General features: G+C 65.9%; 100 protein-coding genes and 4 pseudogenes (1 of these 104 only partly in view). 60 read left to right on the top strand and 44 right to left on the bottom strand.

Annotation, left to right across the window (positions count from 1 at the left end; genetic code table 11):
- Positions 1 to 611: 611 nt before the first annotated feature.
- The 5 genes from AC3A6B_RS21530 (at position 612) to AC3A6B_RS21550 (ending at position 5,736) form a co-directional block, all read left to right on the top strand.
- Complete coding sequence (locus tag AC3A6B_RS21530; RefSeq protein WP_487838688.1) at positions 612 to 821, top strand: hypothetical protein; 210 nt, start codon at positions 612 to 614, stop codon at positions 819 to 821.
- Between the two features lie 265 nt (positions 822 to 1,086).
- Positions 1,087 to 1,740, top strand: a complete 654-nt coding sequence (locus tag AC3A6B_RS21535; RefSeq protein WP_487838689.1) for a BON domain-containing protein — start codon at positions 1,087 to 1,089, stop codon at positions 1,738 to 1,740.
- A 511-nt stretch (positions 1,741 to 2,251) separates the two neighbouring features.
- Positions 2,252 to 2,578 carry a hypothetical protein gene (locus AC3A6B_RS21540; RefSeq protein ID WP_487838690.1) on the top strand — a complete coding sequence of 109 codons (327 nt, stop codon included), beginning with the start codon at positions 2,252 to 2,254 and terminating at the stop codon, positions 2,576 to 2,578.
- Between the two features lie 324 nt (positions 2,579 to 2,902).
- Positions 2,903 to 5,347, top strand: coding sequence for a phosphoenolpyruvate synthase (ppsA, locus tag AC3A6B_RS21545; RefSeq protein WP_487838691.1), 2,445 nt, complete (start codon positions 2,903 to 2,905; stop codon positions 5,345 to 5,347).
- Complete coding sequence (locus AC3A6B_RS21550) at positions 5,344 to 5,736, top strand: CBS domain-containing protein (RefSeq protein ID WP_487838692.1); 393 nt, start codon at positions 5,344 to 5,346, stop codon at positions 5,734 to 5,736. Before ppsA ends, AC3A6B_RS21550 begins: the two co-directional genes overlap by 4 nt.
- Before the next feature lie 19 nt (positions 5,737 to 5,755).
- Here the strand turns inward: AC3A6B_RS21550 and AC3A6B_RS21555 are convergent, their stop codons facing one another.
- Entirely contained in the window at positions 5,756 to 7,468 is a 1,713-nt protein-coding gene (locus AC3A6B_RS21555) for a phospholipase D-like domain-containing protein (RefSeq protein WP_487838693.1), read from the bottom strand.
- A 128-nt stretch (positions 7,469 to 7,596) separates the two neighbouring features.
- On the opposite strand from AC3A6B_RS21555, the gene AC3A6B_RS21560 reads away from it, so the two are divergent.
- The 5 genes from AC3A6B_RS21560 to AC3A6B_RS21580 all read left to right on the top strand — a co-directional run bounded on the left by AC3A6B_RS21560 (position 7,597) and on the right by AC3A6B_RS21580 (position 12,791).
- Positions 7,597 to 8,202, top strand: a complete 606-nt coding sequence (locus AC3A6B_RS21560) for a hypothetical protein (protein WP_487838694.1) — start codon at positions 7,597 to 7,599, stop codon at positions 8,200 to 8,202.
- A 277-nt stretch (positions 8,203 to 8,479) separates the two neighbouring features.
- Positions 8,480 to 9,133: a BON domain-containing protein gene (locus AC3A6B_RS21565; RefSeq protein WP_487838695.1), complete on the top strand. Its 654-nt coding sequence runs from the start codon at positions 8,480 to 8,482 to the stop codon at positions 9,131 to 9,133.
- Positions 9,134 to 9,163: 30 nt separating this feature from the next.
- Positions 9,164 to 9,397, top strand: coding sequence for a BON domain-containing protein (locus AC3A6B_RS21570; RefSeq protein WP_487838696.1), 234 nt, complete (start codon positions 9,164 to 9,166; stop codon positions 9,395 to 9,397).
- A complete protein-coding gene (gene groL, locus AC3A6B_RS21575; protein WP_487838819.1) occupies positions 9,394 to 11,022 on the top strand; it encodes a chaperonin GroEL in 1,629 nt (542 codons plus the stop codon). Before AC3A6B_RS21570 ends, groL begins: the two co-directional genes overlap by 4 nt.
- Before the next feature lie 248 nt (positions 11,023 to 11,270).
- A complete protein-coding gene (locus tag AC3A6B_RS21580; RefSeq protein WP_487838697.1) occupies positions 11,271 to 12,791 on the top strand; it encodes a L,D-transpeptidase family protein in 1,521 nt (506 codons plus the stop codon).
- On the opposite strand, the gene mepK is transcribed toward AC3A6B_RS21580, so the two are convergent.
- Positions 12,792 to 13,439 carry a peptidoglycan L,D-endopeptidase MepK gene (mepK, locus tag AC3A6B_RS21585; protein ID WP_487838698.1) on the bottom strand — a complete coding sequence of 216 codons (648 nt, stop codon included), beginning with the start codon at positions 13,437 to 13,439 and terminating at the stop codon, positions 12,792 to 12,794.
- Positions 13,440 to 13,673: 234 nt separating this feature from the next.
- Here mepK and AC3A6B_RS21590 point away from each other — a divergent pair, with 234 nt between their 5' ends.
- From AC3A6B_RS21590 to AC3A6B_RS21630, 9 genes are all read left to right on the top strand, one after another.
- Entirely contained in the window at positions 13,674 to 14,498 is an 825-nt protein-coding gene (locus tag AC3A6B_RS21590; protein WP_487838699.1) for a formate/nitrite transporter family protein, read from the top strand.
- 143 nt (positions 14,499 to 14,641) lie between these two features.
- A complete protein-coding gene (locus AC3A6B_RS21595; RefSeq protein ID WP_487838700.1) occupies positions 14,642 to 14,857 on the top strand; it encodes a hypothetical protein in 216 nt (71 codons plus the stop codon).
- A 142-nt stretch (positions 14,858 to 14,999) separates the two neighbouring features.
- Entirely contained in the window at positions 15,000 to 15,374 is a 375-nt protein-coding gene (locus tag AC3A6B_RS21600; RefSeq protein WP_487838701.1) for a TraR/DksA family transcriptional regulator, read from the top strand.
- A 126-nt stretch (positions 15,375 to 15,500) separates the two neighbouring features.
- A complete protein-coding gene (locus AC3A6B_RS21605; RefSeq protein ID WP_487838702.1) occupies positions 15,501 to 16,334 on the top strand; it encodes a universal stress protein in 834 nt (277 codons plus the stop codon).
- A 226-nt stretch (positions 16,335 to 16,560) separates the two neighbouring features.
- Positions 16,561 to 17,205 carry a thermostable hemolysin gene (locus AC3A6B_RS21610; protein ID WP_487838703.1) on the top strand — a complete coding sequence of 215 codons (645 nt, stop codon included), beginning with the start codon at positions 16,561 to 16,563 and terminating at the stop codon, positions 17,203 to 17,205.
- On the top strand, positions 17,202 to 18,635 hold the full coding sequence (locus AC3A6B_RS21615) for an AMP-binding protein (protein ID WP_487838704.1): 1,434 nt from the start codon (positions 17,202 to 17,204) through the stop codon (positions 18,633 to 18,635). Before AC3A6B_RS21610 ends, AC3A6B_RS21615 begins: the two co-directional genes overlap by 4 nt.
- Before the next feature lie 26 nt (positions 18,636 to 18,661).
- On the top strand, positions 18,662 to 19,360 hold the full coding sequence (locus AC3A6B_RS21620; RefSeq protein ID WP_487838705.1) for an iron-containing redox enzyme family protein: 699 nt from the start codon (positions 18,662 to 18,664) through the stop codon (positions 19,358 to 19,360).
- Positions 19,357 to 20,199 carry an SDR family oxidoreductase gene (locus AC3A6B_RS21625; RefSeq protein ID WP_487838706.1) on the top strand — a complete coding sequence of 281 codons (843 nt, stop codon included), beginning with the start codon at positions 19,357 to 19,359 and terminating at the stop codon, positions 20,197 to 20,199. The genes AC3A6B_RS21620 and AC3A6B_RS21625 overlap by 4 nt, the downstream gene beginning before the upstream one ends.
- A 10-nt stretch (positions 20,200 to 20,209) precedes the next feature.
- Positions 20,210 to 20,893: a tetratricopeptide repeat protein gene (locus tag AC3A6B_RS21630; RefSeq protein ID WP_487838707.1), complete on the top strand. Its 684-nt coding sequence runs from the start codon at positions 20,210 to 20,212 to the stop codon at positions 20,891 to 20,893.
- A gap of 4 nt (positions 20,894 to 20,897) precedes the next feature.
- On the opposite strand, the gene AC3A6B_RS21635 is transcribed toward AC3A6B_RS21630, so the two are convergent.
- Positions 20,898 to 22,238, bottom strand: a complete 1,341-nt coding sequence (locus tag AC3A6B_RS21635) for an ATP-binding protein (protein WP_487838708.1) — start codon at positions 22,236 to 22,238, stop codon at positions 20,898 to 20,900.
- Positions 22,235 to 22,909: a response regulator gene (locus AC3A6B_RS21640; protein ID WP_487838709.1), complete on the bottom strand. Its 675-nt coding sequence runs from the start codon at positions 22,907 to 22,909 to the stop codon at positions 22,235 to 22,237. The genes AC3A6B_RS21635 and AC3A6B_RS21640 overlap by 4 nt, the downstream gene beginning before the upstream one ends.
- A 44-nt stretch (positions 22,910 to 22,953) precedes the next feature.
- Here AC3A6B_RS21640 and AC3A6B_RS21645 point away from each other — a divergent pair, with 44 nt between their 5' ends.
- Together AC3A6B_RS21645 and AC3A6B_RS21650 are read left to right on the top strand one after the other, a co-directional pair.
- Positions 22,954 to 23,751, top strand: coding sequence for a winged helix-turn-helix domain-containing protein (locus AC3A6B_RS21645; protein ID WP_487838710.1), 798 nt, complete (start codon positions 22,954 to 22,956; stop codon positions 23,749 to 23,751).
- Positions 23,751 to 25,796, top strand: a complete 2,046-nt coding sequence (locus tag AC3A6B_RS21650; protein WP_487838711.1) for a PAS domain S-box protein — start codon at positions 23,751 to 23,753, stop codon at positions 25,794 to 25,796. Before AC3A6B_RS21645 ends, AC3A6B_RS21650 begins: the two co-directional genes overlap by 1 nt.
- Positions 25,797 to 25,802: 6 nt before the next feature.
- Here AC3A6B_RS21650 and AC3A6B_RS21655 read toward each other — a convergent pair whose 3' ends face one another.
- A complete protein-coding gene (locus AC3A6B_RS21655) occupies positions 25,803 to 26,531 on the bottom strand; it encodes a Crp/Fnr family transcriptional regulator (protein ID WP_487838712.1) in 729 nt (242 codons plus the stop codon).
- Positions 26,532 to 26,748: 217 nt separating this feature from the next.
- Here AC3A6B_RS21655 and AC3A6B_RS21660 point away from each other — a divergent pair, with 217 nt between their 5' ends.
- Entirely contained in the window at positions 26,749 to 27,456 is a 708-nt protein-coding gene (locus AC3A6B_RS21660) for a Rossmann-fold NAD(P)-binding domain-containing protein (protein ID WP_487838713.1), read from the top strand.
- 34 nt (positions 27,457 to 27,490) lie between these two features.
- Here AC3A6B_RS21660 and AC3A6B_RS21665 read toward each other — a convergent pair whose 3' ends face one another.
- Together AC3A6B_RS21665 and AC3A6B_RS21670 are read right to left on the bottom strand one after the other, a co-directional pair.
- Positions 27,491 to 28,996, bottom strand: coding sequence for a thymidine phosphorylase family protein (locus tag AC3A6B_RS21665; protein WP_487838714.1), 1,506 nt, complete (start codon positions 28,994 to 28,996; stop codon positions 27,491 to 27,493).
- 15 nt (positions 28,997 to 29,011) lie between these two features.
- Positions 29,012 to 30,364, bottom strand: a complete 1,353-nt coding sequence (locus tag AC3A6B_RS21670; protein WP_487838715.1) for an MBL fold metallo-hydrolase RNA specificity domain-containing protein — start codon at positions 30,362 to 30,364, stop codon at positions 29,012 to 29,014.
- 115 nt (positions 30,365 to 30,479) lie between these two features.
- Here AC3A6B_RS21670 and AC3A6B_RS21675 point away from each other — a divergent pair, with 115 nt between their 5' ends.
- Together AC3A6B_RS21675 and AC3A6B_RS21680 are read left to right on the top strand one after the other, a co-directional pair.
- Positions 30,480 to 33,158 carry a bifunctional acetate--CoA ligase family protein/GNAT family N-acetyltransferase gene (locus AC3A6B_RS21675; protein WP_487838716.1) on the top strand — a complete coding sequence of 893 codons (2,679 nt, stop codon included), beginning with the start codon at positions 30,480 to 30,482 and terminating at the stop codon, positions 33,156 to 33,158.
- A 36-nt stretch (positions 33,159 to 33,194) separates the two neighbouring features.
- Positions 33,195 to 33,443, top strand: a complete 249-nt coding sequence (locus tag AC3A6B_RS21680; protein ID WP_487838717.1) for a YgaP family membrane protein — start codon at positions 33,195 to 33,197, stop codon at positions 33,441 to 33,443.
- Between the two features lie 188 nt (positions 33,444 to 33,631).
- On the opposite strand, the gene AC3A6B_RS21685 is transcribed toward AC3A6B_RS21680, so the two are convergent.
- Genes AC3A6B_RS21685 through AC3A6B_RS21695 form a run of 3 tightly spaced genes read right to left on the bottom strand, consistent with a single transcriptional unit; the run spans position 33,632 to position 35,138 of the window.
- Positions 33,632 to 34,264 (bottom strand): hypothetical protein, encoded by a 633-nt coding sequence (locus AC3A6B_RS21685; protein ID WP_487838718.1) that lies wholly within the window; start codon positions 34,262 to 34,264, stop codon positions 33,632 to 33,634.
- Positions 34,265 to 34,278: 14 nt separating this feature from the next.
- Positions 34,279 to 34,989, bottom strand: coding sequence for a sulfite exporter TauE/SafE family protein (locus AC3A6B_RS21690; protein WP_487838719.1), 711 nt, complete (start codon positions 34,987 to 34,989; stop codon positions 34,279 to 34,281).
- 2 nt (positions 34,990 to 34,991) lie between these two features.
- Positions 34,992 to 35,138 (bottom strand): hypothetical protein, encoded by a 147-nt coding sequence (locus AC3A6B_RS21695; protein WP_487838720.1) that lies wholly within the window; start codon positions 35,136 to 35,138, stop codon positions 34,992 to 34,994.
- A gap of 122 nt (positions 35,139 to 35,260) precedes the next feature.
- On the opposite strand from AC3A6B_RS21695, the gene fnr reads away from it, so the two are divergent.
- Positions 35,261 to 35,977 (top strand): fumarate/nitrate reduction transcriptional regulator Fnr, encoded by a 717-nt coding sequence (gene fnr / locus AC3A6B_RS21700; RefSeq protein ID WP_487838820.1) that lies wholly within the window; start codon positions 35,261 to 35,263, stop codon positions 35,975 to 35,977.
- Here the strand turns inward: fnr and AC3A6B_RS21705 are convergent.
- The 9 genes from AC3A6B_RS21705 to AC3A6B_RS21745 form a co-directional block, all read right to left on the bottom strand.
- A complete protein-coding gene (locus AC3A6B_RS21705; protein ID WP_487838721.1) occupies positions 35,958 to 36,203 on the bottom strand; it encodes a hypothetical protein in 246 nt (81 codons plus the stop codon). The genes fnr and AC3A6B_RS21705 overlap by 20 nt on opposite strands.
- A 5-nt stretch (positions 36,204 to 36,208) precedes the next feature.
- Positions 36,209 to 36,484 (bottom strand): FixH family protein, encoded by a 276-nt coding sequence (locus AC3A6B_RS21710; protein ID WP_487838722.1) that lies wholly within the window; start codon positions 36,482 to 36,484, stop codon positions 36,209 to 36,211.
- Between the two features lie 20 nt (positions 36,485 to 36,504).
- On the bottom strand, positions 36,505 to 37,944 hold the full coding sequence (gene ccoG, locus AC3A6B_RS21715; protein ID WP_487838723.1) for a cytochrome c oxidase accessory protein CcoG: 1,440 nt from the start codon (positions 37,942 to 37,944) through the stop codon (positions 36,505 to 36,507).
- A gap of 7 nt (positions 37,945 to 37,951) precedes the next feature.
- Complete coding sequence (gene ccoP, locus AC3A6B_RS21720) at positions 37,952 to 38,866, bottom strand: cytochrome-c oxidase, cbb3-type subunit III (RefSeq protein WP_487838724.1); 915 nt, start codon at positions 38,864 to 38,866, stop codon at positions 37,952 to 37,954.
- A gap of 9 nt (positions 38,867 to 38,875) precedes the next feature.
- Complete coding sequence (locus tag AC3A6B_RS21725) at positions 38,876 to 39,013, bottom strand: cbb3-type cytochrome oxidase subunit 3 (protein ID WP_436307656.1); 138 nt, start codon at positions 39,011 to 39,013, stop codon at positions 38,876 to 38,878.
- A gap of 10 nt (positions 39,014 to 39,023) precedes the next feature.
- Positions 39,024 to 39,650, bottom strand: coding sequence for a cytochrome-c oxidase, cbb3-type subunit II (gene ccoO, locus AC3A6B_RS21730; RefSeq protein WP_487838725.1), 627 nt, complete (start codon positions 39,648 to 39,650; stop codon positions 39,024 to 39,026).
- An 11-nt stretch (positions 39,651 to 39,661) separates the two neighbouring features.
- On the bottom strand, positions 39,662 to 41,101 hold the full coding sequence (gene ccoN / locus AC3A6B_RS21735; protein ID WP_487838726.1) for a cytochrome-c oxidase, cbb3-type subunit I: 1,440 nt from the start codon (positions 41,099 to 41,101) through the stop codon (positions 39,662 to 39,664).
- A gap of 65 nt (positions 41,102 to 41,166) precedes the next feature.
- Positions 41,167 to 41,304, bottom strand: a complete 138-nt coding sequence (gene ccoS, locus AC3A6B_RS21740) for a cbb3-type cytochrome oxidase assembly protein CcoS (protein WP_093110219.1) — start codon at positions 41,302 to 41,304, stop codon at positions 41,167 to 41,169.
- The gene (locus AC3A6B_RS21745) at positions 41,304 to 43,634 is read right to left on the bottom strand and encodes a heavy metal translocating P-type ATPase (protein ID WP_487838727.1); all 2,331 of its coding nucleotides are present in this window, start codon (positions 43,632 to 43,634) and stop codon (positions 41,304 to 41,306) included. Before AC3A6B_RS21745 ends, ccoS begins: the two co-directional genes overlap by 1 nt.
- Before the next feature lie 106 nt (positions 43,635 to 43,740).
- Between AC3A6B_RS21745 and AC3A6B_RS21750 the strand changes: the two genes are divergently transcribed.
- The 3 genes from AC3A6B_RS21750 (at position 43,741) to AC3A6B_RS21760 (ending at position 47,755) form a co-directional block, all read left to right on the top strand.
- Positions 43,741 to 44,184 carry a universal stress protein gene (locus AC3A6B_RS21750; protein ID WP_487838728.1) on the top strand — a complete coding sequence of 148 codons (444 nt, stop codon included), beginning with the start codon at positions 43,741 to 43,743 and terminating at the stop codon, positions 44,182 to 44,184.
- 15 nt (positions 44,185 to 44,199) lie between these two features.
- Positions 44,200 to 44,355 carry a hypothetical protein gene (locus AC3A6B_RS21755; protein ID WP_487838729.1) on the top strand — a complete coding sequence of 52 codons (156 nt, stop codon included), beginning with the start codon at positions 44,200 to 44,202 and terminating at the stop codon, positions 44,353 to 44,355.
- 607 nt (positions 44,356 to 44,962) lie between these two features.
- Positions 44,963 to 47,755, top strand: a complete 2,793-nt coding sequence (locus tag AC3A6B_RS21760) for a cation-translocating P-type ATPase (RefSeq protein WP_487838730.1) — start codon at positions 44,963 to 44,965, stop codon at positions 47,753 to 47,755.
- Positions 47,756 to 47,857: 102 nt separating this feature from the next.
- Here AC3A6B_RS21760 and AC3A6B_RS21765 read toward each other — a convergent pair whose 3' ends face one another.
- Positions 47,858 to 48,268, bottom strand: coding sequence for a phasin family protein (locus AC3A6B_RS21765; protein WP_487838731.1), 411 nt, complete (start codon positions 48,266 to 48,268; stop codon positions 47,858 to 47,860).
- A 676-nt stretch (positions 48,269 to 48,944) separates the two neighbouring features.
- Positions 48,945 to 50,195, bottom strand: a complete 1,251-nt coding sequence (locus AC3A6B_RS21770; protein ID WP_487838732.1) for a mandelate racemase/muconate lactonizing enzyme family protein — start codon at positions 50,193 to 50,195, stop codon at positions 48,945 to 48,947.
- A gap of 95 nt (positions 50,196 to 50,290) precedes the next feature.
- Here AC3A6B_RS21770 and pabB point away from each other — a divergent pair, with 95 nt between their 5' ends.
- The 5 genes from pabB to AC3A6B_RS21795 all read left to right on the top strand — a co-directional run bounded on the left by pabB (position 50,291) and on the right by AC3A6B_RS21795 (position 55,488).
- Complete coding sequence (pabB, locus tag AC3A6B_RS21775; RefSeq protein ID WP_487838733.1) at positions 50,291 to 52,420, top strand: aminodeoxychorismate synthase component I; 2,130 nt, start codon at positions 50,291 to 50,293, stop codon at positions 52,418 to 52,420.
- 3 nt (positions 52,421 to 52,423) lie between these two features.
- Positions 52,424 to 53,305 (top strand): DMT family transporter, encoded by an 882-nt coding sequence (locus AC3A6B_RS21780; RefSeq protein WP_487838734.1) that lies wholly within the window; start codon positions 52,424 to 52,426, stop codon positions 53,303 to 53,305.
- Between the two features lie 962 nt (positions 53,306 to 54,267).
- A complete protein-coding gene (locus AC3A6B_RS21785) occupies positions 54,268 to 54,462 on the top strand; it encodes a hypothetical protein (RefSeq protein ID WP_487838735.1) in 195 nt (64 codons plus the stop codon).
- A gap of 34 nt (positions 54,463 to 54,496) precedes the next feature.
- The gene (locus AC3A6B_RS21790) at positions 54,497 to 54,667 is read left to right on the top strand and encodes a hypothetical protein (RefSeq protein ID WP_487838736.1); all 171 of its coding nucleotides are present in this window, start codon (positions 54,497 to 54,499) and stop codon (positions 54,665 to 54,667) included.
- Between the two features lie 23 nt (positions 54,668 to 54,690).
- Complete coding sequence (locus AC3A6B_RS21795) at positions 54,691 to 55,488, top strand: DUF4124 domain-containing protein (protein WP_487838737.1); 798 nt, start codon at positions 54,691 to 54,693, stop codon at positions 55,486 to 55,488.
- Between the two features lie 188 nt (positions 55,489 to 55,676).
- Here AC3A6B_RS21795 and AC3A6B_RS21800 read toward each other — a convergent pair whose 3' ends face one another.
- Positions 55,677 to 59,267 carry an indolepyruvate ferredoxin oxidoreductase family protein gene (locus AC3A6B_RS21800; protein ID WP_487838738.1) on the bottom strand — a complete coding sequence of 1,197 codons (3,591 nt, stop codon included), beginning with the start codon at positions 59,265 to 59,267 and terminating at the stop codon, positions 55,677 to 55,679.
- A 91-nt stretch (positions 59,268 to 59,358) separates the two neighbouring features.
- Here AC3A6B_RS21800 and AC3A6B_RS21805 point away from each other — a divergent pair, with 91 nt between their 5' ends.
- The 4 genes from AC3A6B_RS21805 (at position 59,359) to AC3A6B_RS21820 (ending at position 62,329) form a co-directional block, all read left to right on the top strand.
- Positions 59,359 to 59,862: an Lrp/AsnC family transcriptional regulator gene (locus tag AC3A6B_RS21805; protein WP_487838739.1), complete on the top strand. Its 504-nt coding sequence runs from the start codon at positions 59,359 to 59,361 to the stop codon at positions 59,860 to 59,862.
- A 30-nt stretch (positions 59,863 to 59,892) separates the two neighbouring features.
- Complete coding sequence (locus AC3A6B_RS21810) at positions 59,893 to 60,027, top strand: hypothetical protein (RefSeq protein WP_487838740.1); 135 nt, start codon at positions 59,893 to 59,895, stop codon at positions 60,025 to 60,027.
- Between the two features lie 1,022 nt (positions 60,028 to 61,049).
- Positions 61,050 to 61,295 (top strand): hypothetical protein, encoded by a 246-nt coding sequence (locus tag AC3A6B_RS21815; protein ID WP_487838741.1) that lies wholly within the window; start codon positions 61,050 to 61,052, stop codon positions 61,293 to 61,295.
- A gap of 146 nt (positions 61,296 to 61,441) precedes the next feature.
- A complete protein-coding gene (locus AC3A6B_RS21820) occupies positions 61,442 to 62,329 on the top strand; it encodes a DMT family transporter (RefSeq protein ID WP_487838742.1) in 888 nt (295 codons plus the stop codon).
- Positions 62,330 to 62,507: 178 nt separating this feature from the next.
- On the opposite strand, the gene AC3A6B_RS21825 is transcribed toward AC3A6B_RS21820, so the two are convergent.
- From AC3A6B_RS21825 to AC3A6B_RS21840, 4 genes are read right to left on the bottom strand one after another with little or no spacing between them, the layout of a single operon-like run.
- The gene (locus tag AC3A6B_RS21825) at positions 62,508 to 63,716 is read right to left on the bottom strand and encodes a CaiB/BaiF CoA transferase family protein (RefSeq protein ID WP_487838743.1); all 1,209 of its coding nucleotides are present in this window, start codon (positions 63,714 to 63,716) and stop codon (positions 62,508 to 62,510) included.
- Positions 63,716 to 64,684, bottom strand: coding sequence for a Bug family tripartite tricarboxylate transporter substrate binding protein (locus AC3A6B_RS21830; RefSeq protein WP_487838744.1), 969 nt, complete (start codon positions 64,682 to 64,684; stop codon positions 63,716 to 63,718). The genes AC3A6B_RS21825 and AC3A6B_RS21830 overlap by 1 nt, the downstream gene beginning before the upstream one ends.
- Positions 64,681 to 65,862, bottom strand: coding sequence for an acyl-CoA dehydrogenase family protein (locus AC3A6B_RS21835; RefSeq protein WP_487838745.1), 1,182 nt, complete (start codon positions 65,860 to 65,862; stop codon positions 64,681 to 64,683). The genes AC3A6B_RS21830 and AC3A6B_RS21835 overlap by 4 nt, the downstream gene beginning before the upstream one ends.
- Positions 65,859 to 67,022 (bottom strand): acyl-CoA dehydrogenase family protein, encoded by a 1,164-nt coding sequence (locus AC3A6B_RS21840; RefSeq protein ID WP_487838746.1) that lies wholly within the window; start codon positions 67,020 to 67,022, stop codon positions 65,859 to 65,861. The genes AC3A6B_RS21835 and AC3A6B_RS21840 overlap by 4 nt, the downstream gene beginning before the upstream one ends.
- A 151-nt stretch (positions 67,023 to 67,173) precedes the next feature.
- Here AC3A6B_RS21840 and AC3A6B_RS21845 point away from each other — a divergent pair, with 151 nt between their 5' ends.
- The 4 genes from AC3A6B_RS21845 (at position 67,174) to AC3A6B_RS21860 (ending at position 71,204) form a co-directional block, all read left to right on the top strand.
- Positions 67,174 to 67,944 (top strand): IclR family transcriptional regulator, encoded by a 771-nt coding sequence (locus AC3A6B_RS21845; RefSeq protein WP_487838747.1) that lies wholly within the window; start codon positions 67,174 to 67,176, stop codon positions 67,942 to 67,944.
- Between the two features lie 628 nt (positions 67,945 to 68,572).
- Positions 68,573 to 68,851 carry a DUF3606 domain-containing protein gene (locus AC3A6B_RS21850; RefSeq protein WP_487838748.1) on the top strand — a complete coding sequence of 93 codons (279 nt, stop codon included), beginning with the start codon at positions 68,573 to 68,575 and terminating at the stop codon, positions 68,849 to 68,851.
- 294 nt (positions 68,852 to 69,145) lie between these two features.
- Positions 69,146 to 69,415, top strand: coding sequence for a helix-turn-helix domain-containing protein (locus AC3A6B_RS21855; RefSeq protein WP_487838749.1), 270 nt, complete (start codon positions 69,146 to 69,148; stop codon positions 69,413 to 69,415).
- Between the two features lie 238 nt (positions 69,416 to 69,653).
- The gene (locus tag AC3A6B_RS21860; RefSeq protein ID WP_487838750.1) at positions 69,654 to 71,204 is read left to right on the top strand and encodes an MFS transporter; all 1,551 of its coding nucleotides are present in this window, start codon (positions 69,654 to 69,656) and stop codon (positions 71,202 to 71,204) included.
- 293 nt (positions 71,205 to 71,497) lie between these two features.
- Here AC3A6B_RS21860 and AC3A6B_RS21865 read toward each other — a convergent pair.
- The 3 genes and pseudogenes from AC3A6B_RS21865 to AC3A6B_RS21875 all read right to left on the bottom strand — a co-directional run.
- Positions 71,498 to 71,806: pseudogene (locus AC3A6B_RS21865) on the bottom strand (helix-turn-helix domain-containing protein); the annotation flags it as partial.
- Positions 71,807 to 71,863: 57 nt separating this feature from the next.
- Entirely contained in the window at positions 71,864 to 72,163 is a 300-nt protein-coding gene (locus tag AC3A6B_RS21870; RefSeq protein ID WP_487838751.1) for a type II toxin-antitoxin system RelE/ParE family toxin, read from the bottom strand.
- Positions 72,164 to 72,172: 9 nt separating this feature from the next.
- On the bottom strand, positions 72,173 to 72,457 hold the full coding sequence (locus AC3A6B_RS21875) for a CopG family ribbon-helix-helix protein (protein WP_487838752.1): 285 nt from the start codon (positions 72,455 to 72,457) through the stop codon (positions 72,173 to 72,175).
- A 170-nt stretch (positions 72,458 to 72,627) separates the two neighbouring features.
- On the opposite strand from AC3A6B_RS21875, the gene AC3A6B_RS21880 reads away from it, so the two are divergent.
- Positions 72,628 to 72,798, top strand: coding sequence for a CopG family ribbon-helix-helix protein (locus AC3A6B_RS21880; RefSeq protein WP_487838753.1), 171 nt, complete (start codon positions 72,628 to 72,630; stop codon positions 72,796 to 72,798).
- A gap of 570 nt (positions 72,799 to 73,368) precedes the next feature.
- On the opposite strand, the gene AC3A6B_RS21885 is transcribed toward AC3A6B_RS21880, so the two are convergent.
- Positions 73,369 to 75,798, bottom strand: a complete 2,430-nt coding sequence (locus AC3A6B_RS21885) for an alkaline phosphatase family protein (RefSeq protein WP_487838754.1) — start codon at positions 75,796 to 75,798, stop codon at positions 73,369 to 73,371.
- A gap of 161 nt (positions 75,799 to 75,959) precedes the next feature.
- Between AC3A6B_RS21885 and AC3A6B_RS21890 the strand changes: the two genes are divergently transcribed.
- From AC3A6B_RS21890 to AC3A6B_RS21900, 3 genes are all read left to right on the top strand, one after another.
- Entirely contained in the window at positions 75,960 to 76,748 is a 789-nt protein-coding gene (locus AC3A6B_RS21890) for a gamma-glutamylcyclotransferase family protein (RefSeq protein ID WP_487838755.1), read from the top strand.
- Between the two features lie 62 nt (positions 76,749 to 76,810).
- A complete protein-coding gene (locus tag AC3A6B_RS21895) occupies positions 76,811 to 77,527 on the top strand; it encodes an MBL fold metallo-hydrolase (protein WP_487838756.1) in 717 nt (238 codons plus the stop codon).
- Positions 77,528 to 77,542: 15 nt separating this feature from the next.
- Positions 77,543 to 82,897: an AAA family ATPase gene (locus tag AC3A6B_RS21900; protein ID WP_487838757.1), complete on the top strand. Its 5,355-nt coding sequence runs from the start codon at positions 77,543 to 77,545 to the stop codon at positions 82,895 to 82,897.
- A gap of 219 nt (positions 82,898 to 83,116) precedes the next feature.
- On the opposite strand, the gene AC3A6B_RS21905 is transcribed toward AC3A6B_RS21900, so the two are convergent.
- Both AC3A6B_RS21905 and AC3A6B_RS21910 read right to left on the bottom strand, forming a co-directional pair.
- Complete coding sequence (locus tag AC3A6B_RS21905) at positions 83,117 to 84,436, bottom strand: hypothetical protein (RefSeq protein ID WP_487838758.1); 1,320 nt, start codon at positions 84,434 to 84,436, stop codon at positions 83,117 to 83,119.
- 1,694 nt (positions 84,437 to 86,130) lie between these two features.
- Positions 86,131 to 86,409, bottom strand: a complete 279-nt coding sequence (locus AC3A6B_RS21910) for a hypothetical protein (protein WP_487838826.1) — start codon at positions 86,407 to 86,409, stop codon at positions 86,131 to 86,133.
- A 23-nt stretch (positions 86,410 to 86,432) separates the two neighbouring features.
- On the opposite strand from AC3A6B_RS21910, the pseudogene AC3A6B_RS21915 reads away from it, so the two are divergent.
- Positions 86,433 to 87,443: pseudogene (locus tag AC3A6B_RS21915) on the top strand (pectate lyase family protein); the annotation flags it as partial.
- Positions 87,444 to 87,552: 109 nt separating this feature from the next.
- On the opposite strand, the gene AC3A6B_RS21920 reads toward AC3A6B_RS21915, so the two are convergent.
- Together AC3A6B_RS21920 and AC3A6B_RS21925 are read right to left on the bottom strand one after the other, a co-directional pair.
- Positions 87,553 to 87,684 (bottom strand): AraC family transcriptional regulator, encoded by a 132-nt coding sequence (locus AC3A6B_RS21920; protein ID WP_487838821.1) that lies wholly within the window; start codon positions 87,682 to 87,684, stop codon positions 87,553 to 87,555.
- 242 nt (positions 87,685 to 87,926) lie between these two features.
- Entirely contained in the window at positions 87,927 to 88,523 is a 597-nt protein-coding gene (locus AC3A6B_RS21925) for an alpha-ketoglutarate-dependent dioxygenase AlkB (RefSeq protein ID WP_487838759.1), read from the bottom strand.
- A gap of 347 nt (positions 88,524 to 88,870) precedes the next feature.
- On the opposite strand from AC3A6B_RS21925, the gene AC3A6B_RS21930 reads away from it, so the two are divergent.
- The 5 genes and pseudogenes from AC3A6B_RS21930 to AC3A6B_RS21950 all read left to right on the top strand — a co-directional run bounded on the left by AC3A6B_RS21930 (position 88,871) and on the right by AC3A6B_RS21950 (position 92,422).
- Positions 88,871 to 89,062, top strand: a complete 192-nt coding sequence (locus tag AC3A6B_RS21930) for a DUF3606 domain-containing protein (RefSeq protein ID WP_487838760.1) — start codon at positions 88,871 to 88,873, stop codon at positions 89,060 to 89,062.
- 146 nt (positions 89,063 to 89,208) lie between these two features.
- The gene (gene xth / locus AC3A6B_RS21935; RefSeq protein ID WP_487838761.1) at positions 89,209 to 89,979 is read left to right on the top strand and encodes an exodeoxyribonuclease III; all 771 of its coding nucleotides are present in this window, start codon (positions 89,209 to 89,211) and stop codon (positions 89,977 to 89,979) included.
- Positions 89,980 to 89,996: 17 nt separating this feature from the next.
- Positions 89,997 to 90,436, top strand: a pseudogene (locus AC3A6B_RS21940) (UxaA family hydrolase); the annotation flags it as partial.
- 4 nt (positions 90,437 to 90,440) lie between these two features.
- Positions 90,441 to 90,717 (top strand): annotated as a pseudogene (locus AC3A6B_RS21945) (urease accessory protein UreD); the annotation flags it as partial.
- Positions 90,718 to 90,832: 115 nt separating this feature from the next.
- On the top strand, positions 90,833 to 92,422 hold the full coding sequence (locus AC3A6B_RS21950; RefSeq protein ID WP_487838762.1) for an OpgD/OpgG family glucan biosynthesis protein: 1,590 nt from the start codon (positions 90,833 to 90,835) through the stop codon (positions 92,420 to 92,422).
- Positions 92,423 to 92,485: 63 nt separating this feature from the next.
- Here AC3A6B_RS21950 and AC3A6B_RS21955 read toward each other — a convergent pair whose 3' ends face one another.
- On the bottom strand, positions 92,486 to 92,908 hold the full coding sequence (locus AC3A6B_RS21955; protein WP_487838763.1) for a DUF6766 family protein: 423 nt from the start codon (positions 92,906 to 92,908) through the stop codon (positions 92,486 to 92,488).
- A gap of 397 nt (positions 92,909 to 93,305) precedes the next feature.
- Between AC3A6B_RS21955 and AC3A6B_RS21960 the strand changes: the two genes are divergently transcribed.
- Positions 93,306 to 93,806 (top strand): glycine zipper domain-containing protein, encoded by a 501-nt coding sequence (locus AC3A6B_RS21960; protein WP_487838764.1) that lies wholly within the window; start codon positions 93,306 to 93,308, stop codon positions 93,804 to 93,806.
- Between the two features lie 281 nt (positions 93,807 to 94,087).
- Entirely contained in the window at positions 94,088 to 94,480 is a 393-nt protein-coding gene (locus tag AC3A6B_RS21965) for a VOC family protein (protein ID WP_487838765.1), read from the top strand.
- A 180-nt stretch (positions 94,481 to 94,660) separates the two neighbouring features.
- Here the strand turns inward: AC3A6B_RS21965 and AC3A6B_RS21970 are convergent, their stop codons facing one another.
- Complete coding sequence (locus AC3A6B_RS21970; RefSeq protein WP_487838766.1) at positions 94,661 to 95,002, bottom strand: hypothetical protein; 342 nt, start codon at positions 95,000 to 95,002, stop codon at positions 94,661 to 94,663.
- 668 nt (positions 95,003 to 95,670) lie between these two features.
- Complete coding sequence (locus AC3A6B_RS21975) at positions 95,671 to 96,552, bottom strand: LysR family transcriptional regulator (RefSeq protein WP_487838767.1); 882 nt, start codon at positions 96,550 to 96,552, stop codon at positions 95,671 to 95,673.
- A 103-nt stretch (positions 96,553 to 96,655) separates the two neighbouring features.
- Here AC3A6B_RS21975 and AC3A6B_RS21980 point away from each other — a divergent pair, with 103 nt between their 5' ends.
- Positions 96,656 to 97,591 carry an NADP-dependent oxidoreductase gene (locus tag AC3A6B_RS21980; RefSeq protein WP_487838768.1) on the top strand — a complete coding sequence of 312 codons (936 nt, stop codon included), beginning with the start codon at positions 96,656 to 96,658 and terminating at the stop codon, positions 97,589 to 97,591.
- Between the two features lie 39 nt (positions 97,592 to 97,630).
- Positions 97,631 to 98,500: an NmrA/HSCARG family protein gene (locus AC3A6B_RS21985; protein WP_487838769.1), complete on the top strand. Its 870-nt coding sequence runs from the start codon at positions 97,631 to 97,633 to the stop codon at positions 98,498 to 98,500.
- A gap of 288 nt (positions 98,501 to 98,788) precedes the next feature.
- Here the strand turns inward: AC3A6B_RS21985 and AC3A6B_RS21990 are convergent, their stop codons facing one another.
- From AC3A6B_RS21990 to AC3A6B_RS22005, 4 genes are all read right to left on the bottom strand, one after another.
- Positions 98,789 to 99,601 carry an oxidoreductase gene (locus AC3A6B_RS21990; RefSeq protein WP_487838770.1) on the bottom strand — a complete coding sequence of 271 codons (813 nt, stop codon included), beginning with the start codon at positions 99,599 to 99,601 and terminating at the stop codon, positions 98,789 to 98,791.
- A 40-nt stretch (positions 99,602 to 99,641) separates the two neighbouring features.
- Positions 99,642 to 102,719: an efflux RND transporter permease subunit gene (locus AC3A6B_RS21995; protein WP_487838771.1), complete on the bottom strand. Its 3,078-nt coding sequence runs from the start codon at positions 102,717 to 102,719 to the stop codon at positions 99,642 to 99,644.
- On the bottom strand, positions 102,716 to 103,831 hold the full coding sequence (locus tag AC3A6B_RS22000) for an efflux RND transporter periplasmic adaptor subunit (RefSeq protein ID WP_487838772.1): 1,116 nt from the start codon (positions 103,829 to 103,831) through the stop codon (positions 102,716 to 102,718). The genes AC3A6B_RS21995 and AC3A6B_RS22000 overlap by 4 nt, the downstream gene beginning before the upstream one ends.
- 84 nt (positions 103,832 to 103,915) lie before the next feature.
- Positions 103,916 to 104,533: a TetR/AcrR family transcriptional regulator gene (locus AC3A6B_RS22005; RefSeq protein WP_487838773.1), complete on the bottom strand. Its 618-nt coding sequence runs from the start codon at positions 104,531 to 104,533 to the stop codon at positions 103,916 to 103,918.
- 106 nt (positions 104,534 to 104,639) lie between these two features.
- Between AC3A6B_RS22005 and AC3A6B_RS22010 the strand changes: the two genes are divergently transcribed.
- From AC3A6B_RS22010 to AC3A6B_RS22020, 3 genes are read left to right on the top strand one after another with little or no spacing between them, the layout of a single operon-like run.
- Positions 104,640 to 106,097: an efflux transporter outer membrane subunit gene (locus tag AC3A6B_RS22010; RefSeq protein ID WP_487838774.1), complete on the top strand. Its 1,458-nt coding sequence runs from the start codon at positions 104,640 to 104,642 to the stop codon at positions 106,095 to 106,097.
- Between the two features lie 37 nt (positions 106,098 to 106,134).
- Complete coding sequence (locus tag AC3A6B_RS22015) at positions 106,135 to 106,434, top strand: YlcI/YnfO family protein (RefSeq protein WP_487838775.1); 300 nt, start codon at positions 106,135 to 106,137, stop codon at positions 106,432 to 106,434.
- The gene (locus tag AC3A6B_RS22020) at positions 106,431 to 106,742 is read left to right on the top strand and encodes a type II toxin-antitoxin system RelE/ParE family toxin (RefSeq protein WP_487838776.1); all 312 of its coding nucleotides are present in this window, start codon (positions 106,431 to 106,433) and stop codon (positions 106,740 to 106,742) included. Before AC3A6B_RS22015 ends, AC3A6B_RS22020 begins: the two co-directional genes overlap by 4 nt.
- 504 nt (positions 106,743 to 107,246) lie before the next feature.
- Here AC3A6B_RS22020 and AC3A6B_RS22025 read toward each other — a convergent pair.
- From AC3A6B_RS22025 to AC3A6B_RS22035, 3 genes are all read right to left on the bottom strand, one after another.
- A complete protein-coding gene (locus tag AC3A6B_RS22025) occupies positions 107,247 to 108,410 on the bottom strand; it encodes a trypsin-like peptidase domain-containing protein (RefSeq protein WP_487838777.1) in 1,164 nt (387 codons plus the stop codon).
- A 677-nt stretch (positions 108,411 to 109,087) separates the two neighbouring features.
- A complete protein-coding gene (locus AC3A6B_RS22030) occupies positions 109,088 to 109,318 on the bottom strand; it encodes a DUF72 domain-containing protein (protein ID WP_487838822.1) in 231 nt (76 codons plus the stop codon).
- Between the two features lie 56 nt (positions 109,319 to 109,374).
- Complete coding sequence (locus AC3A6B_RS22035; RefSeq protein ID WP_487838778.1) at positions 109,375 to 109,656, bottom strand: hypothetical protein; 282 nt, start codon at positions 109,654 to 109,656, stop codon at positions 109,375 to 109,377.
- Positions 109,657 to 110,532: 876 nt separating this feature from the next.
- On the opposite strand from AC3A6B_RS22035, the gene AC3A6B_RS22040 reads away from it, so the two are divergent.
- Complete coding sequence (locus tag AC3A6B_RS22040) at positions 110,533 to 111,603, top strand: glycosyltransferase family 4 protein (RefSeq protein ID WP_487838779.1); 1,071 nt, start codon at positions 110,533 to 110,535, stop codon at positions 111,601 to 111,603.
- Positions 111,581 to 113,757, top strand: partial view of an amylo-alpha-1,6-glucosidase gene (locus AC3A6B_RS22045; RefSeq protein WP_487838823.1) — the 5' portion only. Its footprint extends 16 nt past the window's final position; only the first 2,177 of its 2,193 coding nucleotides appear in the window; its start codon is at positions 111,581 to 111,583; its stop codon lies off the right edge, out of view. Before AC3A6B_RS22040 ends, AC3A6B_RS22045 begins: the two co-directional genes overlap by 23 nt.

The following is a 113,757-nucleotide window of genomic DNA, read 5'->3' on the forward strand; positions in this document are numbered from 1 at the left end:
GAGCGAGCGATTGCGCGTCGGCGAGGGCTTCCTGGAATTTGGTTGTGAGTTTGTCTTGGCGCATGAATGACTCCGTTCCTGGATTGACCCAGGACCCTGGTGAGTCTGGTCGGCGGGGCGCCCGGTGAACTTGATCCAGATCAACCGGCGTAGCAGCCACTTTGGCGGAAAAGCGCCGCATCCGAGCTTCGCAAGCATGAAGCCTGCGCCTTAAGGGGGAGTGGGGCGTTCAGTCGACACCCCCCGCGCACGCTACGTGCCTCCATGCCCCAAGACGTGACACCGGATCGGAGCCGACCATTCGGTTCACGGCTGCGACAACACAGGCTGACACTCTCCGAGAAACCGCTCCCGAGTGGGCCTGCGGTGCGGAAGTCACTCCTTGTGGCGCGCCAACATGATCGCGATGGCCTCGGCCGGGCCTCCCAACGCGCAGGGACAGTACTCGAGCGCGTGATCGCGACGTGTCGATACGAAAGGTTCACACAGTGTTGCCGATCGATGCGCTGCGTTGGTGCTGCGGCCAAGCCGCACATCTACATTGAAATCGCGCAGTCGCCTCTGCTTCCCAGTTCCCCGCAGAGTCCGGATGCGAGATCAAGGAGACAGTGATGAACGCATCCCATGCATTCGCCGGCTATGAACTCCGCTTTCGTCCTCTGATGGCCGGAGGCCGTGACTACAGGTTTCCCTGCGACGCCCTTGGTCACGTCGACATGGATTCGCTAAGCGAACGCGCGCGACTCAACTACCTCTACGCGCGCGCAGTCCGCGATCTGGAGGTCGAGAGACCTCATGTGCAGCCATGCCAATTCAACTAGAGCCAATGCCGTTATGGGTGATCGGTCCCGGCGAACCTAGGCCGCTGTGCGAGCCGCGGCACGGCGCGCGCAACCCGACCTCTGCGCAAGCGCGCCAAGGGGCCAGCGCGAGCCTCAGGACGATCCCTCTCTGAACGATTGCGCCATCGATTCACATACTTGCCGCCGCGCAAGAAGCGCTTCGGGCCATCTGATGCGCCGCATTTGATGCAACGCAAGCCACGTCGCGGCGAAACGGCGCAGAGTGAAGACCGAAAGGAATCACATGAAATCCGATACCCAACTCAAGAACGACGTCTTGGCCGAGCTCAAGTGGGATCCGATCGTCAGCGCCACTGATGTCGGCGTCATCGTCAAGGACGGTGTGGTCACGTTGACCGGCCATCTCGCCAGCTATGCCGAGAAGTATGCAGCTGAACGTGCAGCGCAACGCGTCAGCGGAGTGAAAGCACTGGCTATCGAACTCACCGTGAAGCTGCCCGCCCCATACGAACGCACGGATGCCGATATTGCAATGACGGCGGAAAGCGCGATCGAATGGAACGCTAGCGTGCCCCGCGACACGATTCGTCCGATGGTGGAGAAGGGCTGGATCACGCTGATCGGAGAAGTCGATTGGGACTATCAGCGGCGCGCCGCCGAGGCCGCTGTGCGCAGTCTTCTCGGAGTCAAGGGGGTTACGAACCTGGTGAAGATCAAGCCCAGGCCCAGCGTGTCCGATATCAACCAGAAGATCCATGATGCATTGACTCGCCGAGCTGGCAGCGAAGCCAACCGTATCGAGATTTCGGTCGACGGCTCCAAAGTCACACTGCAGGGCTCTGTCCAATCCTGGGCCGAGCGCGCGGCGGCGGTAGGCGCCGCATGGTCGGCTCCAGGTGTGTCCACCGTGGTCAACAACCTGCACCTGGACCTCTGAGGCATTTGCACGTCAGGCGGCGGCATACAGCCAACGCGACGATCGCGTGAAACAGAGTTCGAGGGTGGGGCGGCACAGACGGGATCGGCGAGATGGCGAGGGCAACGCTCGATGCAGGTGATTCCATTTCAAGAGCGCCTGCGCGGAGCACTTGGCTCGTGGAAAGATTCGAGCTTGCGATCAAGGCGCGCGACACCAGGAGGTGTACGGCGGCGGAATTGCGCCAGACGCTTCGCTGTCCCTTGACCACGCCGCAATCCGTCTGCCGCTTCCGCCCGCCTTCCATTCTTCAACGTGATGGCAATACGCAATGAGCAATGTTCTCGTGGTCGTGTACTCATACACCGGCACTTCTCGCAGGGTAGCCGAGCTCTTGTGCAGCCAGCAAGGCTGGCCCATGGGAGAGATCGCAGAGGTCCGGCCGCGGCACGGTCCGCTTGGCCGCCTAAGCTGCATCCTCGATTCCGTGCTGCTTCGGTGCCCGCCGACCCGCTATGACGGCCCGCCGCCCATGGACTTCGATATCGTGGTCCTGGTGACCCCGATCTGGGGAAGGCGCGTCGCCGGCCCAATGCGCAGTTTCGTGACAAGGCGCCGCGACCATCTGCCCGATGTTGCCGTGGTGCTGGTCATGGAGGACCGAGGTGCGCAGTGTGCTGTTTCCGAGATCGACGACATCATCGATCGCTCGCCGCTTCTGAGCACTTCGATCACCACGCGACAGGTCGACGAGGGCAGCTTCGTGTGGCGCCTGAAGCGCTTCGGCACGGGAGTGAGCAAGGCCAGGGATCCGCATTCGATCGCCTGGTCAGTCAACCTGACATCTCAGGCAGCCTGATGGATTCGCGCTCGACCCTTCGCAGGGACGGTATCCTTCGAGCGTGGCGTGCACACAGGCAGGCCCCGGGCGTTCGATGCTTGCCGCGGGCTCACCGGAAGCTGCCGACCGCGGGCACATGCTGGACAGCTGAAGGTTGCCAGACAGAGTCTCCTGGAGCAATGAAGGCGTGCTGCGCGGCATCGAGGCCTTCCTTGATCGAGCGCAACCCGAAACGGCGGAAGCCTCCTAGACTGAATTGCCGACCTTTTGTTGGGTTCTGTGGCCCGAGGCAATGTCCCGCAAGTGGGGATGCACACAGCCAAGGCCCCGAAGGAGACGCCCATGACAGCTCAAGCGACCTACATCCGCTGGTTCTCGGAACTCGGCGCGAATGACGTGCCGACAGTTGGCGGCAAGACGGCGTCGCTCGGCGAAATGTACCGGGCGCTGGCCCCACAAGGAGTGCGCGTGCCCAACGGGTTCGCGATCACAGCCGATGCCTATCGCCTTACCTTGGAAGTCGCCGGCGCGTTGCCGCGCCTGAGGGCAGCGTTGGCCGGCTTGGACGTCGAGGACATCGATGACCTCGCGCGGCGCGCACGGGACGCACGCGAGATCATCTATGCCGCCGCCCTCCCCGAAGACTTGACGGCTGAGATCCGCGCAGCGTATGCACGCCTGCGAACGGAGTACGGTTCCGATATCACGGTAGCGGTACGCAGCTCTGCCACGGCGGAGGACCTCCCGACTGCGAGTTTCGCCGGGCAGCACGAGACCTTTCTGAACATCTCTGGCGAGGCGCGCCTGCTGGACTGCGTGCGCCTGTGCTTTGCAAGCCTGTTCAAGGACCGCGCCATCGCCTACCGTGTCGCAAACGGATTCGACCACTTCCAGATCCTCCAGTCGGTGTGCGTCATGCAGATGGTGCGCTCCGATCGCGCCGCCAGCGGCGTCATGTTCACGCTCGACACCGACAGCGGATTCCGCGACGTCGTCTTCATCACCGGCGCCTACGGGCTCGGGGAGAACGTCGTGCAAGGCACCGTGGATCCCGACGAGTTCTACGTCTTCAAGCCGACCCTGAAGCTGGGCCACCGCGCCGTACTCAGGCGCAAGCTAGGCGGCAAGGAAGTGCGACTGGTGTACTCGAAGGGTGCTGGTCGGGAGACCACCTGCAACCTGCCGACGCCGCCGGAAGATCGCGCCCGATACTGCATCGACGACACCGACGTTCTGGCGCTGGCCGACGCAGCCGTGGCAATTGAAGACCACTACAGCCGTCATGCGGGCCGACCGACGCCGATGGACATCGAATGGGCCAAGGATGGCGTCGATGGGCGCATCTACATCGTGCAGGCCCGACCCGAGACGGTCGCCTCCTGCAAGCCGCTGCACCGCGTCGACGAGTACCGCCTCGACGCGCCTGTCCCGCCCCTGCTCACCGGCCGGGCCGTAGGCTCGACGATCGCGGTGGGTAAAGCCCGCGTGATCTCCGACGTCATGGCGCTCGGCCAGTTCCGGCCAGGCGAGGTGCTGGTGGCCGACACCACGATGCCCGACTGGGGCACTGTGATGAAGATCGCGGCTGCGGTCGTCACCAACCGAGGGGGCCGCACCTGCCACGCGGCCATCGTGGCCCGCGAGCTGGGCATTCCCGCAGTCGTCGGCTGCGACGATGCCACCGTGAGGATCCGCAGCGGCGACGAAGTCACCGTGTCTTGCGCCGAGGGTGCCGAGGGCCGCGTCTATGCAGGCGCGCTGCCCTTCGAGAAAACCGGCGTCGATCTGTCGACGCTCGCACGACCGCGGACTCACCTGATGGTCAATCTGGGCAATCCCGACAGTGCCTTCCAGACGGCACTGCTGCCCAACGACGGCGCAGGCCTGGTGCGCATGGAGTTCATCGTCGCCGAACACATCAAGGTCCACCCAATGGCGCTGGTCCATCCTGAGAAGGTGGACGACCCCGCGGTGCGCGCCCAGATCGCTCGCTTGACGCAATCGTTCGATCGACCGGCCGACTACTTCGTGCGCGAGTTGTCGGAAGGCGTCGGCATGATCGCGGCGGCCTTCTATCCGAAACCGGTGATCGTTCGCATGTCCGACTTCAAGACCAACGAGTACGCCAGCCTGGCCGGCGGCTCCTCGTTCGAGCCGAAGGAGGAGAACCCGATGATCGGCTTTCGTGGTGCCTCGCGCTACACGCACCCCGCCTATGCGGAAGGCTTTGCGCTCGAATGCGCCGCCATGAAGCGAGTGCGAGAAGAGATGGGGCTCGCGAACGTGAAGCTGATGATCCCGTTTTGCCGCCGCATCCAGGAAGCTGAGCGGGTGCTCGAAGCGATGGCCGCCCATGGCTTGCAACGCGGTCTGGACGGTCTCGAGATCTACGTCATGTGCGAGATCCCGAACAACGTGATCCAGATCGACGCTTTCGCCAGACTGTTCGATGGCTTCTCGATCGGCTCCAACGACCTGACACAACTCGTGCTGGGCGTCGACCGCGACTCACGCATCGTGGCCTTCGACTTCGACGAACGCGACGAAGGCGTCAAGACGATGATCCGGCAGACCATCGAAGGGGGGCGACGCAACGGCCGCCACGTCGGTATCTGCGGCCAGGCACCTTCGGACTACCCGGAAGTGGCCGCGTACCTGGTGGAGCTCGGCATCGACGCCATGAGCGTGACGCCGGACACGCTGCTCAAGATCACGCGCGACGTCCTCACCGTCGAGCAGCAGCTGGGGCGTTCGCCGCGCCGGCAAACAGAAGGAGCAGCATCATGAGCCGACCCATCACTTCCCTGATGCAGCGTCCGGTGTGCAGCGTCAGCATGGAAGACAGCGTGGCACAGGTGGAAGCCCTGCTTGCCAGCAAGCACCTGTCGTGGGTGCCGGTCCTGGAGCCGGCACGAGGTGAAGTCGTCGGTGTCATCAGCGCCTGCGATCTTGTCGGCTTCCATGCGCAAGGACGAGACGCTGCCGCGACGCGCGCCTGGCAAATGTGTTCCTACAAGCCGATCGTCGTCGACTCGGAGGCCCCGGTCGCCACAGTGGCGGCGCTCATGGTGGCACGCGGGATTCATCATGTCATCGTGATCGACGGCAAAGGAATCGCCGGCGTGGTGTCGTCGCTGGATTTCGTCCGGGTCTTTGGCTGCGGCGACAACGCTTGACAGCCATCGACAGCAACGCTCAAAGCATTTCCTCCGGGACGAACCGACCCAACAAGCCGGCGACGAACCGGCGCCAACCGCCGGCCAGCGGCTCGCTGCGGTAGCGCACCGGCTTGTCGTCCAAGATGCCATGCCAGATGAGCTGAGCGGCACCGTTGGCGTCCGGCTCTGCAAGCTCGACCCGGTAGGCGAGACCAGGTGAGGTCGCCTCCGCAAACAGGGCTTCGAGTTGTCGGCCCAACGCGTCGCTCTCGATCAACGCCGCGATCTCGGTGTTGGCAGACCGCGATCGGGGATCAAGGTTCATGGACCCGATCAGCACCCACCGCTGATCGACGACGACCGCCTTGGCATGCAGGCTGGCGCCGGACGACAAGCCGGATCGCGCCTTGCCGGGCGACGCCAGGGCCGGACGAAACTCGTGCACTTCAACCCCGCATTCAAGCAAGCGAGGTCGGTAGCGCGCGTAGCCTGCGTGCACCAGCGGAACATCGGTCGATGCCAGGGAATTGGTGAGCACCCTGACCCGCACGGCCTTGCGCGCCAGCGCGCAAAGGACCTCGACACCTCGATCGCTCGGTATGAAGTATGGCGTGATCAGAAGCACCTCCTGGCGCGCCGCCTCGATGATCGGACGCATGCGAACGGCAATTTCTCCGCCACCCGTGGAGCCAACCTCCGACTTGGCTGGCGCATCGTAGAGGGCGGTCCCAGGTGCCGCGACCAGCGCCAGCTTGCCGTCTCGCAACTCGCGCCAGAAGTCCATGGCGCGCACGCGTCGCGCATAGTCTGTCTCGCGAAAGCGCTCTGCTTGCAGCGCCGTCTCGGCGAAGTGCAGCTGTGCCTGCCAGGCCTCAGGCAGATTGCCCAGGAACGCGGCGATCGGTACGGCCGATGCGCTGTTCCAGTAGTCGTCGAAGCTGCGCGAAACCTGCGCGACGATGGGTCCTGCCGCGAGCACATCGAGATCCGCGAAATCGCTCGTCCCGCGCAGGTTGAAATAAATGTCGCCCAGATTCCGCCCGCCAAGCACCACAGCCGCGTTGTCGGCGATCCATAGCTTGTTATGCATGCGGCGGTTCAGCCGCGCGCCGTCGCCGAGGAAGTCCAGCCACTGCAGCACGCCAGGGGGGCCGCGGCGTGGGAAGGGATTGAACACGCGCACCTGCACGTTGGAGTGCGCCGCGAGCGTGGCAAGGTCGAGATCGCGACCAGCCGCATACAAGTCATCCAGAAGCAGGCGCACGCGCACGCCACGTTGGGCTGCGCGCAGGGCCCCGTAGATCAGCATCGTGGCCGTGGTGTCCTGCTCAATGATGTAGTACTGCAGGTCCAGCGACTGCTGTGCCGCGTCTGCCAGCGCCGCGCGCGCCGCAAAGGCCTCCTCGCCGGACACGAGCAATCGATAACCCGAATCCCCTGGCGTCGCCGAGAGCTGGCTGGCAAAAGCGCGACCCAGAAATGTCTGTTCCGGATGTTCAATCGCATGGGATTCGGGCCGTGGCACGTCGATCGGCACCATTGCGCAGCCGCTCAACAACGCGGCAGCCGCAAGGACGATCATCAGGCCTGCATGAAGGCGCTTCATTGGGGCAACCATGAGCCATTGTTTCCACTGGGCCTGCGTCGCGTCTTGCGCAGACTCAAGGCAAGCTGAAGCGCGCACCAACTTGTTGAGCCTGACGAGTTCAAGCGCTGCCAACTGATCCGCTAGCTCGATCTCGAAGCGCATCAGCCCATAAAGAGGATCACGATCTCACCATTGCGGATGCGGCGTCGAAACTGCTTGCGCTAGCGCAACACATCGGAGCTCTTCAGGCCGCATCCTTGGCACCCCTATCAACTTCGGGGAGAGATCTCATGAGATCCAAGAAGCTGCTGGCCCTGCTGGCGATCACAGTCAGCGCGGCGTCCTTCGCCGCCGACAACACGCCACCAGGCCGGCTGAGCCCACCGCAATCCACCGCTCAGAAGGCGAGAGAGGCCGCAAGCAAAGCGGCCCGCGAGGCCGAGAGCGCTGCAAACAAGGCAGTCGAGCAGGCGAAGGCCGCTGTCGAGAAGAGCGAGGCGACCGCCGGCAGGGTTTCCAAGTCCGCGGCGGAGGCGATTCAGCGCGCAGCCCGAAAGGTGGCGCAGGCGGCCACTCGGTTCGAGGCGAAGGCACGGACTTCGGCGGCCAGGGCGATCGACGAGAGCCGCGAAGCCGCGCGTGTGGCCGCGGAGGAAGGCAAGAAGGCCGTCTCCTTTTCCCAGGATGCTTTGGACCGAGCCGACGAAGCGGCGAAGCGCGCACTGGGGTCGAGCAAGGAGGAAGCCGAGAGGGCTGCACAAGCCACCCGCGACGCGCTGAAGAAGGCGGAGGAAGCCACTCGCGCCGCTGCGCGCGCCGCCAAGGATGCGGCCAGCAAGACGCGCGAAGCCGCCAGTCCCCAGGGTCGCCCGCCGGCGGACAGAGACAAGAAGTGACCCCTGTGGCCCGGTGTCGGTCGCGTCCTGCGCCGCCGCGGGATGGTTACCGCGCGGTTGAAGCCGTCCGATCATCCTGGAACGAGCGGCCGGGCTCGCGCAATCGGCACTCGACCGGCGCACGACGACCAGCCAGCGACAGTGGTACGAGCAGCAGCGCACGTCAAGATCCTTGATCCAGCGCAACGCGGCGTTCACCGCGTGGCCGTCAAATGACTTCGCAGCATCGCCAATGCTGCGAAATGGCTGAGCCAAACTTTCCAATGGAAGGAATCTCATGAAATCCGATGCTCAACTCAGAAAGGACGTCCAGGCCGAACTCGACTGGGACCCCGCGATCAAGACTGCCACCGTGGGCGTGATCGTCCAGGATGGCGTGGTGACCTTGACCGGCCACCTCGCCAGCCATGCCGAGAAGTACGCCGCCGAGCGTGCTGCCCAACGCGTCAAGGGCGTGAAGGCGTTGGCGGTCGAGATCACCGTCAAGCTGCCGGCCGGCGACGAGCGAACCGACGCCGAGATCGCTCTGACGGCAGAACGTGCGCTTGAATGGAACGTTCTCGTGCCCGACGGAAAGGTCAAGCCGATGGTCGAAGGAGGCTGGGTCACCCTCACCGGCGAGCTCGAATGGGAATACCAGAGCCGGGCCGCGGAGAAAGCAGTGCGCAATCTGATGGGCCTCACAGGCGTCTCCAACATGATCAAGATCACGCCGCGGCTTCGTCCCTCCGATGTGGAGAAGAAGCTGCGCGAGGCGTTGGCGCGCCAAGCCGATCGCGAGGCCGATCGGATCCAGATCGAAGTGAACGGCTCGCAGGTCAGCCTGCGCGGCAAGGTTCATTCGTGGGCCGAACTCAATGCCGCCCAGCTTGCCGCGTGGTCCGCGCCGGGCGTCTCCTCCGTCGCGAACGACCTGGTGGTGCAGGACTGAACCGTATCCCGACCGAAGGAACGGACCGCCATGAATTCCGATATGGAACTGAGACACGAAGTCTTCGCGGCATTGAACTGGGATCCGGCAGTCTGCGGCGCCTATGTCGATGTGCGTGTCGAGAACGGCGTGGTCACGCTGACCGGCCAGCTCGTCAGTCCTGCAATGCGTCATGCCGTCGAATGCGCGGTGCGGCGAGTGCAGGGAATCAGGTCCTTGGTGAACGCACTGACCGTGCGGTCCGAACCGGAGCAGTCCCCATGACAGCCAAACAGCTTCTCTTCCGCGAAGATGCACGCGAGAAGATCCGGCGCGGCGTAGACACGCTCGCCGACGCGGTGAAGGTGACCCTCGGTCCCCGGGGTCGCACCGTGATCATCGACAGCGAGTACGGGGCGCCGCAGATCGTCAACTCCGGCGTCGTGGTTGCCAAGGCGATCGAGCTTGAAGACCGCTTCGAGAACATGGGCGCGCAGCTGCTGCGCGAGGTCGCGGCCCGTACCAGCGAGATGGCCGGTGACGGCACCACCACCGCCACCGTGCTGGCGCACGCGATGATCCAGGAAGGCCTGAAGTACCTCGCCGCCGGCATGAATCCAATGGATCTGAAGCGCGGCATCGACCTCGCCGTCGACACCGTCGTGCGCGAGCTGAAGACGATCTCCCAGCCGTGTGCGACCTCGCAGGAGATTGCCCACGTGGCAAGCATCTCGGCCAACAACGACCGCTCGATCGGCGACCTCCTCGCCCACGCGATGGACAAGGTGGGTCGAGAGGGCGCCGTGTCGATCGAGGACGGCTCGGGGCTCGTCAGCGAGCTGGAGATCGTCGAAGGCCTGCAGTTCGACCGCGGCTACCTGTCGCCCTACTTCATCAACGACACCGAGAAACAGGCCGCGGTTCTTGAGAATGCGTTGGTCGTGCTGTGCGACCAGAGGCTCTCGGTCATCAACGATCTGGTGCCGCTTCTGGAAGCCGCGGCGAAGTCGGGCGCCCCGCTGCTGGTGATCGCCGAGGAGGTGGAGGCGGACGCTTTGGCCGCGCTGGTCATCAACAGCGTGCGCGGTGTCGTGAAGACCTGTGCCGTGAAGGCGCCCGGCTTCGGCGACCGCCGCAAGGCCATGCTGCAAGACATCGGCATTCTGACCGGCGGACAGGTCATCTCGAGCGAACTCGGGCTGACCCTCGCCAAGGCGACGCTCGACAGTCTGGGCCGTGCACGCCGCGTGGTGATCGACAGGGACAGCACGACAATCATCGGCGGGGCGGGCGACCCCAAGGTCATACGCGAGCGTGTCGCCGCGATTCGCAAGGAGCGCGAGACGCAGACCAGCGACTATGAGAAAAAGCAGCTGGACGAGCGCCTCGCCAAACTATCGGGCGGCGTGGCACTCGTCAAGGTCGGTGCTGCCACTGAGACCGAGCTGAAGGAGCGCAAGCTGCGCGTGGAGGATGCGCTGCATGCCACCCGCGCCGCGGTCGAGGAAGGCATCGTTCCCGGTGGAGGCGTCGCGCTGCTGCGCGCGCGGCGTTCGCTGCCAGATCTTCCAGCGCCCAATCTGGACCAGGCCTCGGGAATCAAGATCGTGCAGCGCGCACTCGAGGAGCCGCTGCGCCGCATCGTGAGCAACGCGGCCGACGAGCCCTCCATCGTGCTGGCCAAGGTCGACGCATCCGCCCAGAGCAGCTTCGGCTACAACGCCGCGACACGCGAGTACGGTGACATGCTGGAGATGGGCGTCATCGACCCCTCCAAGGTGACGCGCCTCGCGCTACAGAACGCTGCCTCGATCGCTAGTCTCGTGCTGACTACCGACTGTATGGTTGCCAACGCGCCGAAGAAGGCAACGAGCGGACTGCGCGCGGACGCCGAGTCCGGCATGTACTGAAGCCGCGTTACTCCCTCCCCGGCCACTTCCCAACATTGCACCAAGAGACACACATGAAGCGTTGTGGAGTTCACCATCCACACCGCTGCAAAGAGAACCTACGAAGTGCAGGCCGGCACGACACACCACTCCTAAGCGGGGCCCATTCCCAAAGCCGGACAGACCATCGTGATCCCCGCCATTCGCCCGTGAGAGTCATCACGCCGTCGAAAGCCCAAGGATGGCTCCGGGCGGCGCCGGCGCTTAGCTTGTGGCTGTTCCTCCTTTTAACTGCAGCCGGCGCAGCCGAATCGGTCTGGCTGGACGCCGCTGGGCGGCCGAATGCAAGTGCGCGCGATGCCCTGCAGATACTGGCAGATGCCCCCGCCGACGGCTTGGTCGCACAGGACTATCAAGCCCGGGACCTCGCCCTTCAGGCCGCGGACCTCACCCGCGCGTCAAAGGCGGCAGCGGCTTCCGCACTGGCCTTCGAACGCTCACTGGACACTGCGATGCTGCGGTTCTTCCACGATTTGCACCGGGGCCGCGTCGATCCGCGTCCGCTCGGTTTTCGCATCGGACAGCACGAGCGCAAGACGGTGGATGTCGCAGCCTTGCTGCACGCTGCTGCAGATGAGGGGCGCCTGTCGCAGGCGGTGGCCGCCCTGCGCCCGCGTCTGGGCCAGTACGGAAGGCTGCGCGAGGCGCTGGGGCGCTATCGCACGCTGGCAGCGGACCCCTCGCCGGGCTTGCTGCCGCCCATCGCACCAGCCAAGGCGCTGAAGGCAGGAGACATCTATGCCGGCACCGCCGCGCTGCATCGACGGCTTGTCGCCCTGGGCGACCTGCCTGCCGAGGCGCAGCCTCCGGCCGACCGCTACGATGCCTCGCTGGCCGATGGGGTCAGGCGCTTCCAGGAGCGCCATGGCCTGGAGGCCGACGGTGCGCTCGGAAGCGCGACCATGGCTGCCCTGAATGTGCCGCTCAGCCAACGAGTCCTCCAACTCGAACTGGCGCTGGAGCGCCTGCGCTGGCTGCCTGAGTTGGACGGCGAGCCCTTCATCGGCATCAACATCGCGATGTTTCGTCTCTGGGCCTGGGATCCCGTTGCGCCCGCAGCCTCCCTGGTTGACATGAACGTCGTGGTCGGCCGTGCACTGAATACCAGGACGCCGGTGCTTTCGGAGAAGATGCGCTACATCATCTTCCGGCCGTACTGGAACGTGCCGCCTTCCATCGTGCGCAACGAGATCTTGCCGGCCATCGCGCGCGACCCGGGCTATCTTCAGCGCCACGACATGGAGATCGTGCGTGGCGCCGGCGACAACGTCCAGCCGGCGGAGACGAGCAGCCCCCAGAACCTGGCCCTGCTGCGCCAGGGGGTGTTGCGCGTGCGCCAGCGCCCGGGCCCGAAGAACTCTCTGGGCCTGGTGAAATTCATCTTCCCGAACGACGACAACGTGTATCTGCATGACACGCCGGCCACGCAATTATTCGGCCGCGCGCGGCGCGACTTCAGCCACGGCTGCGTGCGCGTCGAGAAGCCGATGGCGCTCGCGCGCTGGGTGCTAAGGGATCAGCCCGAGTGGACCCCGGAGCGCATCGATGCGGCCATGGCGGGGCCTTCATCCCAACGCGTGGATCTCACGCGGCCGCTGCCGGTGATCCTGTTCTACATGACGGCCATGGTGACGCCCTCGGATCACGCGCTGCGCTTCGCGCAAGACATCTACGGCCACGATGCCCGGCTGGTGCGGGCACTCGCAAGCCGATACGACGGCCGCCGTTAGCTACCAGGCGCGCACGCGGCCGCAGTCCACATGTACGAAGTTCGAGGCCGGGTAGTAGCCCACGCCACCGGCGCGCATGCCGAGCGCAGCTTTGCGCAGCGCTGGCAACGCCACGTCGGCAAGGCGGATATCGATGGCCTGACCGCGCATATGCAGGCTGCCGGTGGCCACGCCGCTGCTGCGTTCGACCAGCGTCGCGTTCGTGGCCGGCGAACGGTAGCCCGAAATGACCTGCACGGCGCGTTCGCTCCCGGTGAGCGTGACCAGCGCATGCAGCACATCCAGCAGCTCAGGGGCGATCTCGCCGACATCACCCGTGCGGAAATCGCGCAGCACATGGTTGATCGCGGCGAGCGCGCCGAGGTCGTAGCGCTGGCCATGAAAATACTCGACCGCGAGCTTCTCGCCCGTGTGCAAGTTGTCGAAGCGCAGGGCGCGCGGCGCCGCGCCGCCGGCCTTCGCCTCGAGCGGTCTCACGGCGAACGCAGACGCCCCCAACGCGCAGATGAAACGGCGTCGGGAAAAGCTGTTCACAAGTCCCATCCACAAGCAGAAGTCATGCACAAAGCCGGCGAAATCCGGTGACCAGACAGCCATTATGGGTTTGATCTGCGCTGCGCAACAGCGCAGCGCATCGAAGCGCTCCACCGAGCACGCTCGGCACGCCGCTTGATCCCGATCAACCGCGGATCGCGCCTCGATGCCCTAGCATGGGACAGCGAATGCGGCCAACCGACGTTCGCCAATGACCGGACCGATCCCTCAATGTGAGGATCGCGGAGGGGGACGGGCCAGTGCGCTCAACGAGATTCGCTGCCCGCGCCTCTCGACCGTGCAGGCGGGTGCGCTCACGCAATGGGCCTCGGTCCGGAAAGGTACGCCATGTCTGAAGTCTTCGGTTTCGACGCCTTCTCACCGAAGGAAATCGCGGCGCGGGTCGACACGGTCGGCGCGGCCAAGGCGCACCTGCCGTTGCTTTCCACGCTCATGCTGAGCGTTCTCGCCGGAGCCTTCATCGGCTTGGGCGCACTCTATTTCCTGTTGATCAGATCCGACCCGACTCTGGGGTTTGCCGCCAAGCAGGCGCTCGGCGGCGTGGCCTTTTCCCTGGGGCTGGTTCTCGTGGTCGTCGCGGGCGCCGAGTTGTTCACCGGGAACAACCTGCTGGCAATGGCCTGGGCCGACGGGAAGATTTCCACGCGCGATCTTTTGCTGAACTGGACGATCGTCTGCGCAGGAAACTTCGTCGGCGCCACGGGGCTGGCGCTGATCGTCTTTCTCTCGGGCCACCACGAAGCAGGCGGCGGCGCGGTGGGGCAGGAATACCTCCGGGTTGCCGCAGCCAAGGTGGCCCTGCCGTTCTGGACAGCCTTCTTCAGAGGAGTTCTCTGCAACGTGCTGGTCTGCATGGCGGTTTGGATGGCGCTTGCAGGACGAAGCGTCGTCGACAAGGTCGTGGCAATCGTCTTTCCGATCTCCGCCTTCGTTGCGGCCGGCTTCGAACACAGCATCGCCAACATGTACATCATCCCTCTGGCCATCTTGCTGCAGACCTTCGATGGCGTGGCGCCCAGTACCATTCACATCACACTGGAGGGAATGTTGCGCAACCTCGTCCCGGTACTGCTCGGGAACATCGTCGGCGGCGGCGTGCTCGTCGGCCTGGTGTACCACGTCATCTATCGGCGGACGGCGGAACTGAAATAAGCCGTCCCGCCGAACCGATTCAGTGTCGCTTGATGTGCATCAATCTTCTTCGGGCGACCACGCGTACGATGACGCGACAAGCTGCTGAGCACTGATCTCGGCAGCCGCTGATGGACCACGAACACTCTCGCTGGGGAACTGCAATGGCCGATGATGTCCCGCCCGCATCGCCGCTTCGCGATGGCTACCTCCTGTCGGTCCTTGCGTGGCAAAGCGCTCTCGTCGGCTTCCTGATGCAGGCCCAGCGCAATCAGTACCAGGTGCTGGCCGCATGGGAAAAGACGGTTGGCACCGTCAACCAGGATTTGTGGGACCAATGGGTGTGCCGTTACGCCGGCGGCGTACCGCTCGACGGCTGACTGTGCGTGTGGCCGATGCGATCCCAGCGGATGCGAATGGTCGGCGCGCATCAAGCGCTCGGCGATCAGTTGACGAATGTCAAGGTGAACTGGCTCTCCGGCAGCGACGATTACCTTCTTCCCATCTTCTTGTGAGTTCCCCATGAAACATCTGACCGATGCCGATCGCAACCTACTGGCCGACCAACTCCGGGCCATGAAGCGCAGGGCTCTCGATGAAATCCGCGGCGCTTCCTCCGATGTCGAAGCCACCCTTCAGCCTCAGGATCACGAGGTCCAAAGTCACGCCGACGAAGCCGAAGTGGAACGTCTCGGCGACGTGCGCTTCGCCGAGATGGAGATTGATCGAGTCAGGCTGCTCGACATCGAGCAGGCAGAGCAGCGCATGGCCGACGGCCGCTATGGAGTCTGCGTGGACTGCGGAAATGCCATCCCGCGCGAGCGCCTGCTGGCGCAACCCATCGCAATCCGTTGCGCCGCATGCCAGACCGCGGCCGAGAACAAGCTCCGCCGCTGATACGTTCGACAGAAGGGGCTCGGAGCAGGCGCGCAGACAGTGCAATCGGCCAATGCTTGCGCTGGCGCAACCCTGTAGAGCCGCGCGCCACGCAAGATCGCTGAATCTGTCGCCCGGGTGATCGCCATGAACTCCATCAAGTCCCTTCTCGTTCACATGGACGGTACGGCGCGCGCCGAGGCGCGGTTGCGCTTTGCGCATCAGCTGGCTTCCCTCCATCAAGCGAAGTTGACCGCGCTGTTCGCAGCCGCACCGCGCTACCTACCCCTGCTGTCCTTGGCAGAGGGCGCCTCGCCGACGCCTGCGACCACAGGCATCGATCTGAAACATCGTGTCCATGCCATGGCCATGTTCGAAAGAGCGCGGGATGCCGGAGCGCCGGAAAGCGAATGGCTGGAGCTCAGCGGCGAGCCGGTGATCAGCACTTTCGCACGGCGAGCGCTGGCGTCGGACCTGCTGGTGGTTGGGCAGCGCGATCCGACCGATGCAGCTGGTTTCGATGTCCCCGGTGATTTCGTCGAGAGCGTCATCATCGACAGTGGCCGGCCCACGCTCGTCATTCCCTACGCTGGCGAGGTCACCGCCGCGCCGCAGCTCGTGCTGGTCGCCTGGAAGCCCACGCGAGAATCCGCCCGCGCACTTACCACCGCCCTGCCCTTCCTGCAAGAAGCCAAGCAGGTCTACCTGGTCTGCGCCGAGGAGAACGCCGACTACATGGAATCGACACCATTGCAGGTCCCGGAGTACCTGCGCCTGCATGGCATCGAGCACGTGCGCGAGCACCAGTGGCTCTCGGAACGCGATGCCGGCAATGAGCTGCTGGCCCTGGCTGCCGAAACCGGCGCCGAGATGATCGTGATGGGCTGCTATGGACACAGCCGTGCGCGCGAGCTGGTGCTGGGCGGAGCGACCCGCACGGTACTGGAGTCGATGACCGCGCCGGTACTGATGGTGCATTGAGTGCGCGGCCCTGCGTCCCGGGCCGATCAGCGGCTCCGCGCGGGGCGGCTCGCGCAGCCGGCCGCACAGGCAGGCAGGAGAGCAGAGCCAACCGCAATCTGAAGATCGAGCAAATCGCAACCGCGGGGTCCTGCCCGGCGGCTTAAGGCGGCGTTCATCAACAGCGCCGAACATCCACCCGGATCTGCCCGCGGCCTCGAGGGCATCTCTAGGAGTGTGCATGTTCATGGCCCCGTCCCCCGTATATGACGCCGACCCGGCACCTGGCGCAGGCTTGGTGCCGGGACGCTCGGAGTTTGCCATTCATCCGCAGGACGAACCCCGCCGTCACGAGGTCGAGGAGTTCGTTCGGCGCATCTATGCCCGACGCTATGGAGCGCGCGTCTCGGATTTCGCGCCGGTTCTGGTGAGCCTGCGCGACCATGGCGGAAGCATCGTCGCCGCGGCAGGCTACCGGCACGCAGCGCAAGCCCCGCTCTTTCTGGAACGCTACCTCGACGCGCCGGTGGAGTCGCTGCTGGCCACCCACGGCAATGCACAGCCCCAGCGCGAACGCATCGTCGAAGTCGGCCACCTTGCGGCGGCACGCGCAGGCGAAGGCCGGCGCCTCATCTTCCTGCTGGGGCCGTATCTGGCCGCCCAGCGCTTCCAGTGGGTGGTGGGCACGCTCACCGAGGAGCTTCGCCATCTGTTCGTTCGCATCGGCGTCACGCCGCTGGTACTGGGAACGGCCGACCCCGCTGCGCTGGGCGAGGAGGCCGGCCATTGGGGCAGCTACTACGATCATCGCCCCCTGGTACTCGCGGGACATCTTCAGCAGGCGCTGCGGCACCTAGTGCGCCGCGCAGGCGGCCCGAAGGGCCGCGCATGAGGGCGATTGAAGTGGCCTTGGACGATGGACAACGCACTTGGAGCACCACCGAACTCAACCAGGAGGTGGACTCGCTGGTCGACCGCCTCAAAGCGCAGCGCACGCGCGTTCTCGCCACCTTGATGGACAACTCGCCCGCCTGGGTGGTGGCCGATCTCGCCGCCGCGCAGGCGGGTGTGGTGCACGTGCCGCTGCCGCTCTTCTTCACCGGGCAGCAGATCGCCCATGTCCTGCGCGCAGCGGGTGTCGACACCGTGCTCGCACTCCCGGCGCTGGCCGCCCGATGGCCCCAGGCGCCCTCGGCGCCGTGCGAAGTGGCAGGTGAGGCCCTCGCCTGTGTGCGCCCGCCCTGCGAGCGCGTGCCGATGCCGCCGCATACGGCGAAGATCACGTTCACCTCCGGGACAACGGGCGCGCCGAAGGGCGTGTGCCTCGCCGCGGATGGCATGCGGCGGGTATCCGACGCGCTGGTGGAAGCGATGGTGCCGCTGGACATTCGGCGCCACCTGTGCGCGCTGCCGTTCGCCGTGCTGCTCGAGAACATCGCCGGTGTCATGGCGCCGCTGTCGCGCGGCGCCACCTGCATCGTCCTGCCGCTGCAGGAGCTGGGATGGACCGGGTCGTCCAGCTTCGATGCCGCGCGCTTTCAGGCGGCCGTTGCACGGCATCAGCCCCACAGCATCATCCTGCTGCCACAAATGCTGCGCGCCTGGGCCGCTCATCTCATGACAAGCGGGCAGCGCGCGCCCGCCTCGCTCCGCATGGTGGCCGTTGGCGGCGCGGCCGTCGGCGCCAAGCTGCTCCACGGCGCGCGCGCGCTGGGCATCCCGGCCTACGAAGGCTACGGCCTGTCCGAGGGCGCCTCGGTCCAGACACTCAATCTTCCCGGTGCCGACCGCATCGGCACCGCTGGACGCGCCCTGCCGCATACCCGCTTGCGCGTGGCGGCCGACGGCGAGATCGAGATCGCCGGCAGCCTGTTCGCAGGCTATCTCGGCAGCGCCGAACCCACGCCGCCGTGGTGGCCCACCGGCGACCTCGGCACGATCGACGCCGATGGCTTCGTCCACGTCCAGGGGCGAAAGAAGCTGGTGCTCATCACCGCGTTCGGCCGCAACGTTTCGCCGGAATGGGTGGAAACCGCCCTGCGAGATGAGAACGTCATCGGCCAGGCCGTGGTGTTCGGCGACGCGCAAGCAGCGCTGAGCGCCGTGCTGTGGCCCGTGCAGCCGAGCGTGCCCGACGCGGCGCTACAGGCCGCGGTGGAAACCGCCAACGCAGCGCTGCCCGACTACGCGCGCGTGCAGCGCTGGACACGCGCCCGCGCCGCCTTCAGTCCCGAAACCGGGATGGCCACCCCCAACGGGCGCCCGCAGCGCGCCGCGATCCTGCAAGAACACACCGATGCCTTGGGCATCGGGGCCCTCTGACCTTCTCCCCTCTCACAGGACTTCTCATGAGTTTCCATGCCCGATTGCTCGAACAGACCGCCGACGCCCGCATGGGGCTGCTCGGCACACCCATCATCCAGGGTTGCCTGCGCGGTGAAGTGTCGCTGCCGAGCTACCTGGCCTTCCTGCGCGAGGCCTACCACCATGTGCGCCACACCGTGCCTTTGCTGCGAGCCTGCAAGGCTGCGCTGCCCGCGCGCAACGACTGGCTGCGCGAGCCGCTGGACGCGTACATCGATGAGGAGCAGGGTCACGACCAGTGGATCCTGGACGACATCCGCGCTGCGGGCGGCGATGCCGAGGCCGTGCGCGAAGGCCTTCCGGGCCACGCCACCGAGGTCATGGTGGCTTATGCGTACGACACCATCGCGCGCCGAAATCCACTGGGTTTCCTCGGCATGGTGCACGTGCTCGAAGGCACCAGCGTGTCGCTGGCGCTGCTCGCAGCCGACCAGATCCAGCAGCCGCTGCAACTGCCGGATGCGGCCTTCAGCTACCTGCGTTCGCACGGCACGCTCGACCAAGAGCACACCGCGCATTTCGCGCTGCTGATGGATCGGATCGAGGATCCACAGGATCAGGCCGACATCGTGCATGCCGCACGTGCCTTCTACCGCCTGTACGGCGATGTGTTCCGCAGCTTGCCCCTGCCGCAGGTCCTGCCGGGCCTGGCGGCGGCCGGTTCCATCGGGGCCACGGCATGAAGGCTAGCGAGGCCCGCATCATGCTCACCGGCGCCACCGGCGGCATCGGAACGGCCGCGGCCGCGACCTTCGTCAAGGCCGGCGCGTCGATGATGCTCGTCGGCCGATCGCCGGCGCGGCTGTCGACCCAGGCACGCGCTCTCTCACGCGACTGCGACATCCGGACGCCGCGCGTGGCGTGGCACGCCGCCGACCTGAACAAGGTGGCCGGCCTCGCGGAGCTGAGCGAGGTCGGGTCGACCTGGGGATGCAACGTGCTCGTGCACGGCGCGGGGGTCCCGAGCTTTGGTCGGCTGGAATCGCTGAGCCCGGACGATATCGCCCAGGTGCTGCACACCAACCTGCTCGCCCCGATGCTGCTGACCCGGGCGCTCCTGCCTCACCTGCGCAACCTGCCGCGCGCCCAGGTGATCTGCGTGGGTTCGGTACTGGGACGCATCGGCCTGCCCGGCTACAGCGTCTACAGCGCCAGCAAATTCGGCTTGCGCGGTTTTGCCGAGGCGCTGCGCCGCGAGCTGGGCGGCAGCAGCGTGCGCGTGCAATACCTCGGCCCGCGCAGCACACGCACCGCCTTCAACGCGGCCGACGTGGAGGCCTACAACCGCGCCACCGGCACCGCGATGGACAGCCCCGAAGTGGTGGCGCACGCCATGCTGCAGCTGATGGAGAGCGAGGCTGCCGAGCGCTTCCTCGGCTTTCCGGAAGGGCTGGCCGTGCGCCTGAACGGGCTCGCGCCCATCCCGATGGACAGCGCCTTCATCAAGCACCGCAACTGCCTGCCCGTCGCCTCGCAGGCGGGCACCAAGCCCGACTCCCCTCCGCTCAATACCGCTCTCTGAGGACCACCGAATGACCCGCACGCCCAAGACCGCCGCCGCGCTTTCCCGCCGCGGCATGACCGCCATGCTGGCTGCCGCCGCCTTCGCACAGCTGCTGCTGCCGCTGGCAGCCGGCGCCGCCGGCGTCGAAGAATCCGTCGCCACGTTGCAGCGCGAGTGGGAAGTCATTCGCTACCAGACGCCGCCCACCGAACGCGAGAAGCGCTTCGAGGCGCTGGCCGCCCAGGCGCGCAAGGTGAGCGAAGCCAGCCCGGGACGCAGCGAACCGCTGGTCTGGGAGGGCATCATCGTCAGCTCCTGGGCCGGCGAGCGCGGCGGGCTTGGCGCGCTCGGCCTGGTCAAGCAGGCCAAGGCGCTGTACGAAGAGGCCATCCGCATCGACGGCGACGTGCTGGACGGCTCGGCCTACAACAGCCTCGGCGTTCTCTACTACAAGGTGCCCGGCTGGCCGGTCGGCTTCGGCGACAAGGCCAAAGCCAAGGAGTTGCTGCAGAAGGCGCTGGCCCTCAATCCCAAGGGCATCGACCCCAACTATTTCTATGGCGAATACCTGCTCGAAATCAAGCAGCCCGACCAGGCCGTGACTTATCTCGAGCGTGCGATACAGGCGCCTGCCCGCCCCGGCCGCCAGGTGGCCGATGCGGGGCGGCGCGAAGAGGCGCGCGCACTGCTCGAAAAAGCGAGAAACAAGTAGACACTCAGCGGCGCGCCGCGTCGAAGCGCAGCACGACGCGCACGCCCTTGCCGTTCGCGCCGGCACCGAACATCACTTCCAGTCCGTGCAGCTCGGCGATGCGCCGCGCGATCGACACCCCCAGGCCGCTGCCGCCTTCCTGCTGTCCGGCGGGCCGATAGAAGCGCTCCCCCAGTCGAAGAAGTTGTTCGGGTGACAAGGATTCGCCCCCGTTCTCCACCTCAAGCTGCTCCTCTGCGACTCGCAGCGTCACGGCCGTCCCTCGCGGCGCGTAGCGCACAGCGTTGTCCAGCAGATTGCGCAACAGCACAGTCAGCAGGTTCTCGTCGCCCAGCAACGGCATCGGATGCCGGCCTCGCGGGGGCCATTCGCAGGCCAGGTCGATCCGGCGGCGTTCGGCCAGGACCAGGCAGTCGTTCACCGCATGCTCCACGATGGTCGGCCACCGCACCTCCGTCGTCATCGATGCCGCGTGGGTCGATTCCAGGCGCGACAAGGCCAGCATCTGGCTGACGAGGCGGCTCATGCGTTCCATGCCCGCGGTGAACTTGGCTTCGGCCTGGGCGCGCTCGGGCCCGTTTGCCGCACGGCGCACCACGTCCCATTGAACGCGCAGCACGGCCAGCGGCGTACGGAGCTCGTGCGCGGCATCGGCCGTGAAGCGGCGCTCGCGCGCCAGCATGGCCTCGATGCGCGCGAACAGGCCGTTCATCGCGTCCACCAGCGGCTTGAGTTCGGCCGGCGCCTGGCCCTCGGGCACGGGCTGGAGATCGTCCGCGCGCCGGCCCCGCAACTCCGCCGTGAGCTGGCGCACGGGGGCCAGCGCCCGCCGCACGGCCCAAGCCATGATCACCAACAGCAGCGGCAGCACCAGCAACCAGGGCACCACCTGGCTCGCCGTCAGGCTGAAAACGAGTTCGTCACGCTCATAGGCTTTTTGCCCCGCTGCGACCATCCCTTCCCCGGCCAGCGACCGCAGGTAGTAGACACGCCAGAGATTTCCATTGATGCGCTCGTCCACAAAACCGGCGCCGTCGACCCGCGGGAACTGAGCGCCCTCTCCGTCAGCCACCATGAGGCGCCCGTCGGCGTCCCACACCGCGATCGCAAGGTCGCGCACGTCGGCTTCGCCCGATCCCTCGCTACCCGGTGCCGGCGCAGGCGGCAGCACAACGGGCGCTCCTGGCAGCCTCGTCTGCACCTGTCGGGCCAAACGGATCAACTCGGTATCGAAAAGCTCGTTGACTTCGTGTCGCGCCCGGTCGACGGACACGATAAGCGCCACGGCCCATACCAGCGGCGCACACACCACCAGGTACGTCAGCAAGCGGCGTTGAAGGCTCATGGGGAGGCTTCCCCCGAGCCAAGCGCGTAGCCGACACCACGCACCGTGCGCACGATGCCGGGATCGATCTTGCGCCGCAGGCGATGGATGTGGACCTCCAGCGTGTTGCTTTCCGGTTCCCCACCGCTCCAGTCATAGAGCTTTTGCTGCAGATAGGCCTTGGACAGGACGCGCTGAGGATCCGTCAGCAGCGCCTCCAGCAGGGCCAGCTCGCGGCCGGTGAGGTCGATCGGCATCCCCTTCCAGCGCACCTGCTTGGCCGCCGGATCGTATTCGAGCGCGCCGTGCTGCCACACCGATTGGGCATGCCCGGACGCACGGCGCACCAGGGCGCGCAAGCGCGCGGCGAGTTCGTCGATGGTGATTGGCTTGACCAGGTAGTCGTCCGCCCCCCCGTCCAATCCGGCGATGCGCTGGTCGACGCCATCGCGCGCGGTCAGGATGAGCACCGGAAGCTTCAGGCCGCGGCCGCGCCAGCGGCCCAGCCAATGCATGCCGTCGCCGCCGGGAAGGCCGAGATCCAGCACCACCGCATCGAAGGGCGCATCGGCCAGCGCCGCGTCAGCCTGGGCGCCGCTGTCGAACCAGTCGACCACCTGGCCCAGTTGACGCAGCCCGGACGCCAGGGCATCGCCAAGCAGGATGTCATCTTCGACGATGAGAATGCGCATGGGTGGCCTGGCGTCGTGCGATCGAGGGCGTGCGATGGAGCATTATGCAAACCAGTCCGCCGACCCGGCCCCTGTTGATGGTCCGTGGCCACCCGACTAACATCACCCGGGTGACCACCTCCATCCATCTCGCAGTTCTCGACGACGAAGCAGACATCACGATGCTGCTCGCCAACTACCTTGCAGGCCACGGCTTTCGCGTCAGCCAGCTGCATTCCGGTACAGCGCTCATGGACCTGATGGCAAGCGATGCGCCCATGCTCGTTCTGCTCGACCTGGGCCTGCCCGGCGAGGACGGCTTCGCCATCGCGCGCCAGTTGCGGGAGCACTGGCGCTGCGGGCTGGTGATCGTCACCGGCCGGGGCGATTCAGTCGACAAGGTGGTTGGCCTGGAGGTCGGCGCCGACGACTACGTCACCAAGCCTTTCGATCTGCGCGAACTGTTGGCGCGCATTAAGGCGGTGCTGCGCCGCCTTGCACCTGGTGAACAGGGCCAGGGAAAAGCGAACGCAGAAGGCGCAGCGACGCTGTTGCGCTTTGCGCAGTGGGAGCTCGACACCGCCGCGCGACGCCTGCTGGATCCGGGCCGCAACGAGGTTTCCCTGACCACAGGCGAGTTCGATCTGCTGAACACGCTGGTGACGCACCCGGGCCGCGTGCTGTCGAGGGACTTCCTTCTCGAACACACCCGTGGCCGCGACGGCGGACCCTTCGACCGCACCATCGACGTCCAGATCGGGCGGCTGCGCAAGAAGCTGGAAGCCGACCCGAACAACCCACAGATCATCAAGTCGGTGCGCGGCGCGGGCTACATCCTGGTTCCCAAGGTCGAGGCGGGTTGATGAAGCAGAAATCCCTCGTTCCCGGATTCGACGATGGGGCGGTATTCCGTTCGCTCTTCGCCGCCTATCCGGACGCGCTTCTGCTGGTCGATCTTCAGGGCGTGATCGGACTCGCCAATCCGGCAGCGCTCGACTTGTTGGGCTATTCGGCAGACGAACTCGTCGGGCTTTCGGTCGACGAGCTGGTGCCCGATGCGATCCGGCCTCGCCATGCGGCCTACCGCAACGCCTACGCAGCCCATCCTCGTACGCGCCCGATGGGCATGCAAATGGACCTGGTCGCCAAACGGCGCGACGGCAGCACGGTGATGGTCGAGATCGCGCTGAGTCCGTTGCAGGATCACGGCCTGCCGTACGTGGTGGCTGCCATCCGAAGCGTCGGCGCGTATCCGCGGGTCAAGCAGGCCATGGAAAGAGCCCGATATGCCGAGCATCTCGCCCAGTTCGGCCGCTTCGCGGTCGATGCGCGCGAACCGCAGGAACTTCTGGAGCGCGTGCCGGCGATCGCCGCCGAAGCGCTCCAGGTCGAGACAGCCGAGATCCTCCTGCTGGAGCAAAACGGCCTCGAATTCCGGGTCGCTGCCATCACCGGCGCCTTGCAGGATCTCGCCGTCGGGGATCGAGTTCCCAATTCGCCCACCTCGCCTGCCGGCAGCGTAGCGGCCGATGGCAAGGCGGTTCTGGTGGCGGACCACGCGCGGGACACCCGCTTCGAGCTGGCATCACGTGCCATGGAACGCGGCCTGCCAAGCGAGCTCACCGTGCCGCTGCTGGATCGCGGCCGGACCATCGGTGTCCTGGCCGTGCACTCGAGCACGCCGGGGCGATTCGGCGACGACGAGCTTCGATTTCTCGATTCGCTCTCGAGCCTGCTGGGGACCGTCCTGCAGCGCGCGCAGAGCGAAGAAGCGCTCAACCACGCCCAACGCCTGGAGACTGTCGGCCAGCTGACCGGCGGCGTCGCGCATGACTTCAACAACTTGCTGACCATCATCTCGGGCAACCTGCAGGTGCTCGAAGACGCTCCTGCGTGCGCCGGCGACCCGTTCATCCAGCAACTCGTCGGCGCCGCCGCGCGTGCCACGCGCCGAGGCGCCGAGCTGACGGGCAAGCTGCTCGCGTTCTCGCGTCGCCAGGTGCTTCAACCCACGGTCGTCGACACGGCTGCGCTGCTGCATTCGCTGACCGACATGCTGCGCCGTACGCTCGATCAACGCATCGTCATCACACTCGATGCCGAAGAGGCCCTGTGCCTGGCGGACCCGGGGCAGCTCGAATCCGCGCTGTTGAACGTCGCCATCAACGCGCGCGACGCGATGCCGCAAGGCGGCACGTTGGTCTTTGGCTGCCGCGCCATCGCCTCGCTGCCGGCCAGTCTCGATGCCGAGCGCGGGCAGGCCAACGAGGCCGGCTATGTGGCAATCTCCATCGCGGACACGGGCTCGGGCATGCCCGAGGCCGTCAAGGAGCGTGCCTTCGAGCCCTTCTTCACCACCAAGGAAAGTGGCCGCGGCACCGGCCTCGGCCTTTCGACCGTCTACGGCTTCGCCAAGCAATCGCGCGGCGCCGTCGCTCTCAGCAGCGCGCCCGGCGCCGGCACCACGGTGACGCTCTATCTCCCGCGCGTCGACGAGGATGACGCTGCCGAGGATCTCGACACTACTGCGTCGGGCAGTGTGCCCGCCAACCTTCGTGTCCTGCTGGTCGAGGACGATCCCGAGGTGCGAAGCGTGGTGGAGAAGTTCCTTGCTGCGATGGCGTGCGAGGTCGTCGCCTGCGCGAACGCCGAAGAAGCGTTGAGCGTGCTCGAATCGGACCCGGGCATCGGGCTGGTGCTTACCGACATCCTGCTCGGCCCTGGCATGCGCGGTACCGAACTGGCTGAGACGGTGCGCACGCAGCTGCCCCGCCTGCCGGTGCTGCTGATGTCGGGTTATTCCAGCCAGCTGCTCGATGAGCCCCAGGGCTGGGAGCTGCTGCGCAAGCCGTACACGCGCAGCGAGCTCGAGGGCGCCATCGTGAGGGTCCTTAGCGCAGCTCAGTGAAGCAGCTCAGTGAAGGGCGGCGGCGCTCATGGGTGCGGCAAGGCTCTGCATGAAGCTCGTGAGCGCCTCCACCTGCGGAATGTGGATGTCGCGCCGACCCTTCTCGGTGAAGCGGATCACGTCGCCACGCGCCAGTCGGGAGAGCGCACGGCTCACGCTCTCCAGCGTCATGCCGAGGTAGTTGCCGATCTCGGCGCGCGTCATGCGCAGCGTGATCTGGTCGGTGCGCAGGCCGCGCTGTGCGAGCGCGTCGGCCCAGTAGCGCAGGAAACCGGCCACGCGGGCGTCGGCGGGCAAGGTGCAAAGCGACAGCATCGAATCGTGATCGCGCATGAGTTCGCGGCTCATGGCCTCATGCAGCGCCGTCAGCAGCGCAGGGGTGCGGACCGCCGCCTGAAGCAAGGCGTCATAGCGAACGGCCCAGATCTCGCCGGTGTCCATCGCGACCGCGTCGCAGCCGTACTGTGACGTGGCGATCCCGTCGAGGCCCAGCCAGTCGCCCTTGAAATGAAGTCCGACCACCTGCTCGCGGCCTTCGCTCGACAGGTTGACCATCTTGAAGAAGCCCGAATTCACGATGTAAAGGCACCCGAACTGCTGGCCCGCCTGATAGATCGTTTCCCCCGTGCGCACGACGCGACGCTGGATCGGAAGGGTGTCCTGCAGCAGTTGCAGCATGTCTGCAATGCGCTGGACGGTGGACCGGGTGCACCTGGGAACGCTCGTCGTTGTCACTTTCTTGCTCCTTGCGAATCGATGGTTGAAGCTTAGAAAGCCAGTGCAACAGCGACGCCAACGTGACGGCTGTCTCGGTAACAGTGGGTGAATGCTTTGTGTCTCGTTGGTAGCAACGCCCACAGAACGCCTGATCGTTGACGGCGATCAAGGTCAGGATGGCGACAGGCTATACCTTCGCTGTGTGCAATCCCGCCTCTCCCTCCCTACGCACTGCTTGTCGCCCGGTGAGCCGCTGCGCGCCGGCCATATCCTGGCGGTCTTCGCCGCCGCCCGGCGCCTGAGGACCGCGGCGAAGGCGGGCACGGTCGGCAAGCCCCTGCGAGGCAAGAACATCGCCCTGCTGATCGGCACGTCTTCCGAAGGAGAAAGGTCGGCGCTTCATGGCGCTGCGCTGGAGCTTGGGGCACGCATCGCCGAGGTAAGGTTCGCCGAGCCCGCAGAATCAGCGCCTTCCAACGGCGACATTCGCCCGCTGGCACGGATGCTGGGCCGCATGTACGACGCGATTGACTGCGGAACGATGCCTTCGGCAGCCGCCCGCCAGTTGGAAAGGGAAGCCGGGGTGCCCGTCTACCAGGGACTGGGGATGGACGATCACCCAGCCCGGGCGCTGGCGGATCTCATGGCGCTGTGCGAGCATCGGCCGCCGACAACGACCCGCGCGTCGATCCTCTTCCTCGGCGATCCGCGGACCCTGCGGGGCCGCGCTTTCCTGTCCGCCGCCCGTGAAATTGGTTTCGAGGTGGAGATGGGCGGCCAATGCCAGGCGGCTTCGAACGATGCAACTTGCGTAGTCGATGCGACGAACCCCACGCACTGGTCGCTCTTTGCGCAGAGCGGGCCGCTGGACCAGGCTGGGCTTTCCGCGAATCACCGCTTCGTGATGCAGACGGTGCTGCTCGATACCATCGCCGACGGTTGACGCGGCATGTCGGCGTCCGCTGCTTCCCGCGTGCTCATGACAGAGCCTCGATCTGAACGACAGGCAGCTGCGAACGCAGAAAGCGCAAGGCGTACTGGAGCGCCCCAGGGCTGCCGGCATGTAAGGTGAAGAGCGGCTGTCCCAGCTCGACGTGGTCGCCTGCACGAACATGCATTCTTGCCCCGGCCGCCGGATCGCGCGGAGCGCCAGCCAGCTTGGCCGCGCGCGAGATCAGCCGGGTGTCGATCGCAGACACCGTACCGCACGCATGCGCAATCACGTCCTCGGTGTGCGCCGCCCTGGGTGGCACGCGCAAGCCACCCTGCGCTTCGCAGATCGCGAGGAACTTGGCCAGCGCGCGCCCATCGTCCAGCACCTCGCGCGCCAGTGCCTGCCCGCTGCCGAGGGCAGTCTTTCCGGCCATTTCCAGCAGCAAGCCGGCAAGCAGCAGTGCACGCTCGCGCAAGTCCTGCGGCGCATCGGCGCTGCGTTCCAGCACGGCCATCACGTCCATCGCCTCCAGCGCGGGCCCGATGCCGCGACCCACAGGCTGCGTGCCGTCGGTGAACACGGTGCGCACCTGCAGCCCCAATGCTGCACCCACGGATACCAAGCTGCGCGACAGGAGCTCGGCGGCGGCCGTGCTGCGAACCTTGGTCAGCGGGCCGACCGGCAGATCGATCAGAACGCGCTGCGAGCCCGCCGCCGCTTTCTTCGAAAGGATGGAGGCCACCAGCAAGCCTTCGCTATCGAGATTCAGCGGGCGCTCCACGCGAATCAACATGTCATCGGCGGGACTGATCCGGGTGGCGCCGCCCCATGCAATGCACCCCCCTTCCCTTGCGACGACGCGGCGCAGCGCCACCAGGTCCAGCTCGACGGGCGCCAGTGTCTCCATCGCATCGGCAGTACCGGCCGCGGAGGTGATGGCGCGCGAGGAAGTCTTGGGCATCAGCACGCCGCACGCGGTGACGATCGGCACCACCAGCAGCGTGGTCCGATTGCCCGGGAGGCCGCCGATGCAGTGCTTGTCCATCACTGGCGAAGCGCCCCAGTCGATGCGTTCGCCCACATCGACCATGGCCTGCGTCAACGCCACCGTCTCGTCGAGATCGAGTCCGCCGCCGGCACAGACCGTCACCAGGGACGCCAGGTGAATGTCGGAAAGCCGGCCACGGCTCACGTCTTCCATGAGCTCGCGCAGGGCGGAGTAGCCAAGCCTGCCGCCGTGGACCTTGGCGCGCAGGTGCGCAAGCGAGGCAAGCACCGGAGGATGGCGCACCTCCACTTCATCGCCTGCTGCCGCGCCCAGCAAGGCCCACGCGACCTCCGACAACGCGATCTCCTCGCTGCCAAGCCAGTCGCTGCTCACGTGGTGCAGGATCGCGAGCAGATGGCGTCCGTTGGCGATTACCTCGACCTGCGCCTGCGCTTCGAAGCCTTCCGCCCGGCAGACAGGGCAGTCGCCGCGCATGTACACCACGGGCTGCTGATAGGTGTCGATGCCGGCCCGGCGTGCCTGCAGGCGTTCGAAGGACATGGCGTGGATCGTTCTTCAGAGCTTGCGGGATTCGAGGTACTCCGGCACTGTGACCGGCCAGCCGTGACGCTCCTCGATGGCAAGCCGCAGCGCATCGGCAGCCACCGGCTCGCCGTGGGTCACGAAAACCCGCTTCGGCCTACGCAGCGCGCCTAGCCAGGCCAGCAGCTGTTCGCGGTCCGCATGGGCCGACAAGGTGTCCAGATTCGCCACCTCCGCATGCACCGGCACATAGGCGCCATGGATCTTGACCGCCTCCGAGCCGCCCACCAGCGCGGCTCCGCGCGTTCCCGCGGCCTGGAAGCCGGCAAACAGGATCGTGTTCCTCGCGTCAGGCGCATACGTCTTCAGGTGATGCAGCACGCGCCCGCCGGTCGCCATGCCGCTGGCGGAAACGATGATCGAAGGAAACGTCAACGTGTTGAGCCGCTTCGATTCCTCGACCGTGTTGACGATGGTGACCTCCTTGCTCATGGCGGCGCACTGCTCGGCGCTCAGCCGGTGCTCGTCGAGGTGATGCCGAAAGATGCGCGTGGCATCGGCCGCCATGGGGCTGTTCAGGTACACCGGCATGTCGGGAATGCGGTGCGCCTTCTTGAGCAGGTGGATGCAGTGCAGGATGGTCTGCGCGCGCCCGACGGCGAAGGAAGGGATGACGACAACGCCGCCGCGCGCCGCGGTGCGATTGACCACGTCGGCCAGCGCCATGAGCGTATCGACGTCGCGATGCCGGCGATCGCCATAGGTGGACTCCACGACGACATAGTCCGCCTGCTCGGGAGATTCGGGCGGGCGCATCACCAGGTCGTCGCTGCGGCCGAGGTCGCCGGAAAACAGGATGCTGCCCCCCGTCCAGCTGATGTGCGCACTGGCCGCGCCGAGAATGTGCCCGGCGCGCTTCAGACGCCACGACCAGCCCGGCCACGGCGAATGCTCCTTGTCGAAGGGAATGGTCTCGAAGCGCTCCAGCGCTGCGCTGGCCTCCTCTTGCGTGTACAGCGGCAGGGCCGGCTTGTGCTTCGAATGGCCGTGCCGGTTCGCAAAATCGGCCTCCTCCTGCTGCAGCCGTCCCGAATCCGGCAGCAGCAGCTCGCAAAGGTCGCGCGTCGCCCCGCTGCAGTACACAGGGCCCTTGAAGCCGAGCTTGACAAGCCGCGGCACATACCCGCTGTGATCCATGTGCGCATGCGTGAGCAGCACCGCATCGATCTCGGAGGCCTTGATCGGCAAAGGCTCCCAATTGCGCAGCCGCAGCTGCTTCAGGCCCTGGAACAGGCCGCAGTCGACCAGCAGCCGGCGGCCGTTGTGCTCCAACAGGTACTTGGATCCGGTGACGGTGCCTACGCCGCCGAGGAACTCGATGCGCATCGCTTCTCCTTGGTTGTGTCCGGAGCTTGGCAGCGCCGCGCCGCCCAGACTTGATGTTCATCAAAGGCCCGCGATATCACGCCGCGCATGATCGTGCTTTCTCTCGGAGGTTCCCTTGACGATCCGCCACCTCGACCGGCTCTTGTCGCCCACCTCGGTAGCCGTTATCGGCGCGTCCAACCGTCTGGGCAGCGTCGGCACCATGGTCTGGCGCAACCTGCGCGCCGGCCACTTCCAGGGCCCGATCTACGCCGTGAACCCCAAGCACACGGCGCTCGACGGTGTGCCCGTCTTCGCCAAGGCCGCCCTCCTGCCCGCCGCCCCGGATCTGGCCCTCCTGTGTACGCCTGCGCACACCGTCGCGCAACTGGTGGCCGAGCTCGGTGCCCTGGGAACCCGCGCCGTCATCATCGTGACCGCGGGGCTGAGTGCCGCGCAGAAGCAGGCGGCGCTCGACGCGGCCAGACCGCATCTGATGCGCTTGCTCGGCCCCAACTGCATCGGCCTGCTGAGCCCGCACATCGGACTGAACGCCGGTTTCGCCCACACCGACGCGCTGGCGGGCGAGTTGGCCTTCGTCTCGCAATCGGGAGCGCTGGTGACCGCGATGCTCGACTGGGCCAAGAGCCGCGGCATCGGCCTGTCGCACCTCGTGTCTCTCGGCGAGCACTGCGACGTCGACTTCGGCGACCTGCTGGACCACCTGGCCAGCGACGCGCGCACGCGATCCATCCTGCTCTATGTCGAATCGATCGAGTCGCCTCGCAAGTTCATGTCAGCCGCACGGGCGGCAGCGCGCAACAAGCCGGTGATCATCGTGAAGGCCGGGCGCGCGGGCAACGGCGTGCATGCCGCCGCTTCGCACACCGGTGCGCTGGCCGGCTCGGACATCGTCTACGACGCGGCCATCCGCCGCGCCGGCATGCTGCGCGTCGACACGATGCAGGAACTGTTCATGGCGGCCGAGATCCTGGCGCGCTTCCGGGGCAACCGCAGCGACACGCTCACCATCATGACCAATGGCGGCGGTGCCGGCGTGATGGCCGCCGACGCGGCCGCGCAGGCCGGCATCACGCTGGCGCAGCCCCGCAATGCGCTGCTGGAGCGCTTGGACGACGCACTGCCATCCAATTGGTCACGCGCCAATCCGATCGACATCATCGGCGACGCGCCGATCGAACGCTACACCGCGACCCTGTCGGCCCTGCTCGCCGACGAGTCAGCCGGCGCCGTGCTGTTCGTCCATGCCCCGACGGCCATCGTGCGCAGCGACGACATCGCCCGGGCCTGCCTGCCGCTGGTGCGCGAGAACGGTCAGCGCGTGATGAGCGCCTGGCTCGGAGACGCCGCTGTCGCCCAGGCGCGCCAGCTGTTCGAGCAGGCTGGCGTGCCCGACTACCGGACGCCCGAGGAAGCCGTTCGCGCCTTCGCGATGCTGCAGACCTACAGGCGCAATCAGGAGATGCTGACCGAGGCGCCGAGCGCGAGCGAGAACGCGGCACCCGATCTCGCCGCAGCGCGACGACAGCTCGATGGGGTTCTTGCCGAAGGCCGCGAATGGCTCGATGAACAGGAGGCCAAGGAAGTGCTCAAGGCATACGGCGTGCCGGTGGCGCCGACCATCGCTGTGGCCGCGTCGGCCCAGGCCATCTTTGCTGCCGCGCAAGAAGTCGGCTATCCGGTGGCGCTGAAGATCGTCTCGCGCGACATCACGCACAAGTCCGACGTGGGTGGCGTGCGCCTGGATCTGCGCGACCAGGCGTCGCTGGACCATGCCGTCAGCGAAATGCTCCAGGCCGTGCGCACCGCGAGGCCCGATGCGCACGTCGATGGCTTCACCGTGCAGCGGATGGTGCGCCGGCCGCACGCGCAGGAGGTCATCGTTGGCGCCAGCATCGACAGTGTCTTCGGTCCGGTGATCCTCTGCGGCCAGGGCGGCACCGCGGTGGAGGTGACCGCGGACAGCGCCGTCGCCCTGCCTCCACTCAACCGCAGCCTGGCGCGCGAACTGGTCTCACGCACCCGCGTCTCGCGCCTGCTCGCCGGCTACCGCGACCATCCGCCGGCCCGGATGGACGCGCTCTACGACGTGCTGATCGCCGTGTCGCAGATGCTCGCCGATCTGCCGCAGCTGGCGGAGCTGGACATCAACCCGCTGTTTGTCGACGAATCGGGCGCCATTGCCCTGGATGCCCGCATTCGCGTCTCGAGACAGCCAGTCGCTGGGGCCGAGCGCTTCGCGATCCTTCCCTATCCTTCGCAATGGGCTCGCAGGCTGACCTGGAGCAGCCGCGAGATCACCGTACGGCCGATCCGTCCCGAGGACGAAGCGCAGCACCGGCGCTTCCTGGAACGGCTCGACCCGGAAGACATTCGCATGCGCATCTTCCAGACCAGGCGCGAGCTGCCGCGCAGCGAACTGGCCCGGCTCACCCAGATCGACTACGACCGGGAAATGGCATTCATTGCCGAAGCGCTCGACGCGCAGGGCGTGCACGAAACACTAGGCGTGGCTCGCACCGTGAGCGACCCCGACCGGGTGGAGGCCGAGTTCGCCATCATCGTGCGCTCCGATCTCAAGGGCGCGGGACTTGGCAGGCTTCTGTTCCAGCAATTGATTGACCACGCGATCAGCCGCGGAACCGGCCGTCTCGTGGGCATCGTGCTGCGCGAGAACAAGCGGATGCTGAATCTCTGCCGCGATCTGGGCTTCGAGGCGGACCCGACGGAGCCGGCCGGCTCGGGCGTGCGGCGCATGGTCAAGACCCTGGGCAGCCCGGTCGCCGATCCTTGATCCAACGCAAGCACGCCGGGGCGCGACTGAAGCACGATGCATGCACTCGAATTCCATGGAGAACACGCAATGAACCGGAATGTCGGAAACGCCGATCGCCTCCTTCGTATCACCGCGGGTGCCGCGCTCATCGGCATGTCGGTTGCCGGCGCGATCGGCCCATGGGGGTATTTCGGCATCGTGCCCCTGTTGACGGGCCTGCTGGGTGCGTGTCCCGCCTACACGCTGTTCGGCGTCAGCACCTGTGGCAGCCCCGGCTCCCGAGACCGGCCAGGACGGCCGTGATGCCGCCCCATCGAAGCGCCTGGGAAGACCTGCCATGTGGATGATCGTCGCGGCATTGGTGCTGCTCGGTGCGGCGGCGCTGTGGCTCTTCTTTCAGGCGCTGATTGCCTGGATCACCCTGGACTGATGCCACTGCGATGTCCCTGGCGCGGCCGCCTCGTTCGCACTGCGTTGAAGGGGGGCCGCCGTCAAGGCGCGGTCACGGCCGAATCACCTTGCAGCGCCTGCTTTCTCGCTCTCCACGATGCTTCGGCAGCGCCGTGGCTGACCCTCGCCGAGCTACGCAAGGCCTCGCGCGCAGTCCCCAATGCCTCGTAGGCCGTTGCTGCGGCTCGCTTGGCCTCCGCCCTGTTCGCCCCAGGGGTTCGCTCGGACGCTGCTTCGAATTGTTCGAGTGCCCGGGTCCAGGCCATGGAGGCTTGCTCGCTTGCGTGCGCCGCCTCCCGGGCCGCGATCTCGGCGCGGCTGGTCGCGAGAGCGGCCGCCACAAGCGCCGTTTGCCAGGCGTGGTGCGCAGACGACTGGGTCTTCCGTGCCGCGCGGCGCGCCGCTTGCGCGTTGCGATCGGAGGGCGAGCGTGCATAGCTTCTGGCCTTCACCAGCGCGGCACCGCCGTCCCGTGAGGCCTTCCGCGTTGCCGAAACGGCATCGAGCGCCGCCTGGTACGCGCGGTCATGCATCGTCAAGCGCTGCGTCTGCGCCGGGAGTTGCGCCCGTGCTTGCGCTGGCGGGGGCGCCGCGCCCTGCTGGGCGGCGCAGGGAACTCCCAGCGCGATCCACGCAGCCGACAAGACGAAGAGCGTGACGGCGCGATTGTTCATTAATGCTCCCCTTTCTAACGGCACCAGAGCGCAATCTGATGACTCAGATCGGTCCACAGCGCTTGCAGCGCCACCGCTGCGAGCAGTCCGCCCGCAATCCGGGTCCCCCATTCCCTGCGCGCCATGCCGACCCCCAGGCGCAGGCGCTGCCACAGCCAGGGCGCAAGAACCAGCGACACGGTGCCACCTGCGGCGAAGAGCGCCATGACCCAGGCGCCTTGCAGCGGCCCGTTGGCCAAGCTCGCGAGCATGAGTGCCGAGTAGAGCAGGCCACAAGGCATGGAGACCCAGAGCGCGCCGGTCACGAGCAATCCACCGAGCGAACCGGTGAGTGGGCGAAGGCGCATCGAGAGCGTACGCCCGATGCCTTGCGCCCAGAGCGGTTGGCGCCCCAGGGCGGCAAGCCCCAGGCCCCAGGCGAGGACGAACACGTGAAGCAATACCCACAGAGGCCGCAACGCCGCAACCTGTTCGCTCGCGAAGGCCAGGCTCTGCACCGCCGCCGCGGCCAGCGCACCGGCGGCCGCATAGCCGGCCATCCGGCCCGCGTGGAAGACCACGGATACGGAAGGATCTCGCGCATCGGTCGCCAGCATCGCGGCGCCGCTCGCGGGCGCGCGAACGATGCGGATCACCCCGGAGCAGGCGGCACCGCACATCGCGACGCAGTGGGGTCCGCCGATCAATCCCATCAGGAGCGCAGTGCTGGCAAGTGCGGTCTGCATGGTCAGACGAAGTGGTCCATGCCGATGTAGACACAACCAGCCGCCGTGAGAGCGGCGATCGAGCGCGACAGCATCTCGACCTTGGCTTTGGCGTCGGCAGACGGCAGAACGAGCGATGAGTCGGCGGGGGCGACGGCAGGAGAGTTCATTTGCGGCGGTCAGTCTGCGGGCGGTGACCCACTATGCGGCCAGGTCGACCCGCCATCCTTGATGTGCGTCAAGCCCGCACGGTGCACCGCACCACAGAATGGCCACAAACCCCGACACCATCATGAAAGCCGAACACATCAAGGTCGCCTGCTCCAGCTGCACCCTGCGCGAACTGTGCATGCCTGCGGGCCTGGAGCCGGGCGAGCTGAAACGCATCGACGAGATCGTGGCCACGAGGCGCAAGGTCAGGCGCCGCGAGACGCTCTTTCGCAACGGCGAGCCCTTCACCTCCCTCTACGCGATCCGCACGGGCGTCTTCAAGACCCGCGTGGCGACCGAGGACGGGCGCGACCAGGTCACCGGTTTCCAGATGGCCGGCGAAATCATCGGCCTGGACGGCATCGTCAACAACCAGCACACCTGCGACGCGGTGGCGCTCGAGGATGCCGAGGTCTGCGTGATGCCCTTTCACCGTATCGAGGAACTCTCGCGCGAGGTCGCTGCGCTGCAGCGCCACGTGCATCAGATCATGAGTCGCGAGATCGTGCGCGAGCACGGCGTGATGCTGCTGCTGGGGAGCATGCGGGCCGAGGAGCGCCTCGCGGCCTTTCTGCTCAACCTCGTGCAGCGCCTGCATGCGCGCGGCTTCTCGCGCTCCGAGTTCGTGCTGCGCATGACGCGCGAGGAGATCGGAAGCTACCTCGGGCTCACCCTCGAAACGGTGAGCCGGACGCTCTCCAAGTTCATGGAGGATGGCATCGTCGAGGTGGAGAAGCGCAACCTTCGCATCGTCGACGCCGAGGCGCTGCGGCGCATCGTCAATCCTCCGGGTTGTTGATCTCGGAGGCTGGCCTGGTCAGAAGCAGCGTCAACGCGCTCGACCCTGTTGCCAGCACCCAGAAGGCGAAGAAGCCGGCCGCGTAGACCGCATGGCGCGACAGGCCGACGGCCTCGCCGCGCCAGTGAAGGTCGCCCGGATCGACCAGCGCGAACACCAGCAGTTCGGCCACGCTCGCCAGCAAGAAGGCGGGCCAGAGAATCGACATCCAGTCGCGCGTCTTCATGGCCGTCAGCGCTTGGGTGCGGGCAGGTCGGCGTCAGGCGTCGCCGCGTGGTTGCGCCCCGCCAGAGCGGGCATAAGCTTCTTCTCGACCGGTGGCTTGTTGATCTCGATGCCTTTTCGGTAGTAGTCCGGCGCCACCACCGGATCGGGCGTGCGCAGGGCGAGCCAGAGCGTCACGAAGCTGGCGACGACGACCAGGGCGGGCCCGGCCATCACCATCCACAGCAGCGGGAACTGCCACCAGGGGTCGCTCTTCGGGGAAGTCATCACGTGATCGTTCATCTCGTTTCCTTTCAGCGAACTCAACGAGGCACCAGGAAGGTCGCCTTCTCCGACACCTGCGCGCTGCCGTCGGCCGAGCGCACGTCGAAGTGCACGACGTGGGAACCCGCGGTGGCACTGCCATAGGGAAGCTGCAGGCGCACCGCGACCCAACGCGATTGCGCCGAACCGACCTCGACCGGTTCAGGCGGCGACACGCTCAAGCCCTGCAGTCCCGTAGCTTCGATGCGGTAGCGCTGCACCTGCTCGGTCGCGTTCATGATCTGCAGCCGATAGACGTTCTCGAGTTGGCCGCCCTCGACGATGCGCGCGAGCGAGGCCCGGTCGCGCACCACGTCGACCTTCAGCGGCATGCGCACGACCAGGCTCGCCAGCACGCCCATCGTCAGCGCAGCGAGCAAGCCCGTGTAGATCAGCACCCGTGGGCGCAGCACGCGGCGCAGCACCTGCCTGGGCGTCCAATGGCCGGCCATGCCGTTCTGTGTCGCGTAGCGGATCAGACCTCGCGGCGAGGCCATCTTGTCCATTACCGTGTTGCAGGCGTCCACACAGAGGCCGCAGCCGATGCACTCGTACTGAAGCCCCTTTCGGATATCGATGCCGGTCGGGCAGACCTGCACGCACAACGAACAATCGATGCAGTCACCAAGCCCCTGAGCCCGGGCGTTGCTGCTCTTGGAACGCACCCCACGGGGTTCGCCACGCTCGCTGTCGTAGCTCACGATCAGCGTGTCGCGATCGAACATGGCGCTCTGGAAGCGCGCATAGGGACACATGTACATACAGACCTGCTCGCGCATGAAACCCGCATTGCCGTAGGTCGCAAAGCCGTAGAAGAAGACCCAGAACACCTCCCACGAGCTCATGCGCGTCTGCAGGAACGCGAGGCTCAACTCGCGAATCGGCGTGAAGTAGCCGACGAAGGTGAAGCCGGTCCACAGTGCGATGCCGAGCCACACGATGTGCTTGAACCATTTCTTGACCAGCTTCTCCAACGAGAGATCGCCCTCGTCCAGGCGCATGCGCGCGATGCGGTTGCCTTCGATCTTGTGCTCGACCCACATGAAGATCTCGGTGTAGACGGTCTGCGGACAGGCATAGCCGCACCACAACCGCCCCGCCACCGCGGTGAAGAGGAAGAGCGACAGCGCCGAGATCACCAGCAGCCCGGTGAGGTAGATCAGATCCTGCGGGTACAGCACCAGCCCGAGGATGTAGAAGCGCCGCGCGCCCAGGTCGAACAGCACCGCCTGGCGCTGCCCCCATTCGAGCCAAGGCAGGCCATAGAAAACGAGCTGCGTCAGGAACACCATCGCCCAGCGCCAGCGCGCGAAGACGCCGAGCACCGTGCGGGGGTAGACCTTCTGGTGCGCGACGAACAGGCCGCCACCTTCCTTGGCGGCGGCGATCGGGATCACCCGACGCCTCACCGGGGTCGACGCGGAAGCGGCATCCTTCATGACAGCCTTAGGGAGCAGCGCCAGGCTTGTTCGACAAGCCCCAGACATAGGAGGCCAGCACATGGATCTGGGCCTCGGTCAGTCGGCCCTGCTGCCCCGGCATCTGATTGGTCCTGCCTGTGTTGATGATCGAGACGATAGCCTCCTGGCCGTATCCATGCAGCCAGACTCTGTCGACAAGGCTGGGCGCGCCAACCGCCGGATTGCCTGTTCCCGCGACGCCGTGGCAGGCCGCGCAGGCGCTGAACTTGCTCTTGCCCAGGCCGGCGCGGACCGAATCGTGCGGGCTGCCCGAAAGGCTCAGCACATAGTTGGCGACGTTCTTGACATCCTCGGGGGTGCCGACCGCCTCGGCCATCGGCGGCATCACGCCCTTGCGACCCAGGGTGATCGATTCCTTGATCTTCTCCGGCGCACCGCCGTGCAGCCAGTCGCCGTCGGCCAGGTTCGGGAAGCCCTTGCTGCCGCGCGCGTCCGAGCCGTGGCACTGCGCGCAGTTGTTGAGAAACAGGCGTTCCCCGATCGCAGTCGCTGCGGGTTCGCTCGCGACGCGCTCGATCGGCATGGCCGCATAGGCGGCATAGACGGGCTCGAGTTCGTGCGTGGCCCTGGCAAGGTCCTTCGCGTACTCGTTCTCGGTACTCCATGCGAGCTCGCCCTTGTAGCTGCCCAGACCAGGGTAGGCGACCAGGTAGGCCAGGCCAAAGACGATCGTGATCACGAAGAGGCCGACCCACCAGCGCGGCATCGGGTTGTTGGCTTCGCGCAGGTCCTCGTCCCAGACATGTCCGGTCGTTCCATCGGTCCCGCCCGGAACCTTCGCGCGGGCAACGAGCCACAGCAGCAGCGCACACAGCACGATGCTGCCGAGCGTGGCAAGGGCCACGTAGTTCGCCCAGAAGTCGCTGAAGAAATCGCTCATGTTGTTCTCTCAGTCCTGTTCGAACGGCAGCTGGGCTGCGCCCTCGAACCGTTTCGCGTTGCGGCGCGAGTAGGCCCATACGAAGATGCCGATGAAGGTGGCGAAGGAAGCCAGCGTGGCCACGATCCGCAAGGTGGTGATGTCCATGGCGTGCTTCTTACTTAACGGCGAGGCCGAGCGATTGCAGATAGGCCACCAGCGCGTCCATCTCGGTCTTGCCCTTCACCTCGGCCGCCGCAGTGGCGAGCTGCTCATCGGTGAAAGGCACGCCCACGCGGCGCAGGGCACGCATGTGCGAGACGGCCTGGGCGCCATCGAGCGACGCCTTCTCGAGCCAGGCGTAGGCCGGCATGTTCGACTCGGGAACCAGGTCGCGGGGGTTATTCAGGTGGATGCGGTGCCACTCGTCGCTGTACTTGCCGCCGACGCGCTGCAGATCAGGGCCGGTGCGCTTGCTGCCCCACTGGAACGGGTGGTCGTAGACGAATTCGCCGGCGACCGAGTAGTGGCCGTAGCGCAGCGTCTCGGCCCGGAACGGCCGGATCATCTGCGAGTGGCAGTTGTAGCAGCCCTCGCGCACGTAGACGTCGCGGCCCAGCACCTGCAGCGAACTCGGCGGGTGCATGCCCGTCACGGCCTGCGTGGTCGATTTCTGGAAGAACAGCGGCACGATCTCGACCAGCCCGCCGACGGCGACGACCAGCAGGATCAGCACGATCATCAGGAAGTTGTTGGTCTCGATCTTCTCGTGCGAGAAGCCGGACTTGGGAGCGTTGGAACTCATGCTTTTCTTTCTCAGGCGTGAGCGGCTGCCGGCAGCGGAATGGATGCGCGCACCGAGCGTCCCGCGATGACAGTCATCCAGACGTTCCACGCCATCACCAACATGCCGCCCAGGTAGAGCAGACCGCCAATCAGGCGCACCACGTAGTAGGGATAGGTGGCCTTGACGCTCTCGACGAAGGTGTAGGTGAGCGTGCCGTCCGGGTTGATGGAGCGCCACATCAGGCCCTGCATGACGCCGGCGATCCACATGGCGGCGATGTAGAGCACGATGCCGATGGTCGACATCCAGAAATGCAGTTCGATCGCCTTGACGCTGTGCATCTCGGTGCGGCTGTACATCCTCGGGATCAGGTAGTAGAGCGAGCCCATCGAGATCAGTCCCACCCACCCGAGCGCGCCGGCGTGCACGTGGCCCACGGTCCAGTCCGTGTAGTGGGAGAGCGCGTTGACCGTCTTGATCGACATCATCGGACCCTCGAAGGTCGCCATGCCGTAGAACGAGAGCGCCACGATCAGGAAGCGCAGGATCGGATCGGTGCGCAGCTTGTGCCAGGCGCCCGAGAGGGTCATGACGCCGTTGATCATTCCGCCCCAGCTCGGCGCCAGCAGGATCAGCGAGAACACCATGCCGATCGACTGGGTCCAGTCCGGCAGCGCGGTGTAGTGCAGGTGGTGCGGTCCTGCCCACATGTAGGTGAAGATCAGCGCCCAGAAGTGAACGATGGAGAGCCGGTATGAATACACCGGCCGGCCTGCCTGCTTGGGGATGTAGTAATACATCATCCCGAGGAAGCCGGCCGTGAGGAAGAAGCCGACCGCGTTGTGGCCGTACCACCACTGCACCATCGCGTCCTGCACGCCGGCATAGGCCGAGTAGCTCTTCATCAAGCCGGCGGGCATCGCCACGCTGTTGACGATGTGCAGCAAGGCGACCGCGATGATGAAGGCGCCGTAGAACCAGTTGGCCACGTAGATGTGCCGGACCTTGCGCGTGCCGATGGTGCCGAAGAACACGACCGCATAGGCCACCCACACGAGGGCGATCAGGATGTCGATCGGCCATTCGAGCTCCGCATATTCCTTGCCGCTCGTGTACCCCATGGGCAGGCTGATGGCCGCGGCCACGATGACGGCCTGCCAGCCCCAGAAGACGAAAGAAGCCAGCGCCGGCGCGAAAAGGCGCACCTGACAGGTGCGCTGCACCACGTGGAAGCTGGTGGCCATCAGCGCGCAACCGCCGAAGGCGAAGATCACCGCGTTGGTGTGCAGCGGCCGCAGCCGGCCGTAGCTGAGCCAGGGAATGCCGAGGTTGAGCTCGGGCCAGGCCAGCTGCGAGGCGATGATCACGCCAACGAGCATGCCGACCACCCCCCACACGACCGACATCAGGGCGAACTGCCGCACGACGGTGTCGCTGTAGACCGCTGCGGGAGGATTGGATACTTGCATCTTCTGGCCTTCTCGTGGATTGCGGTCAGTGTCCCGGCGCGGCATGAGAGGCGGTTTGATGCAGATCAATCGTTGCGCAGAATGCGCTCGCCCTCGCCTTCGACGTCGTCGAATTGGCCACGCTCGACGGCCCACCAGAGCCCGCCCAGGATCACCAGCACGAGCACGACCGAAAAGGGAATCAGGAGAAACAGGATGTCCATCAGCGTCCTGCCTCCACGGGCCGGGCCAGGCGCGCCGCATTGAGCACCACGACCAGCGAACTCGCCGCCATCCCGAGCCCGGCAAGCCAGGCCGGCAGCCAGCCTGCGGCGGCCAGCGGCACGCAAAGCGCGTTGTAGCCGGCGGCCCACCAGAGGTTCTGCCGCACCACCCGCAGCGTGCGGCGCGCCTGCGCGGCGGCTTGGGCAATGACGGCGAGCGAGCCGCCCAGCACGACGAAGTCGGCACGCGCCTGCGCCAGCGGAACGGCATTGCCGAATGCGAAAGAGACATGCGCGTGCGCGAGGACCGGGCCGTCATTGAGGCCGTCACCGACCATCGCGACGCGCCGGCCCTGCGTCTGCAGCGCCTGCAGGACACGAAGCTTCTCCTCGGGCGCGCAGTCGCCCCTGGCATGCTTGATGCCGGCACGGGAGGCGACCTGGCGCGCGGCCGCGTCGCGGTCACCCGAGAGAAGCTGCACCGACACGCCCTGCCCTTGCAGCGCAGCCACCGCGACGCTCGCATCGGGGCGAAGATCTTCGGCCAGCACGAAGCTCGCCAGCCAGCCCTGTGCGTCGCTCATATGCACCTGCGGGGCGTCGATCTCCAGTGCAGGCACCCCGCAAAAAACTGCCGAGCCCAGGCGCACGCAACGGGCGGTGTCGTCCATCGCCGCTTCTCGGCGAACACGTGCCTCGAGTCCGAGCCCACCATGCTCGGTCAGTTGAAGGACCTCCCATGCCGGCGCGGCACGGAGCTGGGCACTCCAGGCCGCGACGAGCGCACGGCCTGCGGGATGCAGCGACTGCGCGGCGATCGCCGCGGCAAGCTCCACCGCGTCGCCGGGGCGCATGCCTTGGCGGCAATAGGCGCGGTCAAGTCGGGGCACATCGCGCGTCAGCGTGCCGGTCTTGTCGAAGATCACGGTGTCGATCGAGGCGAGCGCCTCGAGCGCCTGCAGATTGCGCACCACGACGCCGCGACGCGCCAGGAAGCCCGCACTCGCGAGCATCGCCGCCGGCGTGGCGAGCGACAACGCGCAGGGGCAAGTGACGATCAGCACCGCCACCGCGACCATCAGCGCCCGGCCCGAGTCGACCGGCCACCAGAATGCCGCGGCAAGGACGGCGGCAGCCAGGACGGCCACCAGGAAGGGCCGCGCCGCGCGATCCGCGAGCCGGGCGAGCCGCGGCTTCTGCAGCGACGCGCTCTCCATCAGCGCCACGATCTGCGCGAAGCGCGTGTTCCGGCCCAGCGACTCAACCTGGATCTGTACCGCGGACGACAGGTTGTGACTGCCGGCCAGAACGCGCGTGCCGCATGGGCGCGGCACCGGGTGCGATTCGCCAGTCAACAAGGCCTCATCCGCCGTGGTGTCGCCCGCGGTCACGACGCCGTCGGCAGGAAAGGCCTCGCCCGGCAGCACGCGCACGATGTCTCCAAGCGCAAGCCGGCGCACGGCCACGCGAGCGAACATGCCGTCGGCGCCGAGCCGCTCCACGCTGTCGGGCAGCCGGTTCATCAAGGCTTCGAGAGCGCCGGCCGTGCGGTCGCGCAGGCGCGTCTCCAGCCAGCGGCCGGTGAGCAGGAAGAACACGAACATCGTGAGGGAGTCGAAGTACACCTCGCCGCCCAGCGGGCCAGAGGCATCGAAGGTGGCTGCCGTGCTGACAACGAAGGTGATTGCGATGCCGAGCGCAACCGGCAGGTCCATGCCGATGCGCTTTCGGCGCAGATCGAGAAGCGCGCTGCGAAAGAACGGGCCGCACGAGAACAGGATCACCGGCAGGGTGAGCACCCAGGAGGCCCAGCGCAGCAGCTGCGCGGCATCGGGCGTCATGTCGCCGGGCTCGGCGATGTATGCCGGGTAGGCATACATCATCACCTGCATCATGCAGAAGCCCGCGACCAGCCAGCGCCAAAGCGCGAGCCGCGCCTCACGCGCGCGCCGTGCACGCACGAACATGTCGCCAGCCGGCACAAGCCGGTATCCGGCTGCCGCGCAGGCCGCAAACCAGCGAGACGGCTTCACGGCCGCGGTCAACCACACGATACGAGCGCGCCGGGCTGCGGCATTGACTTCGACCTTCTCGACGCCCGGCACCTGTGCCAGCGCCGCCTCGACCGTGAAGGCGCAGGCTGCGCAATGCATGCCTTCGACCACAACATGCGATTCCCAGCGGCCGGTGGCACGCTCGTCATCGAGAGGGCGACCGAACGCCGGCCACTCAGCCGGGTCGTCCAGCAGTGACCAGTTCGTCTGTGCCGCGTCACCGGCGGAATTGGTCTCCACGCGGGCGGACGGGTTGAACGCAGCTGCAGCTTGCATCGTGCAAGGCTATTGGCACGCACGCATCCCGGCCTTGATCTGCATCAAGCTCCAGCCACACCCTGATGCGTACGCTTGGGACATTCATCCGCATAGGGGAAAGTTCATGTTCAAACGCATCCTCGTCGCCACGGACGGCTCCGCGCTCTCGAAGAAGGCCGTGAAGAGCGCCGTCGAGCTGGCGGCGCAGAACAATGCCGACCTCGTGGCAGTCACGGTCATACCTCGGTATCCGAAGAGCTATTTCGACGGCGCGATGGTCTTCTCGCACGACGAAGTCGCGCGCATCGAGCGGCAGTGGGCCGAGAGCGCGCAGGGCACGCTGGATGAAGCCACTACGCTGGCAGAGGCGGCAGGCGTCAGGAGCAAGACGGCAACCATCAACTCGGACCTCGTGGGGGACGCAGTGATCGCGGCCGCGAAGAAGCACAAGAGCGACCTGATCGTCATGGCATCGCACGGCCGCAAGGGCATCAAGAGGCTGTTGCTCGGGAGCGAAACCCAGCACGTGCTGACCCATTCGGCGTTGCCGGTGCTGGTGCTTCGCTGATGAGGAGTTGACCCGATGACCTCGAGGCACACACGCACGCTGAAGGCGCTGGCCTTCGTTCTTGCAACCCTTGGAGCCACCGGCCTGCTGGTGGCCGCAGGTCTTGCCGAAGAGCCGCAGCCGGCGGCCGCGAGCGCTTGCATCGTCTGTCTGCCGGTCAATGCCCGTTGAGGGCAGAGCGCAGCCCTGCCAACGCACCGCCCGTGGGACGACGAGCTTTCAAGACGCGGAGGGTTCCCCCCTCAAGGGGCTCGCAGTTGCCCCGGGGACTTCTTCGCGCTTGCGCCGTGCCGCTTGCGCCTGGGTGATGTTTCCTTCGTTTGAGCCTTGATCGCATCGTCATCGCGCGACCGTCCGCCGGCGTCCAGCGACAGAACGCCGCGTTCACCGTCTCGAAGCTCTTGCAGCAGCGAAGCCGCAGCCAATCTGAATTTCAATGATGGTCGTGCCATGACGTCTCCGTGGACAATGGCCGAGACTAACGCGCCGCCGGGACGGGGCACTTGCGCTCAATCAAGCTTTGCCACGCCGGCCGACAACGCTGCATCGATCGAGCGCGAGCCACAGCTCAGGTTGGAAATCTAGGCGACGTGGGGTTGTTGTGCTGTTGTTGTCCGCTCTCACCGGTACCCGCCCTCGGCCGACTGCAAAGGAGATCCCCATTCAAGCCGTCATGCACAGCGGCCCAGGTCGCCAGACGCTGGAAGTCGGCCCCAAGCTGATCATCAGCAAACGTACTGGTCCTGGAGGGAACCCATGACCCAGGCGGCGTGACGCCATGGCAAAGGCAGCACGCCTGGATGAGCCGGCCACGAAGGACATCGACGATGTCGCGCGTGCGCTCGGTGCCGATCTCGACAAAGGGCTCACATCGCAGGAGGCGTCGCGCCGACTTTCGGAAAGCGGTCCGAACGAACTTCGCGCCAGCCCGCAGACGCCGACCTGGCGCCGCATCCTGTCGCAGTTCCAGGATCCGCTGATCTACCTGCTGCTGGCTGCCATCGCCATCGCGCTCATTGCCTGGGCGATCGAAGGTCGGGAAGGCTGGCCGGTCGATGCGATCGTCATCGCGACGATCGTCCTGCTCAACGCCGTGTTGGGCTACCTGCAGCAGGCCAAGGCGGCGAACGCCGTGGCGGCACTGGCCCGGATGACCGCCGCGACTTCGGCCGTCCTGCGCGACGGACAGTCGATGCGCGTTCCCAGTGCCGAACTGGTGTGCGGGGATCTGCTCGTCCTCGGCGAGGGCGATGCCGTCGGGGCGGACGCGCGCCTGGTGCAGGCGGCGTCGCTGCGCGTGCAGGAAGCCTCTCTCACCGGCGAGAGCGAAGCCGTGCTCAAGGATGCCGCCACGCTACACGAATCGGCTGCGCTCGGCGACCGCCTGGACATGGTCTTCAAAGGAACGGCCGTCGCGCAGGGAACCGGGCGCGCCATCGTCACGGCGACCGCAATGGACACCGAGATCGGCACGATTGCCGAAATGCTCGAGGCCACCGCCCAGGAGCCGACGCCGCTCGAGAAGGAAATCGGGCGCATCGGGCGCATGCTGGGCATCGCGGTCGTCATCATCGCCGTCATGGTGGTGGGGACCATCCTGCTGATCTCCGACATCCGCAGCGCCGCAGACGTCATCACCGTCCTGCTGCTCGGCGTCTCGCTGGCGGTAGCGGCCGTGCCTGAAGGGCTGCCGGCGATCCTGTCGGTGGTGCTTGCCCTGGGCGTGCAACGGATGGCAAAGCACAACGCGATCGTCAAGAACCTGTCGTCCGTGGAGACGCTCGGCTCGGCGTCGGTCATCTGCTCGGACAAGACGGGAACCTTGACCCGGGCGGAGATGACCATTGAGCGGGTGATCACCGCCTCGGGCAGTTCCCGCATCACCGGGGTGGGGTACGCGCCGCAGGGACGGGTCGAGCACGAGGGCCTCGAACTTGTGCCCGGGGCGCTGCGCGAGGAGCACATCGTGGTGCTCAGCGGCGGCAGCCTGGCCGGCAATGCCGACCTGCGCCAGGGGCCAAGCGGCCAATGGGAGATTCAGGGCGATCCCACGGAGGCAGCCTTTCTGGTGGCCGAGCGCAAGCTGGGCGTCACCGGGCGGCGTGAGCGACGTTTCGAGCGCGTCGGAGAAATCCCCTTCACGTCCGAGCGCAAGATGATGTCGACGATCGAGCGCGACCACGAGCACGGCGACGAAGTCGTCCTGATCACCAAGGGGGCTCCCGACGTCCTGCTTGATCGCTGCACCCGGGCGCGGGTGGGAATGGATGCGGTCGTTCTCGACGCCACACTTCGGGCTCGGATCCTGGCCGACGTCGAAACGCTTTCCGACGCAGCGCTGCGGACCCTGGCCGTGGCCTACCGCCCGCTCGGCCCCGAGGAAGATCCACTGAAGACGGAAGGGCTCGAACGCGATCTCGTGTTCGTCGGCACCGTGGGCATCATCGACCCGCCGCGCGAGGAAGCGGCCGTGGCCATTCGCGAGGCCCGGCGCGCGGGCATCCGCGTCATCATGATCACAGGTGACCATCCCCGCACGGCTATACGCATCGCCACGGATCTCGGGATTGTGGAACCCGGCGCGACCGCGCTGACCGGCATTCAGGTCGATGGATTGGACGATGCCGCCTTCGCCGAGGCAGTGCGCACGACGTCGGTTTACGCCCGGGTCGCGCCCGCGCATAAGTTGCGCATCGTCGATGCGCTGCAGGCCGATGGAAACGTCGTCGCGATGACCGGCGACGGCGTCAACGACGCCCCGGCATTGAAATCGGCAGACATCGGAATTGCAATGGGTGTGACCGGGACCGAGGTGACGAAGGAGGCCGCCAAGATGATCCTCGTCGACGACAACTTCGCCACCATCGTCGCGGCCGTGCGCGAAGGGCGCGTCATCCTCGACGACATTCGCAAATTCCTGCGCTACCTGCTGTCCTCGAACATGGGCGAGGTGCTGACCGTCTTCCTGGGTGTCGTGGGAGCCGGCGTGATCGGCCTCACGGGTTCCGGAGAGGCGGTGGTGCTGCCGCTGCTGGCGACGCAGATCCTCTGGATCAATCTGATCACCGACTCGGGCCCCGCACTGGCGATGGGTGTCGACCCGCCCACCGACGATGTCATGGCCCGTAGGCCGAGGCGGCTCGCCGAACGGGTGATCGACGCGCAAATGTGGGCAAGCGTGATCCAGATCGGCGCCGTGATGGCCGCGATGACGCTGCTGACAATCGACATCTACCTGCCCGGCGGGCTGGTGGAGGGCACGCACGATCTCACCACTGCGCGCACCGCGGGCTTCACGGTGCTCGTCTTCGCCCAGCTGTTCAACTGCTTCAACGCACGCTCCGAAACCACGAGTGCCTTCTCACATCTGTTTGTCAATCCGTGGCTTTGGGGGGCGATCGCGCTTTCGGTCTTGCTGCAGGTCGCGGTTGTCCATCTCGACTTCCTCAACCTTGCCTTCGGCACCGTGCCCCTGGCTGTCGATCAATGGCTGACGTGCGCTGCAATAGCAAGCATGGTGCTGTGGTTCAGCGAGCTTCGCAAGCTGGTGAAACGCACACGGGGCCGATGAGAACCGGATTGCCACTCGATCCTACAGACGGCTTCGGACTAAGGATTGACGGGTCACGTGCACAGATGGATCTCCGCGGTCTGCATACACGAGTCTTTGTCGCTACTTGGGCTGCATCAGTTTTTTGATCTCGTCCACGTGCTCGGCGGCACGCTGCGTAATATGGGCCATCGCATCGGACTGAGAGCGGCGTGCCATCTCGGCGAGTTCTTTCATATCGGCGATCGTCTTTTCGAATGCGCTGCGAACCACTTCAGTTTGCTTTGCCGGGTCTGTGCCCCCGCTGGCAGCGCCCTTGGCAACTTCCTGCATGACTTGCATCGCCTCGGCCATCATCTCGCTTTGCTTGCGGACCATGGCCTGCATGGATTCATAAGCTGCCTTGTTGGCCTCTACCAATGCTTCCACGTCCTTGCGTCGCGCCTCGACGATGGCCGTCATGTCGACGCCCGGCATCTTTAATTGCTCGAGCATTTTCTTCATATCGCCAAACGGATTGATCTCTGTTGCCATAGCGTCTCTCCTGGTGATGGAGCCGGAACAAAACCTGCGCCGGCGCAGCATCATTGCATATGGTGGCCGCTGTGGCATCCCCCGTCCGCCCTCGGTGTGGTGCCGCTGGTGCCACCAGTCGCACGGGGTGAATCGTCTGGATCGCCGGTCGCGCCAAGTATGCGTTCTTGTCGGTGTTCGAATCCTGTGGAAAGCATCCTGAAATCGCTTTCGGAAGGCGTTCGGCCGCACTTTCCCGATCCCGAAGAACTGACTTCATCGAGGTGTCGCCGGAGTAAGGAATGCAGATGCAAGTCGTCGCCTGGTTCAACCAGCATCTTTGACAGTCAACGCAACGACACGATGCGCCGATGACTCGCAGAAGAAGACCCTTAACCTCGAGCTTCAGCTCGCGCTTCGCGGCATGAAAAGCGGAGTCGTCGATCGAGGCGGCCATCCAGCGAGTGCGCGCCGAATCGCAAATCGACCCCGATCGGGGTCGCCGAGTATCAGCTCCAACCCAGGCTGCCGGTCGAGATGCGCGGAAAGCTCCCTTCTGCGCGCCAGCTCCAGGACATTGTCCGCGCCGCCCTGCCCCGCCGCGGCTGAGTCACGCACCTGCTCCGAGACCCCGCCACGATGCCTCCTCCCCACCCTCTGTCCCCCACCGGGCTCGCCTTCGGGCGGCGCCGCCCGCTCAGGCCCTGATCTTGTCCAGGGCCTGCCAATCGAAGTCGATTCCGTGACCTGACCTGTTGGGCGCGACCGCCATGCCTTCTTCGATCCGCAACGGCTCGGCGACATACTGGTCCAGGCCGAACCCATGGGCCTCTAGAAAGATCCGATTTGGGCAAGCGGCCAGTAGATGGACGGTTACCTCGTGCGCACCATGTGATGTCACCGGCATATTGAAGGCTTCCGCCAGCCGCGCGATCTTCATGAAGGGCGTCACGCCGCCGCAATTGGTGACATCAGGTTCCGGGTGGGTCACAGCACCGGCGGCGATGTATTGCTTGAACTCCCACAGACTGCGCAGATTCTCCCCGGCTGCAACTGGCAACCCCCCTTCCCGGATGATGCGCACGTGACCCGCAGGATCGTCCGGAATCGTGGGCTCTTCGAGCCAGCCGAGATCAAAGGGCTGCAAGGCACGTGCCGCACGAATGGCCTCGTCGACGCCCCACTTCATGTTGGCGTCCACCATCAGCGCAAAACCTTCACCCAGGTGTTCGCGCATGGCGCGGACGCGCTCGACGTCTTCCGCGAGACGCGCACGGCCCACTTTCATCTTGATCGCGCGGAAGCCCTTGCCGAGATTGGCGTCAGTCTGGCGCAGCAAGTCATCGAGCGGCAGCTGCAAGTCGATGCCGCCCGCGTAGCAGGGCACGTGGGGATCATGCCCGCCGAGCAGGTTCCACAGCGGCAGGCCGACGCGCCTCGCCTTCAGGTCCCACAACGCCATGTCGCATGCGGAGAGCGCCAGCACCGTCGGCCCGCCGCGGCCGCCGTAGTGCAGCGCCCACCATGCCTTCTGCCACAGCCGCTCGATGTGATCGGCTTCTTCGCCATTCACGATGTCGGGAAACTCACGTTTGAGAATCGCATCGATGGCCGCTCCGTTTCGCCCGACGGTAAAGGTGTAGCCCACGCCTTCGGCGCCATCGGCGTCGCGCACGCGCACGGTGTTCAGTTCGAAGGCACGGATCTCCCCGTGCGTGGAGTCCGTGAGGACGATCGGCTGGGGAACGCGGTAGAAGCCGCTTTCTACAGAGGCAATGCGTGGCATGGCTGTGTGGGGCGTCGCTAGAGAAGAAGCATAGCGCCGGGCCGAGCGTCGAGCGAGCATTGTCTGGCGGTCGTCGTCCTCCCCGAGGATAGGTTTGCGCGGCAATGTCGCGAAATGGGCATCCGGCACCCAATCGGCCGGGCCACAGGTGTCGACGCCCACCTCATCTCGCATCTCCCCAACTACCAAGAACGGTAGTGGCCCCTCGTGTCGCCTCAGCTGAACATGATCTGCTCCAACGCTCGAGGGATCCGAACATGAAGACGCTCCTGATCGACAACTACGACTCCTTCACCTACAACCTCTATCAGTACCTCTGCGCCTGCAATGCCGAACCGCCCCTCGTGGTGCGCAACGACGAGATGACCTGGAACGAGGTGGAAGGCCTTGCTTTCGACAACATCGTGATCTCGCCGGGTCCCGGCCGCCCTCAGCGGGCCGAGGACGTCGGGATCTCTGCCGACGCGCTGCGCTCCTCGTCCAAGCCCGTGCTCGGCGTGTGCCTGGGCCATCAGGCTATCGCCCACCACTGCGGCGCAACGGTCGATCTCGCGATGAGACCGATGCATGGCCGCATCGATCGCATCTCCCATGCCCAACGCGATCTGTTCCGGGGGATTCCGGATCGCTTCCAGGCGGTGCGCTACCACTCCCTGGCCGTGACGCAGCTGCCGCAATCGCTCGAGCCGCTCGCCTGGACCTCGGACGGCACCCTGATGGCGCTGCGGCACGTCTCCCTTCCCTGGTGGGGCGTGCAGTTCCACCCGGAATCCATCTGCACCGAGTTCGGCGCCCGGCTCCTGCGCAATTTTCGGGAGCTCACCGAAGAGTGGCACGCGGGCCGTCCCCTGAGAAGCACCTTTGGAAGCTTCGGGGCGCCGGATCAGTCCACCAGCGAGCCGCCACAGCGCTACCTGCATGCGGAGTGCGTGGAGACGCAAGTCGAAGCACAGGCCTTGTTCGAGATTGCCTTCGCGACCGCAGAGTGCTCGTTCTGGCTCGACAGCAGCCTCGCGGCCCCAGGACAGGCACGTTTCTCGTTCATGGGCGATGCGAGAGGTCCGCTCGCCGAAGTCGTGAGCTACCGCAGCGCCACGCAGGAGCTCGTGATCCGCCGCGGAAGCCTGGTGCAGACGCGTTCGCAAAGCATCCTGGACTACCTGCGCGAACAGATTCCCAGACAGCATCCGATCGGGACGCCGGTGCCCTTCGACTTTGCGGGCGGCTTCGTCGGCTACCTTGGCTACGAGCTCAAGCGCGAGCTGGGCGGCCGACGCATGCACGACGCCAGTACGCCCGATGCGTTGTGGATCATGGCCGACAGATTTATCGCCTTCGACCATGCGCAGGCAGAGACGTGGATCGTCTGCCTGGATGGGCCGGCGCTGTGCGAGGACAACCTGCAGTGGATCGCTTCGATGCGGCACCTCGCCACGGCCCACCACGCAGCACCTGCTTCCAGCACCACGTCCACCGCGCAGGGCGCAACGCAATCCGACGCGAAAGTGCCGGACGAAGGCGCGGATCGCGCACTGGGCGACCTGCACTGGCAGATCGATCTGAAGACCTACCGTGATCTCATCCTGCGTTGTCAGGAGGAGATCCTGCAAGGAGAGACCTACGAGATCTGCCTGACGAACCAGCTCGTTGGCGAGGGCCGGATCGACGCGTTCGGGGTGTACCGCACGCTGCGTTCGCACAATCCAGCGCCCTACGCCGCCTATCTGAGGTACGGCGAGCTCGCGGTGCTCTGCGCGTCGCCGGAGCTCTTCCTGCGAATCGGCCTGGATGGCACCGTCGACTCCAAGCCGATCAAGGGCACGGCGCCCCGCGGCGCAACGCCCCAGGAGGATGCCGTCTTGGCGCAGGAACTGCTCGACGACGAGAAGACGCGCGCGGAAAATCTCATGATCGTCGACCTCCTTCGCAATGACCTGAACCGCGTCTGCGAAGTCGACACGGTGCACGTCCCGGCGCTATTCAAGGTGGAGACCTACGCGACCGTGCATCAGCTCGTCAGCACCATCCGAGGCACGCTGCGCGAGGACCTGACGGCCGTGGATTGCGTGCGGGCGGCGTTTCCGGGGGGCTCCATGACGGGTGCGCCCAAGATCCGCACCATGAAGATCCTCGACGAGCTCGAGGTCGGCGCGCGCGGCGTCTATTCCGGCAGCATCGGCTATCTCTCGCTCAGCGGCACCGCACAGCTGAACATCGTGATCCGCACGATCGTGTGCGATGGCAGCAAGATTTCCATCGGCGCAGGCGGCGCGATCGTCGCGCTCTCGGATCCGGACGCCGAGGTCGAAGAGATCGTGCTGAAAAGCCGCGCACCCCACGACGCCCTGCGCCGGTTCGGCGCGCTCGTCGACAACGCGGCGGGCTGAGCCATGGCCACCCCCCGCGCCAACCGCCGTGGCGCTCTGCTCATGGTGGCGGCCATGGCCTGCTACGTTGTCAACGATGCGCTCGTCAAGCTAACGGCAGCGCACCTGCCGCCCGGACAGGTTCTTGCCGTGCGCGGCGTCTTTGCGATTGCATTCCTGCTGGCCCTGGCGAGCGCCCTGTCGGGATTGCGCGGCGATTGGCGCGCGATCGCAAGCCCCATCGTCGGCCTGCGCTGCCTGCTGGAAGTCGGCACAGCCACGGCCTCCGTCATCGCGCTCACCCTGGCGCCGCTGGCCGTCGTCACTGCACTCATGATGACCGCACCTTTGATGATCTCGGTGAGCACCATGGCGCTCGGCTGGGAGCGATGGCACGCGAGATCCATCGCAGCCGCGCTACTGGGCCTGGCGGGCGTGGTCGCCGTGGTGCGCCCGGAGGTCGCGACAGCTTTTTCGGCGTGGGGCGCCGCGAGCGCGCTGCTGTGCGCAGCCATGCTGGCCGGGCGCGAACTCGCGACACGGCGCCTGCCGCCTCACGTTCCCTCGTGGCGGGTGGCGCTCGCTGCAGCTGCAGCGGTGTGTGCGGCAGGCGCCTGCATGTCTTTTGCGGAGGAATGGCAGCCCTTCGGCGCTCGCGAAACCGCTTTGCTCGCTGCCGCAGCAGCAGCCGCAACGCTTGGGAACCTGGCCCTGATCGCCGCTTGCCGCGCCACCGATCTCTCGGTGGTGGCGCCGTTTCGCTACAGCATCGTCGTCTGGGCGCTGATCATTGGCCAGCTGATCTGGGGCGACGCGTTGCCGCTCCTTGCGGTGTTCGGCGTTGCGCTGATCGTCGCCGGCGGAGTCTTGTCCTCAACGGGAAGCGCCCCGAATCGGCCGTCTTGAGGCCGCCCAAACGAGCGGGCCCGCGCCGAGCATGCGTGTTCCACGACGATCGCCTGAGTCAGCTCAGCAGTCGCAGGTATCTGGCAGGTATCTGCACACGCAAGAAGGTGTCGGTAGCTGTGCATGCCGGGCCGTGAAGGCCGCATGGTGAATCGCCACCTTGAAGAAGTCGCCCAAGCGCTCGTCGACTGTACTCGCGCGGCAAGATCCAAAGGGGCTTCCGCGAACTGGCTTCCAGATGCAGAACATGCCGCCTACACCGCATTGAATCGCGCCAGGCGCGATTGGCTTGAAGCTGGCTATTGAATGGCGCCGAAAGCCGTGCTGCCAGTGTGCGGTCGCGCCAGGTAATCAGCTATCCATAGCCGAGCCTTGACAGCCAAGAGGCGGCGAGCCTCGTCTTCCGATCGTGCTCCGGTGATGACGAGGCGGCAAACATGGTTGCCAGCGCGCTGGACGTCTGCGAAGTAGCAAGCGCTCTCCCCTTCTCCATCAACCCCAAGGGCCATGGTCCAGTCGGCGGGCGCTGGCGGGGCGCCCAGATCCTCGCCGGTGGGATAGAGATTCATGACGTCCCTCGCTCACGCGTTGTGTCGGATCACCGCACCGGTGTCCACTTTCCGTCGAATGTACGACAGGATCTAGCGCGACGTGGTCGTTTCACAGACAACAGGAGGGAGTCCTCGCCGGACGAACGCTTTAGCTCGCGCCTGAGAAGGGGATAGCGGCTTCCGGCCGGCCGGATGGGCTGAGGCAGAGGCGCGGCGGTGGTGGTTTGAGCGTCTTGGGCGCGTTTGGACTTTAGTATTCATCCACGCTCGAATCGCCTTTGCTTCGATCAATAAGCGAAAAGTTCACATATGACAGAAGTCGCGCGGTTGCGGCCGTCGAAAGGGGCGGACTTTCCTGGTGCGTGATCGCAAAATGCGGCTAAGTTGAAAGTATTACTGACGAGGGCTTGCATGAACACACGACGCAGCATTCGGCTCAATTGGTGGATCGAAAAACCCGCGCAGGAGCGCACGCGGGTTGAAAGCATGTGGGCCCGCCAATGGGCCAGCCCGCCGTCCGAAGGCTTCGTGTTGCAGTGCTCCGTGCTGACGGCCGCGCTGCTGGTTGCCTTCGGAATCTCGCTCGGTTTACTGGGCGGCTGGTGACGGTGGCCCCTGCCAACGGTGCAGCAGCCAACACGTGGGCCGCGCCGACCAGCCCACCACCACCGGAGAAACCGAAACCGTGACCTGGACGAATGCCTTTGGGATCGCCGCCGCGATCGTGATTTCCACACAGTCAGCGGCCTGCGTTCTCGGTGAATTCGCAGGGAGCGCCCTCCAGCCCCGCCTTGAGACCTTGTTTCACTGACCCCGCCCACAGGAGATAGACGCATGGCCTCGACCCCTGACCTCTTTGGCGACGACACAGCTCTATGGAAGGACTCTGTGCCCGAGCAGACGCACGGACAGGAACTTCATACTTCTGCCTTGGCGCTGGTGCGCTTGAGCCGCCAGGCCGGCATGAAGGAGCTCGTGAGCAGCGCTCTGCGCCTGTCGGCTCTTACGCTGGTCCTGATGGGAAGCCATGGCCTGGTGCTGGCCCAGCAGCAGCCGTCCAGCTCGGGGCTTTACACCTGCAAGGACGCGCAGGGTCGCACACTGACTTCCGATCGACCCATTCCCGAATGCCTTGATCGCGAACAACGTGAACTGCGCAGCACAGGCGGCACCTTGCGCCGGATTGAACCGACCTACACCGCCTTGGAGCTCGCGGACCGCGAGGAGCGGGAGCGCAAATCCCAAATGAGCATGGCGCGGCGCACGGAAGAGCAACGTCGCGAGCGGGCGCTTCTCGTGCGCTACCCCAATCCGGCCGCGCATGAGCGCGAGAGCGCCGAGGCTCTTGCATCGCTCGATGCCATCCTGAGGGTCGCCCGGCAGCATCTGCGCGATCTGGCGAACGACCGCGACAAGATCGAAAACGAGCTGGAGTTCTATAAAGGAAACCCTTCCCGTGCGCCGGAGGCCTTGCGCCTGCGGATCGAAGACAACCGGCGCCGCGTTGAGGCGCAAGGCCGCTTCATCGCTGCACACGAGAGCGAGAAAGAACGCCTGCGCGAGCGCTTCACGGAAGAGCGCTCGCGCCTGACGCCGCTTTGGAGTCCTGCTGCAGCGCGCTCGCAAACCTAGCGACTCGCGTCGCTAGGTCTGGCGCCTTACCGGAGACGTCGGCTCGACAAACTGCTGCACTTTTGCTCGTTCGCCATCGAAATGGGGGTGGTTGGTGAACGCCGTACATCTTGCGTCCCAAGATGAGGTACGCCAACGCCTTTGCATTGATGGAGTGCGCCAGCTGGCTCTCCTCTCAGGCTTTCCTCTCAACTCGCAACGATAGCGATCCCCCGCAACTGACCTGCCTGCACCCCCGCCGCCGGCCTCGGATAGCGTCCCGGCGCGAAGCGGTGCATAAGCTCGGCCTCGCGGGCGCGCGCCAACGCCAGGTTGGCCAGCTTCACATGGCCGTAACCGCGGATCGTCATGGGAGCGGCCGCGATCTGCGCCGCGAGCTTCTGGTTGGAGGGCGACAGCTCTGCCAGTAGCTCGTCCAGCCGCGCATTGAACTGGTCGATCAGCGCGCGCTCGAGCCGGCGTTCGGCCGTGTAGCCAAACAGATCGAAGGCCGTTCCGCGCAAACGCTTGCCATGGGCCAGCCACCTCATGGCGGGCAGCATCCAGCCGCCGAGGCGGATCTTCGCTGGCGGCTGTCCGTTCCTCGGCCGCGACAGGAACGGCGGGGCCATGTGGAATTCCAGCTTGACGTCGCCTTCGAACTGCTCGGCCAGCCTCGCCCGGAAGCTGCCATCGCTGTAGAGGCGCGCGACTTCGTACTCGTCCTTGTAGCTCATGAGCTTGAGCAGGCTGCGAGCAGCGTTGCGCGTGACCGGCAAGGTCGTATCGCCCCCGGCGAGCGCCGCCTCGCGCTGCTGTACGCTGCGCACGCGCGCCTCGAAACGCCGCGCCCAAGCCGGGTTCTGGTAGCCGGTCAAGTGGGCGCGGCCCCGGGCAATCAATGCCTCCAGCGACTCGTCCTGCGGACCCTGCGCGGTGGCGCCGCGCAGCCCCTCGATGGCATGCGGGGCGTCCGCAGCCAGCCGGCCGAGCGAGAAGGCCATCTGGTTCGATTCAACCGCCACACCGTTGAGCTCGATCGCGCGCGTGAGCGCCTCCAGGTTCAGCGGAATCAGCCCCCTCTGCCAGGCATAGCCGGCCGCGAGGATGTTCGCCGCCAGGGTGTCGCCGAGGAACTCTTCCGCGAGCGCCTGCGCATCGAAGGTCTCGACCTGTTCGCTGCCGGCCACGAAGCGCATCTTCTCGAGCAGCAGCTCGACCTTCAGGTCGGCATCCGGATTGCGCAGCGATTCGGCCACCGGAATCTCGTGCGTGTTCGCGAGGATGCACGTGCGGCCATGGCGTACGGTCTGTAGCGCTTCTGCAGAAGCGCCGACCACGATGTCGCAAGCCAGGATCGCGTCGGCCTGCTGGGTGTCTATGCGCACCTGGTTCAATCGCTCGGGCACGTCGGCGAGACGCACGAAGCTCAGCACCGCACCGCCCTTCTGGGCGAAGCCCATGAAGTCCAGCACGCTGGCCGACTTGCCTTCGAGGTGCGCGGCCATGGCGACTACCGCGCCCACGGTTACCACGCCGGTGCCGCCGACGCCGGTGACGAGCAGGTCGTAGGGCGCATCCCAGGTGCGCTGCGCAGGCCGCGGCAACGCGGCGACATGTCGCAGGAAGGCATCGCGGCCCGCGGCCAGCGCCCCGCTCTTCTTGCGCAGCGCGCCGCCCGTCACGCCGACAAAGCTGGGGCAGAAGCCCTTGGCGCACGAATAGTCCTTGTTGCAGCTGGTCTGGTCGATCCTGCGCTTGCGGCCGAGCTCGGTCTCGTGCGGCAGCACCGCCACGCAGTTGCTCTGCACGGTGCAGTCGCCGCAGCCCTCGCAGACAGCCTCGTTGATGAACAGGCGCGTGGGCGCATCGGCCATCTCGCCCTTCTTGCGCCGACGGCGCTTCTCCGCCGCGCAGGTCTGTTCGTAGATCAGCACGGTCACCCCGGGCACCTCGCGCAGGCGCCTCTGCACCGCGTCGAGCTCGCTGCGGTCGTGGAACTCGGTGCCGGCCGGGAACTTGCCCTTGATCTGTGCGTACTTGCCGATCGCATCGCTGACGACCACCACCTGCTTCACGCCTTCGGATTCCACCTGTCGCGCGATGGCGTCGACGCTGATGACGCCGTCCACCGGCTGGCCGCCTGTCATGGCGACCGCGTCGTTGAAGAGGATCTTGTAGGTGAGGGTCGCATTGGCCGCGACGGCCTGCCGGATCGCGAGGTAGCCCGAGTGGTAGTAGGTGCCGTCGCCGAGGTTCTGGAACACGTGCGGCGTGCGCGTGAACATCGAGTGAGAAACCCAGTCGACGCCTTCTCCGCCCATCTGGATCAGGCCCGCCGTGCTGCGCTCCATCCAGTTGGCCATGAAGTGGCAGCCGATGCCCGCGCGTGCGGTCGAGCCCTCGGGCACCTTGGTGCTGGTGTTGTGCGGGCAGCCGGCGCAGAAGTAGGGCAGGCGCTTGACGCTGTCGCCATCGTTGCTCAGCAGCTCGGGGGGCGTGAAGTCGCGCACGTGCTGGAAGTGGTCCCCGAGCTCGGCGTTGTCCGGGAAATGCACAGAGAGCCAATGCGCGACCAATTCGATCAGCCGCGAAGGCCGAAGCTCGCCGAGCGCCGACACCAGTGGCCGGCCGTCGCGGTCGTGCTTGCCCACCAGGGTTGGACGTGCATCGGCCGGTGCGTTGTAGAAGAGGTCGCGCAGCTGGCTCTCGACGATCGCGCCCTTCTCCTCGACGATCAGGATCTCGTCCAGACCTCGTGCGAAGGCCCGGATGCGCGTGGGCTCGATCGGGAAGCTCAGGCCCACCTTGTAGAGGCGCACGCCCACGCGAGCCAGGCTCTGCGGTGTCACCTCGAGACGGCGCAGCACCTCCATCAGGTCGTAGTGCGCCTTGCCGCAGGTCACGATGCCGACCTTCGCATGCGCGCTCTCGATCACGTGCCGGTCGATGCTGTTGACGCGCGCGAAGGCGGCGACCGCCTGCAGCTTGTCGGCCAGGCGCGACTCGATGCGCAGTGACGGCAGGTCGGGCCAGCGATAGTGCAGGCCGTCGGGCGGCGCGACGTGACCGGTGGCGGCGCGCACCGTGTCGGCACCGGCCCAGTCGGCAACGCGGGACTCGACCAGGTCGAGGTCCACCGTGCCCGCGCTTTCGACCACTTCGGACAGGGCCGCCATGCCGACCCAGGCGCCGCAGAAGCGCGACAGCTCGTAGCCGTACAGCCCGAACTCCAGGTACTCGGCCACGCTGGCCGGCTGCAGCACCGGCATGCTCCATGCGACGAAGGCATGGTCGCTCTGGTGCGGCATGGACGACGAGACGCAGCCATGGTCGTCGCCGGCGACCACCAGCACGCCGCCGTGCGGCGACGAGCCATAGGCATTGCCATGCTTGAGCGCATCGCCTGCGCGGTCCACGCCCGGGCCCTTGCCGTACCACATCGCGAAGACGCCCTCGACGGTACGCTCGAGGTCCGACTCCACGCGCTGCGTCCCGAGCACCTGCGTGGCCGCCAATTCCTCGTTGATCGCGGGTACGAAGCGGATGCCCGCATCCTTGAAGCCACAACCGGCTTTCCAGATCGCCTGGTCGACCATGCCCAGCGGCGAGCCGCGGTAGCCGCTCACGAAGCCCTGAGTGTCGAGCCCGCGAGCCGCATCGCGCTGGCGCTGCATCAGGAGCACGCGCACCAGGGCCTGCGTGCCGGTCAGGAAGACGACGCCCGAGCGCGCCCAGAGACTGTCTGAAAGCTGGTAGTCCGGGCGCCGCAGCGCAGGGGGAGTCGTGATCAAGTGCATGGGAGGATTGTTCTTCGCCCGTTGGAGGAATATCCTCTGCAATGCACCCGGACCGACCCTGATTCCGAGAATGCTGTTCTCATTATCGCCAATGAACGACGATTTCATTCCTCTCGACCACCACTCCCTGCAGATCCTCCTCGAACTGCAGCGCGACGCTCGCCAGACGGTGCAGCAGATCGCCGAGAAGGTCGGGCTGTCATCCACGCCCTGCTGGCGCCGCATCAAGGAGATGGAGGCCGCCGGCGTGATCCGCGGCTACACAGTCGTCGTCGATCGCGAGAAGGTCGGCCTCAATCTCGCGGCGGTGACCGAGGTCAACCTGGACCGGCACAGCGAATCGAAGGTGCGCGATTTCGAGAAGGCGGTGGAGGCGAGCCCGCAGATCGTGCGCTGCGTCTCGGCGACTGGCCCGGCCGACTACATCCTCACCGTGCTGGTGCCCGACATCAAGCACTACGAGAAATTCCTGCACACCACCTTGTTCGAGCAGGCCGGCGTCACGCACGTGCGCTCGGCCATCGTGCTGAGGGAGGTGAAGTCCGAAGGCAGCCTGCCGGTCGACTTCGGGCCGACCAAGCGGGCGCGCGCCTGAGCGCGAACAGGCGTTGCCATTCATCCCTTCGTGGTCGGCGAGATCGCGTGTGGAAGCCTGGCCGACCGGCCGACAATCCTGGAACTGCTTCAGGATCTGACCAACCCGGTGCGGATGGCCGCGATTGTTCGACTCAGCGCGCGTGCCTTCTTGCATGCGCGTTGATCCGCGGCAAAGCCGCTTCCACGTCTCCTCCACGGCTTCGAGCCGGCCCGGGTGGTACAATTCATCCTTGCTCAAGTTGCTGAGCAAATGCCTGCGCAGGCAAGCCGGATCTCACAACGGCACGTCGAACAAGAGCTGCCACGACGAGAAAAACACAAGGTGGCTCCTGCAAGTGAACATGCCGTAACGTGGACCGCGTAAGTGTCCACGGCCAAACAATCGAAAGCCGCCCATTGAGGCGGCTTTTTCATGTCTGACTGATCGCGATAGTCCGCGATAGTCGCTGGCATCGAGGAACGAGGCCGTTGCGTTGGCCCCTCTCCTCGTCGCAGTTTTTGATGATGCAGTGCGTGTTGCGCCCCTCGTAGGCCGCGCGCGCGGACGACCTCAAGCACGAGCTCCTTGAGTTCCTGGTCTGGATAGTCATAGTCGAAACGCTCAGCCGCCGGGCCCGCGCCTTTCACGTTGTATGGGTCCTCATTTCGGCCATGCAGACGCACCAGCGCGTAGTCGGGGTTCGTGCTCTGCGCCAGCAGCGGCGCGCTGTTCGCGAAGCCCTGCGGGCCATCGACGACCGCGTGACGTGGTCGTGGCTCTCTCGATCGCACACCAGCCAGGACGGGAACTGGAAGTGCACTCCGAGCTTGCCGGCGTCGTTCAGCGCTGCCAGCGCGCCGGTGAACGATCCGCGTCTTGTCAGTCCAGGACGCCCTGCCAACCAGGAGGTACATCGAGGAGGTACATCGCGACATGCCCGGGTTCAGAATCGTCCGTGGCCTGAGCACTCGGGCCCTCGGCGCCCGTGAAAACCCTCACGTCCAACTTAACCCATAAGTACTACTAGTAGCTACAATTAGCTACATGGACGAAGACTCAGATACAAACTTCGGTTGGTGGACGGACAAGCCGGAGCGGCCGCGCCGCCCCGCCCTCTATCGCACGCGGCGAAGTCTGGATCGACCTCGAGGTGCGTCCGTCTGGACGCATGTCGCCTTGGTCGTCGCGCTCATGGCCGCATTCTCATGGTCCTTGAAGGTCCTGGCTGGCTGGTGACCATGCCGCATTACGCCGTTTTGCGTCAGGTGGTGCAAGGTCCGCTTCCTCTGACTTTCAGAGCCGCAGAGGACATCGAGTCCATCGAGGTTCTCAAGGATGCCGAATGGATCAAGGCCTCTATCGCGCTTTGCCCTGGAGCGGGCCAGGAGGCGATCGTGACGGAGATCACGCCTTTGGGCCAGTGGGCGTTCCGGCATTGGCTGGAGGAATAGGCAGCTCCCGACGCCCGGGTACAGCGGCGCCCAGCGGCCGGAGCGGTGGCGAAATCCACATTTCGCCGGGCCGCGGACCCTTCTTTGCGGTAGTACTTTCGCGGTAGGTGGTCAGCGCCCGCATACCGTGGCACTCTCGGCGCTTCATGCAGAACAAGAAGCGCGGCACCCTCGAGATGGCCGCCGCCATGGTGATTTCCGGAACCATCGGATGGTTCGTCGTGGAATCGGGCCAGCCCATCATCGACCTGCTGTTCTGGCGCTGCGCCTTCGGCGCGGCGACGCTCCTGATTGTTTGCGCGGCCAAGGGCATGCTGCGCGGCCCGCTCTCGCTTCGCCTCTTCTGCTGGGCGGCGCTGGGAGGTGCGGCCATCGTGCTCAACTGGCTGCTCATCTTCGCCTCGTTCTCGCGCGCGTCCATCTCCATCTCGACAGCCGTCTACAACACGCAGCCCTTCATGCTGCTCGCTCTGGGCGCGCTCTTCTTCTCCGAGAAGCTGACCGCGACCAAGCTGATGTGGCTGGGCCTGGCGTTCATCGGCGTCGTCCTCATTGCCCTGGCGAAGTCCGACGCCGACTACATCGGCGCCGACTATGTCGCCGGCATCCTGATGGCGCTCGGCGCGGCCTTCTTCTACGCGCTGGCCGCCATCATCGCCAAGAAGCTCAGCGATACGCCGCCGCACATGATTGCCCTGGCCCAGGTGTGTGTCGGCGTCGTCATGCTCGCGCCCTTTGCCAACCTGTCGACGCTCCCCACGGACGCCCGGACATGGGGAAGCTTCGTTGTCATGGGCGTTGTCTACACCGGGCTGGTGTTCGTGCTGCTCTATGGCGCGATACAGAAGCTGCCGACGCACATGGCAGGCGCGCTGTCGTTCCTGTACCCCATCGTTGCCATCGTGGTTGACTTCGTGGCCTTCGACCATCGGCTGCATCCGCTGCAGCTCGTTGGCGTAGTCGCCATCCTGCTGTCGGCCGCGGCGATGAACCTGGGCGGTTCATCCAAGGATGCGAAAACCCCGGCAGTCTAGGTTGAGAAATATTGATCTCGCGCTCGCACCCTTGCCCAACGGCCGAACTTCGCCCGCCGCCTCGTCCCCCTTCCTTCAACGCGGCAAGAAAAATGGCATTGCGAAGACGCTTTCAGCGCGCTTACCAGCCATAGTCAGATGCTGGCTGGCCCATGGAGTACCTATGGCAACCCAACCGCTAGATCACTCGTCGCGAGCGCAGGCGCTCCAGTTCCTCTGGCCCGACGCCGACGGCGCCGAACACCGCCTCGTTGTCCTGCCCGGTGCGCGGCCCGACTGCCGGCACGCTCGACGCGCGGCCGACGAAGCGGGGAACCACCGCGGGTGCGGGGATCGAGCCGAGTTCGGGGTCCTGAAGCTCAATGAGCGCGCCTCGAGCGCGCAAATGCGGGTCTTCCATCACGTCCACAATGGAATACACCTTGCTGAACGGCACGTCGTGGCGCTCAAGCCGGACAGACAGCGCCTGCAGCGGCAGGCTCATGCACCACGCCGCAACGATGTCGTCGATCTCCACGTGGTGCCGCGTGCGATCCACGTTGGTGCTGAAACGCGGATCGGTTGCCAGCGCCGGCTGCTCCATTGCCGAGCAGAGGCGCACGAAGATCGGATCGGACGAGCCGACCAGCGTCACCCACGCGCCGTCGGCGGTTCGGTACACATTTGAAGGGGCGGTGTACCCGGCGCGGGAGCCGGTGCGATCGCGCGCCGCCCCGGAAAATCTGTACTCCGCCGCCAGCGGATCGAGCAGGCGCAGCAAGGCTTCCGTCGCCGAAAGGTCGATCTCCGCGCCGCGCTGTTCCTCGCGCGGCATGGCATTGCGCTCGGCCAGCGCCGTGGCGATGGCAAACGCGCCGAACAGGCCGGCAATCGCATCCCCTAGCGGATAGTTCATGTGCTGCGGCGGTCCGGCGACCTCGCCGCTCAGGTGCGTGAATCCGCTCATGGCCTCGAAGATGCGCGCGAAGCCCGGCTTGCGCGCGTAGGGCCCCGTCTGACCGAAGCCGGTGAGCCGCAGGACGATCAGGCGCGGATTGCGCGCGTGCAGCGTCGCCAGGTCAAGGCCCCAGCCGTCCAGGGTACCGGTGCGGAAGTTCTCCACCAGCACGTCGAAGCCCTCGACCAGACGCAAGAACAGATCGCGTCCCTCGCCTTGTCGCACATCGAGCGAGATGCCCCGCTTGCCGCGGTTGGCCGTCTTCCAGAACAGCGCGTGACCTTCGTGCACGGGCGCCAGGCCTCGCAGGGCGTCGTTGCCCTGCGGCAGTTCGAGCTTGACGACCTCGGCGCCCATGTCGCCGCAAAGCGTGGCCGAGAAAGGCGCCGCCAGTACGGTCGCCATGTCCAGGATGCGGACCCCCCGCAGCGGATAGCCGGTCTGCTGCATCAGTTCGTCTTCAGTTCGAGCGTCTTGAGCACCGGGTCCCATGCCCCCCGATCGGCCTTCAGGCGTTCCTCGAAGGCGGCCGCGCTCGGGTTGAGCGTGGTCGCGCCGAGCTTCGCCAGCTTCTCCTTCATGGCAGGCGTGGCTAGGACCTTGACCAGCGCCTGGTTGAGGGTGTCGATCACGTTCTTCGGCGTGCCCTTGGGTGCGACGAGCCCCAACCACAGACCCGCATCCAGCGCCGGCAGTCCCAGCTCAGCGAACGTTGGCACGTCGGGCACCGAGGCCGAACGCGTCTTGCCGGTCTGCGCCAGGATGCGGATCTGCCCGCTCTGCATGTACGGGAGGGTGCCGCCGAGGTTGTTGCACATCACCGGGATGTGGCCGGCCATCAGGTCGTTGACCGCGGGCGCGTTGCCCTTGTACGGCACGTGCTGCAGCTTGATCTTGGTCTGGTGGTTCACCATTTCGCACACCAGGTGCGAGGGCGTGGCAACGCCGGCGGAGCCGAACGACAGGGATCCGGGCTTGGCCTTGTCCGCGGCTACCAGGTCGGAAAGCTTCTGGTACGGCGTCTTGGCGTTGACCGCGATCACGTTGGGCAGGTCAGCGACGAGGCCGATGCGGACGAAGTCGTCGACCGGGTTCCACTTGAGATCCTTGTGCACGTAGGGCAGGAACACGTTGGTGAGCCCGGCCATCAGGATGGTGTAGCCGTCCGGCTGCGCCTTGGCCACGAACTCCGAGCCGATCAGGCTGCCGGCACCGGCCTTGTTCTCCACCACGATCTGCTGGCCGAGTGCCGTCCCCAGGTCGACCGCGAGCGTGCGGGCCACCAGGTCCGTGCTGCCGGCCGCGGGGAACGGGACGATGAGCTTGATCGGTTGCTCCGGATAGGCGCCCAGCGCGGCGCCGGCACCGAGCGTGGCGGCCAGCGCGACGATGGCGCTGCGGATGCGGTTGGGTTTCATCGAATGTCTCCTCGGGTGGATGAGAGAAATCGGCGCCCGAGCGTGGCCCTGTGCAGCTCGGAGGCGCCGTCGTAGATGCGGAAGGGACGCAGCTCTCGCAAGATGAGCGCGACGGGCGCGTCCTCGGACATGCCCAGCGCCCCCATCAGCTGCGCGGACCGGTCCGCCACGCGATGGAGCGCCTCGGACACGAACACCTTCGCCATCGCCGATTCGGTCTTGACCGGCACGCCGGCGTCCATGCGCGCGGCGCAATCGAGAGTCATCAGCCGGCTGGCGTGCAGGTCCATGTGGCAATCGGCCACCATGGCCTGCACCTGCTGCAGATCAGCCAGGCGCTCGCCGAATGAGCGCCGCTCGTTGACGTAGTCCTGCGCGAGTTCGAGGGCGCGGCGCGCCCGTCCCAGAAGACGCATGCAGTGCGACAGCCGCGCAGGCTCCAGCCGTTGCTGCGCATAGGCCAAGCCCTGGCCCACTTCGCCAAGCACGGCGTCATCGGCCACGAAGCAGTCCGTCATCTCGATCTCGCCATGGCCGCCGATCGCATAGGGATCGAAGGCCGGGATGGCGCGCAGGAGGCGAAACCCCGGGTTCGACGTCTCGACGATGAACTGCGTGGGGCCCAAGTCGGCCTTCGCGAGCACGATGGCGAATCGCGCGCCGACCGCGCCGGTGATGAACCACTTGCGGCCGTTGATCACCCATCCGCCCGGGCGGCGTTCGGCGCGCGTGGCCAGCATCGACGGATCGGACCCTGCGCCGGGCGCCGGCTCCGTCATGGCGAAGCAGGAACGGATCTCCCCGGCGGCGAGCGGGCCGAGGTAGGCGCGCCGTTGCTCCGGGGTGCCCTGGCGCAGCAGGCTGATCATGTTCGGCTGGTCGGGGGCGGCGCAGTTGAGCGCGCCGGGTCCCAGGTAGCTGCGGCCGGCCTCCTCCAGCACCACGGTGCGCTCGACCCAGCTGAGGCCCAGCCCGCCGTGCTCGCGCGGCAACTGGGGAAGATAGAGGCCCAGCTCGCGGGCGATGGGCCGCAGCTGCGCCAGGGCGGTGTCCAGGGCCTGCGGGTTGTGCACATGGGCCCGCGTCTCAAGAGGGATGGCGTGCTGCGCCACGAAGGCCCGTACGCGCTGGCGCAACTCGGCCAACACAGCGTCGCGTTCCACGTCCAGGAGGTTCATCGCAGGCCCGCCTCGTGCTCGCGCAGCGTCAGCTTGGCGATGTTCAACTGGTGGATCTGGCTCGTACCCTCGTACAACCGGAACAGGCGCACGTCGCGGTAGTAGCGCTCGATGGGACTGAAGTCCGCGATGTAGCCGGCGCCGCCGAACATCTGCACGCAACGGTCGGCCACGCGGCCGCACATCTCTGAGGCGAAGTACTTGCACATCGAGGCGGTCAGCGCCACGTCCTCGCCGCGGTCGCGCGCTCGCGCCGCCTCCAGGATCATCGATCGCGCGGCAAAGATCTCCGTGCGGCAGTCCGCGATCAAGGCCTGCACCAGCTGGAAGCTGGCGACGGATCGGCCGAACTGCTCGCGCTTGGAGGTGTGGGCCACCGCGAGGTCCAGCATGCGGATGGCCGGTCCCGTGCACAGCGCGGCCAGGTGCAGCCGCTGCTTGTTCAGCACCTTCATCACGGTCCGGAAGCCAACGCCTTCCTTCTCGCCGATGACGTGGTTCGCCGGCACGCGGCAATCCTCGAAGACCACGTCGGACACCGGCGAGCCGGCCTGGCCCATCTTGCGGTACGGCTCGCCGGTGCGCAGGCCTGGGCCGCGCTCCACCAGGAAGGCGCTCAGCCCTGCGTTTGCGCGCGTGCCCTCCTCGGTTCGCGCAATGACGGTGAACACGTCGGCCACAGGCGCGTTGGTGATGAAGCGCTTGGTGCCGTTCAGGACGTAGTGGTCACCATCCCTGCGTGCTGTGGTCTGGATGTTGGTGGCCTCCGAACCCGCGTCCGGCTCCGTCAGGGCCAGGCAGCCTGTGAGCTCGCCACGCGCCATGCGCGGCAGCCAGCGGGCCTTCTGCGCCTCGGTGCCGTCGGCCACCAGTGCCTCGGATCCGATGCCGGTGTTGGTGCCCACGCGCGCGCGCAGCGCCACAGAGGATTGCGAGAGCTCCATGGCGCACAGGACCAGCTCTTCGGCCGTCAGGCCCAGCCCGCCGTACGCCTCGGGAATGCTCCAGCCGAAGAAGCCCTTGCGACGCAGCTCGTCGACGAAAGCGGCGGGGATCTCATCGGTGCGGTCCACCTGGTCTTCAAGGGGGTGCCAACGCCCGCGCACGAAGCTTCGGGTGTCGGCGAGCAAGGCGTCGAGACGGGCAGGATCACGAATCATGCGGCGCACTGTAGGTCGAGAGTCGCCAATACCGAACACGCGTTTCAAATATTGAAACAACGATTCGCTTTTCCCGCGAATGGCCGAGAATTGCTCGATGCGACAAGCCCGCCCCGTACACCAGCTCAAGGACCAGCAGGATCTGCGACGCGTGCGCGAGGACGATCCAAACTTCTCCGGCACTCTGGCCAAGGGACTGATGATCCTGCAGAGCTTTGTCAGGGATCCGCGGGCGCACGCCAACAGCGAATTCGCCGAACGCCTCGGCCTGCCGCGGCCGACGGTAAGCCGCCTCTGCCGAAGCCTGCAGGCGCTGGGATTTCTCGACCACGATGACCGCCTGGATCGCTACTTCATCGGCCCGGCAGCCGTGACATTGGGCTATCCGTATGTGATCAACACACCGCTGCTCGCAGAACTGCGCCCCGCGCTGCAATCGACGGCCGACCGCTTCGAAGGCGCGGTGTCCGTAGGCGTGGCCATGGACCTGGACGTGGTGTACGTCGAGACGTGCGCGCATGAGCACGGCACGCTCAAGCGGCCCGGCGTCGGAGCCGTGCGCGGCATCGCGGAGACGGCGATGGGCCGCGCCTGGCTCGCCCAGCTCACGGCGGCGGAGCGCAACCGCTTCCTGGTGCGCGCGAGGCAGGAGCGCGCCGACGAATACACGCGCAGCACCCAAGGCCTGAAGGACAGCCTGGCGAACTACGGCAAGCGCGGATTTGCCATCAACATGGGCGACGCCGGGCTCGGCGTGCTGGCGGTGGGCGTCGCGTCGAACATCCGCTACGGGTCGAGGCGGCTGCTGTTCAACTGCGCGGTGCCGGGCTATCGCGCGAAGCCGGCGGACTTGCTGAAGACGATCGGTCCGGCGCTCGTGCAATTGGTGAACATGGCGGATCGGCAGGTGGGCTTGAGGTAGCAGCCACAAGGCCGCACGCGCACGCGGCTGAACAGGTTTGCCTTGCAATCATGGCAGTGCGAGGTGATCGTGCTCTTCGGCGATCGGGTGAATCCGTCGGACGTCGTCGACGATGGCAGTTCACAGCCGCTACAGGCGCACGAGGATCTTGTCATCGAACTGCTGGATGAGACGGGCGCCGGAGCCTCCCCCGTCCATCTGACGAGGCCTGCCAGGCGCGCCAGGAACGTGGTCGAGGAACACCCATCACCGCGTTCGAACCCCGCCGGAACAATCCACGCTGCGGCCGGCCGCCCCGCCCGACTCCCATTGCCGCGCTGAGCCGGAAGTCGAAGTGAAAGGTAGGAGAAAGCGGCGCGTCGCCCGGCGCTTCTGCACCACGAACTGGCGGACATGCGACCTTCCTCGCGGCCTTCCTCGCCGCCTTCCTCGCCGCCTTTGACCGCCTCGGGAGCGATCGCGAAGTTGTGCTTGGCCTTGTGCTTGGCCTTGTAGTGGGTGAGCGCGTCGCTCTTGGCCATGCGACAACGTAGCGCACCGACCGCGCCGCCGCAGTCCGCCGAAGACGACGAGCAGCAACGGAGGGCGCCTACAAAGCGGCCTGCCGCGCAATGCGCAAATCGCAAGCATGGAGCTGCCACTTCGCTTGAGCCTGATCCAGATGCTGTCGGCATCGGAGCGGCTCTGGCAGCCCCATCCCGCAGACTGGCTTAAGGAGCACGACAACATGGCAGACGACAAGACGAAGGTGGGCGGCCAGGACCGCAAGCGCATCAATCTCAGCGAGGACTACGAAGTGAGGGACTGGTGCAACTCGCTCGGCGTGAACGAGGAGCAGCTGCGCATGGCAGTGGCGGCCGTGGGCGACGAGGCCGACAAGGTTCGCGAGCACCTCGGGAAGAAGTGAAGCCGCCACCTGGCAAACACCGTGACGCCAGGTTCGGCGCCGATGCGCAGATGCTGATCCAGTCACCCAGGGCTCGGCGGCCCGAAGCCTGCGAAACGCGCGCCATCGAAGCCAGCCGCGAAGGCGAGCATGGCTGGAAGCAAGGTTTCGAGTCGCTGAAGATCAGCGCCCCACGGCGTCACGCGAACTGCCAGGTCTGCGTCTTCGGACACCCGAGGGACGCCCCCAGGGTTCGACGGGAACGTCGCTTCTTTCGCCCGAAGCACGACTCGTTTGTGCAGCGACAATCCGCGAATGGCTCAAGGCAAGCGCATCTCGGCAGACATCGGTGGCGGCGCCCTGCAGGCGATCAAGGACATGGGTGCCGCGGCCAGGCTGGCCCGCACCACTGCCGGCGACGGCCAAGCCGCCGCTGCCGCCCGATTGGGCGTGCATGTCCAGACGATTGCCCGGATTGAATCAGGTGAACCGGGCGTGGCGATCGGGCACGTGCTCGGCATGCTTGCGCTCTACGGCATTGCAACGAAGTTGCAGCAATCAGACGGCGACCAGCTCCCATCCTGAGCTGTTTCAATCGGCGGGCGCCGGTACACGTAGCATCCGCATAGGGCCCTCTTTCGCGGCCCTCAGCAGCACACGCCCGAACCTCGGCTTCGCAGGCCTCGGCTTCGCAGGCGGACCGACCCTGCGACGCTTGCTGCACGAGCCGCCGCAGTCGGCCAGACCCAATGGGATATCGCCCGACCATAATCGGGCAAAGCTTTCTTCGATGTCCTCCGCATCCCACTCCCTTTGGTCCCCGTTGCGTCTTCCCGCATTCCGGGGCCTGTGGACCGGCAGCGCCATCTATTTCACCGGAAACGCCATGCAGGTCATGGCGGCTTCATGGCTCATGGTGGAGCTCACGGGCTCCTCTTTCCTCGCAGCGTTGGTGCAGACCGCCGTGTTCTTGCCGATGTTCCTGCTGGCACTGCCGGCCGGTGTGCTGGCCGACACCACGGACCGGCGGCGGCTGATCCTGAATGCGCTGGCCGTTCAGGTGGCCGTCGTCGTCGTCCTGTCCCTGCTCGCACTGGGAGGCTGGGCGGGACCGGCGACCTTGCTGCTGTTCACATTTGCCGCCGGCTGCTGCACGGCGCTACTGTCACCAGCCTGGAACACCAGCGTGGCGGACACCGTCCCACGCGAGGACATGCCACAGGCCATCACGGCGATGTCGATCGCCTGGAACAGCGCGAGGGCATTGGGGCCTTCAGTGGCGGGCTTCTTGTTCGCATGGCTCGGTGCGGGCTGGGTGTTCGCCGTCGCGGTGCTGAGCGCACTGGTGATGATGCGGGCGGTGCGGCGCTGGCCCCCTGCCGCGCATGCGCAGTCACCCCTGCCGGCGGAGCGGCTGTGGAGCGGAACCGTCGCGGGCCTGCGCTATGCAAGACACTCGCCGATGATCCTGGCTCAGTTGCTGCGCACCGTCGCCTACAGCGGCGCAGGCTCGGCGCTGTGGGCGCTGTTGCCGGCCATCGCGGCGCAGCAACTGAAGTTGGGCGCCACCGGATTCGGCTTCCTCATGGGATGCCTGGGGACAGGCGCAGTTGCCGCAGGCCTGGTGCTGGGCAGGTTGCGTGCGCACCTGGGGCTCGAGCGCCTCGTTGCCCTGGGGTGCATGGTCTTCGCAGCCGTGATGCTCATCGCTGCGTTCGTGCGCATTCCCATCGTGGTATTCGTGGCACTTGCCATCGGCGGCGCAGCCTGGATGGCGGTCATGGCCACCTTCAATACGGCCACGCAGTCCAGCGCGCCGCCCTGGGTCCGTTCGCGCGCCGTGGCACTGCACACGGTCAGCGCGCTGGGCTCGTTCGCCATCGGCTCCGCATTCTGGGGCGCGGTTTCCGGTATCACCGGGCTGGCGTTTGCCCTGAGCATCGCAGCCCTCACCATGGCAGGCGGCATCTTTCTCGCCCGCTGGCTGCCGCTGCGCATGGGCGCGTCGACCGAGGTCACGCCCGTCGCGCTCTGGGAAGATCTTTTCATCAAGGATCAGCCTCTTCCGGATGATGGCCCGGTGTCGGTGGAGATCGGCTATCGCATCCGAGCCGGCGAAGCCGAGGAGTTCTTGAACGCCGTGACCCAGCTGCGCGCCTCGCGCCGCCGCGACGGCGCCACCCTATGGCGCGTCTATCGCGACCTCGGCGATCCGTCGCGCTATGTCGAGCGATTTATCGTCGCCTCCTGGGCCGACTACCTGCACCAGCGCGCCCGCGCCACGCTGGCCGACCAGGAGGTGGATGCTCGTGTACGGATGTTCCTGCGCGACGGCGAGACGGTGATAACCCAGCACTACATCGCTGAGCGGTGAAATCGCGTTATCGAACGGCTGGCCAGCCGCGAGCGCGGACGTCGACCTGCGAGATGGTGAACCCCGGCAGCCGAGTAGGATCACCTTCGCGGCTCGCCCAGAGTGTGCGTGAGTTCAGGGTCAAAACGGGGCGCTCTCACTGGGCAACGGGCTGCGAAGGCGAGGATCTTCAGATCAATGCTCGCATGAAGCCTGTCGACCGCCACCGGGTAGTTCACCTTCAACTGCGACATGGCCAGCTGAATCTTCGCGAAGTCCTTCTCGAAGCCGAACTCCGTGCTGCGCACACCACGCTCGGTCAGCTTCTCGCAGGCCAATGTCGGACCGAAGTCCGCGTAGCGCTCCCGGATCAGTCCGATCGCACGTTCGGCGATGCCCGGCGCCAGTTGGTGGTTGCTGGGCCGGCTGCGCTTGCGCGAGACCAGGCCGGCGACACCATCGTCCTTGTACCGCTGGATCAGACGCTCAAGCTGCCGTCGGCTCAGGCCCAGCCGCTGCGCGGCCTGGCCGATGCGCGCCATTCGATCCACCGCGGCCTGGATGGTCTTGAGGCGATCGGCTTCGCGCATCGACATGGTGATAGTTGCCGCCGGAGTTGCCATCGCTGTGCCTCGGATCCAGGAGCCTACAGATTTCGAACATACAACAATCTCGTGGCATCAAGACTTTCGCTTGAATCCTGCTTCGCGCTGATGTCGTAACGCGAGAACGAACACAGTGTCGATGTCGACAACATATCGATAGAGCGCAACGTATGCGCGCGATCCACGGCCAATCAGCAACTCCCCTTTGCCCGCCTTGACGGGTCGACCAATCAAGGGGCTATGACTCAGGATCTCTATAGCTTGCATGATCTCACTGAGGCGTTGCGGGATATCTATCCCGTCGAACCGCGCAAGGTGGTCGATGAACCGATCAAAGTCATCGAGGACTTCTGGGGCGAGTTCAATCTGCGTCATCCTGCCTGTTTAGTGTCCAAGCTTTCGCGCAACCGGCCTGTCAGGTTTCTCGCCTCGTCCACGAGCAGCAAGATACTTCTTCGCACCCTCCCAGGGCACCGACTTCCCGGTCGCCAAGATCTTCGACCATCGCTTGTCAGCGATGCGATGAAGCTCTTCCTCTGCCTCGACCTGTTCGATGGTCTGTGCAATTGCATCGACGATGAAGGCATGAGCAGTTTTCCCTGCTCGGTCCGCCGCAGCTGAGATACGCTCTTTCAGATCGTCATCAATGCGAATGGTGGTTGTCGACATATGAACCCCTTCGTTTATCCTGTACTGTAGCACGGTTGTGCTACATGGCAGCATTTTCCGCATGGGGGCCTAACGTTGCCACCTCGGCCCCAGAGGGTGGTGAGGTCGAAGCTACCGACGTAGCCGACCGAGGGTAGTCGCATGCATACATTCGATCACGCCATCGCGCCATGTCTACCACCATGACCGTTCGCCTTGACGACGAAGTCAAGGATCGCCTCGACCATCTGACCAAAGCAACAAAGCGCAGCAAATCATTCTTGGCAGCCGAAGCGATCCGTGCCTATGTTGAATTCAACGAATGGCAGATCGGCGAAGTCCAGGCTGGGCTGAAGTGCTAAAGCGGCATGGGGCAATGGTGCCCCGTGGAATTCGTAGGGTGAGTCGCAAAGGCAGGTAGCGTGTCCGCCGCAACTTGCAAGGACCCGGACGTAGACCATTCTCCCGACGCCGACGAACTCGGCTGGCATACCAAAACGCCGGCGTTCACTAAGCCGGATCTCTGGCCAGGGCGGCGCGCGTGAAGTCGCACGGAAGTACGGCTTTCTTCACATGGGCCACTTTGCGGCACAGTGCCGTGCGCGCTGTGGCGAGCGACCCTCAGAGATTCGAGCACTGAGCGTCTTCTGACAAGCGCTGCCACGATGAGAAAAACACCAGGTGGTGCCTGCAAGTGAACATGCCGTAACGTGGACCGCGTAAGTGTCCACGGCCAAACAATCGAACCCATCGAGGCGGCTTTTTCATGTCCGAATGATCGCGACAGTCGCCGGCATTGAGGAACCGACTATCACGGTCCGGGCGCCGAAGCATCTTCAACCCGCGCCGTACGACAGCGCGTTGGTGCATCCGCGTCATCGGTACTGGGCCGCAGTGATGACTGGCCGAACGATTCGCACCAGACTGCGGGCTCAGGCCAAGCGCTTGGCCAGGCTGTCGAGCATCGCGTGCAGCGATTTCAGATCCGTGGCCCCTGCCAGGATCTCGTTCGAGACCCTGTTGATCTCCTGCGGACTCAACTTGCCCGCGGCAAGGGTTGCCACCACGCGCGGCGCCATCAGCCGATGCAGGCCGTGCACCCGCTCGCCTCGCCCCGATACGCCTTTGCGCGGAAAGGTCCGGTCGTAAGGCGGCGTCAGCGAAGGCGCATCGGACCGCGGGGTGGCCAGTTGGAAGACCCCCTCGAAGGTCGGCGCATGCCGAACGCGCTCGCCCAGACCCCAGCGCGCCTGCGGAATGCCGTACCACTGCAGCAGGGTTGCCATGAACGAGGTCGCGTCATAGGCCACCGGCGTCGGCGACCGAAAGACGGTTTTCTCCTGGATCCACGGTGAGACCAGGATGGTCGGCACCCGCACGCCCATGAGGTCGTAGCGAAAACCGTCATTCACGTCGTTCGGCCAGGGGTTCACCGCGTAAGGCGGGCTCGCATGGTCGAAGAGGCCGCCATGCTCGTCGAAGGTGATGACGAGCAGCGTTTCGTTCCAGTCCGGCCCGGCCCGCAATGCGTCGTAGATTTCGTTGAGCGCCGTCTCGCCCGGGACCAGGTCGGCGCCGGGGTGATACGAGGTGGTGCCCGAGGTGGCGATCCAAGCCGGCTCCAGGAAGCTGAATGCGGGCAGCTTGCCCGCGCGCGCATCCTTCTTGAACTGGTCGATGCCCTCGATGAAGCTCGCCTGGTTCTGCGTCACCGCGGCGTCGAGCGACGGGATCTGCCCCTGCAGGAACAGGTGGTAGGTGTGGACGAAGCTCATCCACTCCACCGAGTTGTAGATTTTCCAGTCGGTGAAACCGTTGCTCCAGAGGACCTTCCACATCGACTGGCGATGAGGCGTCAGCGGCCAGTAGATGTACTGGGTGCCGTTCTGGAAGTTGTTGAGCTGGCCCAGCGCCGAGCCGGTGAACGCCATTGCACGGTTGGGATCGGTCGCGCTCGGCATCGCGCAGAACCAGGCGTCGGACACGGCAAAGCCCTTTGCCAGGCCGTTGAGCACCGGCAGCTGCTCGGGCGTGTAGGTCCACATGACCTGATCGACACCGTTGTTCCAGACGAAGCCACCCATGTCCGGACTGGCGCGCTCGGCGTAGCCCTCGCGATTGGCGAAGAACAACTGGCGCAGGACGTCGGACTTGTCGTGATAAGGATCCTGAGGCAGAAAGTCCAAGTCCCACTCGTCGCTGAGCTGACCGTCCTTGTACTTGCTGACGAAGACCTGGCGCGGGTCGCCTTTGCGGTCCGTGCTGCCGGGGTCGACGTTGACCATGTCGAGGCTGACGCCGTCGAACGGCCGGTCGTCGCCGACGAAGTTGATACCGTCCTCTCCCCTGGCGTACAGCCAGCCGCAGACATGATCGAAGGAGCGGTTCTCGAGCATCAGGTAAACGACGTGCTTGATCTTCGACCGCATGAAGTCGATGGTGCCGGGCACTTCGCTTCGTGCCATGTCGATGGACCGCAGCGACTGGATGCCGGTCAGCATCGTGTTCGCATCGAGCCCCTGCGGCAATGTGCCGGTGCGCAGCGGCCCGGCCAGGGGGTCGGCGCTGCCGGCGTCGAAGCGCCAGAGCCGGTAGGCGCCGTCTGCCGGCGTCCAGTCCAGGACATGGTCGCCGATCGCCACCAGACAATGGCTGGCGTCGATGTCCTTCCACTGCCCATGCCGGATCGCGGGTTGCCCCAGTGGCATCACGCTTTGCGGGTCGAAGCTCCAGAGCCAGTACTCGCCCGTCTCGGGCACCCGGTCGAGCACGTAGTTGCCAAGCGGAATCAGCTCGTGGCCGAACTCGATGGTGTCGAAGGAGCCCTGCGGCGTGTAGGGCTGGGGAAGCGGGTCGGCGCGGCCCGGCGTCAGTGGGCTGGGGTCGAAGTTCCAGAGCTGGAAAGTCCCGCGGCCTTCGGTCGGGATGACGTTGAGCATGAAGCCGCCCAGCGGCAAGAGCAGCAGTTCGCTGCCCGAGTCGTAGCCTTCGTGCGCCCCCTGGGGATTGCCGAAGTCCGGACGGTACTGCCAAAACTTCGTCTTGGTCCACAGGCCCTTCTGCACCGTCGCGGCGGCCAGCGGGTTCGTGCTGGCCGGGTCGAACTCGAACAGGCGGTACGGATAGCAAGGCTGGTAGGCCTGCAGCATCAACGGCCCCCATTCGAGCAGGTAGCGGCCGATGGGTACCAACGCGTGGGTGGGGTCGAAGGCGGCCTGCGGGTCCAGCGGCATCGGTTCCAACAGGCTGTCACTGTCGGCGTCGAAGCGCCACAAGCCGTAGGCGAGGCTTCCCTCGTAAGTGCTGCTGGCGGGCTTGCGGCTGAGCACGAAGTCCTGGCTTGCGGGAGCGTTGTTAGCCATTGCGCAACTCCTGGTTAAAGGTCACGGCCGACGTCCGGGACAATCCACCAGCCATGCCGGCCGAGGCAGCCCGCTCCCCAGCGCCGGATACTACCTTCGGTTGACATCTCCGTGTAAGGTTTGACGCGGCGCGCCTTCGATGGCGGGACAGGAGAGCCCTTGTGTTCTGGTACTTCGGCTACGGATCGAACATGGACCTGAAGTCGCTGCGCGCGAAGGGGGTCGACCCGCGGATCTCGCAGCGCGCCGTGCTGCACGGCTGGCGGCTGCGCTTCAACGTGGCGCACTTCTTCCGCCACGAGGGCGGTGTCGGAAACATCGAAGCATCCGGCGATCCTTCGAACGTCGTGCAAGGCGTGCTGCATCTGTGCGAGGACGAGCATCTGACCCTGCTCGACGCCGCCGAAGCCTGCGGCCACGGCTACGACCGCATCGACGTCACGGTAGTCCACGACGCTGGCCAACAGCGCGCCATCGCCTACGTGGGGCTGCCCGCCTTCATCGACAACACCTGCCTGCCAACCCGGCGCTACCTGAACATCCTATTGCAGGGCGCCACCGCCGCCGGACTGGACTGCGCCTATATCGAGGCCTTGCGCGAGCACCCGGTGCGGCCTCGAAGCGCGGCGCCGCCGTTCGTGCCGCCGCCGGGCGACTACCCTTCCTTCAATGCCGCCGCGCTGGCCCGGCAGCCCCTGCTCACGGCACTTGCAGGTTACGTGTTCGACATGGCGGGCGCGCGTTCGCAGCACCGATTCCTGCAGGGCTTCTTCGGCGGCAAGGACATGACGCTCTTTCACCTCAAGCGGCTGGACCACTCCGACGGCAGCGAGACGCTTGAGGACCTCCGGAGCGACCGCCTGACGCCCGCGCAGCGGCAGTACCTCGACGAGTACCTGCACGCGTACATGGCGGAGTATGCGTACGCCGGGCGCTTCCTGTACGACTAAAGTCTTGTCGCTCGGCGAGCGCCGAAGTACGCTCGCAGCTTCCGAGGAACAGGAGTGACGCAATGGACGAGTTGCCACCCGCCTTGCCGCACGGCGAGCTGGAAGAAGTCTTTCCCGATGTCTTTTTCGTCACCGGTGCCATGAAGACCGTGCTGATGGACGCGCCCTGGCACTTCAGTCGCAACATGACGGTGGTGCGCGACGGCGATGCGCTGACCCTCATCAACACGGTTCGCCTCGACGACTCCGCCTTGACCCGGCTCGACAGCCTCGGGCGTGTGGCGAACGTGGTCAGGATCGGTTCGCTGCACGGGCGGGACGACGCCTTCTACAAGACGCGCTACGGCGCCACCCTGTGGGCCCCGCCCGGCATGCAGCACGACCACGGGCTGCAGGCCGACAAGGTGCTCGCGCCCGGCGGCGAGATGCCCTTCGCCGGCTGCAGCGTATTCGCCTTCGGCACCACCAAGCTGCCCGAGTGCATCGTGCACATCGATCGAGCGGGCGGCATCCTGGTCGCTTGCGACGCGCTGCAGAACTGGGTGGCGCCGGACGAATTCTTCTCGGACGAGTCGCGCCGGACCATGGCAGAGATGGGCTTCTTCCAGCCCGCCAATCTCGGTCCGCTGTTCATGCAGGTCAACGAGCCCAAGGGCGAGGACTACGCGCGCCTGCGTGCGCTGCCGTTCCGCCACGCCCTGTGCGGCCATGGATCGCCGCTGCGCGATACGGCAGCCGAGGCCTACGCCGACCGATTCCAACGCGTCTTCGGCATCTAGCATCGGTGCCCGGTGGTGAAGATCCCCGGCTACCACATCGGCGAGCGCATCCACCAGTCGCAGCGGCGGTCGGTCTACCGGGCCGTGCGCGATGCCGATGGCCATCCGGTCATCATCAAGACGCTGGACGCCGAGTATCCCGCCCGGCAGGAAGTGGCCGAGCTGCGCCGCGAATTCCATCTGTTGACGCGGCTGCAGTCGGTCGAGTCCGTCATCCGCGTGCACGCACTGGAGGCCTGGGGCAACGGCAACGTCGCGCTCGTGCTGGAGCCCTTCGGTCATTCGCTGTCCGAGCAGATCGCGGCCCACGGCGAGCGCGGGCTGGCGCTGGAAAGCCTCTTCAGGATCGCGGTCGCGATCGCCCAGGCGCTGGCGCGCATTCACGAGCTGGACGTGGTGCACAAGAACATCGAGCCGCATAGCATCCTGGTCGACGCCACGGACGCAGTGCGCCTGATCGATTTCAGCATTGCGTCCGAGCTATCGCTCGAACGCCAGAGCGACGCCCTGTCCCGGCGGCTCGAAGGCGCTCTGCGCTACATGTCGCCCGAGCAGACCGGGCGGTTGAATCGCTATCTCGACTACCGCTCGGACTTCTACTCGCTCGGCATCACGCTGTTCGAGCTGTTGACGGGCGAGCTGCCGTTCCATGCCGAATCCGTGCTCGAATGGGTTCACAGCCACATCGGCAAGGCCCCGCCCTCGCCGAGCGAGGTCGACCCGCGAATCCCGCAGCCGGTCTCGGCGATCGTGCTGAAGCTGATGGCCAAGAATGCCGAGGACCGCTACCAGAGCAGCTTTGGCTTGATCGAGGATCTCGGCCGCTGCCAGCGCGAGCTGGCCCAGACCGGCACCATCGCTGCCTTCGCGCTCGGGCATCGCGACGTCTCGCGCAAGTTCCACATCCCGCAGCGGCTCTACGGCCGCGAACCGGAGCGGGCCGCGCTGCTGGCGCTGTTCGAGCGCGTGGCCGCGGGCGGCACCGAGCTGTGCATGGTGTCGGGGCACTCGGGAGTGGGCAAGTCGGCGCTGGTCAACGAGATCGCCAAGCCGCTGGTTCGCCAGCGTGGCTACCTGATCCAGGGCAAGTTCGACCAGTTCCAGCGCAGCACGCCCTACTCCGCCGTGGCCGTGGCCTTCCGCAGCCTGGTGCGGCAGCTCATGGTCGAGCCCGCCGAGCGGCGGCAGGCCTGGCGCCGCAAGCTGCTCGCCGCCGTCGCGCCCAACGCGCAGGTGCTGGTCGACCTCATACCCGAGCTCGAGCAGCTCGTCGGTGTGCCCCCGGCGGTGCCCGAACTGCCGCCCAACGAGGCGCAGAACCGCCTGCAGATCGCGTTCCTGAATTTCGTCAGGGTCATTGCCAGCGAGGAGCCGCTGGTGATCTTCCTCGACGATTTGCAGTTCAGCGACGCGTCGACGCTCAACCTGATCCGCTGGCTGGCCACGGCGCGCGAGCTCAGGCACCTCATGGTGATAGGCGCCTACCGCAGCAACGAGGTCGACATCGGCCATCCGCTGCGCCTGGCATTGAACGAGATTCAGGAGAGTCGGGCCGTCCACGCACTGGCGCTGCTGCCGCTGGAGCTCGCTGCAGTCGAGCAGCTCGTGGCCGATGCGCTGCACACCAGCGCCGCGGCCTGCCGCCCGCTCGCCGAGCTGCTGCACGAGCGCGCCCAGGGCAATCCGTTCTTTCTCTCCGAGATCCTCCGCACGCTCGAGCAGGCGCGGGCGATCGCGTTCGTGCCGGAGGCGGGGCGCTGGCGCTGGGACATGGACGCCGTGCGGCGCAGCGGACTCGGCAGCGACGTGGTCGACTTCGTGATCGCCAACCTACGCAAGCTGCCGGCCGCCACGCAGCGAGTGCTGCAGCTGGCCGCATGCATCGGCAACGCCTTCGACCTGAGGACCTTGTCGATCATCCACGAGCGATCGATGGACCAGACCGGCGAGGATCTCCTGCCGGCCCTCCAGCGGCACCTGGTCATTCCGCTGAGCGACGACTACAAGCTCGTCGGCAAGGCCGGCGGCGCAGCGGCCACGGACACGGGATTGAATCCTAGCTATCGCTTCCAGCACGACCGGGTGCAGCAGGCCGCCTACGCCCTCATCGACGCCGAACACAAGGAGGCCGTGCACCTGTCGGTCGGCCGGCTGATTCAGCGCCACGCGAGCGACGAGGAGCGCAAGGAGCGCCTGATTGAGATCGTCGGCCACCTGAACGAATGCCTGCGGCTCATCGACGATCCTGTCGAGCGCAAGGCGCTGGCGCGCCTGAACCTGGCCGCAGGCATCCGGGCCCAGCGCTCGTCCGCCTACGAGTCGGCCCTGGGCTACCTGCGCACAGGGCAGGAACTGCTGCCGCCGGACGCCTGGACGAGCGATACCGATCTCACGATGGCGCTGGCCACCGAGTACCAGCAATGCGCCTATCTGACGGCGCGCTATGACGAAGCCGAGTCGTGGATCGAACAGATGCTCGCCCATGCCCGCAGCAACCTGGAGAAGGCCGAAATCCTGTCGATGCGCACCCGCCAGTACGCCACCACCGGGAAGATGAACGAGTCGATCAGCGCCGCGACCACGGGCCTGGCCCTGCTCGGCATGCGCCTCGCCGCGAACCCCGATCGCGCCGCGATCGGCCGCGAGGTTGCCGCCGTCAAGCGCAACCTGGCCGGAAGGAAGATCGCCGAGCTGATCGCGGCGCCGCCGATGTCGGACCGGGCGCATCAGGTGGCGATGCGCTTGCTGATGGAGATCTTCCCCGCCGCCTTTCTCTCGGGCAGCGGCAATCTTTTCCCCTTCCTGGTGTTGAAGTCGGTCAACATCTCGCTGCGCTACGGAAACGGCCCCGAGTCGGCCTTTGCCTATGCCGCCTACGGCATGCTGCTGTGCGGCGCGCTCGACAACCCAGCGCTGGGCTATGAGTACGGCAAGCTCGCCGTGGCCATGAACGACAGGCTCGACGACATCGCGCTGAAATCACGCGTGATCTACGTCTATACGATGTTCGTGCACCACTGGAACAATCACTGGTCGAGCATGACGCCGTGGTTCCGCCGCGGCATCGAGGCCGGCTACCAGTCCGGCGACCTGCTCTACCTTGCCTACAGCGCGCAGGACTGCATCATCTGGGACCCGAAGCTCGACCTGGAAACGGCGGCGCAGGAGCATGCCGACTTCCTCACCATCGTGCGCGACTGCGAGTACCAGGACTCGCTCGATTCGGGCACCCTCTTCCTGCAGATGCAGCGCAATTTCCTGGGCCAGACTGACAGCCTGTGCTCGATGAACGATGCCACCTTCGACGAGCAACGCTGCCTCGAGGGCATGCGGCAGCGCAGGTTCATGACCGGGGTCGCCAACTACCACATCTACAAGGCGGAGATCTGCTGGTTCTACGGCGCACACGCACAAGCGCTGGTGCATGTGCGCGAACAGGATCGGTTGATCGCCTCGGCGATGTCGCTGCCGCAACTGGCGCGCTTCTATATCGTCGCGTTCCTCACGCTGGCGGCGTGCCTGCCCGGGATGGCCCCGGACGAGCAGGCCGCCACGCGCAGTCGCATGCGCGCGGATCTGCGGCGCATGACGCGCTGGGCCGCGAACTGCCCGGACAACTTCCTGCATCTGCAGCGGCTCATGCAGGCGGAACTCGCCCGCGTCGACGGACGCATCGAGCTGGCGCTGCGGGGGTACGAGCAGGCCATGGAGGCTGCCCGCGAGGCAGGGTTTCGCCGCGACGAAGCGATGGCCAATGAGCTCGCCGCCCGGCATCTACTCGCCACCGGCCGGCGCAAGGCCGCCGAAGGCTATCTGCGCGCGGCGCGCAATCTCTACGAAAGCTGGGGTGCCCGGCGCAAGGTCGCTCACCTGGAGGAGGAGTTCGCGCAGTTGCTTCGGCCTCAGCCCAACCGGGGCAACGCGGTGGCAACCAATGTCGCTCTGCGCGCGGCAGATTTGGTCGGCGTCGATTCGGCCGCGCTCGACCTGGCCTCGGTGATGAAGGCTTCACAGGCGATTTCCAGCGAGATCGCGCTGGAGCAACTGTGGACCACCACGATGCGGATCATGCTCGAGAACGCCGGTGGCCAGCGCGGTTGCTTCGTGGTCCGGCAGGACGGCCAGCTGGTCATCGAGGGCCTGTGCGAGATCGGCAGCGAAGCCGCCGCTGCCCCACGAGCAATTCCCTTCGACGGCAACGAGGGTGCGCTCCCGATTTCGATCGTCTACCACGTGTTGCACACGAACAGCCCGCTCGTGCTGCACGATGCGGCGCGCGCTGCGCACTTCTCCCGCGACGCCTACCTGCTCGCGCGCAAGCCGCAGTCGGTGCTGTGCATTCCGCTGCTGCACCACGGCAAGTTCGAGGGCGCGATCTACATGGAGAACAGCCTGACGGGCGGCGTGTTCACCGACGATCGCATCGAGCTGATCCAGCTGCTCGCGGCCCAGGTGTCGATCTCCATCGAGAACGCCAGGCTCTACAAGGACCAGCAGCGCTTGATCGACGCCCAGCGCCGCTTCGTGCCGAGCCAGTTCCTGGAAAGCCTGGACCGGCTCGACATCGCACGCGTGGACCTGGGCGAGAACGTGGCCAAGACCATGAGCGTGATGTTTGCCGACCTGCGCGGCTTCACGCCACTCGCCGAACGGCTCGATCCACGCAGCATCATCGACCTGCTCAACCGCTACTTCCGCAGCATGGAGGAGCAGATCACGCAGGCGGGCGGCTTCATCGACTCGTTCGCGGGCGACGAGATCAAGGTGCTGTTCGACACCGGAGCCGACGCTGCCGTTCGCGCGGGCATCGGCATGTGGCGCGCGCTGGAGGTGTTCAACGAGCGCGCCGCAGCGCTGGGCCAGCCTGAGCTGGCCGCGGGCATCGGCGCCAACACCGGGCCCGTGGTGCTGGGGACCGTGGGCGGGAGGGACCGCATCCAGTGCACCGTCATCGGCGACACCGTCAATCTGGCCTCGCGCATCGAGCAGCTCACCAAGGTCTATGGCGCACGCTTCCTGATCGGCGAGCACACCTTCCGCAGCCTGAACGAGCCGCAGGCTTTCGCGCTGCGCCGGATCGACCGGGTGGCGGTCAAGGGCAAGAACGTCGCAGTCGACCTCTATGAGGTGATCGACGCCGAAGCGCCGGGGCGGCGCGCGGCCAAGCTCGCCACGCGCGAGCTTCTCCGATCGGCGATGGAGAACTACTTCGGCGGCGGCTTCGATGCGGCGCGGGCCTTGTTCGAGCGGGTCAGTGCAATGGATCCGGGCGATGCCGTTCCGCGGCTGTTCGTCGAGCGCTGCTCCCGCCACCTGCGCGAGCCGTCGGCGGGCGAATGGCAGGGCTTCGAGCGCCTGCTCCACAAGTAGACGTCATGAGGAGGCAGACATGTCGACGAGGGAAGCGAAACCAGTTCGAACAACGCCGACAGCCCTGTGCCGCAGTCCGCCTCAGACATTGACCTCCTCGACCCGCGGCGCGACACGCCGCAAGCAGCGCCCAGACCTGCAGTGAAATGCGCGCGCGTCCTCGAGCCCGGGACGACAAAGTCCGCCGCGCGCCCGAGGAGCTCAGCGGCCTGGCTACGATCAGGGATCACAGCCGAAGCACGGCGAGAGGTCGGCGCCGCCCTTGCTGCGACAGCGCGCCATCGCTTGTTCGAAGGTGTAGGTCGGCGAAATCGTCTTCGGGTTGAAGCACAAGTCCATCTGCGCCAGGGCGCAGATCGTCAGGCGATCGCTGTCGTTGGCAGGATTGGGCGCGCCGCTGCCGTCGGGCTCGCCGAACCAGCGTTGGCAGGCTTGCTGCTTCGCCGCCGCCGGATCAATCGCCTCGCCCCGCTGCGCCGCATCCGCGCACTGGCCGAGGAAGGTCGCTGCGACCAGGTCCTGGGCTTCGTACTTGCGGATGTCCGGGATCTTGCCGGGTTCGCTCGTGCAGCACCCGGTCACGCCCGCGGCGATCATGTGATTGGCGATCATGTAGGGCGTCACCTTGGCGCTGCCCGGGTGAATCCGAACGAATCCCGCCTGCAGGACGTTGGCCGTCGGCGAGCCGTTGGTGTCCTTGGGCAACTGGTCCTTGAAGCGCGTGCGAAACCAACCGGGCGCCTGCGGGTCGTAGAGCGGAGAGCCGCACACCAGCAACGGAAGGGTCGTCGGATTGGCCGCATTGGCCGGTGGATTCAGCATCAACTCGAGCATCGAGCGGACATAGATATGCCCATGCGCTTCGTTGTCGAAGAACATCGACGTCAAATTGATCGGGAAATAGTCATTCGGATACTCGCTCTCCCCGGACCCAGGCGCCGCGATCGGATTGACGTCGATGATCGCGTGATAGCGGTTCGGCTGCTGGATGCCCACGCAGCGAAGGATCTGCGCCCAGCGGCGCAGCGTCATGTTGTTCAGATAGTTGGCGGTGCGGTAGGCGACGATTGGGGGGTAGTGCAGCAGCGTGACGGCCTGGTGGTTCGCAATCGGCATGCCCAGTGGCAGACAGGGCAACCACTCCGACGGGCCGTCGCTGCGGTTCACGGGATAGCCCGCCATCGGGTTCCACGCCGGGGTCTCCCGGCAGACATCGGCGCCTTGGAGCGCAAGGCCCGCACACCGGGGATCGAGCATCGCCACGTGCATGGCTGCGAACTGCTCGGCCTCGAGTGCGAATGCCGGCAGGGCGCGAAAGCTCACCACGTAGCCCATGGCGCTCTCGCCCTTAGAGACACTGAGCGAGCCGGGCTCGATCTCGATGCCGTCTTCCGCCAGCGAGCTGGACGTGAAATGCGCTATCACGTCTTCGTAGGTCTCGAGCTTGAGCGCCTTCCGAGTGTCCGCATCGAGGTGGGAGGGATCGGGATAGATCCGTTCCTGGTAAGCACGGGAGCCGGGCAAGGAGTACAGGATCACACCATCACCTCCGGGTCTGGATCAAAGGCCTGGTGCCCGTCGGCGATCAGGGTCCGTGCCTGAGCGCCGACTATACGGGTACGCCGGTGGCGCGCAAGACCCAGTGCGACACCTCGCCTCGACCCAATGACCGTCGTACGTTGTGAAGATTTACTGGTCTTTTTGGACCCTTAAGTACCGCTGGCTGGCCACACGGCGTGGCCGGTCTGGCGCGTTTTTGGGCTTTTAGACGTCGGCAGACAGTACCCACTGGCGCGGCCACTGCGAAGTCAACGGCAACACTGCTCGGCTGCTGCGGGTGTCGGCGTGTGCGAGAAAAATGCCTCGAAGTTCATGGCAGGCTGGGAGGCTCGGGCGGCGGTGCCGATCGGGCCCGACGCGCCGGGGCGGTTGGGCGGTTGGGCGGTTGGGCGGTTGGGCGGTTGGGCGGTTGGGCGGTCGGGCGGTTGGGCGGTCGGGCGGTCGGGCGGTCGGGCTGCACGTTGTCCACGATCTATACCTGCCAGCCATTGGTGCGTAGGTTGTCGAGCGCAGGCGCAAGCAGTCCCGCGGTGCAGGAGTGCGTCAGTGACGATGCAGACGCGGCCCACCGCATAGCGGCTGGCCAGGAGCTGACCGAGCTGTGCAGCTTGATGCAGAACGCTTTCCGCTCGATGAAGCTGCGGACGAAATAGCGTGGCTTACGCGCTTGTTCCTTAAGCGCTATATGAAGTGACCGCGAGCATGGCCGGCGTCTCTCAGATCAGGAACCTGGCCTCGTACGACGCAGATGCGCCAACATTTCCTCGCGGACCACACCCGTAATGTGACGGAAGGGGGACCACGTTCCGCGGCTTCCTCGAAGCGCGGTGGCATGACCTCCTGGACGGCGTAGCCGGCCCTCTGAAGCGCGGCCGCAGCCACCCGCAACCCTTCCAGCGCGCCGGGCTCCGTAGTCACCTCTTCGAGCCATCACCATGGCGATACGCGCCCACTCCTGCAACGGTCCGAACCGTTCGCCCACCGGCATCCACCAGGGGTCGCGCGGGTCGCGCCCGGCCATCAGAGTTGGTGACAGGCGCAGGTCGGCGACGCCGCGTGCCAGCAGGCCCTGCACAACCATCAACCGAGCCGCGATGGGTGCAGGCTCTGTGCAAACAGCGAGTCGTAGGAAGGAGGAAGGCGCCCCGGCCGAGCGTAGCCGGATCCGGGTCACGTCGCAGCAATGCCGTCGGCGAAGTAGCCCTTGTACACACGTTGAAGGCGCCCCACTCGCCCATGGCGGCGAGCATCACGATGCATTTAACGACGTCCTTCATGGCGAAGCCGTGAGCCTCGAGCGAAGTCTTGATGCTCTCCATGACCTGCCCGCCTCCGCGTGACAAGAGAACCACAGTTTCACACACTGTTCCTTCGGTCTCTCATATTGGTGCATCGCGCACGCTGCCTCCACCTGATATCAGGCAAGCGTTGCGCGCCGACCGACAGGATTCGACAGCCGATGCTTTGTTTTGTCACTAACGAGACAAATATTGTCGTCCTGAATGTCGAGCTAACTGCCTTGTCCGCGGGAATCTCGATCAGTTCCGACAAAGTGCGCTCACATCGGGGAGAAGAGATCGATTCGCAAATCCGGCACGCAGGGTGCGTATCGGCGTTGCTCCCGGTTCGGAAGGGTTCGTTCTTCATGCGGGCGCATCAACACTAAAAAAATCTCATGAAAGAAATGAAGCAAGCAAACCAGGAACTGCACCGTTCGCGCACGGCAGGAGCTCTGTTGACGCCGCTCTTGCTGGTGGCATGCGGCGGCGGAGTAGGCGGCGGCGAAACCGGCCCGTCATTGGTGGCATCAGCACCAGCACCAGCACCAGCACCTGCACCTGCACCAGCACCAGCACCAGCACCTGCACCAGCACCTGCACCAGCACCTGCACCTGCACCCGCGCCAGCACCTGCACCTGCACCTGCACCCGCGCCTGCAGCCGCGCCTGCACCTGCCTCCGCCTCGACCAGCGATAGCGGCGGATTCGCCGGCCAGATCACCGGCGGCGGCAACGTCGCGGCGGTGACGGTCTCTACCGCGGCGCAGATGCAGGCCGCAATTAACGCCTACACCGGCACCGGTGGGCTCGTGATCCGCTACAATGGAACGTTCGACTTCGCCAGCATCACCGACGCCTGCACGCAGTGGCAGTTGCCCGCCGGCGCAATCGTCGAAATCAAGGACAAGAGCAACGTCACCATCGAGGGCGTCGATGGCTCATCGGCCAACTTCGGGCTGGCCATCAAGGCCGACGCCACGAACATCGTCATCCGCAACATGACGATCGGCCTGCTGCCGGGATCAATCGATGCGATCGGCATCGAGGGCCAGGGGGGCAAGTTCCCGGGCTATATCTGGATCGACCACAACACGCTATTCAGCAGCCTGAAGGAGTGCTCGGGCGCGGGCGACCTGGAGTTCGACGGCCTGCTCGACAACAAGGCCGGCGCGCACCACCTCACCTACTCCTACAACCACATCCACGACCACCACAAGGTCGGCCTCATCGGCTCGAGCGACAGCGATTCCAGCGATCGCTTCATCACCTTCCACCACAACGTCTACGAGAACCTCGGCTCGCGCCTGCCGCTGCAGCGCGGCGGCTACACCCACCTCTACAACAACCTGTACAGCGGCGTGATCACCACGGGCGCCAACATCCGCATGGGCGGCTTCTCGCTGATCGAAGGCAACTACTTCGAGAATTCGCAGAACCCCGTGACCTCGCGCGACAGCTCGGCCATCGGTTACTGGGAACTGCGCAACAACAACATCAGAACCCCGGCCGACTTCAGCAGCTTCGGCATCACTTGGGTGGCCAGCGGGTCCTCTCCGTCGCGCGACGCTACCGACTGGATCACGACTGCCGCCTTCCCAGTTGGGATCCCCTACACGTACACGGCGCAGGACCCGGCCTGCGTGAAGCAGAAGTTACCCGCAGTGGCTGGCGCGGGCAAGGCGCTCGCCCGTCTCACCTGCAACTGACGACGGCTCTTGCCATGGCGCAACCGGAACCCGATCGGCGGGCAGTTGCGCTCATTCAAGAATTCCGCGTGTCGATGGTTCGCTTCGCGGCGCGCTGCGAGGGCGTCGCTTACTGTAGAACCGCCGTGCGGCGAGAAGCGATGACCAGGCGCTGGCACTCGCCTGGTGTCATGCCGTACTGCTGCTTGAAGAGACGGCAGAAGTGGGCGCTGCTTTTGAACCCCCAACGCCAGCGGCAGATGACCGTCGTTCAAGCCGCGGACCTCATTGGCTTTCGTGCAGGCTCCGCGCGGCATGCCTGCCAACAGAGCCCACCTTTTAAGTCTTGCGCGAAGCGAACGCGTTCGATTGCCTGCGGCCCACCTGCAGCAGTGCCAAGGCGATCACGACTTCGATGAAGACAGCAACCAAGATCCTAGGACTGGCTCTAGGATTCCGTCGCGCACAACATGCGGCTCGCCGAAACCGCTGTGCGCAAGCCCCCTATCGGGATTCACGCGCCGGCGTGCGCAGCGTGATCGAATAGCGCAGCGCCTCGGTGGGCAGCACGCGGTGCTGCCATCGCCATCGCGCCGGGCCGCGCAGCAAGTAGACGGAGCGAGGCTCGATGACGAGCCCGAGGCGCGCCGCCATGGATGACCGTTCCGGACCCGGCGGCGGATAGGGGCGAAACTGCATGACTGCGGCGCTCAACAGCGAGACCCCAACCACCTGTTCGAAATCCGGAACGTCCCGATGCCAGCCCAGCGGCGTTCCAGGGCGGTACTGCGCCACCAGCACGTGCGTGAAGGCCTCCGGGGCGATACCCACCCATCGAGCGACCTTGGCACGCAGCGGATGAAGCGCCAGTGGCAGCGGTGCCGAGGGATTCGGGCGATTGGCGTCGAAGTCATAGTAGCCACCGAAGCTGATGCCGCGCCGCCGCGCAACGTAGCCTTTGTAGCGCATGTCTTCAAGCGGCAGCGCCTCGACGATGGCAAGGAGTTCCTTCTCTTCGGCACGGCTCAGAAACTCCGGTTCATAGGCCCAGCCCTCGATGGCAGCCGCAGAGCCGGTGCCAAAGAGTTCGCTTTGGATCATGGCATAGCAGTCTGGACGAACTGGGTCCTGCATGCGTCGGACAATCCCTCACTTCTCTGTGCGGCCGGCATCGAGCCCGTATGCAAATTTTCGCTTTGGTCGGCCTGTAGCCATATGCACGCGATTCACCGGGAGTCCGCAAATTCCGATCGCAGCCGATACCGTCGGGCGCCGAGTTCAAGCAGTTCCATCCGGGCTGCGCAGAGGTCGATCTCCGATGTGGCGAAGATATGGTCGCGCGGCAAGGGCTGTAGCCGATTTATCGCGGCTTACAGGGGGCGGCTTCCTACACATTGGGGCAGATAGCCGCGCAATCCTCGCGGCGTCCAGAACCCGAGGGGATGGCCATGACCGACGACAAAGCCGAAACTGGCAGTGATCGAACCTTCATCTCGCTGGAACAACCCGATGAGGTGCACGATTGGTTGAAGAGCTTGGGCTGCAGCGAGGAGCAACTACGCGAGGCGGTGAATGCCGTGGGCAACTCCCCAGACGCGGTCAGGCAGTACTTCGCGGCCAAGCGCGCAGGGCATTCCTAGCAGAAGCTCATGTTCCCCTGCAGCATCGCCGGTGAGGCCCACGGACCAGGAATCACCCCGCGGAGCGGGGCCTTGGATCACTGCTCTTATCCGCGACGTCGGCGACCAGCACCCGGGGTGGCTTGCATAGGCTTCTCGCCTCACCTGTGAAGATCGCCACATTCAACGTGAACGGCATCAACGGCCGCCTGCCGCGCCTGCTGGAGTGGCTGAAGGAATCACGGCCGGATATCGCGTGCCTGCAAGAAATCAAGACCAGCGGCGACCGCTTCCCGGCGGCGGCCATCGAAGCGGCCGGGTATCACGTGCTCTGGAAGGGGCAGCCCTCGCGCCATGGCGTGGCCATCCTCGCGCGGGGCGCCGCGCCTCGTGAATGCCGCCGCAGCCTGCCGGGCGATGAAAGCGATGACCAAGCGCGCTACCTCGAGGCAGACATCCACGGCATCACCGTGGGATGCGTGTACCTGCCCAACGGCAACCCGCAGCCCGGCCCGAAGTTCGACTACAAGCTGGCTTGGTTCGAGCGGCTGATCGCCCATGCAGGCCGGCTGCTCGACACCAACTCTCCCATCGTCCTGGCCGGCGACTTCAACGTGGTCCCGACCAATGCCGACATCTACAACTGGTGGCCATGGCGATTCGACGCGGTGCTGCAACCGCAGACGCGGGCTGCCTACGAGCGGCTTCTGACGCAGGGCTGGGCAGATGCCACCCGGCACCTGTACCCCACCGAGCGGATCTACACCTTCTGGGTCAACGACGCGGCCTACAGGCGCAATGCCGGCTTCCGCATGGACTTCCTGCTGCTCAGCCCGTCGCTGCTGCCCCGCCTGGTGGCCACCGGTGTCGAGGTGGAGCACCGCGGCCGCGAGAGACCGAGCGACCACGCGCCGGTGTGGGTCACGCTCGCGGGGTGAAGGGTAGTGTCGGGCATCCCACCTGCCTCTCCTGCGCCGAGGCGTTGGGTGGCATCGTCCGCGCCGCTGGCCGCGTCGCCACGCGCAACTACATCGGCATCCTGACCTCTGTGAACTGCTCGGCCACGGTGGCGCGTGCCATCGCCGACCAGTTTCGCCGCGACGTGCGGCCGCAGGCGCTGGCGGACTACCCGAATATCGATGGGTAGCGCTGACCCACGGCGCCGGCTGCGCGCTCGATGCCGACGGCGAAGGCCTGCGCGTGCTGCGCCGCACGCTGGCGGGCTATGTGCTGCATCCCAACTTCGCGGCGGTGCTGGTGATCGGCCTCGGATGTGAGACGAATCAGATCGCCGGATGGATCGAAGCGCAGGCCCTGCAGCCGGGCGCGTCGCTGAAGAGCTTCACCATCCAGGAAAGCGGCGGTACCGCGCTCGCCGTGCAGCAAGGGGTGGCCGCGGACCCTGCGCGCAGCCGAAGGCGCCGAGCTGATTGGCTGGGACGTGACTGCGTTGGGGCTGCCCAGCGCCGGCAAGTCCCTTCGAGCTCGGCACGCTGCGGCAGCACATCGAGGCGCCGGGCGTGTGGCTGGAACGCGGCCGCGTCGATGCGGCCGACCGGCGCCTGCTGCAGAGCCCGATCGGCCTGGCCGGGCACCGCTGCATCGCGTCGATCTTCTTCGTCGCGGGCTCGCCGATCGCGCGTGCGCGGCGCGATGCCGCGCTCGACGCTGGCAGATGACCGGTACGCCGCCGCGGATCTGGGCTATATAGGGCCCGTCAACAGGCCCGAAGCCCGTCCGAACAGGCGCTCGTCCGACGAACCGCGGCCGCGGCGCTGCCTAAACTGCGCCATGCGACGAAGAAGCTTTCTCGCTGCCGGCGCGGTCGCAAGCACAGGCTGCACGAGCCTTGTGGCACCCGCAGCCTGGGCAGCCGGACCCCAGCCGCTGGGCAGCCCCGGAAAATTCGATTACGCCTGGCTCAAGGGCGTGGCGCGCGAACTCGCTCACAGGCCCTATCGGCCGCACGGCAGGGTGCTGCCGCGCGATGTCGCGGCGCTCGACTGGGACCAGTACCAGGCCATTCGCTTCAAGCCCGACCATGCGCTGTGGGCCGAGGACAGGCTGCGCTTCTGGATTCGCCTGTTCCATCTGGGGCTGTTCTTCAAGCGGCCGGTGCGCATGTTCGAGCTCGCCGGCGGCCAGGCGCAGGAGCTGGCCTACGACCCTGCGATGTTCGACTACGGCCGAAGCGGCCTCGACGGCGCGCGGCAGCCGCGCGACCTCGGCTTCGCCGGTTTTCGCATCCACGTCGCACCCGACTTCGACAGGGATGTCGCCGCCTTCCTCGGCGCCAGCTACTTCCGCGCGGTGGGCGCCGAGAGACAGTACGGCCTGTCGGCACGCGGCCTCGCAGTCGACACGGCGCTGGGCCGCGACGAGGAGTTTCCGGACTTCACCGACTTCTGGTTCGAGCGGCCGGCGCCGGGCGCGAGCACAGTGGTGGTCTACGCGATGCTCGACTCGCCCAGCATCACCGGCGCCTACCGCTTCGCGATCACGCCGGGCGAGCTGCTGACGATGGACGTCGATGCTGCGCTCTATCCGCGCAGGCAGATCGAGCGCCTCGGCATCGCCGCCTGCACGAGCATGTTCCAGATCGGCGAGAACGACCGCCGCATGGCGCGCGACTGGCGTCCCGAGATCCACGACTCCGACGGTTTGGCGATGCACAGCGGCAACGGCGAATGGATCTGGCGTCCGCTCGCGAACCCGGCCACGCTGCGCTTCAGCTCCTTCGTCGACAAGGACCCCAAGGGCTTCGGCCTGATGCAGCGCGACCGCAACTTCGACCACTACCAGGACGACGGCGCCTTCTACGAGAAGCGCCCTTCGCTCTGGGTCCAGCCCAAGGCCGCCTGGGGTGAAGGCGCGATCCAGCTGGCCGAGATACCGACGGTGGACGAGACCTTCGACAACATCGTGGCTTTCTGGAACCCGGCGCAGAAGCCGCAGCGCGGGCAGGAGCTGCTGTACGGCTATCGCCTCTACTGGGGCGCCACCGCGCCGGTGCGCCCGGCGCTCGGCACCTGCGTGGCCACGCGCACCGGCTTCGGCGGCACGGTCGGGCGCAAGCGGCGGCACTGGTCCTGGCGCTTCGTGGTCGACTTCGCAGGCGGCCAGCTGGCGCGGATCGACCCGAAGACGACGACAGTCGAGCCCGTCATCACCGCGTCGAGCGGAAGCATCGAGCTCAAGTCGACACGGCTGCTCGCGTCGGTGAACGGCGTCCGCGCCACCTTTGACGCGGTGCCGCCGCCGCGCAGCGGGGCGGTCACGCTGCGGCTCTTCCTGCGCGCCGACGGCCAGGCCTTGAGCGAAACTTGGCTGTACGAATGGACGCCGCCGGCGCCGGCCGATCGAAAGCTCGCGCCCGCATGACGCCTCTTCACAGCGACATCCCGGCCCGCCTCGACCGCCTGCCCTGGTAGCGCGCTGGCGCGATCATCCTGCGGAGCCTTTCTTTGCCAGCTGCGTCCATCGGGAATCGGCATGCCTTCCCGCGTACTCCTGGTCGATCTGGTCGATCAGCGCATCTGCATTCTTCGGATCCACTGCCGCCAAGATCGCGTCGATCTTGGCTTCCATCCGATCATCGCCCTCCTTGGACTGCGGAGAACCGACGTAAAGCAAGAAGGCCAAGCCGCCGACTTGCCATAGCAGCTGCAAAAACTCCGACTGCCAGTTTTCCAAAGTGTCCCTCGACACCTGGATCAAGTAGCCCGACGCCTCCACCGGAGCGCCAAGAGCATTCTGCTCATCCACGTAGGCGAACCACGCGAAAACCCAATGGCCCACCAGGGACAGTATGAAGAAGCCAAGGGTGACCCAGCCATAGCCATATCGGTGCCAGATGGATTTCTTCATGTCTTGCTCCTTGTTGTGATGGCTCTCGAGCCTCCGAAGACGTGCGACGCCCGATGCGATACAAGTGGCGCTCGCCAGAATCGAGAAGCGCAGGTGCTCGCCAAGTAAGAAAAAGGCGCGTTCAGTTGGCAGCGTTGCCTTTGGTCGCCGGTCGGTCGCCTGTCCCAGAGACAAGCGAGGGCAACCTCATGCGGGAATCGGAACCGTCGAGGTGCCGCACCCGCAGGCGCGACTCTGAACTCCCTGCGGCACTCTGCGCCAGTGCGTCGCGCCTAGGTGTAGGCAGGCACCGTCAAGCCGCAGCGCTCCCACCCTTCACTCTGATCAGTCCGTGGACCCTGTGCTTCTCATCGGCACAGGCAGAACTTTGATTCTCCAATTTACCAAGGAGACTTCGATGGCTGAACGGAACGATCCCAAGGACAAGACAACTGCCACAGGGGTTGGCGCCGCGGTAGGCGGCGTCGCAGGTGGCGTGGCAGGAGGCGCGGCCGCCGGAGCGGCTGTCGGCGGCATGACCGGTCCCGTAGGCGCCGCCGTCGGGGCAGCGGTTGGAGCGGTGGCTGGGGCAGTCGCCGGCCGGATGACGAAGGCAGATCCGGTCGCGGAGGATGCCTATTGGCGCGACAACTACACCGGGCGTCCTTACATTCAAAGCGGATCAACGTATGACGACTATGCGCCGGCGTACCGCTATGGCGTCGACGCCTATTCGCGCTACCCCAACCGCCAGTTCGAAGAGGTGGAGCCTGACCTCGGTCGCCACTGGGGCACCGCCCGCGGCCAATCCTCGCTTGACTGGGAGCGCGCCAAGCACGCGACGCGTGATGCGTGGCAACGCCTGAGCGACAAGGTCGAGCGCGCAATCCCCGGTGACTCCGACCGCGACGGCCGCTGAGCGGAGAGGATGAAGGAAGACCCCGTGAGGGGCCTTCTTCCGTCAGTCGAGAACCGGCCGGTCGGCCGCAAGAAGCGTTGCGGCACCTGACGGATGGGCCAGCTCGACGCTCCTCATTCGAATACAAGACGATGTCGAAGCGGTCCTCCGGCGTCGAGGAATCTGGTAGACCCGCCACATTGACGCCGCGCACAAGCGGTCGACTGCTCTTGAGCAAGTAAATCGGAAACGCAGCCCACCTACACGTTCCGTTTCGCCGGAAGCGGACCGTGGTTTTCACCATGTACGCGCACATCCAGCTCGGCGTCCGCAACATCGAAGCGATGACTCCGTTTTACGACGCGGTGCTCGCTGAGCTCGGCATTTTCCGAGTCACCGAGCTTGGGCGCATCGGTCCGCCTGGAGTCGTCTGGCGTCTGCTCCATGCAAGGTGGCCGCAGTTCGTCGTTAACAAGCCGTTCAATGGCGAACCGCCGACGATCGCCAATGGATCCCAGGTGAGTTTTCTCGCTCCTTCGAGGACGGCGGTGGATGCGGCCTGGAAGAAGGCGCTGTCGATGTCCGCGACAGACCTCGGCCAGCCTGGCCTGAGGACCAGATACGCAGCAGACTTCTATGCTGCCTATTGCCTGGACCCCGAAGGACACAAGCTCTGCTTTGTGCACACGTCATGAAGATCAATCGGTCGATGGCTCGAGTTGTCGGACGCCACCATGTGGGGCTGGCAGCACCGGTTCGCCAGCCTTCTGGCATCGGGAAGTTGTTGGGTCCGGCCGGCTGTTGGCGGCGTGATCGAACCCCGCGATTTCTGAACCTTCCGGGCGCAGGTTCCAGAAGGAGCGTCCGCCGGCGCGTCAGGATTTCGCAACCAGGTCGCGCATGTAGGCCTCTAGCGTTGTCGCGCCCCGCCACGGGTCATCAGGCATGTTGAAGCCGCTGTCGACACTGACGGCGGTCATCCGCGCATAGGACTCCGCAGCAGCTTTGGAGAACCCAAGGCTCCGATACGCCTCTTTCCACTTGTCGCGCGGCGTGACTTCGACTTCCACCGGCCGGCCGAGCGCTTTCGAGAAGGCGTTCGCCACGTCCGCCGAGGAATAGCGTCCTGGCCCCTCCACGTAGCGGATGCCAGTGTCGTCAAGGGAGGACACCAGCTTCTCGGCTGCCACCTCGCCCAAGTCGCGCGGCGCGACCATCGGGGATGGCGAGATCGGCGGCGTACATTGTCGGCGGCTTGCCCGTGCTGCGGACGCTGTCGAGTAGCCCATCCCAGTTACTCATGTAGTAGGCCGCGCGGTTCATGGCCGCCGGGATCGATTGTCGAAGCAAGCCCTTTCGAGCTCCCACAGGACGTTTAGGTCGCCGATGCGATCGCCGCCTGTGCACCACCGGTCGATTCCGCAACGACTTTCTCCAACCCCGAACCCTCCAGCGCAGAAAGGATGTTGGCGACCGTCCGCCTCTCGGTTCGGCCGCAGCTGCGTCTCGATGCCTGATTCGAAAGCAAGGAGACCGAACCTGCTCAGCCAATCATGCAGTGATGGCAAGACAGGGTAGAGCGCGGTTGGCGAAGCCCAGAATGTTCGGAGCACCCGGAGTGCGAAAGACCGATAGAGGAGCCGACCAGCAAACCCCCATCAGGGCCAGCGACGAAAAGCCGCAGTGAAGGTCCGAATGTGCGGGTGCCCTTCAATTCATCATCAACTGAATGCCTGGCAAACCGGGGACGTCCATGCACGGACTGCCGTATGGTCGAGATTGCTCGCCTGAAAAACAGACATTCGAAAGCTTGGGGGCATGAAGTCATGCGTCGGCTGCGTAGCCGCGAACTGCCGACCAGTCGCCAGAGCGACCGACCGGTCTTCTAGCCGTTCAGTACGAGAGACCCCTGCGGATATTGCTCGCACATGAATTCGACAAACGCCCGAACCTTCGGCGCAGGAAGTCGTCGCGATGTATGCAGAACCCAGAGCGCGACCTCTACGCCCGAAACCATGCCCCACTGAACCAGTTCTCCGCGCGTCAGTTGGTTCCATGCGATGGACTGCGGTATCAGGGCGGCGCCGGCGCCAGCGACCGCAGCGTCGCGAATCATCAGGAACGAGGAAAGTCTGAGCTTCGGGATCGGCTCCAGGACAAGGCGTCCGTCGTCGAGCGTCCAATTTCCGGATTGAAAGGTTGTTGAAACGACGCCGGGAACAGGGCTGACCTTGCCCTTGCGCGGCTTTGGCATGGGCACGGAGGGCGCGGCCACGACTACGAGCCGGTCCTTGGCGAAGCACCGGCCGACGAGGCTGCTGTCGGGGCTTGGATTGATCCGGATCGCGGCGTCGAACTGCTCCTCGACGAGGTCGACCAGGCGATCCTCTGCCACCACCTCGCACGTGACCTCGGGGTAGGCCGCGCAGAACTCGGCGCAGATGCGACCCATCGCCAGCTGGGAGAACAGCACCGGCGAGGCGATGCGCAAGCGTCCGCGAGGTACCGACAAGCCCTCGCGCGCGGAAGTCATGGCCTCGGCCACCTCGTGCATCGGCCCTTCGGTGCGATCCATCAGCATCTGGCCGGCTTCCGTGAGCTTGAGCCCGCGGGCGCTGCGCTCGATGAGTCGCACGCCGAGCTGCTCTTCCAGGTCCGCGATGCGGCGGGACAGCGTCGCTTTCGATCTCCCGCTGGCACGGCTTGCTTTTCCGAGGCCCCCATTGGCTGCGACGAGTGCGAAGTCGGTCAATGCATTCAGGTCCATGTGTTCCGATTTTGAGACGAGGTGTCCCTATTTTCGCATCTTCGTTTTACTGGTGCAACGACCTATCTTCTCCTCATCGCAACTTTGAGATGAGGAAATTGAAATGACCACCACCCCACGCGCTGTCCTGATCCGGGCCTATGGCGGTCCTGCCGCCGCCGAGGTCGCCGAGATCGCGAGGCCCGCAGCCGGACCGGGCCAGGTTCTGATCCGCGTTCGCGCCGCCGGCGTGAACGGCATCGACTGGAAGGTTCGTGAAGGCTTCGTCCGGGAGGCTTTCCCGCTTCAACTGCCCGCCGTCCTGGGTATCGAACTCGCGGGTGTGGTTGAGGCGCTCGGCCCCGGCGCCTCGCGCTTTCGCGTGGGCGATCGCGTCATGGGGCCACTGGGCGGGCTCGGTGCCTATGCCGATGTCGTGGCCGTCGACGAGGCGAACCTCGTGCGCACGCCCCAGGGCCTGGACGACGTGCATGCGGCCGCTGTCCCCGTCGCGGCTGTGGCCGCGTGGCAAAGCCTGCACCACGCGGGTCCGATCGCCACAGGCCAGCGGATCCTGATCCATGGTGCAGCGGGAGGGCTGGGCGGCTATGCCGTGCAGTACGCCAAGCGGGCAGGCGCCGAAGTCTTCGCGACCGCGTCGACCGCGCACCTCGAGTACGTGCGCAGCCTGGGCGCGGACCATGTCATCGACTACCGGACCGAACGCTTCGAGTCGGTCGCGCGCGACATCGACGTGGTGCTCGACTACGTCGGCGGCGAAGTGCTCGATCGCTCATGGCAGGTGCTGACGAAGGACGGGGCGATCGTCGGCACGTCCTCGCCCGACATCCTGGGACGCACGCCGCCCGGCCGCCGCGGACTGTGGTTCATGACCAAGCCGGACGCCGCCCTGCTGGAACGGCTGGCCGCAGAGATCGCCGAAGGCACGCTGATCTCGAAGCTCGACGAAGTCGTGGGCTTTGGCGACATCCCCGCCGCCATCGAACGCAATCGCACCGACCCTCGCATCGGCAAGGTGGTCGCGGACTTCTCGCGCTGATCGATCTTTCTACCCCCTTCAACTTCCTAGGAGATTTCCATGAGCATTCTCGTCACAGGTGCCACCGGCACCATCGGTTCCCTCGTCGTCCAAGGCCTGGCCGCTGCCGGCGCCGAAGTCCGCGCCTTCGTTCGCACGCCCGGAAAGCAAAGCTTTCCAGCCGGCGTCAAGGAGGTCGTCGGCGATCTGACCGACGTGCCCTCGTTGCGCGCGGCACTGTCATCGGTGCGCACGCTGTTTTTGCTGAACGCCGTCACGCCCGACGAACTGACTCAAGCCCTCGTCGCGCTGAACCTGGCACGCGAGGCTGGCATCGAGCGCATCGTCTACCTGTCGGTCATCCATGCGGACAAGTTCACCAACGTGCCGCACTTCACCGGCAAGCACACGGTCGAGCGAATGATCGAGAGCCTCGACATTCCGGCGACCATCCTTCGGCCGGCCTACTTCATGCAGAACGAGCGCATGGTCCAGCAGGTGATCCAGGGCTATGGCATCTACCCGATGCCGATCGGCTCCACGGGCGTCGCGATGATCGATGCGCGGGACATCGCGGACGCCGCCGTCGCCGAACTGCTGCGCCGCGACCGCGCGACCGCGCCGTCACCACGCGTGACGCTGGAGTTGGTCGGGCCCGAGCTGTTGACCGGAGAGTCGGTGGCCAAAATCTGGAGTGCTGCGCTCGGCCGCGAAGTGACTTACGGAGGAGACGACGTGGCGGCCTTCGAAGGACAGATGGCCACATTGGGGCCATCCTGGCTCGCCTACGACATGCGCCTGATGATGGCCGGGATTCAGAAGTTCGGCATGCACGGTGCGGACGGCGCAGCAGATCGCCTGCAGGCCAGCCTCGGGCGTCCTCTGCGCAAGTACACCGACTTTGTCAAGGAGGCCATTGCCGCGTCGTAGGCGGCGCGCTTAGCGTACGTCACCTGCGACCGCAGATCCCCAGCGATGCGGGTTCGCGCAAGCGGACAGGCAATCCTGGGCGCTCGCTCACAACATGAGCTCTCCGGATCTGTTGTCCGTTCCGCAATGCAGCAGCGAATGCCGCCCCTGGCCTCCGCTGACGATCCCCCTCGACAGCGCCAGGTGCCTGGCGGTTCGGTAGAAGCTTCCGCAAGAGGCAACGTCGCTGAAAGGCACAGGAGATCCAGGCTGTTCACGTTCTTCTTCGTTGCCGGACAGAGCAACCGCTCAGCAAGAGCCGAGCCCGAGTTTTTTTCTCAGGCTCGAGTCCACTGGTCCGGCAGGCATGAAGCGCCGGAGTTTCGTCAGGAGAGACGCCTCCCCTGGCGGCGTGCAACGCATGCGCCAGGGGCCGAGCGCCGCCTCGACGATGGTGCCCGCGACGCCGTGCGGCTCGGGCGCACTGCTCACGCTCTCGGCCACCGAGAGCGCCACCAGGTCACGTTCGCGGTTATAGCCGCCGATCCGTGCCTTCACACGGGGCGCGTTGGCATCGAGGTTGGTCCGGGTGAAGGCCGGCTGCACCAGCGTCGCGCGAATGCCGAACTGGCGCACCTCGTGATCCAGCGACTCCGACAGCCCTTCCACCGCGTGCTTGGTGGCCGAATAGAGTCCCATGTACGGAGCTGGAAGCACTCCAAGCACCGAGCTGACGTTGACGATTCGCCCGCGCCGTTGCGCACGCATGTGCGGGAGCACGGCGCGCGTGGTGCGAAGCATGCCGAGAACGTTGGTGTCGAACAGCGCCGCGGCCTCGGCCGTCGCGGTCTCCTCGACCGCGCCGATCATCATCATTCCCGCATTGTTGACCAGCACGTCGATGCGCGTGGCCCGGTCGATGATGGATTCGATGCCCATCTGAACCGAGCCCTCTTCCCGAACGTCCATCTCGACGAACTCGACACCGGGCAACGCGGGCGCGTTGCGCAGGTCGCGCACGGTGCCGAACACCCGGCAGCGCCGCGCCACGAACATTTCCGCGGCGACGCGTCCGATGCCCGAGGACACGCCCGTCACGACAACAACTGATGAACTCGACATGGCAATTCCTTTCGATCTCGATGAATGGTGACGGGGCGCGTCAGTGCGCGGGCTGGGTCGCGTTGCCGGGTTTGATCCTGAACCAGATCGAATACATCGCCGGCAAGAACACCAGCGTCAGGATCGTCCCTGCGAAAGTGCCGCCGATCAGCGTGTACGCCAATGCGCCCCAGAACACCGAGTGCGTCAGCGGAATGAACGCGAGGATCGCCGCAAGCGCGGTCAGGATCACAGGCCGGGCTCGCTGCACGGTCGCCTCGACGACCGCATGGAACGGATCGAGCCCCTCCTGCTGGTTGTGATGGATCTGCCCGAGCAGGATCAGCGTGTTGCGCATCAGGATGCCCGACAGCGCGATGAGCCCGACGAGCGCATTGATGCCGAAGGGCTGCTGGAACAGCAGCAAGGTCGGCACGACGCCGATCAACCCGAGCGGGCTCGTGAGGAACACCATGACCATCGCGGAGATCGAGCGCACCTGGAAGATGATGATGAGGAGCGTGATCGCCAGCATGATCGGGAACAGCGGCAGCATTGCCTGGGTCGCCTTCTCCGATTCCTCGATCGAGCCGGCCTGGACGATGCGGTAGCCGGCCGGCAGCTTCTGCCTCAGCGGCTGCAGCTGCGCGGTGATCGCGGTCGATACGTCGGGGGGCTGCAGCCCCTCGGCGATATCGCCCTGCACCGTGATCGTGGGCATGCGGTCGCGTCGTCGCATGACCGGTTCTTCCATGCGCACCTCGACCTCGCCGACCTGCGACAGCGGAATTCGCTGGCCTACAGCGCCGGCGAGCGTGAAGTCCACGAGCTTCGCAGGATCGAGCCGGGTGCTGCCGGCCGAACGGGCCACCACCTGCACGGTGCGGATGTCCTCGCGCACGGTGGTCACTGGCACGCCGCTCAAGAGGAACTGCAGTTGCTGCGCCACGGCGCTGGAGGTCAGCCCGACAGCCTGCAGGCGGTCCTGTTTCAGGGTGAAGTGCAGCGTGGGCGTGCGGGTGCCCCAGTCGGTGTTGACGGTGCGCATCATCGGACTGGCATCCATCACCTGCCGCACCTCTGCCGAGATCCTGCGCAGCTCGTTCGCATCGGGTCCGCTGACTCGGTAGGCCACTGGAAACGGCGAGTACGGCCCGAACACGAGCTGGGTCACGCGCACCCGCGCCTCGGACGCGAGGCCGTCGGCAATGGCCTGGCGCAACCGGTGCTTGAGAGCCTCACGCTCCTCCTGGCTGGCCGTGCGCACCACGATCTTGGCGAACGACGGGTCGGGCAGTTCGGGCCCCATCGCGAAGTAGAAGCGGGGCGCGCCCTGTCCGATGTAGGAGGTGACGATCTGGGCCTCCGACTGCGTGGAAAGCCAGGCCTCGACCTTGGCCGTGGCGTCACTGGTCTGCGTGATCGAGGTGCCGTAGGGCATCTGCACTTCGACCAAAACCTCAGGGCGGTCGGAGATCGGGAAGAACTGCTTCTTGACCACGCCCATGCAGAGGATCGACACCACAAAGAGGCCGATGACCGCGCTCGCCACCAGCCACTTGCGCGCAATGACACGCGCCAGTACGCGACGCAGGCGGTTGTAGCGCGGCGTGTCGTAGATCGCGGCATGGCCACCTTCGATCTTCTTGAAGTTCGGCAGCAGCTTGACGCCCAGGTAGGGTGTGAACACCACGGCGACCACCCAGGATGCGATCAGCGCGATGCCGACGATCCAGAACATGTTGCTGGTGTACTCGCCCGCTGTCGACGGCGCAAAGCCGTTGGGCATGAAGCCGACGGCGGTGACCAGCGTGCCCGAGAGCATCGGCGCTGCCGTGTGGCTCCAGGCGTAGGCGGACGCGGCCACATGGCTGTAGCCCTCCTCGATTTTCACGACCATCATTTCGATGGCGATGATGGCGTCGTCCACCAATAGTCCGAGCGCAAGGATCAGCGAACCGAGCGTGATCCGGTCGAAGTTCTTGCCGGTCGCTGCCATCACCACGAAGACCACGGCCAGTGTCAGCGGCACCGCGGCAGCAACCACAAGGCCGGCGCGCCATCCCATGCTCAGGAAACTCACCAGCATCACGACCAGCAAGGCAGCGAAGAACTTGACCATGAACTCGTCGACCGAGGCGCTGATGTTTACAGACTGGTCCGTGACCTTGGTCAGGCTCAGGCCCAGGGGCAGCTCGGCGTTGATGGCGCGGGCTTCCACGTCCAGGGCCTTGCCCAGGTCGAGCCCGTTCCAGCCTTCCCGCATAACGACGCCCACGAGCAGCGCCGGCTCGCCACCGTTGCGGATCATGAAGGTGGCCGGGTCTTCGTAGCCACGCTTGACCGTGGCCACATCCGACAGTTTCAGGGTGCGGCCCTGCGCGACCACGGGCGTGTCGCGGATCTTCTGCAGGGTGTCGAATGCGCCGTCCAGCCGGATGAACACCTGCGGGCCGCTGGTTTCCACGGATCCGGCCGGGCTCAGCGCGTTCTGGCCGTTGAGCGCCGCGAACACGTCCTGCGGCCCGATGCCCAAGGTGGCCAGCCGGTCGTGCGCGAACTCCACGTAGATGCGCTCCGACTGCTCGCCCGCGATGTTGACCTTCTTCACGCCCGGCACATGCAGCAGCCGCTGGCGCAGCGTCTCGGCATCGCGCACCAGCACGCGCTGCGCTTCTCCCTTGGCCTTGAGCGCGAACAGCGCGAAGGTGACGTCCGCATACTCGTCGTTGATCATCGGTCCGATCACGCCGGCCGGCAGGTTGCCCGCTTCGTCGCCGAGCTTCTTGCGCGCCTGGTAGAACTGTTCCTGCACCTGCGCCGGAGGCGTGCTGTCGAGCAGCGTCAGGGTCGTGAACGCCAGCCCGGGCCGCGTGTACGTCTCCGTGCGGTCGTAGTAGCGCAGCTCTTGCAGGCGCTTCTCGAGCTTCTCGGCGACCTGGTCCTGCATCTCCTGCGCCGTGGCGCCGGGCCAGGCGGTGATGACCGTCATCACCTTGACGGTGAAGGCGGGGTCTTCCGCGCGGCCGAGCTTGAAGAATGCGACCAGCCCTGCCAGCGAGATCAGGCCAATGAGGAACAGCGTGATGGATCGCTCGCGTACGGCCAGCGCCGAGAGATTGAAACGGCCTTCGCTCACGGGCGGGCTCCGCCCACCGCAGGGGTCGCGGCCGGAGTCGCGACACGCACCTTCTCGCCTTCGCGCAGCAGGTGCGCGCCAAGCGCGACAACCTGATCCCCCAGCTTGAGCTGACCGGCCACCAGGGCACGCTCGCCATCCAGGCGCTCGACGTCCACCGGCTGCCAGCGCACCGTCGATGGATCGCCGCCGATGACCCAGACGCCTGTCGCCTTGCCTGTATCGAACAGGGCGCTGATGGGCACCTGGACGCCTCCTGCCCGGGCCGGCTTGCCGTCCGCGATGTCAACCGTCACCGTGGCGCCCAAGGGCGCATTGGCGAGCTCGCCTTCGAGCACGTAGCGCGCCTCGAAGGTGCGCGTAAGCCTGTCGGCCGCATCGGAGAGTTGCCTGAGCTTGACGGGCACGGCAACACCTTCCTTGCCGAACAGCGTGGCTCGCCCACCGGACCCGACGGCCGGGCGCAGCGTTTCGGGCAACTGGACCACGGCCTCCCTGCGCCCGGCCTGCGCCACGCGGACCACCGGTTGCCCGGCGTTGACGACCTGGCCTGGCTCGGCCAGCGTCTCGAGCACCGTGCCGTCCGCATCGGCAGTGAGCTCCGAATAGCGATTCGAATTGCGCGCGACCTCGGATTGCGCTTCGGCTGCACCAAGCTGGGCCTGCGCGGCATCCGCCGCCGCCTTAGCCTGGTCATACGCCGAAGCGGAAATGGCGCCGGTGCCGCGCAGATCGCGGTAGCGCGCTTCTTCGTCGCCGGCCTGCTTCGCACGCGCCCGCGCGGCGCTGACGGCCTCCTGCTGCGCACGCGCCGCCAACCTCAGATCGACCGGGTCGATGCGCATGAGCAGTTGCCCGCGCTTGACCGTCTGACCAGCGTTCACGAAGCGCTCCAGCACCTTTCCGGAGACGCGGAAGCCCAGGTCGCTTTGAACCCGCGCAGCGACGGTGCCCGTGAACGAACGCGAGGCCGACCCGGCGGCCTGGACCGTGGCCGCGCGCACCAGCGGCGTCTGGGTGCGCGGATCAGGCGTGGCCTTGTCGTCGCAAGCGGCCAGCGCGAACGGCAAGGCGCAGACGAAGGCGGACGTGAGGAAGCGGCGCGAGTGCATGAGGGGCCCATTGACGAATCGTTCAGGACCCCAATTCTGCTAACAGTGACCATTTTAGTCAATGGTCACAGAGAAATTATTGTTTCAAGGCGACAAGCTGCGCAGCACCAGACCAGACAACTGGGCCGGCGCCTGGTCCGTGTGATCGGCGCTGAGCCGCAGGATCAGAGGGTTGATGTAGGGATAAACAACAAGGTAGATTGCCGCCGCCGTCTCGTCGATCGGCGTCTTGCGCTCGAAGTCGCCGGACTCCCGCCCCTGCTTCAACAGCTCGAGGAGCATCTGCCGGATGCACTCTTCGTGAGCGATCGCCGACGGCCAGCGCTCGCTGGCCGCCGAGGTCGCGATCTCGTAGAGCTTGCGGTCCTGGAAGAACAGCCGAAGGCCCGAATCGACGATCGCCTTGAACATGCGGCGCAGCTTCTCCGGCGGGCGGTCGGCCCCATCGACCGCCGTGCGGATGTCCCCCTGGATCTCGCGCAGGCAGTTGGCGCAGATCATTTCGCCGATCGCCTGCTTGGACTCGAAGAACTTGTAGATGTACGCCTTGGAGAAGCCGATGGCCTTGGCGAGGTCGGAAACCGTGGTCTTCTCGTACCCGTACTGGCTGAAGTGCTCGGTTGCCGCGACGACGATCTGCGTGCGCACGTCGTGATCGGCCGGCCCCCGCGTGGCAGGCGGAGAAGAAGTTGCGTTGTTCATGCCAGGAGCTTACCGCTCGGATAAACAATCGACAACAAGTGACCAAATTGAATTATAGTCACCAACTTCTTTCCACTATTCCTGTCGCTCGTCACGGAACAAAGCCATGTCCCCACGCACCCTCACCCTGCCCCTGCTGTTCAGCCTGCTCGCAGGCTGCGCGGTGGGCCCCGACTATGTCCGGCCGACACCGAGCCTGCCGGACCACTTCATCGGCGAGGCAGCCCTCGGCCAGCGATCGGCCACCGCCAACGCCGAGCTGGTGGCATGGTGGAGCGGCTTCGGCGATGCGCAACTGGCCAGCTATGTCGAACACGCGCTGAAACAGAATCTCGATCTTGCGCAGGCAGCCGCCCGCATGGCGCAGGCCAGGGCTGGACTCGGTGCAGCGAACGCGGCGTTGTTGCCTTCGGGCAATCTCAGCGGACAAGCCGCCAGGGCCTACCAGTCGGTGGAGACGCCGCTGGGCCAGGTGCTGAACGCGCAGCCAGGTTTCGATCGCTACGGCAGCGCCTACGAAGCGAACCTCGGCGCAAGCTGGGAGCTGGATATCTTCGGCGGCCTGCGCCGGGGGCGCGAGGCTGCGCTGGCCGACTACCAGGCATCGGAGGCCGGCGCGGCCGCTACGCGCCTGGCCGTGGCCGCGCAGACCGCCGAGATCTACATCACGCTGCGCGGTCTGCAAACCCGCCTCGACATTGCGCGCCGGCAAGTCGGCACGCAGCAGGAACTGCTGTCGAAGATCGGCCTGCTCTATGGCAAGGGCCTGGCCACCGAGCTCCAGTTGCACCAGACCGAGGGCGCGCTGGCGCAGGTTCGTGCGTCCGTGCCAGCGCTCGAGGCGGGCGAAGCCGCGGCCATGAACGCACTCGACGTGATGCTGGGCGCGGCGCCAGGCGCGCACCGCGCCGAACTGGCGACAGCCGCGGCCATTCCCGTCGCACCGCGCATCAGCGCTGCTGGATCGCCTGCCGAATTGCTGCGGCGCCGGCCCGACTTGATCGCCGCCGAGCGGCGCCTTGCAGCATCGAATGCCCGCGTCGGCATGGCCGTGGCCGAGTACTACCCGAAGCTGTCGCTGAGCGGGACCCTTGGCAGCGCCACGTCGGTGGCCAGCGGCAACCTGTTCACCGGGGGCGCCAGCCAGGCCGCCGCCCTGCTCGGCCTGCGCTGGCGGCTGTTCGACTTCGGGCGCATCGATGCGCAGATCGAACTCGCCAAGGGGCAGGACGCGGAGCTGCTCGCGGCCTACCGGCTCGCCGCCCTGCGTGCGACCGAGGACGTGGAGAACGCCTTCTCCACCCTGGTCAAGCGCGAGGAACAGGCCGCCACGCTCGCGCAAGGGGAGGCCTCTCTCGGCCGTGCGCGAGGGGCATCGTTCGCGGCCTATCAGCGAGGTGTCGTCAGCCTGATCGAAGTGCTGCAGGCCGACGAGAGCATGCTGCGCGTGGCCGATGCCAGAGCGCAAGCGCAAACGGAATCGGCGCGCGCGGCGGTCAGTGCATTCAAGGCGCTGGGCGGCGGCTGGCAGGCCGAGCCCATCAGAGCGGCGGCGATCGAGTGATCTTGCCGCGCATAGCAATTGCTCTACAGTTGCTTCCATGAAGACCGCCCAGTTGCCTCCCGTGCGCGTGGAGCCATCCGTGCGCGACGAAATCGAGAGCGTGCTACGTCAAGGCGAAACTCTGTCGCAGTTCGTGGAAAACGCGGCGGTGCAGGCCGCCCAGCGTCGCAAGTCTCAGCAAGAGTTCCTTGCGCGTGGCCGCGATTCATTGAAGCGTGCGAAGAAGAGCGGCGAGTACTACTCTGCTAAGGACGCGCTCGACGCGATGCAAGAGCGCCTCGACGCGCGCATTTCGCAGCTCGTGCAAGAGAAGCGCGGCAGAACCGCTCGTTCGTGACTTACACGGTCACCCTGACGCGTGAGGCGCTTGAGGATCTGCTGCGTCTTGAGGACTTTCTTGTCGAGTCTGCTCTGCAGCACGGAGACTTCGATCTACCTCGCCGTGCAATAGCAGCCATCCGCACAGAGTTTCGAATTCTGCAAACGAATCCGTTCACTTGCCGCATCGCCGACGCTGACCAGCTTGAGCGCGAACTGGTCATTCCATTCGGGGCTTCGGGATACGTAGCCTTGTTTCGAGTCATCAGCGAGCGAGAGGTCGTGGTCGCTGCGATCCGCCTCCAGCGCGAAGACGACTACCACTAGGATTGGGCTCGACGGATACTCTCGGCCTTCGAGCGAGCCCGGCGCATCCGCATTCGACTTTCGCAAGCTCCAAAAACTCGCGGACGCCATCAGCGCAGTCCACAAAGCAATCGGCGCTGTGTGAGCCCCCCAGTGAAGACAAGGGTTCGGCGTTGCCCGCACCTCTGAGATCCTCAAGCTTGGTGGCAACCTCCTTGAAGGGAGGGCCGGTGCGGGTAAGCGGCCATGGCCGTCGCGCGACAGCAGAAAGGCTGCATTGCCTTGGTGTTGCAAGGGTCGCGAAAGCCGAGAATCCGGAGCCTACTGGCCTGCGGCGCTATGTCGAAGGTCCGTATCCGGCAACGATCGAAGGCGCCGTGCGCAGCGGCCGCACCGCGGCCGCCGGCTGCGGCTCCGCGCAATGGCTCGGGGGCGCGCTCAGTCGGTTCGCCTTCTCACAACGCTCCGGTTTCCCACCACTCGCCGGACTGAAGCAACGCGCTCTTTGGAGAGAGGAGCGACCTGCTACTGCGGCACGGCCGGCTGGCGTCGGATCGGATTGCTCGGACGTATGCTGGGCGTCACCGGCACCTGCAGCTCGTCAGAGCCGCGTTGGAGCTGAAATTGCGCCGGGCTGCCGGGCTTGAGCCCTGCGACTGTGGACAGAAGCTCCTGCACATTTCTCACCGGCTTTTCAGCCACGCGGGTGATCACGTCGCCGGGCCGTATGCCGGCGAGTGCTGCTGGGCCGTTCTGCAAAACGCTGATGACGATCGCACCGGAGCGTGCCCTGGCCCCGAAGGTCCGCGCCAGCTCGGGCGAAAGATCGTAAGGCTCCACGCCGATCCATCCGCGGGTGACCTTGCCTTCCTTGACGAGGTCTTGCAGCACCTGCTTGGCCGTCGAGATCGGGATCGCGAAGCCGATGCCCATGCTGCCACCCGAGCGGGAATAGATCGCTGTGTTGATGCCCTGGAGATTGCCGTTCACGTCGATCAGTGCGCCGCCGGAGTTTCCGGGATTGATGGCCGCATCGGTCTGGATGAAGTTTTCGAACGTGTTGATGCCGAGCTGAGTGCGTCCGAGCGCCGAGACAATACCTGCAGTGACAGTTTGGCCGACGCCGAAGGGATTCCCGATTGCAAGTACCTGATCGCCGACTTGCAGTGCGTCGGAGTTGCCCAGCACGATTGCAGGCAGCTTGTCGAGCTCGATTCTGAGCACGGCAAGATCCGTCTCCGGATCGGTGCCGATCACCTTGCCTCGTGCATGACGACTGTCATTCAGCGTGACGGCAATCTCGTCGGCTCCTTCCACCACGTGGTTGTTGGTGAGGATGTAGCCGTCGGTGCTCACGATGACGCCACTGCCGAGCCCGACGCGCAGTTGCTGGCCAGCCTCATCGCCGAAGAAGAAGCGGAACCAGGGATCGTTGCTGCTGGGATTTCGCCTGGCCGTCCTACTGGTGTTGATGCTCACGACGGCCGGCGATGCCTTCTTCGCGGCGGCGCTGAAACTGCCAGGCGCGATGACGGCGTTCGACGACGCGGGCGCTTGCGTCACCGAAATCACGCGATCGGGCGAGGAAGAGCGTCCCCGAATCCACGTTGGATTGAGCGTGGCGACGACGAAATATCCTGCCAGCAGGACCGTCACCGCTTGGGCTAAGAGCAGCCAGGTGCGCTTCATGAGAATGGCCGTGATCCGACAGCACGACACCAAGAAGAGCGGGCGCGGAATGTCGGGCGAAAGCCCATACAGACGCAGGTGTGAGAGCTGATCTCACCAATGCGCCAAGCATGCATCGTCAAGAAGTGCTGCGCGCTTGCGAGGCTGGGGAGTTTCAACGCACTCGCTGCGCTCGGGCCTATCCAACGGCGCCTGCCCTCGCAGGCAAGAGTCGAACTACCAGGTTGCCGTCGACCGTCTTGAACGTGTCATAGGCGCCGGAACATTCCAGCAAGTCCCCGTTGCCGAGATAAAACTTCGGCTCGCGCTGCTTCTTGACGGATCCGTACGGAGTCTTGACGGAGACTATGGGCGTACGCCGGAAGACGATGTAGACCTGCCCGTCGTCTCCCCGTGCCCGGTATACGTCGGTTCGCACTTGCACGCTGCACTCCTTTTGCCCACGCCGAAGGGCATTTGGGGAGCAGACGTCCTCGCCGCGAGTGGCCGTGTAAGCCTTTTTGCCCAAATACTGCGCGACAGCGCTCGCCGTGGAAGGCGACGGCTTCAGAGATCCGGGGACGTTGTCCGCGACGCGTGCCGCCGAGCCGGCACGAGCTCACCGCGCTGATGGTGCGTCAGGTCGCGGAGAACGCCGTCCTGCATTGCCGCGTGCCGTGCGGGAGCGAAGGCGGGCATCAGGCAGGAAGCCGTTGCAGATCGGTACGCCAATGAGCGATGAAGCGCCGAACGTGTCGGGCATCGCGTGCAACGCTTCCCTGAGCAGCCGCTTCGGACCAGTTGCAGGCGTTGGTCGGCGTGGGGACCCCGTATTGGCTCGAATCGATTTCGACCAAGGGAAAAAGCGACGCGTAGTAGCGCAGGCGCGCCTCCGGCGCCCTGACTTCCTTCGGTAGAAGCGCCCGCAGTCGATCAGCGTGTTGTCAGTCCACGAAGCGGTACCGACGAGGATGGCCATGCGCGGTTATGGGCAGCCGGTCGTCTTCTGCGGCCCGAGCCCGGAGCAGGCCGTCGCCGCCGGACTGCCGGCGGCCAAAAGCCCGTCGACGAGCTCCTTCGCCTTGCACTCGAGCTTGTCGAAAAGGATCTCCCGTTCGGCCTGACCTGCCGCAAGTACGACACGGCCTGCGAATTCCCCGTCCCGGTGCACGTCAGCGCGCGCAGAGATCTGCTCGCCGCTCCCGATAAGCTCGATGGTGATGAGCGAGCCCCGATAGTCCAAATTCCTTTGAGCCTCGTTGTGCATGTGGATCTCCTGGGAAGCTGCACGAGCCGCAGCGTCCGGTGCGAACGCCATTCCAAGAGTCAGCTGCCGGAAGCAGCGAAGCAGTTTAGGACCGCGGCCCTGGGTATAAACCTAAAACAATAACAGGCAGGCGCAACGCCCTATGGACGCGGCGAACCTGACTGGCCAAGTCATCGGGGCGACAAGCTCCCCGGGGAGGCGATCCGCCCCGGCCAACGCAAGCGCGTGGGCGAGCTGGTTTTGGAGAACGCCTCTGCGACCCCCGCGACGCGGCCGATGATCGCCCCGCCGCTTCGGCAGGATGGAGAAAACTGCGCGGTCCGTGCGCTGGATCAAGCGCGCACGGGTATCCGCAGACCTTGTGGTGCGCCCCCTCGCAGAAACTCTCGGTTACCGGGCGATACACCCATGATGACGAGACTTGCCCATTCCCGGCCGTCCGTGGGGCAGCGTCTCTGCGCAACTCGGGCCCAGATCGTCGGCGGTCGCTGAGGCGAGCGTTTTCCTACTGCGAGGATCGCTTTTTTCCCTCTCCCTCCGGGGTGCCGCTCGGTACTTTCACTGCAGACCAGCCACCAAGGAGGTCACATGAAAAGCATCATCCTTTGGCGCTTCGGCGTGCCATTGGCGTCATCATCTAGTTGAAGGTATTGGGGGTGTATTGAGGGCAGCGAGGGCAATTCCCTTCCCGCTCGTCTGCGTGCAGCCTTGCGGCTTCCCGCAGGTCCGCGGCACCGATCTTTGCTGACTGCACGCGCCGTCAAGGAGCGCGACAAGTCCGAACGGACGTCGAGCATCCTGCCCTCTTGAAAACTGGAGGGGAGACCATGTATCTATGAGTGTTGGCCGATGCCACGGCACTTTGGGAGATCGACGATGAAGATCGCGCAAATCGCCCCGCTCTACGAGGCCGTGCCGCCGCGTCTTTACGGTGGCACGGAACGTGTGGTCGCGTACCTGACCGATGCATTGCTCGAACAGGGCCACGACGTCACGCTGTTCGCATCGGCGGACGCGCAGACGCGGGCGAAGCTGGTCGCGGCGCGCGACCAGGCATTGCGCCTTGACCCCGCCACGCTGAAGTCGGACCTGGCCAGCCATCTGGTCCTGCTGAACGAAGTGCGGCGCCGTGCCGACGAGTTCGACGTCTTGCACTTCCACATCGATCTGCTGCACTTCCCGTTTTTCGAAAATGCGCCGGGCCACACTCTCACCACCCTGCACGGCCGACTCGATGTCAGGGATCTGCCCGAGGCGTACAAGTGCTGGAACCGGTTCCCGCTGGCATCGATCTCCAATCACCAGCGCAAGCCCCTGCAATTTGCAAACTGGCACGGCACCGTCTACAACGGCGTGGATGAAGCGCTCTATCCGTTCCAGGCCGTCCCGCAAGGCGGCTATCTCGCATTCCTCGGGCGCATCTCGCCAGAGAAACGTCCCGATCGCGCTATCGCCATTGCCATCCGTGCAGGCATGCCGCTCAAGATCGCTGCCAAGGTAGACGCCGTGGACAAAGAATATTTCGAGTACCGCATCCGCCCCCTGCTGAACCACCCACTGATCGAATTCGTGGGCGAGATCGGGGATGGCGACAAGGCGAAGTTCCTCGGCAACGCCAATGCGCTTCTGTTTCCGATCGATTGGCCGGAGCCCTTTGGGCTCGTGATGGTCGAGGCCATGGCCTGTGGCACACCGGTGATCGCGTGGCGATGCGGTTCCGTCCCCGAAGTGCTCGAACAAGGCATATCAGGCTTGATCGTCGACAACGAAGACGAAGCCGTTGCGGCCGTGCAAGCAGCGATCGCGCTCGACAGGGGCCAGGTTCGCGCCGCCTTCGAGCAGCGGTTCTCGTCCCGGGTCATGGCCAGCGCCTACCTGGATCTCTACTATCGACTGCCCGGATTCAGGACGAGGTATCCGCAACATGGCTATCCCAAGGCAGCCTGAGCCGGCAGGCCAGGGAATGGAACAGGAGCCGGCGCTTGCCGAGCTTGACGTCGAGCAGTGGGTCGAACGCACGCCTCAGCGCCTGTTTGTTCTGAAGGAAGGCGACACCTTCCTAGTCGCCGACATCTATGGCGACGTGACGGGCGAAGCCGATGGCTTGTTCTGCAACGACACCCGGCTGCTGTCGCAATTTCGCTTGCGCTTCGGCGGCCGCAGGCCCTCGTTGCTCTCGGGCGCAGTCAGCCAGGACAACGTCTTCTTCACGGCGCATTTGGCCAACCATCCGCTGCCGCCGCTGGGCGACGCGGCGACCCCCGAAGGCGTCGTGCACGTGGAACGCAAGCGCTTCCTGTGGGACGGGCGCATCTTCGAGCGCATCACGCTGTTCAACTATGGCCTGTCTCCGGTGCGCGCCCCGCTCGCGATCCAGCTGGGGGCGGACTTTCGCGACATGTTCGAGGTACGCGGGCAAAAGCGTTCGCAACGCGGCCGACGGCATCCTTCCGTGGTGGCTGAGCAAACGCTGCAGTGGGTCTATGAAGGGCTGGACAACCTGGTGCGCACGGTTTGCATCGCATTTTCGGAGACGCCCTCTCGCCTGGATGAGAACCATGCCGAATTCCAGGTCGACGTGCTGGAACGGCGGCCATGGACGCTCTACATGGAAATCGGCCCCGCGGCAACGGCTGCACCGAGCTGCACGCGCTACCGGCAGGCTGCGGCGGCGGCACGGCGAAGCATGCGTGTGCGGCAACGGCGCGGGGCACGGGCGCAGGTCTCGGGCCGCTTGTTCCAGTCGTGGCTGGACAAGTCGCGCGCCGATCTGGCGTTGCTGACGACCGATCTGCCCACGGGGCCCTATCCCTACGCGGGCATTCCGTGGTTCTCGACGCCCTTCGGGCGCGACGCCATCGTGACATCCTTGCAGATGCTCTGGCTCGACCCCTCGCTGGCGCACGGTGTGCTGGCGTTCCTTGCACATCATCAGGCTCAGCACACCTCGACGTTCCGCGATTCCGAGCCCGGAAAAATCATGCACGAAACGCGCAAGGGGGAAATGGCCGCCGTCGACGAATTGCCCTTCGCCAAATACTACGGCGGTGTCGACACGACGCCGCTGTTCATCGTGCTGGCAGGCGCCTATGCCGAGCGCATGGGTGACTCGCGCGCGATCGATCCCTTCTGGCCGGCCTTGAACTCGGCTGTACGCTGGATCGAGCGCAGCAGCGCCAATAACCCCGGCGGCTTCCTGAGCTATGCGCGTGGCGAGGCCAGCGGCCTGGCCAACCAGGGATGGAAGGACAGCAACGATTCGGTGTTCCATGAAGACGGCCGCATGCCCGAAGGGCCGATCGCGCTGATCGAGGTCCAGGGTTATGCCTACCGCGCCTACCTGTCGATGGCCGAGCTCGCCGAATGGCGCGGAGATCATGGCCCGGCGGGCCATTGGAAGCGCCGCGCCGAGGAGCTGCGCGCCTCGGTCGAACGACACTTCTGGCAGGACGATCTTCAGTTCTACGCACTCGCGCTGGACGGCGTGGGCCGGCCCTGCCGAGTGCGCTCTTCCAACGTCGGCCACTTGCTCTATACCGGCCTGCCCCGCCTGGACCGAGGCCGGGCCATTGCGCACCAGCTGCTGTCGAGCGCCTTCAATTCAGGCTGGGGCATCCGCACGCTGCCGCCCGAGGCGCCGCGCTTCAATCCGATGTCCTACCACAACGGGTCCGTCTGGCCTCACGATGTCGTGCTCTGCGCCGCAGGCATGGCGCGCTACGGGGAACGCGATGGGGTCGTGCGCCTGCTGAGCGAGATGTTCGAAGCGGCAACCCACTTCGGCATGCGAATGCCGGAGTTGTTCTGCGGCTTTGAGCGGGCACCGGGCGAGGCGCCGATCGCCTATCCGGTGGCGTGCCTGCCGCAAGCGTGGGCCGCCGGAGCAGTGTTCATGCTGCTGCAAGCCACGCTCGGCTTGCGCATCGATGCCCGCCGCCTTTCCATCCATGCCGCCGAGCCTCGACTGCCGCCCGACATCGATCGCCTGCATCTTCGTCATATGCAGATCGGCGAGCAGTTTGTCGACCTGGGCTTTCAACGCATGGGGGATCGCGTGATCGCCTTCATCGAAAGGCAGCAAGGTCCGCAACCGGTTGGTCT

This window comes from Variovorax sp. Soil_C_33 (genome assembly GCF_057656935.1).

Bases quoted from the DNA above. Each gene is read 5' to 3' on its own strand.
- AC3A6B_RS21530 (WP_487838688.1), top strand. From the start codon at position 612: ATGAACGCATCCCATGCATTCGCCGGCTATGAACTCCGCTTTCGTCCT.
- AC3A6B_RS21535 (WP_487838689.1), top strand. From the start codon at position 1,087: ATGAAATCCGATACCCAACTCAAGAACGACGTCTTGGCCGAGCTCAAG.
- AC3A6B_RS21540 (WP_487838690.1), top strand. From the start codon at position 2,252: ATGGACTTCGATATCGTGGTCCTGGTGACCCCGATCTGGGGAAGGCGC.
- ppsA (WP_487838691.1), top strand. From the start codon at position 2,903: ATGACAGCTCAAGCGACCTACATCCGCTGGTTCTCGGAACTCGGCGCG.
- AC3A6B_RS21550 (WP_487838692.1), top strand. From the start codon at position 5,344: ATGAGCCGACCCATCACTTCCCTGATGCAGCGTCCGGTGTGCAGCGTC.
- AC3A6B_RS21555 (WP_487838693.1), bottom strand. From the start codon at position 7,468: ATGCGCTTCGAGATCGAGCTAGCGGATCAGTTGGCAGCGCTTGAACTC.
- AC3A6B_RS21560 (WP_487838694.1), top strand. From the start codon at position 7,597: ATGAGATCCAAGAAGCTGCTGGCCCTGCTGGCGATCACAGTCAGCGCG.
- AC3A6B_RS21565 (WP_487838695.1), top strand. From the start codon at position 8,480: ATGAAATCCGATGCTCAACTCAGAAAGGACGTCCAGGCCGAACTCGAC.
- AC3A6B_RS21570 (WP_487838696.1), top strand. From the start codon at position 9,164: ATGAATTCCGATATGGAACTGAGACACGAAGTCTTCGCGGCATTGAAC.
- groL (WP_487838819.1), top strand. From the start codon at position 9,394: ATGACAGCCAAACAGCTTCTCTTCCGCGAAGATGCACGCGAGAAGATC.
- AC3A6B_RS21590 (WP_487838699.1), top strand. From the start codon at position 13,674: ATGTCTGAAGTCTTCGGTTTCGACGCCTTCTCACCGAAGGAAATCGCG.
- AC3A6B_RS21595 (WP_487838700.1), top strand. From the start codon at position 14,642: ATGGCCGATGATGTCCCGCCCGCATCGCCGCTTCGCGATGGCTACCTC.
- AC3A6B_RS21600 (WP_487838701.1), top strand. From the start codon at position 15,000: ATGAAACATCTGACCGATGCCGATCGCAACCTACTGGCCGACCAACTC.
- AC3A6B_RS21605 (WP_487838702.1), top strand. From the start codon at position 15,501: ATGAACTCCATCAAGTCCCTTCTCGTTCACATGGACGGTACGGCGCGC.
- AC3A6B_RS21610 (WP_487838703.1), top strand. From the start codon at position 16,561: ATGGCCCCGTCCCCCGTATATGACGCCGACCCGGCACCTGGCGCAGGC.
- AC3A6B_RS21615 (WP_487838704.1), top strand. From the start codon at position 17,202: ATGAGGGCGATTGAAGTGGCCTTGGACGATGGACAACGCACTTGGAGC.
- AC3A6B_RS21620 (WP_487838705.1), top strand. From the start codon at position 18,662: ATGAGTTTCCATGCCCGATTGCTCGAACAGACCGCCGACGCCCGCATG.
- AC3A6B_RS21625 (WP_487838706.1), top strand. From the start codon at position 19,357: ATGAAGGCTAGCGAGGCCCGCATCATGCTCACCGGCGCCACCGGCGGC.
- AC3A6B_RS21630 (WP_487838707.1), top strand. From the start codon at position 20,210: ATGACCCGCACGCCCAAGACCGCCGCCGCGCTTTCCCGCCGCGGCATG.
- AC3A6B_RS21635 (WP_487838708.1), bottom strand. From the start codon at position 22,238: ATGAGCCTTCAACGCCGCTTGCTGACGTACCTGGTGGTGTGTGCGCCG.
- AC3A6B_RS21640 (WP_487838709.1), bottom strand. From the start codon at position 22,909: ATGCGCATTCTCATCGTCGAAGATGACATCCTGCTTGGCGATGCCCTG.
- AC3A6B_RS21645 (WP_487838710.1), top strand. From the start codon at position 22,954: ATGCAAACCAGTCCGCCGACCCGGCCCCTGTTGATGGTCCGTGGCCAC.
- AC3A6B_RS21650 (WP_487838711.1), top strand. From the start codon at position 23,751: ATGAAGCAGAAATCCCTCGTTCCCGGATTCGACGATGGGGCGGTATTC.
- AC3A6B_RS21665 (WP_487838714.1), bottom strand. From the start codon at position 28,996: ATGTCCTTCGAACGCCTGCAGGCACGCCGGGCCGGCATCGACACCTAT.
- AC3A6B_RS21670 (WP_487838715.1), bottom strand. From the start codon at position 30,364: ATGCGCATCGAGTTCCTCGGCGGCGTAGGCACCGTCACCGGATCCAAG.
- AC3A6B_RS21680 (WP_487838717.1), top strand. From the start codon at position 33,195: ATGCATGCACTCGAATTCCATGGAGAACACGCAATGAACCGGAATGTC.
- AC3A6B_RS21685 (WP_487838718.1), bottom strand. From the start codon at position 34,264: ATGAACAATCGCGCCGTCACGCTCTTCGTCTTGTCGGCTGCGTGGATC.
- AC3A6B_RS21690 (WP_487838719.1), bottom strand. From the start codon at position 34,989: ATGCAGACCGCACTTGCCAGCACTGCGCTCCTGATGGGATTGATCGGC.
- AC3A6B_RS21695 (WP_487838720.1), bottom strand. From the start codon at position 35,138: ATGAACTCTCCTGCCGTCGCCCCCGCCGACTCATCGCTCGTTCTGCCG.
- fnr (WP_487838820.1), top strand. From the start codon at position 35,261: ATGAAAGCCGAACACATCAAGGTCGCCTGCTCCAGCTGCACCCTGCGC.
- AC3A6B_RS21705 (WP_487838721.1), bottom strand. From the start codon at position 36,203: ATGAAGACGCGCGACTGGATGTCGATTCTCTGGCCCGCCTTCTTGCTG.
- AC3A6B_RS21710 (WP_487838722.1), bottom strand. From the start codon at position 36,484: ATGAACGATCACGTGATGACTTCCCCGAAGAGCGACCCCTGGTGGCAG.
- ccoG (WP_487838723.1), bottom strand. From the start codon at position 37,944: ATGAAGGATGCCGCTTCCGCGTCGACCCCGGTGAGGCGTCGGGTGATC.
- ccoP (WP_487838724.1), bottom strand. From the start codon at position 38,866: ATGAGCGATTTCTTCAGCGACTTCTGGGCGAACTACGTGGCCCTTGCC.
- AC3A6B_RS21725 (WP_436307656.1), bottom strand. From the start codon at position 39,013: ATGGACATCACCACCTTGCGGATCGTGGCCACGCTGGCTTCCTTCGCC.
- ccoO (WP_487838725.1), bottom strand. From the start codon at position 39,650: ATGAGTTCCAACGCTCCCAAGTCCGGCTTCTCGCACGAGAAGATCGAG.
- ccoN (WP_487838726.1), bottom strand. From the start codon at position 41,101: ATGCAAGTATCCAATCCTCCCGCAGCGGTCTACAGCGACACCGTCGTG.
- ccoS (WP_093110219.1), bottom strand. From the start codon at position 41,304: ATGGACATCCTGTTTCTCCTGATTCCCTTTTCGGTCGTGCTCGTGCTG.
- AC3A6B_RS21745 (WP_487838727.1), bottom strand. From the start codon at position 43,634: ATGCAAGCTGCAGCTGCGTTCAACCCGTCCGCCCGCGTGGAGACCAAT.
- AC3A6B_RS21750 (WP_487838728.1), top strand. From the start codon at position 43,741: ATGTTCAAACGCATCCTCGTCGCCACGGACGGCTCCGCGCTCTCGAAG.
- AC3A6B_RS21755 (WP_487838729.1), top strand. From the start codon at position 44,200: ATGACCTCGAGGCACACACGCACGCTGAAGGCGCTGGCCTTCGTTCTT.
- AC3A6B_RS21760 (WP_487838730.1), top strand. From the start codon at position 44,963: ATGGCAAAGGCAGCACGCCTGGATGAGCCGGCCACGAAGGACATCGAC.
- AC3A6B_RS21765 (WP_487838731.1), bottom strand. From the start codon at position 48,268: ATGGCAACAGAGATCAATCCGTTTGGCGATATGAAGAAAATGCTCGAG.
- pabB (WP_487838733.1), top strand. From the start codon at position 50,291: ATGAAGACGCTCCTGATCGACAACTACGACTCCTTCACCTACAACCTC.
- AC3A6B_RS21780 (WP_487838734.1), top strand. From the start codon at position 52,424: ATGGCCACCCCCCGCGCCAACCGCCGTGGCGCTCTGCTCATGGTGGCG.
- AC3A6B_RS21785 (WP_487838735.1), top strand. From the start codon at position 54,268: ATGAACACACGACGCAGCATTCGGCTCAATTGGTGGATCGAAAAACCC.
- AC3A6B_RS21795 (WP_487838737.1), top strand. From the start codon at position 54,691: ATGGCCTCGACCCCTGACCTCTTTGGCGACGACACAGCTCTATGGAAG.
- AC3A6B_RS21800 (WP_487838738.1), bottom strand. From the start codon at position 59,267: ATGCACTTGATCACGACTCCCCCTGCGCTGCGGCGCCCGGACTACCAG.
- AC3A6B_RS21805 (WP_487838739.1), top strand. From the start codon at position 59,359: ATGAACGACGATTTCATTCCTCTCGACCACCACTCCCTGCAGATCCTC.
- AC3A6B_RS21815 (WP_487838741.1), top strand. From the start codon at position 61,050: ATGGTCCTTGAAGGTCCTGGCTGGCTGGTGACCATGCCGCATTACGCC.
- AC3A6B_RS21820 (WP_487838742.1), top strand. From the start codon at position 61,442: ATGCAGAACAAGAAGCGCGGCACCCTCGAGATGGCCGCCGCCATGGTG.
- AC3A6B_RS21825 (WP_487838743.1), bottom strand. From the start codon at position 63,716: ATGCAGCAGACCGGCTATCCGCTGCGGGGGGTCCGCATCCTGGACATG.
- AC3A6B_RS21830 (WP_487838744.1), bottom strand. From the start codon at position 64,684: ATGAAACCCAACCGCATCCGCAGCGCCATCGTCGCGCTGGCCGCCACG.
- AC3A6B_RS21835 (WP_487838745.1), bottom strand. From the start codon at position 65,862: ATGAACCTCCTGGACGTGGAACGCGACGCTGTGTTGGCCGAGTTGCGC.
- AC3A6B_RS21840 (WP_487838746.1), bottom strand. From the start codon at position 67,022: ATGATTCGTGATCCTGCCCGTCTCGACGCCTTGCTCGCCGACACCCGA.
- AC3A6B_RS21850 (WP_487838748.1), top strand. From the start codon at position 68,573: ATGGAGCTGCCACTTCGCTTGAGCCTGATCCAGATGCTGTCGGCATCG.
- AC3A6B_RS21855 (WP_487838749.1), top strand. From the start codon at position 69,146: ATGGCTCAAGGCAAGCGCATCTCGGCAGACATCGGTGGCGGCGCCCTG.
- AC3A6B_RS21870 (WP_487838751.1), bottom strand. From the start codon at position 72,163: ATGACGCAGATTGAACTCGCCCCAGAAGTCCTCGATGACTTTGATCGG.
- AC3A6B_RS21875 (WP_487838752.1), bottom strand. From the start codon at position 72,457: ATGTCGACAACCACCATTCGCATTGATGACGATCTGAAAGAGCGTATC.
- AC3A6B_RS21880 (WP_487838753.1), top strand. From the start codon at position 72,628: ATGTCTACCACCATGACCGTTCGCCTTGACGACGAAGTCAAGGATCGC.
- AC3A6B_RS21885 (WP_487838754.1), bottom strand. From the start codon at position 75,798: ATGGCTAACAACGCTCCCGCAAGCCAGGACTTCGTGCTCAGCCGCAAG.
- AC3A6B_RS21895 (WP_487838756.1), top strand. From the start codon at position 76,811: ATGGACGAGTTGCCACCCGCCTTGCCGCACGGCGAGCTGGAAGAAGTC.
- AC3A6B_RS21925 (WP_487838759.1), bottom strand. From the start codon at position 88,523: ATGATCCAAAGCGAACTCTTTGGCACCGGCTCTGCGGCTGCCATCGAG.
- AC3A6B_RS21930 (WP_487838760.1), top strand. From the start codon at position 88,871: ATGACCGACGACAAAGCCGAAACTGGCAGTGATCGAACCTTCATCTCG.
- AC3A6B_RS21950 (WP_487838762.1), top strand. From the start codon at position 90,833: ATGCGACGAAGAAGCTTTCTCGCTGCCGGCGCGGTCGCAAGCACAGGC.
- AC3A6B_RS21955 (WP_487838763.1), bottom strand. From the start codon at position 92,908: ATGAAGAAATCCATCTGGCACCGATATGGCTATGGCTGGGTCACCCTT.
- AC3A6B_RS21960 (WP_487838764.1), top strand. From the start codon at position 93,306: ATGGCTGAACGGAACGATCCCAAGGACAAGACAACTGCCACAGGGGTT.
- AC3A6B_RS21965 (WP_487838765.1), top strand. From the start codon at position 94,088: ATGTACGCGCACATCCAGCTCGGCGTCCGCAACATCGAAGCGATGACT.
- AC3A6B_RS21970 (WP_487838766.1), bottom strand. From the start codon at position 95,002: ATGGTCGCGCCGCGCGACTTGGGCGAGGTGGCAGCCGAGAAGCTGGTG.
- AC3A6B_RS21975 (WP_487838767.1), bottom strand. From the start codon at position 96,552: ATGGACCTGAATGCATTGACCGACTTCGCACTCGTCGCAGCCAATGGG.
- AC3A6B_RS21980 (WP_487838768.1), top strand. From the start codon at position 96,656: ATGACCACCACCCCACGCGCTGTCCTGATCCGGGCCTATGGCGGTCCT.
- AC3A6B_RS21985 (WP_487838769.1), top strand. From the start codon at position 97,631: ATGAGCATTCTCGTCACAGGTGCCACCGGCACCATCGGTTCCCTCGTC.
- AC3A6B_RS21990 (WP_487838770.1), bottom strand. From the start codon at position 99,601: ATGTCGAGTTCATCAGTTGTTGTCGTGACGGGCGTGTCCTCGGGCATC.
- AC3A6B_RS22000 (WP_487838772.1), bottom strand. From the start codon at position 103,831: ATGCACTCGCGCCGCTTCCTCACGTCCGCCTTCGTCTGCGCCTTGCCG.
- AC3A6B_RS22005 (WP_487838773.1), bottom strand. From the start codon at position 104,533: ATGAACAACGCAACTTCTTCTCCGCCTGCCACGCGGGGGCCGGCCGAT.
- AC3A6B_RS22010 (WP_487838774.1), top strand. From the start codon at position 104,640: ATGTCCCCACGCACCCTCACCCTGCCCCTGCTGTTCAGCCTGCTCGCA.
- AC3A6B_RS22015 (WP_487838775.1), top strand. From the start codon at position 106,135: ATGAAGACCGCCCAGTTGCCTCCCGTGCGCGTGGAGCCATCCGTGCGC.
- AC3A6B_RS22025 (WP_487838777.1), bottom strand. From the start codon at position 108,410: ATGAAGCGCACCTGGCTGCTCTTAGCCCAAGCGGTGACGGTCCTGCTG.
- AC3A6B_RS22035 (WP_487838778.1), bottom strand. From the start codon at position 109,656: ATGCACAACGAGGCTCAAAGGAATTTGGACTATCGGGGCTCGCTCATC.
- AC3A6B_RS22040 (WP_487838779.1), top strand. From the start codon at position 110,533: ATGAAGATCGCGCAAATCGCCCCGCTCTACGAGGCCGTGCCGCCGCGT.